At 35.2% G+C, this 115,343-nt stretch carries 125 protein-coding genes, 3 other RNA genes and 3 riboswitches (2 of these 131 running past the window's edge); of the genes, 14 read left to right on the top strand and 114 right to left on the bottom strand.

From position 1 onward, the window contains the following. The 14 genes from AC3EMB_RS08355 to AC3EMB_RS08290 form a co-directional block, all read right to left on the bottom strand. A protein-coding gene (locus AC3EMB_RS08355) for a glycosyltransferase family 4 protein (RefSeq protein ID WP_488517617.1) crosses the window boundary here: on the bottom strand, positions 1-824 show its 5' portion. Its footprint begins 229 nt before the window's first position; the window shows 824 of its 1,053 coding nt (coding positions 1-824); its start codon is at positions 822-824; the stop codon falls past the left edge of the window. Further along, positions 821-1,621, bottom strand: coding sequence for a glycosyltransferase family 2 protein (locus AC3EMB_RS08350; protein WP_488517616.1), 801 nt, complete (start codon positions 1,619-1,621; stop codon positions 821-823). The genes AC3EMB_RS08355 and AC3EMB_RS08350 overlap by 4 nt, the downstream gene beginning before the upstream one ends. Further along, entirely contained in the window at positions 1,596-2,810 is a 1,215-nt protein-coding gene (locus tag AC3EMB_RS08345; protein WP_445117478.1) for an O-antigen ligase family protein, read from the bottom strand. Before AC3EMB_RS08345 ends, AC3EMB_RS08350 begins: the two co-directional genes overlap by 26 nt. Positions 2,811-2,813: 3 nt before the next feature. After that, a complete protein-coding gene (locus AC3EMB_RS08340) occupies positions 2,814-4,250 on the bottom strand; it encodes an oligosaccharide flippase family protein (RefSeq protein ID WP_000533733.1) in 1,437 nt (478 codons plus the stop codon). Positions 4,251-4,306: 56 nt separating this feature from the next. Further along, entirely contained in the window at positions 4,307-4,945 is a 639-nt protein-coding gene (locus tag AC3EMB_RS08335; RefSeq protein ID WP_000617645.1) for a sugar transferase, read from the bottom strand. Positions 4,946-4,963: 18 nt separating this feature from the next. Further along, positions 4,964-5,584: a CpsD/CapB family tyrosine-protein kinase gene (locus AC3EMB_RS08330; protein WP_445117476.1), complete on the bottom strand. Its 621-nt coding sequence runs from the start codon at positions 5,582-5,584 to the stop codon at positions 4,964-4,966. Then, positions 5,571-6,314, bottom strand: a complete 744-nt coding sequence (locus AC3EMB_RS08325) for a YveK family protein (RefSeq protein WP_000807062.1) — start codon at positions 6,312-6,314, stop codon at positions 5,571-5,573. Before AC3EMB_RS08325 ends, AC3EMB_RS08330 begins: the two co-directional genes overlap by 14 nt. Continuing rightward, positions 6,315-7,508: an acyltransferase family protein gene (locus tag AC3EMB_RS08320; RefSeq protein WP_049108366.1), complete on the bottom strand. Its 1,194-nt coding sequence runs from the start codon at positions 7,506-7,508 to the stop codon at positions 6,315-6,317. 328 nt (positions 7,509-7,836) lie between these two features. After that, positions 7,837-7,977, bottom strand: a complete 141-nt coding sequence (locus AC3EMB_RS08315; RefSeq protein ID WP_001228048.1) for an FbpB family small basic protein — start codon at positions 7,975-7,977, stop codon at positions 7,837-7,839. A gap of 355 nt (positions 7,978-8,332) precedes the next feature. Next, entirely contained in the window at positions 8,333-9,199 is an 867-nt protein-coding gene (locus AC3EMB_RS08310; RefSeq protein WP_000757069.1) for a 5'-3' exonuclease, read from the bottom strand. Positions 9,200-9,331: 132 nt separating this feature from the next. Next, positions 9,332-10,057, bottom strand: coding sequence for a P-type ATPase actuator domain-containing protein (locus tag AC3EMB_RS08305; RefSeq protein WP_000964944.1), 726 nt, complete (start codon positions 10,055-10,057; stop codon positions 9,332-9,334). A gap of 335 nt (positions 10,058-10,392) precedes the next feature. Continuing rightward, positions 10,393-10,558: riboswitch (M-box (ykoK) riboswitch) on the bottom strand. Between the two features lie 213 nt (positions 10,559-10,771). Beyond that, complete coding sequence (locus AC3EMB_RS08300) at positions 10,772-11,158, bottom strand: DUF350 domain-containing protein (protein ID WP_000606862.1); 387 nt, start codon at positions 11,156-11,158, stop codon at positions 10,772-10,774. Next, entirely contained in the window at positions 11,151-12,389 is a 1,239-nt protein-coding gene (locus AC3EMB_RS08295; RefSeq protein ID WP_445117475.1) for a glutathionylspermidine synthase family protein, read from the bottom strand. The genes AC3EMB_RS08300 and AC3EMB_RS08295 overlap by 8 nt, the downstream gene beginning before the upstream one ends. A 3-nt stretch (positions 12,390-12,392) precedes the next feature. Continuing rightward, entirely contained in the window at positions 12,393-12,704 is a 312-nt protein-coding gene (locus AC3EMB_RS08290) for a hypothetical protein (RefSeq protein WP_000169030.1), read from the bottom strand. Positions 12,705-12,787: 83 nt separating this feature from the next. On the opposite strand from AC3EMB_RS08290, the gene AC3EMB_RS08285 reads away from it, so the two are divergent. Beyond that, on the top strand, positions 12,788-13,237 hold the full coding sequence (locus AC3EMB_RS08285; RefSeq protein WP_001235522.1) for a hypothetical protein: 450 nt from the start codon (positions 12,788-12,790) through the stop codon (positions 13,235-13,237). Between the two features lie 54 nt (positions 13,238-13,291). Here the strand turns inward: AC3EMB_RS08285 and ssrS (AC3EMB_RS08280) are convergent. The 5 genes from ssrS (AC3EMB_RS08280) to AC3EMB_RS08260 form a co-directional block, all read right to left on the bottom strand. After that, positions 13,292-13,475: non-coding RNA, 6S RNA (ssrS, locus tag AC3EMB_RS08280), on the bottom strand. Between the two features lie 21 nt (positions 13,476-13,496). Next, positions 13,497-13,679, bottom strand: a non-coding RNA gene (ssrS, locus tag AC3EMB_RS08275) — 6S RNA. A gap of 116 nt (positions 13,680-13,795) precedes the next feature. Further along, entirely contained in the window at positions 13,796-14,629 is an 834-nt protein-coding gene (locus AC3EMB_RS08270; protein WP_445117474.1) for a sulfurtransferase, read from the bottom strand. Between the two features lie 2 nt (positions 14,630-14,631). Next, complete coding sequence (locus AC3EMB_RS08265) at positions 14,632-14,904, bottom strand: YpbS family protein (RefSeq protein WP_000451820.1); 273 nt, start codon at positions 14,902-14,904, stop codon at positions 14,632-14,634. Positions 14,905-14,934: 30 nt separating this feature from the next. Further along, positions 14,935-15,393 (bottom strand): GNAT family N-acetyltransferase, encoded by a 459-nt coding sequence (locus AC3EMB_RS08260; RefSeq protein ID WP_000011410.1) that lies wholly within the window; start codon positions 15,391-15,393, stop codon positions 14,935-14,937. Between the two features lie 72 nt (positions 15,394-15,465). Here AC3EMB_RS08260 and AC3EMB_RS08255 point away from each other — a divergent pair, with 72 nt between their 5' ends. Continuing rightward, positions 15,466-15,720 carry a DUF3931 domain-containing protein gene (locus AC3EMB_RS08255; protein ID WP_000369740.1) on the top strand — a complete coding sequence of 85 codons (255 nt, stop codon included), beginning with the start codon at positions 15,466-15,468 and terminating at the stop codon, positions 15,718-15,720. A gap of 3 nt (positions 15,721-15,723) precedes the next feature. Here the strand turns inward: AC3EMB_RS08255 and AC3EMB_RS08250 are convergent, their stop codons facing one another. Continuing rightward, positions 15,724-19,383 carry a dynamin family protein gene (locus AC3EMB_RS08250; protein ID WP_445117473.1) on the bottom strand — a complete coding sequence of 1,220 codons (3,660 nt, stop codon included), beginning with the start codon at positions 19,381-19,383 and terminating at the stop codon, positions 15,724-15,726. Positions 19,384-19,933: 550 nt separating this feature from the next. On the opposite strand from AC3EMB_RS08250, the gene AC3EMB_RS08245 reads away from it, so the two are divergent. Beyond that, complete coding sequence (locus AC3EMB_RS08245) at positions 19,934-21,097, top strand: DUF418 domain-containing protein (protein ID WP_000193179.1); 1,164 nt, start codon at positions 19,934-19,936, stop codon at positions 21,095-21,097. A gap of 15 nt (positions 21,098-21,112) precedes the next feature. On the opposite strand, the gene pbuX is transcribed toward AC3EMB_RS08245, so the two are convergent. The 13 genes from pbuX to AC3EMB_RS08180 all read right to left on the bottom strand — a co-directional run bounded on the left by pbuX (position 21,113) and on the right by AC3EMB_RS08180 (position 32,703). Then, positions 21,113-22,435 carry a xanthine permease PbuX gene (gene pbuX, locus AC3EMB_RS08240; protein WP_000809230.1) on the bottom strand — a complete coding sequence of 441 codons (1,323 nt, stop codon included), beginning with the start codon at positions 22,433-22,435 and terminating at the stop codon, positions 21,113-21,115. A gap of 3 nt (positions 22,436-22,438) precedes the next feature. After that, positions 22,439-23,032, bottom strand: a complete 594-nt coding sequence (locus AC3EMB_RS08235; protein WP_000866496.1) for a xanthine phosphoribosyltransferase — start codon at positions 23,030-23,032, stop codon at positions 22,439-22,441. A gap of 107 nt (positions 23,033-23,139) precedes the next feature. After that, positions 23,140-23,241: riboswitch (purine riboswitch) on the bottom strand. A gap of 116 nt (positions 23,242-23,357) precedes the next feature. Beyond that, complete coding sequence (locus AC3EMB_RS08230; RefSeq protein WP_065228543.1) at positions 23,358-24,104, bottom strand: type I methionyl aminopeptidase; 747 nt, start codon at positions 24,102-24,104, stop codon at positions 23,358-23,360. A 159-nt stretch (positions 24,105-24,263) separates the two neighbouring features. Then, entirely contained in the window at positions 24,264-24,737 is a 474-nt protein-coding gene (locus tag AC3EMB_RS08225; protein WP_488517615.1) for a GNAT family N-acetyltransferase, read from the bottom strand. A 48-nt stretch (positions 24,738-24,785) separates the two neighbouring features. Continuing rightward, positions 24,786-26,303: a carboxypeptidase gene (gene ypwA / locus AC3EMB_RS08220; RefSeq protein ID WP_023521517.1), complete on the bottom strand. Its 1,518-nt coding sequence runs from the start codon at positions 26,301-26,303 to the stop codon at positions 24,786-24,788. A 101-nt stretch (positions 26,304-26,404) separates the two neighbouring features. Continuing rightward, positions 26,405-28,342 (bottom strand): ATP-dependent DNA helicase, encoded by a 1,938-nt coding sequence (locus AC3EMB_RS08215; RefSeq protein WP_000493700.1) that lies wholly within the window; start codon positions 28,340-28,342, stop codon positions 26,405-26,407. A 139-nt stretch (positions 28,343-28,481) separates the two neighbouring features. Continuing rightward, positions 28,482-28,664 carry a DUF3921 domain-containing protein gene (locus AC3EMB_RS08210; RefSeq protein ID WP_000368570.1) on the bottom strand — a complete coding sequence of 61 codons (183 nt, stop codon included), beginning with the start codon at positions 28,662-28,664 and terminating at the stop codon, positions 28,482-28,484. Between the two features lie 61 nt (positions 28,665-28,725). Further along, positions 28,726-29,865, bottom strand: a complete 1,140-nt coding sequence (locus AC3EMB_RS08205) for a THUMP domain-containing class I SAM-dependent RNA methyltransferase (RefSeq protein ID WP_000521224.1) — start codon at positions 29,863-29,865, stop codon at positions 28,726-28,728. A gap of 180 nt (positions 29,866-30,045) precedes the next feature. Continuing rightward, an RNA gene (rnpB, locus tag AC3EMB_RS08200) (RNase P RNA component class B) lies at positions 30,046-30,436 on the bottom strand. Between the two features lie 86 nt (positions 30,437-30,522). After that, positions 30,523-30,858, bottom strand: a complete 336-nt coding sequence (gpsB, locus tag AC3EMB_RS08195; protein ID WP_000622431.1) for a cell division regulator GpsB — start codon at positions 30,856-30,858, stop codon at positions 30,523-30,525. Positions 30,859-30,955: 97 nt separating this feature from the next. Next, positions 30,956-31,510, bottom strand: coding sequence for an SLOG family protein (locus AC3EMB_RS08190; protein WP_000862916.1), 555 nt, complete (start codon positions 31,508-31,510; stop codon positions 30,956-30,958). A 56-nt stretch (positions 31,511-31,566) separates the two neighbouring features. Beyond that, on the bottom strand, positions 31,567-31,989 hold the full coding sequence (locus AC3EMB_RS08185) for a CotD family spore coat protein (protein WP_000546292.1): 423 nt from the start codon (positions 31,987-31,989) through the stop codon (positions 31,567-31,569). 156 nt (positions 31,990-32,145) lie between these two features. Next, positions 32,146-32,703 carry a YppG family protein gene (locus AC3EMB_RS08180; RefSeq protein ID WP_000487718.1) on the bottom strand — a complete coding sequence of 186 codons (558 nt, stop codon included), beginning with the start codon at positions 32,701-32,703 and terminating at the stop codon, positions 32,146-32,148. Between the two features lie 177 nt (positions 32,704-32,880). On the opposite strand from AC3EMB_RS08180, the gene AC3EMB_RS08175 reads away from it, so the two are divergent. Next, positions 32,881-33,072 carry a YppF family protein gene (locus tag AC3EMB_RS08175; protein ID WP_000242652.1) on the top strand — a complete coding sequence of 64 codons (192 nt, stop codon included), beginning with the start codon at positions 32,881-32,883 and terminating at the stop codon, positions 33,070-33,072. A 26-nt stretch (positions 33,073-33,098) separates the two neighbouring features. Here AC3EMB_RS08175 and AC3EMB_RS08170 read toward each other — a convergent pair whose 3' ends face one another. Together AC3EMB_RS08170 and AC3EMB_RS08165 are read right to left on the bottom strand one after the other, a co-directional pair. Continuing rightward, complete coding sequence (locus AC3EMB_RS08170; RefSeq protein ID WP_000786937.1) at positions 33,099-33,443, bottom strand: YppE family protein; 345 nt, start codon at positions 33,441-33,443, stop codon at positions 33,099-33,101. A gap of 15 nt (positions 33,444-33,458) precedes the next feature. Beyond that, positions 33,459-33,701, bottom strand: coding sequence for a hypothetical protein (locus AC3EMB_RS08165; RefSeq protein ID WP_001252034.1), 243 nt, complete (start codon positions 33,699-33,701; stop codon positions 33,459-33,461). An 85-nt stretch (positions 33,702-33,786) separates the two neighbouring features. Here AC3EMB_RS08165 and AC3EMB_RS08160 point away from each other — a divergent pair, with 85 nt between their 5' ends. Then, a complete protein-coding gene (locus AC3EMB_RS08160) occupies positions 33,787-33,966 on the top strand; it encodes a hypothetical protein (RefSeq protein WP_001987054.1) in 180 nt (59 codons plus the stop codon). Positions 33,967-34,117: 151 nt separating this feature from the next. Here AC3EMB_RS08160 and AC3EMB_RS08155 read toward each other — a convergent pair whose 3' ends face one another. Then, a complete protein-coding gene (locus AC3EMB_RS08155; protein WP_089170712.1) occupies positions 34,118-35,143 on the bottom strand; it encodes a DUF2515 domain-containing protein in 1,026 nt (341 codons plus the stop codon). Positions 35,144-35,246: 103 nt separating this feature from the next. On the opposite strand from AC3EMB_RS08155, the gene recU reads away from it, so the two are divergent. Both recU and AC3EMB_RS08145 read left to right on the top strand, forming a co-directional pair. Further along, positions 35,247-35,849, top strand: coding sequence for a Holliday junction resolvase RecU (gene recU / locus AC3EMB_RS08150; RefSeq protein WP_000155599.1), 603 nt, complete (start codon positions 35,247-35,249; stop codon positions 35,847-35,849). 66 nt (positions 35,850-35,915) lie between these two features. Then, entirely contained in the window at positions 35,916-38,609 is a 2,694-nt protein-coding gene (locus AC3EMB_RS08145) for a PBP1A family penicillin-binding protein (RefSeq protein WP_488517614.1), read from the top strand. Positions 38,610-38,634: 25 nt separating this feature from the next. On the opposite strand, the gene AC3EMB_RS08140 is transcribed toward AC3EMB_RS08145, so the two are convergent. The 10 genes from AC3EMB_RS08140 to panB all read right to left on the bottom strand — a co-directional run bounded on the left by AC3EMB_RS08140 (position 38,635) and on the right by panB (position 47,802). Then, entirely contained in the window at positions 38,635-39,153 is a 519-nt protein-coding gene (locus AC3EMB_RS08140) for a YpoC family protein (protein ID WP_029441862.1), read from the bottom strand. 3 nt (positions 39,154-39,156) lie between these two features. Beyond that, positions 39,157-39,804, bottom strand: a complete 648-nt coding sequence (gene nth / locus AC3EMB_RS08135; protein ID WP_000933035.1) for an endonuclease III — start codon at positions 39,802-39,804, stop codon at positions 39,157-39,159. A gap of 15 nt (positions 39,805-39,819) precedes the next feature. After that, positions 39,820-40,527 carry a DNA replication protein DnaD gene (gene dnaD, locus AC3EMB_RS08130; protein WP_000728542.1) on the bottom strand — a complete coding sequence of 236 codons (708 nt, stop codon included), beginning with the start codon at positions 40,525-40,527 and terminating at the stop codon, positions 39,820-39,822. A 120-nt stretch (positions 40,528-40,647) separates the two neighbouring features. Continuing rightward, positions 40,648-41,835, bottom strand: a complete 1,188-nt coding sequence (aspB, locus tag AC3EMB_RS08125; protein ID WP_000761571.1) for an aspartate transaminase AspB — start codon at positions 41,833-41,835, stop codon at positions 40,648-40,650. A gap of 18 nt (positions 41,836-41,853) precedes the next feature. Next, a complete protein-coding gene (locus tag AC3EMB_RS08120; RefSeq protein ID WP_000758740.1) occupies positions 41,854-42,357 on the bottom strand; it encodes a cell wall elongation regulator TseB-like domain-containing protein in 504 nt (167 codons plus the stop codon). Between the two features lie 7 nt (positions 42,358-42,364). Next, complete coding sequence (locus AC3EMB_RS08115; RefSeq protein WP_000412179.1) at positions 42,365-42,535, bottom strand: YpmA family protein; 171 nt, start codon at positions 42,533-42,535, stop codon at positions 42,365-42,367. 250 nt (positions 42,536-42,785) lie between these two features. Beyond that, on the bottom strand, positions 42,786-45,590 hold the full coding sequence (dinG, locus tag AC3EMB_RS08110) for an ATP-dependent DNA helicase DinG (RefSeq protein ID WP_000044967.1): 2,805 nt from the start codon (positions 45,588-45,590) through the stop codon (positions 42,786-42,788). A 131-nt stretch (positions 45,591-45,721) separates the two neighbouring features. Beyond that, positions 45,722-46,105, bottom strand: a complete 384-nt coding sequence (panD, locus tag AC3EMB_RS08105) for an aspartate 1-decarboxylase (RefSeq protein WP_000490186.1) — start codon at positions 46,103-46,105, stop codon at positions 45,722-45,724. 12 nt (positions 46,106-46,117) lie between these two features. After that, entirely contained in the window at positions 46,118-46,966 is an 849-nt protein-coding gene (gene panC, locus AC3EMB_RS08100) for a pantoate--beta-alanine ligase (RefSeq protein ID WP_053564883.1), read from the bottom strand. After that, positions 46,966-47,802 (bottom strand): 3-methyl-2-oxobutanoate hydroxymethyltransferase, encoded by an 837-nt coding sequence (gene panB / locus AC3EMB_RS08095; RefSeq protein ID WP_000851108.1) that lies wholly within the window; start codon positions 47,800-47,802, stop codon positions 46,966-46,968. The genes panC and panB overlap by 1 nt, the downstream gene beginning before the upstream one ends. 572 nt (positions 47,803-48,374) lie before the next feature. On the opposite strand from panB, the gene AC3EMB_RS08090 reads away from it, so the two are divergent. Then, positions 48,375-48,764: a cupredoxin domain-containing protein gene (locus AC3EMB_RS08090; RefSeq protein ID WP_000062382.1), complete on the top strand. Its 390-nt coding sequence runs from the start codon at positions 48,375-48,377 to the stop codon at positions 48,762-48,764. 127 nt (positions 48,765-48,891) lie between these two features. Here AC3EMB_RS08090 and AC3EMB_RS08085 read toward each other — a convergent pair whose 3' ends face one another. Genes AC3EMB_RS08085 through AC3EMB_RS08055 form a run of 7 tightly spaced genes read right to left on the bottom strand, consistent with a single transcriptional unit; the run spans position 48,892 to position 54,446 of the window. Next, positions 48,892-49,872 carry a biotin--[acetyl-CoA-carboxylase] ligase gene (locus AC3EMB_RS08085; RefSeq protein WP_366986445.1) on the bottom strand — a complete coding sequence of 327 codons (981 nt, stop codon included), beginning with the start codon at positions 49,870-49,872 and terminating at the stop codon, positions 48,892-48,894. Beyond that, positions 49,857-51,050 carry a CCA tRNA nucleotidyltransferase gene (locus AC3EMB_RS08080; protein WP_000439311.1) on the bottom strand — a complete coding sequence of 398 codons (1,194 nt, stop codon included), beginning with the start codon at positions 51,048-51,050 and terminating at the stop codon, positions 49,857-49,859. Before AC3EMB_RS08080 ends, AC3EMB_RS08085 begins: the two co-directional genes overlap by 16 nt. Further along, positions 51,037-52,182 (bottom strand): N-acetyl-alpha-D-glucosaminyl L-malate synthase BshA, encoded by a 1,146-nt coding sequence (gene bshA, locus AC3EMB_RS08075; RefSeq protein WP_088022023.1) that lies wholly within the window; start codon positions 52,180-52,182, stop codon positions 51,037-51,039. Before bshA ends, AC3EMB_RS08080 begins: the two co-directional genes overlap by 14 nt. Further along, positions 52,179-52,883, bottom strand: coding sequence for a bacillithiol biosynthesis deacetylase BshB1 (gene bshB1, locus AC3EMB_RS08070; protein WP_088022024.1), 705 nt, complete (start codon positions 52,881-52,883; stop codon positions 52,179-52,181). The genes bshA and bshB1 overlap by 4 nt, the downstream gene beginning before the upstream one ends. A gap of 11 nt (positions 52,884-52,894) precedes the next feature. Beyond that, entirely contained in the window at positions 52,895-53,290 is a 396-nt protein-coding gene (gene mgsA, locus AC3EMB_RS08065; protein WP_000684765.1) for a methylglyoxal synthase, read from the bottom strand. Between the two features lie 14 nt (positions 53,291-53,304). Next, the gene (dapB, locus tag AC3EMB_RS08060; protein WP_000658810.1) at positions 53,305-54,105 is read right to left on the bottom strand and encodes a dihydrodipicolinate reductase; all 801 of its coding nucleotides are present in this window, start codon (positions 54,103-54,105) and stop codon (positions 53,305-53,307) included. Further along, complete coding sequence (locus AC3EMB_RS08055; RefSeq protein ID WP_002108639.1) at positions 54,105-54,446, bottom strand: nucleotide pyrophosphohydrolase; 342 nt, start codon at positions 54,444-54,446, stop codon at positions 54,105-54,107. The genes dapB and AC3EMB_RS08055 overlap by 1 nt, the downstream gene beginning before the upstream one ends. Before the next feature lie 377 nt (positions 54,447-54,823). Here AC3EMB_RS08055 and AC3EMB_RS08050 point away from each other — a divergent pair, with 377 nt between their 5' ends. Further along, on the top strand, positions 54,824-55,705 hold the full coding sequence (locus AC3EMB_RS08050) for a YitT family protein (RefSeq protein ID WP_000202121.1): 882 nt from the start codon (positions 54,824-54,826) through the stop codon (positions 55,703-55,705). 28 nt (positions 55,706-55,733) lie between these two features. On the opposite strand, the gene AC3EMB_RS08045 is transcribed toward AC3EMB_RS08050, so the two are convergent. The 29 genes from AC3EMB_RS08045 to AC3EMB_RS07905 all read right to left on the bottom strand — a co-directional run bounded on the left by AC3EMB_RS08045 (position 55,734) and on the right by AC3EMB_RS07905 (position 80,293). Then, positions 55,734-56,375 (bottom strand): uracil-DNA glycosylase, encoded by a 642-nt coding sequence (locus AC3EMB_RS08045; RefSeq protein ID WP_000876861.1) that lies wholly within the window; start codon positions 56,373-56,375, stop codon positions 55,734-55,736. Positions 56,376-56,476: 101 nt separating this feature from the next. After that, positions 56,477-57,160, bottom strand: coding sequence for a zinc metallopeptidase (locus AC3EMB_RS08040; protein WP_011109966.1), 684 nt, complete (start codon positions 57,158-57,160; stop codon positions 56,477-56,479). A gap of 101 nt (positions 57,161-57,261) precedes the next feature. Continuing rightward, entirely contained in the window at positions 57,262-58,050 is a 789-nt protein-coding gene (gene ypjB, locus AC3EMB_RS08035) for a sporulation protein YpjB (RefSeq protein WP_488517613.1), read from the bottom strand. Positions 58,051-58,156: 106 nt separating this feature from the next. Next, positions 58,157-58,843 carry a lipoprotein intramolecular transacylase Lit gene (gene lit, locus AC3EMB_RS08030; RefSeq protein ID WP_000414374.1) on the bottom strand — a complete coding sequence of 229 codons (687 nt, stop codon included), beginning with the start codon at positions 58,841-58,843 and terminating at the stop codon, positions 58,157-58,159. Positions 58,844-58,868: 25 nt separating this feature from the next. Then, a complete protein-coding gene (lhaT, locus tag AC3EMB_RS08025) occupies positions 58,869-59,459 on the bottom strand; it encodes a lipoprotein heptaprenylglyceryl N-acetyltransferase LhaT (protein ID WP_000262838.1) in 591 nt (196 codons plus the stop codon). A gap of 118 nt (positions 59,460-59,577) precedes the next feature. Beyond that, positions 59,578-60,345: a menaquinol-cytochrome c reductase cytochrome b/c subunit gene (gene qcrC, locus AC3EMB_RS08020; protein ID WP_000554601.1), complete on the bottom strand. Its 768-nt coding sequence runs from the start codon at positions 60,343-60,345 to the stop codon at positions 59,578-59,580. A 43-nt stretch (positions 60,346-60,388) separates the two neighbouring features. After that, complete coding sequence (gene qcrB / locus AC3EMB_RS08015; RefSeq protein WP_000932700.1) at positions 60,389-61,063, bottom strand: menaquinol-cytochrome c reductase cytochrome b subunit; 675 nt, start codon at positions 61,061-61,063, stop codon at positions 60,389-60,391. Beyond that, on the bottom strand, positions 61,064-61,576 hold the full coding sequence (gene qcrA, locus AC3EMB_RS08010; RefSeq protein ID WP_001290420.1) for a menaquinol-cytochrome c reductase iron-sulfur subunit: 513 nt from the start codon (positions 61,574-61,576) through the stop codon (positions 61,064-61,066). Positions 61,577-61,716: 140 nt separating this feature from the next. Beyond that, entirely contained in the window at positions 61,717-62,175 is a 459-nt protein-coding gene (locus AC3EMB_RS08005; RefSeq protein ID WP_000872170.1) for a YpiF family protein, read from the bottom strand. Positions 62,176-62,329: 154 nt separating this feature from the next. Next, entirely contained in the window at positions 62,330-62,866 is a 537-nt protein-coding gene (locus tag AC3EMB_RS08000; protein WP_001095925.1) for a ReoY family proteolytic degradation factor, read from the bottom strand. A 73-nt stretch (positions 62,867-62,939) separates the two neighbouring features. Next, on the bottom strand, positions 62,940-64,202 hold the full coding sequence (locus tag AC3EMB_RS07995; protein WP_001168673.1) for a tetratricopeptide repeat protein: 1,263 nt from the start codon (positions 64,200-64,202) through the stop codon (positions 62,940-62,942). 328 nt (positions 64,203-64,530) lie between these two features. Further along, on the bottom strand, positions 64,531-65,643 hold the full coding sequence (gene hisC, locus AC3EMB_RS07990; RefSeq protein ID WP_089170704.1) for a histidinol-phosphate transaminase: 1,113 nt from the start codon (positions 65,641-65,643) through the stop codon (positions 64,531-64,533). A gap of 133 nt (positions 65,644-65,776) precedes the next feature. Beyond that, a complete protein-coding gene (gene aroB, locus AC3EMB_RS07985; protein WP_000526809.1) occupies positions 65,777-66,862 on the bottom strand; it encodes a 3-dehydroquinate synthase in 1,086 nt (361 codons plus the stop codon). Next, complete coding sequence (gene aroC, locus AC3EMB_RS07980; RefSeq protein WP_001269379.1) at positions 66,862-68,034, bottom strand: chorismate synthase; 1,173 nt, start codon at positions 68,032-68,034, stop codon at positions 66,862-66,864. The genes aroB and aroC overlap by 1 nt, the downstream gene beginning before the upstream one ends. 264 nt (positions 68,035-68,298) lie before the next feature. Next, positions 68,299-68,745, bottom strand: a complete 447-nt coding sequence (gene ndk / locus AC3EMB_RS07975) for a nucleoside-diphosphate kinase (RefSeq protein WP_000415883.1) — start codon at positions 68,743-68,745, stop codon at positions 68,299-68,301. Positions 68,746-68,869: 124 nt separating this feature from the next. Further along, positions 68,870-69,832, bottom strand: a complete 963-nt coding sequence (hepT, locus tag AC3EMB_RS07970; protein WP_000776079.1) for a heptaprenyl diphosphate synthase component II — start codon at positions 69,830-69,832, stop codon at positions 68,870-68,872. Positions 69,833-69,870: 38 nt separating this feature from the next. Beyond that, positions 69,871-70,584, bottom strand: coding sequence for a 2-heptaprenyl-1,4-naphthoquinone methyltransferase (menG, locus tag AC3EMB_RS07965; protein WP_001187668.1), 714 nt, complete (start codon positions 70,582-70,584; stop codon positions 69,871-69,873). Positions 70,585-70,622: 38 nt separating this feature from the next. Next, positions 70,623-71,357, bottom strand: a complete 735-nt coding sequence (locus AC3EMB_RS07960) for a heptaprenyl diphosphate synthase component 1 (protein ID WP_053564889.1) — start codon at positions 71,355-71,357, stop codon at positions 70,623-70,625. 184 nt (positions 71,358-71,541) lie between these two features. Then, a complete protein-coding gene (gene folE / locus AC3EMB_RS07955; RefSeq protein WP_001151481.1) occupies positions 71,542-72,111 on the bottom strand; it encodes a GTP cyclohydrolase I FolE in 570 nt (189 codons plus the stop codon). 120 nt (positions 72,112-72,231) lie between these two features. Continuing rightward, positions 72,232-72,504 carry an HU family DNA-binding protein gene (locus tag AC3EMB_RS07950; RefSeq protein ID WP_001043860.1) on the bottom strand — a complete coding sequence of 91 codons (273 nt, stop codon included), beginning with the start codon at positions 72,502-72,504 and terminating at the stop codon, positions 72,232-72,234. Positions 72,505-72,801: 297 nt separating this feature from the next. After that, positions 72,802-74,280: a stage IV sporulation protein A gene (gene spoIVA / locus AC3EMB_RS07945; RefSeq protein ID WP_000416519.1), complete on the bottom strand. Its 1,479-nt coding sequence runs from the start codon at positions 74,278-74,280 to the stop codon at positions 72,802-72,804. 242 nt (positions 74,281-74,522) lie between these two features. Beyond that, on the bottom strand, positions 74,523-75,236 hold the full coding sequence (locus tag AC3EMB_RS07940; protein ID WP_488517612.1) for a hypothetical protein: 714 nt from the start codon (positions 75,234-75,236) through the stop codon (positions 74,523-74,525). 63 nt (positions 75,237-75,299) lie between these two features. Continuing rightward, positions 75,300-75,503 (bottom strand): DUF2768 domain-containing protein, encoded by a 204-nt coding sequence (locus AC3EMB_RS07935; protein WP_001289005.1) that lies wholly within the window; start codon positions 75,501-75,503, stop codon positions 75,300-75,302. Between the two features lie 267 nt (positions 75,504-75,770). Continuing rightward, a complete protein-coding gene (locus AC3EMB_RS07930) occupies positions 75,771-76,022 on the bottom strand; it encodes a stage VI sporulation protein F (protein WP_000369753.1) in 252 nt (83 codons plus the stop codon). A 115-nt stretch (positions 76,023-76,137) separates the two neighbouring features. Further along, positions 76,138-77,160 (bottom strand): NAD(P)H-dependent glycerol-3-phosphate dehydrogenase, encoded by a 1,023-nt coding sequence (locus AC3EMB_RS07925; RefSeq protein WP_000161783.1) that lies wholly within the window; start codon positions 77,158-77,160, stop codon positions 76,138-76,140. 18 nt (positions 77,161-77,178) lie between these two features. Further along, the gene (der, locus tag AC3EMB_RS07920) at positions 77,179-78,489 is read right to left on the bottom strand and encodes a ribosome biogenesis GTPase Der (protein ID WP_001125890.1); all 1,311 of its coding nucleotides are present in this window, start codon (positions 78,487-78,489) and stop codon (positions 77,179-77,181) included. A gap of 124 nt (positions 78,490-78,613) precedes the next feature. Beyond that, on the bottom strand, positions 78,614-78,799 hold the full coding sequence (locus AC3EMB_RS07915; RefSeq protein WP_000979048.1) for a capping complex subunit for YIEGIA: 186 nt from the start codon (positions 78,797-78,799) through the stop codon (positions 78,614-78,616). Next, positions 78,796-79,689: a YIEGIA family protein gene (locus AC3EMB_RS07910; RefSeq protein ID WP_000141599.1), complete on the bottom strand. Its 894-nt coding sequence runs from the start codon at positions 79,687-79,689 to the stop codon at positions 78,796-78,798. Before AC3EMB_RS07910 ends, AC3EMB_RS07915 begins: the two co-directional genes overlap by 4 nt. Next, positions 79,682-80,293, bottom strand: a complete 612-nt coding sequence (locus tag AC3EMB_RS07905; protein WP_445117467.1) for a YphA family membrane protein — start codon at positions 80,291-80,293, stop codon at positions 79,682-79,684. The genes AC3EMB_RS07910 and AC3EMB_RS07905 overlap by 8 nt, the downstream gene beginning before the upstream one ends. Before the next feature lie 117 nt (positions 80,294-80,410). On the opposite strand from AC3EMB_RS07905, the gene AC3EMB_RS07900 reads away from it, so the two are divergent. Next, positions 80,411-80,545, top strand: coding sequence for a YpzI family protein (locus tag AC3EMB_RS07900; RefSeq protein WP_000513900.1), 135 nt, complete (start codon positions 80,411-80,413; stop codon positions 80,543-80,545). 209 nt (positions 80,546-80,754) lie between these two features. On the opposite strand, the gene AC3EMB_RS07895 is transcribed toward AC3EMB_RS07900, so the two are convergent. From AC3EMB_RS07895 to AC3EMB_RS07875, 5 genes are all read right to left on the bottom strand, one after another. Further along, complete coding sequence (locus AC3EMB_RS07895; protein ID WP_023521500.1) at positions 80,755-82,245, bottom strand: hypothetical protein; 1,491 nt, start codon at positions 82,243-82,245, stop codon at positions 80,755-80,757. A gap of 182 nt (positions 82,246-82,427) precedes the next feature. After that, positions 82,428-83,477 carry a type 2 isopentenyl-diphosphate Delta-isomerase gene (locus tag AC3EMB_RS07890; protein ID WP_000251041.1) on the bottom strand — a complete coding sequence of 350 codons (1,050 nt, stop codon included), beginning with the start codon at positions 83,475-83,477 and terminating at the stop codon, positions 82,428-82,430. Between the two features lie 12 nt (positions 83,478-83,489). After that, positions 83,490-84,638: a 30S ribosomal protein S1 gene (gene rpsA, locus AC3EMB_RS07885; protein WP_000229558.1), complete on the bottom strand. Its 1,149-nt coding sequence runs from the start codon at positions 84,636-84,638 to the stop codon at positions 83,490-83,492. Positions 84,639-84,973: 335 nt separating this feature from the next. After that, positions 84,974-85,651 carry a (d)CMP kinase gene (gene cmk / locus AC3EMB_RS07880; RefSeq protein WP_000361252.1) on the bottom strand — a complete coding sequence of 226 codons (678 nt, stop codon included), beginning with the start codon at positions 85,649-85,651 and terminating at the stop codon, positions 84,974-84,976. A gap of 129 nt (positions 85,652-85,780) precedes the next feature. After that, the gene (locus AC3EMB_RS07875) at positions 85,781-85,954 is read right to left on the bottom strand and encodes a YpfB family protein (RefSeq protein ID WP_023521499.1); all 174 of its coding nucleotides are present in this window, start codon (positions 85,952-85,954) and stop codon (positions 85,781-85,783) included. Between the two features lie 180 nt (positions 85,955-86,134). On the opposite strand from AC3EMB_RS07875, the gene ansA reads away from it, so the two are divergent. After that, positions 86,135-87,109 carry an asparaginase gene (gene ansA / locus AC3EMB_RS07870; RefSeq protein WP_000822009.1) on the top strand — a complete coding sequence of 325 codons (975 nt, stop codon included), beginning with the start codon at positions 86,135-86,137 and terminating at the stop codon, positions 87,107-87,109. Positions 87,110-87,144: 35 nt separating this feature from the next. On the opposite strand, the gene AC3EMB_RS07865 is transcribed toward ansA, so the two are convergent. The 12 genes from AC3EMB_RS07865 to AC3EMB_RS07810 form a co-directional block, all read right to left on the bottom strand. Then, on the bottom strand, positions 87,145-88,125 hold the full coding sequence (locus AC3EMB_RS07865) for a YpdA family putative bacillithiol disulfide reductase (RefSeq protein WP_001168518.1): 981 nt from the start codon (positions 88,123-88,125) through the stop codon (positions 87,145-87,147). A 108-nt stretch (positions 88,126-88,233) separates the two neighbouring features. After that, positions 88,234-88,764, bottom strand: coding sequence for a peptidoglycan recognition protein family protein (locus AC3EMB_RS07860; RefSeq protein ID WP_001240655.1), 531 nt, complete (start codon positions 88,762-88,764; stop codon positions 88,234-88,236). 79 nt (positions 88,765-88,843) lie between these two features. Beyond that, positions 88,844-89,080, bottom strand: coding sequence for a DUF3961 domain-containing protein (locus AC3EMB_RS07855; protein ID WP_001983018.1), 237 nt, complete (start codon positions 89,078-89,080; stop codon positions 88,844-88,846). A 92-nt stretch (positions 89,081-89,172) separates the two neighbouring features. Beyond that, on the bottom strand, positions 89,173-89,382 hold the full coding sequence (locus AC3EMB_RS07850) for a hypothetical protein (RefSeq protein ID WP_000787297.1): 210 nt from the start codon (positions 89,380-89,382) through the stop codon (positions 89,173-89,175). An 80-nt stretch (positions 89,383-89,462) separates the two neighbouring features. Next, the gene (gene gudB, locus AC3EMB_RS07845) at positions 89,463-90,749 is read right to left on the bottom strand and encodes an NAD-specific glutamate dehydrogenase (protein WP_000225172.1); all 1,287 of its coding nucleotides are present in this window, start codon (positions 90,747-90,749) and stop codon (positions 89,463-89,465) included. A 311-nt stretch (positions 90,750-91,060) separates the two neighbouring features. Further along, a complete protein-coding gene (locus tag AC3EMB_RS07840; protein WP_001235398.1) occupies positions 91,061-91,669 on the bottom strand; it encodes a genetic competence negative regulator in 609 nt (202 codons plus the stop codon). Between the two features lie 77 nt (positions 91,670-91,746). Continuing rightward, on the bottom strand, positions 91,747-92,622 hold the full coding sequence (locus AC3EMB_RS07835; RefSeq protein ID WP_065228528.1) for a MerR family transcriptional regulator: 876 nt from the start codon (positions 92,620-92,622) through the stop codon (positions 91,747-91,749). Beyond that, positions 92,622-93,398, bottom strand: coding sequence for a metallophosphoesterase (locus AC3EMB_RS07830; RefSeq protein ID WP_000637796.1), 777 nt, complete (start codon positions 93,396-93,398; stop codon positions 92,622-92,624). The genes AC3EMB_RS07835 and AC3EMB_RS07830 overlap by 1 nt, the downstream gene beginning before the upstream one ends. Before the next feature lie 67 nt (positions 93,399-93,465). After that, on the bottom strand, positions 93,466-93,945 hold the full coding sequence (locus AC3EMB_RS07825; RefSeq protein ID WP_001231555.1) for a LysM peptidoglycan-binding domain-containing protein: 480 nt from the start codon (positions 93,943-93,945) through the stop codon (positions 93,466-93,468). Positions 93,946-93,967: 22 nt separating this feature from the next. Further along, on the bottom strand, positions 93,968-94,531 hold the full coding sequence (locus AC3EMB_RS07820) for a CPBP family intramembrane glutamic endopeptidase (protein ID WP_001025783.1): 564 nt from the start codon (positions 94,529-94,531) through the stop codon (positions 93,968-93,970). Continuing rightward, positions 94,531-96,060: an ATP-dependent DNA helicase RecQ gene (gene recQ, locus AC3EMB_RS07815; RefSeq protein ID WP_488517611.1), complete on the bottom strand. Its 1,530-nt coding sequence runs from the start codon at positions 96,058-96,060 to the stop codon at positions 94,531-94,533. Before recQ ends, AC3EMB_RS07820 begins: the two co-directional genes overlap by 1 nt. Next, a complete protein-coding gene (locus AC3EMB_RS07810) occupies positions 96,050-97,111 on the bottom strand; it encodes a YpbB family protein (protein ID WP_327947453.1) in 1,062 nt (353 codons plus the stop codon). The genes recQ and AC3EMB_RS07810 overlap by 11 nt, the downstream gene beginning before the upstream one ends. Positions 97,112-97,409: 298 nt before the next feature. On the opposite strand from AC3EMB_RS07810, the gene AC3EMB_RS07805 reads away from it, so the two are divergent. Continuing rightward, positions 97,410-97,658: a ferredoxin gene (locus AC3EMB_RS07805; RefSeq protein ID WP_001151993.1), complete on the top strand. Its 249-nt coding sequence runs from the start codon at positions 97,410-97,412 to the stop codon at positions 97,656-97,658. A 121-nt stretch (positions 97,659-97,779) separates the two neighbouring features. On the opposite strand, the gene AC3EMB_RS07800 is transcribed toward AC3EMB_RS07805, so the two are convergent. Next, positions 97,780-98,358 carry an ECF transporter S component gene (locus tag AC3EMB_RS07800; protein WP_000810856.1) on the bottom strand — a complete coding sequence of 193 codons (579 nt, stop codon included), beginning with the start codon at positions 98,356-98,358 and terminating at the stop codon, positions 97,780-97,782. Between the two features lie 162 nt (positions 98,359-98,520). Further along, positions 98,521-98,660: riboswitch (FMN riboswitch) on the bottom strand. A gap of 248 nt (positions 98,661-98,908) precedes the next feature. Between AC3EMB_RS07800 and AC3EMB_RS07795 the strand changes: the two genes are divergently transcribed. Beyond that, positions 98,909-99,595, top strand: a complete 687-nt coding sequence (locus tag AC3EMB_RS07795) for a hypothetical protein (RefSeq protein WP_000711798.1) — start codon at positions 98,909-98,911, stop codon at positions 99,593-99,595. 154 nt (positions 99,596-99,749) lie between these two features. Here the strand turns inward: AC3EMB_RS07795 and AC3EMB_RS07790 are convergent, their stop codons facing one another. The 14 genes from AC3EMB_RS07790 to AC3EMB_RS07725 form a co-directional block, all read right to left on the bottom strand. Next, positions 99,750-100,364: a peptidoglycan DD-metalloendopeptidase family protein gene (locus AC3EMB_RS07790; RefSeq protein ID WP_000866228.1), complete on the bottom strand. Its 615-nt coding sequence runs from the start codon at positions 100,362-100,364 to the stop codon at positions 99,750-99,752. An 83-nt stretch (positions 100,365-100,447) separates the two neighbouring features. Beyond that, positions 100,448-101,029, bottom strand: a complete 582-nt coding sequence (locus AC3EMB_RS07785) for a cob(I)yrinic acid a,c-diamide adenosyltransferase (RefSeq protein WP_000781271.1) — start codon at positions 101,027-101,029, stop codon at positions 100,448-100,450. A 136-nt stretch (positions 101,030-101,165) separates the two neighbouring features. Next, positions 101,166-102,941 (bottom strand): sensor histidine kinase ResE, encoded by a 1,776-nt coding sequence (gene resE / locus AC3EMB_RS07780; RefSeq protein ID WP_000964683.1) that lies wholly within the window; start codon positions 102,939-102,941, stop codon positions 101,166-101,168. Next, a complete protein-coding gene (resD, locus tag AC3EMB_RS07775; RefSeq protein WP_000426861.1) occupies positions 102,941-103,657 on the bottom strand; it encodes a DNA-binding response regulator ResD in 717 nt (238 codons plus the stop codon). Before resD ends, resE begins: the two co-directional genes overlap by 1 nt. 302 nt (positions 103,658-103,959) lie before the next feature. After that, a complete protein-coding gene (resC, locus tag AC3EMB_RS07770) occupies positions 103,960-105,117 on the bottom strand; it encodes a cytochrome c biogenesis protein ResC (RefSeq protein WP_000250087.1) in 1,158 nt (385 codons plus the stop codon). A gap of 14 nt (positions 105,118-105,131) precedes the next feature. After that, positions 105,132-106,757 (bottom strand): cytochrome c biogenesis protein ResB, encoded by a 1,626-nt coding sequence (gene resB, locus AC3EMB_RS07765; RefSeq protein ID WP_445117466.1) that lies wholly within the window; start codon positions 106,755-106,757, stop codon positions 105,132-105,134. A gap of 121 nt (positions 106,758-106,878) precedes the next feature. After that, positions 106,879-107,400: a thiol-disulfide oxidoreductase ResA gene (resA, locus tag AC3EMB_RS07760; RefSeq protein ID WP_000742194.1), complete on the bottom strand. Its 522-nt coding sequence runs from the start codon at positions 107,398-107,400 to the stop codon at positions 106,879-106,881. 106 nt (positions 107,401-107,506) lie between these two features. Continuing rightward, a complete protein-coding gene (gene rluB, locus AC3EMB_RS07755; protein WP_000440553.1) occupies positions 107,507-108,235 on the bottom strand; it encodes a 23S rRNA pseudouridine(2605) synthase RluB in 729 nt (242 codons plus the stop codon). Positions 108,236-108,524: 289 nt separating this feature from the next. Next, positions 108,525-109,055 (bottom strand): spore maturation protein SpmB, encoded by a 531-nt coding sequence (gene spmB, locus AC3EMB_RS07750; RefSeq protein ID WP_000029514.1) that lies wholly within the window; start codon positions 109,053-109,055, stop codon positions 108,525-108,527. Then, entirely contained in the window at positions 109,052-109,648 is a 597-nt protein-coding gene (spmA, locus tag AC3EMB_RS07745; protein ID WP_098614328.1) for a spore maturation protein SpmA, read from the bottom strand. The genes spmB and spmA overlap by 4 nt, the downstream gene beginning before the upstream one ends. Then, on the bottom strand, positions 109,641-110,765 hold the full coding sequence (gene dacB / locus AC3EMB_RS07740) for a D-alanyl-D-alanine carboxypeptidase DacB (RefSeq protein WP_213746544.1): 1,125 nt from the start codon (positions 110,763-110,765) through the stop codon (positions 109,641-109,643). The genes spmA and dacB overlap by 8 nt, the downstream gene beginning before the upstream one ends. Before the next feature lie 112 nt (positions 110,766-110,877). After that, complete coding sequence (locus AC3EMB_RS07735) at positions 110,878-111,792, bottom strand: superoxide dismutase (RefSeq protein ID WP_098852300.1); 915 nt, start codon at positions 111,790-111,792, stop codon at positions 110,878-110,880. A gap of 105 nt (positions 111,793-111,897) precedes the next feature. Then, complete coding sequence (locus AC3EMB_RS07730; protein ID WP_075717031.1) at positions 111,898-112,389, bottom strand: YpuI family protein; 492 nt, start codon at positions 112,387-112,389, stop codon at positions 111,898-111,900. Between the two features lie 22 nt (positions 112,390-112,411). Further along, entirely contained in the window at positions 112,412-112,801 is a 390-nt protein-coding gene (locus tag AC3EMB_RS07725) for a hypothetical protein (protein ID WP_053564895.1), read from the bottom strand. Positions 112,802-112,985: 184 nt separating this feature from the next. Between AC3EMB_RS07725 and mprF the strand changes: the two genes are divergently transcribed. After that, positions 112,986-115,343, top strand: partial view of a bifunctional lysylphosphatidylglycerol flippase/synthetase MprF gene (gene mprF, locus AC3EMB_RS07720; RefSeq protein WP_000010853.1) — the 5' portion only. 222 nt of this gene lie beyond the right edge of the window; only the first 2,358 of its 2,580 coding nucleotides appear in the window; it begins with the start codon at positions 112,986-112,988; the stop codon falls past the right edge of the window.

The raw sequence follows: 115,343 nt of genomic DNA, 5'->3' as shown, positions 1-115,343 counted from the left end.
ATTGGTGTCCCTGTAGCCATCGCTTCAATTACTACCATTGGAAACACTTCACGAAAAGATAATAAAAGTAAGGCATCCATATTCCCAATAAACTCATGCGGCTCTGAAATATTCCCTAGCATCTTCACCCTTTGCCGCAATCCATATTTTTCTATTTCTTTCATAATCGATTCTTTCTCTGGTCCATCACCAGCAATATAAAACATAAAATCATTTCTCTTTTTCAACACATTTGCAATTTTGACAAATAGTTGATGGTTTTTCTCTTTGGATAATCTAGCTAATATCCCTATTTTATATGTAGATTCTTTCTTCTTCTGCTGGAATAAAAACTTTTCAATATCGACACCGTTATAAATTGTATTTATTTTTTCTTCTGCTACATGAATTGAAATTAAATTATTCTTTTCAAACTCACTTACTGTAATAATATTGTTTACATATTTATTCATGAAATAACGAAAAAGCGTTGGCATTTTCTTTTCTAATATCGTTACATTATGTTTCGTATAAACAATTTTCATCTTTTTTTTAATAAACTTTTGAATTAGAAAAGCATATAATACCATTCGCAAACTATTTGCATGAATAAGTTCTATCTTTCGTTTACAAATTTCGTTTCGTAAATAATAAAGATTTCTCAAATGATTCCATCGACTAAGTAATATAAAATTTTCTTTTCTAGTAAGAGATTCATATAGTTCTCCATCACCTGCAGCTGTATAAATCTTAAAATCATCATAACGCAAATTACTTTCCAATTTACAGAAATAGCTCTCGGCTCCGCCAGTTATCAATTTATCTGTCATCAACAGTATATTCATAATTGCGTCTTCCCAACTACATTGATTTTATTTTTTTTATAAGCATGATAAGCATACTTACTAAAATAGTAAAAAATTTGCACCGAATTCAGTCGTTCTTGTTCCCTTAACAATTTCCAATACCGAAAAGCTGCTCTAACTTTATTTCTCGAAACAGAATTTGCTACAATTCGATACTTCGCTAATACTTGCTGTATCCCTTTTGCTTCATACCCTTCATGTAATAAGTTCAGCCATAACGCTGTATCTTCCGGCTGTATACTAGGCATTTCGACATACGGAATTTTTTTACGATCAATCATCACTGTTAAACACCCGATAATTGTATTTCCTACTAAATAATGATAGTCAACAGATTTTGGTACACTCACTTCGCAATTTAGTTCATTACCATTTTCATCAATTAAACTATACGACGCATATGAAAAAGCTATATTCATTTCTTCCATAAATAACAATTGTGTCTTCAATTTATGCGGCAACCATATATCATCACTATCTAAAAAGGCAATATACCTTCCTCTTGCCTCTTGGATCGCTAAATTCCGAGCTTTAGCAGCACCAACATTTTCTTTTAATGATAATAACCTAATTCGTGAGTCTCCTTCTATTATCTCTTTAATTTTTGCGGCAGATTGGTCGGTTGAACCGTCATCAACGATAATCATTTCCCAGTTTTCATACGATTGATTCTGTACAGATGAAATTGTCTCACCTATAAATCGTATACTATTATAAGAAGGTGTTATTACAGAAACATAAGGCGGCTCGTTATGTGCTGATAGACATTTTACCATCTATCTTTCCCCTTCCTTCATATATTGAAATATACTTCACAACAACTGCTAAAAATAAAAAGAACGCTTCGTTAATAATGAGTGACAATGCCATCATCTGAAATAAAAATGCAATCATAGTCAATAGAAGATATGGTTTTTCACGAAACAAAGTATGCTGCGCTAGCTTGAACATTAATATGAATAAAAACGCGCTATATAGAAGAAAACCAATTGTACCCGATTCAGACAAAATTTCTAAAAATGTATTGTGTACATATAATTTTTCATTAAATTGATACTCATAATAATTCGAAAAGTTAAAAGCACCGATTCCGATATATGGATTGGATAAATAATATTTAAAAGCAGCTTCCCATAATGTAAATCTACCACTTCCATTATCATGGGAAAAATCAGAAATTCGTTTATTTAATATGTCATCTAATTGGCCCCCCATTACACTATTCGATAAACTAAAAATAACTACACTAAACAATACTAAACTCATAATTATTTTTATTTTTTTGGCGAAACTAGATATACATATATATACAAAAACGACAAGTACAAGCGCTAATATACCGCCCCTTGAAAAGGTTAATAAACTCGTCGTAACACATAAAATTAACCCTAGGATGTTAGTGATATTTTGTAAATTCGTCATATAGTACATAAAAAATATTGTATTATAGAAAATAAAAATGTTAGGATCATCTAGCAATCCAATTAACCGTGGATATCCTCTATCAACTAATAACCCGGCAAAAATTTCTCTCTCTTCTCCACCGTATAAACTAAAGTATTGTAAACCGATTATATAGAGTATTAGACTTACTACATTAAATACTACTCCTACATAAGCAATAGATGATTCAAGTACCACTATTTCAGTATTGCCCAATAAATTCCTCATTATAAAATAGCATCCTAAAACAAGTAGCACGCCAAAAATCATACGAATACTAGCATTTAAATACATAGAAAGAATTCCACTCAAACAATAAATGAAATAAAACAGTAAAAATATAACTTCATGAAAATATAACTTTTGAATATGAAAGTCTTTAATTGTTAAACAAAAATATATGACTAAAAAAATCATATATATTTTCAATGAAAATCCAATATATAAATTGTATTTACTTAACATAACAAATAATATTAGAAGAATAATCCATCCCATCGATACTTTCATATTATTTTCCATAGGCTATATCCCCTGTTTCGTAATATAATCCTTTTTGCGTATTTTTCTTATAAAAGAAAGAAGAAGTTTTTTTAGCTCATAATCATATAGGAATATGGCAGCTACTACAATTAGTATATTAAGAACAAGCGCAATTAAATGATATGTATGCAATATATATTGCACTCCAATAAAGGTTACACCAAAATAAATTGTATACGGTATTACAATTTGGAATACAATTTTTTTCTTCACTACACTTACCGCTATATATCCCACTAAAGCGACTATTTCAAATAAAACCATAGCGTATGCCGCTCCTATCACTCCACCAAGACTACTAAAGCTATAAAGCATAACCCCACCTATCACCAATGCTACACACTGCACAACAGTTCTCTTATTTTGACATCCACTCGTCGTTAAACCGTCAGCAATAGCAATATTTAAACTTTGTAGCACAATAAGAAATGATAATATTTGGAGTGGCTCTACTGCATTGCTCCATTCTTCATGAAAAAATATAGAAATAAAGTATGGTGCTAAATGATATAAACCGATCGTCATACATATTCCTACAATCGCCATTGATTTAATTTGAAGCAAATTTAATTTCGTATGCTCTTCTATATTATTCTGGTTATAATGCTTAAAGAGCACTGGAAAAAATGCACCTGCAATTACCCCTGGTACTTGATATAAAGCTGCCGGCATCCGGTACGCCACTGCAAAAACACCTACCATACTTAATGGCAATGTATAGTTAAGCAAGATAGGTGCTAATTGTGGCGTACTCATTATTAAAAAACCGCTAATAATAAAGGGAGTTAATTGCCAAAATAAAGCTTTATGAATTACGACTTTCATATTCATTTTCGTCTTTCTTCTCATGATATATATACTGAATAAACCACCGATCATATACCCAAAAGCATATAAGCGAGCCGTTACATACACCGGTAACTCTCCGAAAATACAAAAACATGTAATTATAATGACAACCGATGCTGATACAACTTTAATGAGCGCTATATACTTCATACGTTCCGTCAGTTGAAAATAGGCAATTCCTATGTTTTGCCAAGTTAATCCTATTAACATGAAAAACATTACGTTTATCATCATATAAATTAAATTTTTATCCGCATACATATAATGAATAACAATATAACCGATTATAGAAATAAGAATAAGTAGAATCATTCTTATTTTTATATACGATGATAAAATCTTCTCTAAATCTGCTCCATCCTTTGCCCCTTCTCGAAGAAACGTATTACTAAGTCCTAAGTCTGTAAAAAATAACATAACAAACGTCACTGCTATGGCAACACTAAACATCCCATAATGTTGTGCGTTAAAAAAGTTTGCTAAAACAATTAAACTGACGGCCTGAAGAAGGTTAGCTAAAATCGTACTATAAAATAGATGGATAATATTGTTTAGAATAGATCTACCCATACAAGTTCTCCTTTGCAAGTAACCTACTTACATATGTTGTTTGTTTACATATATATTTATCTTGCACCATTACCGTTCAATACAATTAAAACGGTTTTACATAAAATACGGATGTCCAGCCGAAATGTTTTCATTTCAATATACTCCATGTCCAGCCTCAACTTTTCCTTTGGATCAAGATTATATCCTCCATTTATTTGTGCCCATCCTGTTAATCCTGGTTTTACCATTAAACGATCCTTAAATTCTGGAATAAACGTATCAAACTCATTATAAAAAAACTCTCTCTCTGGTCTAGGGCCTACAAAAGACATATCTCCTCTTAAAATATTTAAAAGTTGTGGTAATTCATCAATTCTCGTTTTTCTTATAAACAATCCAACTTTTGTAATTCTTGAATCATGTTCTTTTGCCCATTGTGGGCCATTTATTTCAGCATCCTTTACCATTGATCTTAATTTAAATACATTAAACTTCTTCCCGTTTATACCTAAACGTTCTTGAAAGTAAATTGGAGCCCCTGATGTTTCTAAAGTAATCATAATACAAAAGAACAACATAATTGGTATCGTTAATAGTAACAATATGATTGAAAATATAATATCAAACAAGCGTTTTACACTTCGATTCAATATGCTAGGCTTTTCTTGAGCCGGAATCGTATACAACTTGGCTTGATTTGTTTCACGAATCATGGATCGTTACCCCCACATTCAAGAATATAAAATTATACCTATTAATTCACATTCTTTCCTATTTATATCCGCTATTACTTTTTGCACTGTACGTAGTGAATCTTTTCGCTTTTTAACTGCTAAGACCATTCCATCGCATTTCTCTGCAATAATGTGCGTAGCAGGAAGATCAAATACTTCAGAAGAATAAAAGAAAATGTAATCAAAATCTTCTTTCCACTTAGCAATCGCATTATCAAATTCATCCATAGCAACTAAGGGCGTCCCTGTGTGTACTGTTTTTTTTGCAGGAATACAATATAAGTATTTAGACAAATTACTAGAAAAAGATTCATAATTGCAGGGGAAAGAGCTTATTATATCGTTTACGGTTATCATGTGATCACTTTGTAATAATACATGTAATTTAGGGTCAGAAAAATTCACATCAATAAGTAACACCTTTTTCTTCATTTCTGCAAACACTAGACCCATATTTACTATAAGTGAGGCAACAACCCCTCTGTCCTTCGTTGAACTAACTGTGAATAGTTGTTTTCCAGATTTTTTCAGCTCGTGATACACCGTATAAAACTGCTCTTTCATCAGATTATCATGCAAATCGAATGGCAGCTGTTTCTTTGTCCTAAACATCGACATGTTCACCTCGATATATAGATGATTGTTTATCAATCTCTGTAGATTTCTGTTTTCTATTCGGTTTCACATTTATGTGACCAATAACAGAGACTGTTGTTATTTTCTCTAAATCTTGTTCCGTGTATATACGTTCATCAAAATAATCTCGAAATACAGCTAAACCTATCCCAACAAAAAAACTAACAATTAAAGAAATAGGAATGATCAGTTGAAATTTCGGAAACAATTTTTCAGCCTGTTCCTGTAACTCAGGATCAGTCAACACTTTCACACCTTGTACATTTGTGTACTGTTGAAAACTTTGTTGTGATTGCTCTGCCAATGTCTTTACAATGTCTTTCACGACTTTCGGATTGGAATCTTTTACTGTAACAGTTACAATTTGTGAATTGTCCGTATTCACTACCGAGATTTTTTGTGCTAATTCATAACTTGATTGCTCTAATTTCAAAGTTTTTTTGACTGTTGAAATAATTAATGGGCTTTTTAAAATATCAACATACGATGTTACTAGTTGCTTATTTTCTTGTGTTTTATTTGTTGAATTTTCCTTATTAAACTCATCTAAATTCCCAACAAGAATTTGCGTTGAATATTGATATGACGGCTTTAAAACATACATAGAGATAAGAACTAAAGAAGCGGTTAAACAACACATCGTTAAAATAATCGTTACGAATCTTCTTTTCAATAATTGTTGAAAATCTTTTATACTCATTTCTTGCTTCAATTATTTCACCGCCCTTTTCTGAATAACATCCTGCAAGTCACTCTTTACAGATACCCCTCTCTTCTTTCTATCCACTTGTTTTGTTACATACTTTCCGACTCTGAATGCAAATTTTTCTACATATATATACGAAAGTATTGCAAGTATAAACGAAAATATAAGTGAAAAAATTAAAATAATAGGCAACGGTAATATTTCATGGAACATGTATATAAGGGAAAACAACGATATAATATGGTATAAATAAAGACTGTAAGAAATCTTCCCCAAATATAACAAGTATTTATTGCGTAGCAAGGATGACAAAGTTGATATTGACAAACTTAATATGACAAATAGACTTGCACTTATCGCCACTACGTAGTCTCGAAATATAAAATTATTGAGTACTTTAATTTCTCCAATAAGTCCTTCATACATAAAAAGTAAAATCGCAAATAAAAACCATGCAATTTTCGTGTTTTTAGTACAATTACTATAAAAAACTATTAAATTATTTTTATACTTCGCAACTAGTGCCCCCAATAAAAACAGCACCGTATAATGCAACGTTAATGCATAGCTTGTTAATGTTAAGCCCGAGCGAAACAAAAATAATATTACGACAGAACATATACTAAAACTAAACAATAATAGTAATGAACACCTTAACGTTTTTCGTAAACAAATCATCAAAATTAACGGAAAAATTATTGATATTCGCATTTCATGGACAAGTGACCAAATCACACCATTATATGCATCTGTATTATATTTCCCAACCAATAAAATATGTTGCGCTATTAAGCTTGGAGAACTTTCAATCGTCCATGAGCGATTAAACCATTCACTTAAATAAGAAATACCATATTCACTAATTGTAGCCTGGCATATAATAGCTATAATTATTGCCACAATATAGGGAATATATATTCTGCATATACGTTTTAAAAGGTATGACCCATAGCTACTATAGGTTTTTTGAATAGATTCATACAAAACAAATCCGCTCAAAACAAAAAAGATAATAACAGATTCGTTACCACTACTAAAAATAAGACGAGCAGGCGTTTCTTTTAATAGATACACAACAAATGGTTTATTATCTTCATAACTGTAATTTTGAAATGCTGAAAAAATCATTAAATGATGACCGATCATTACTATTAATGAAGAAATCCCTCTTATAGAATCCAATTCTTCGTATCTCTTCATCTTTTTACATCAACTCCTAATGAAATGATAATAATCATTTCAAAGCGACATCTTTATTCATATTCCTCTCCTTTCTTTTCATTCCAATTTTTCATATTAAAATGATTTTATAGTATAAATTTGAGTGTATTGTAACATTTTTTGTAATATTATGAATAGCGAATCTCAAAAATTGGTATATACCAATTTCAACCTCGAAAAATGAGTAATATTGATAGAAAAACACTATAAAAATTTCTTGCATATTTACAAAATTAAAGAGATGAATAGCGTTTTTTCAATATAAAATAAAAAAGATAGCCTACATAGGCTATCTTTTTTATTTTATTTAATTACTGGCACCACTATATGCTACATGTCGTTTCTCAATTCTCTCTTCAATTTCTTTCATATTTTCTTTATTATTTAATAGTGATTGTTTATTTTCAATTAATAATTGTTTAAAAGATTTTCTCACTTTTTTTCTCATTTTCATTGTCCTCCTTGGGGGATGGTTTATATAAAAGATAAAGAATTATCTGTGTGTCCTTATAATAATTGATTGTTGTGAATTCTATTTGAACTTCATATGAAAATTCCGTTTATTTTCTGACAACTTTGTGAACACGAAAAAAAGACTCTCTAAAACTATGTTGAAATTAATTCACTTCATTATAAAAATTACTATTCCCATCAACTTTTATCATTATATCTTGTCGAAACATTTATATATTTAAAATTGAGTTCGACATAATTTTATTTACTATAATACTGTTTACAAAAACAAAAAGAAGGTGTCACCAAGTCAAATTTCGACTTATGCAACATCCCTCTTTCCAAACTATTTATAGCATATTTATTAATATTTCAGGTCTTCCCCAATTCATTTCTTCACAAACAAATCTAAGTTTTTCTTCATCCATTGTGTGTAATCCCTCTTCTAGTAAACATGAAATTGGAACTTCACAGTGAATTTGTGCTAATTGCAACGAAATATTTAAGTTCTCTAAATCACTTTCAATCTTCGTACGCTGCGCTTTTGTTAATGATTCTACATTTTCTAGTACAGCGGATACTGTTCCGTGCTCTTGAATAAGCTTATACGCTGTTTTTTCACCGATACCTTTTACACCTGGATAATTATCACTTGTATCTCCCATGAAAGCTTTTGCATGGACGATTTGCCACGGCTCTACACCTTTTTCTTCCATGATTTTCTCCGGTGTGTAATATTCGTAATTTCCAATTCCTTTACGCAGAAGCATAACCGTAACGTTCTTATCAACAAGTTGAAGTAAATCTGTATCACCAGTTAAAATATAAACTTCAGCTTCATTGCAGTATTGTTTTGCAAGCGTACCGATACAATCGTCCGCTTCGTAGCCTTTCATACCGATAACTGGAATGGATAATTTCGCAGTCATTTCTTGCACTAAATCAAATTGAGGAATTAATTCTTCTGGTGGCGCTGCACGATTTGCTTTATAATTCGAGAACGATTCTGTTCTAAATGTCGTACTTCCCATATCCCAGCATGTAACGATATGTGTTGGTTCAATCGCTTGCGTAGCTGTTAACAAGTGTTTCATATAACCATGAATCCCATTCGTAGGGGTTCCATCTTGTCGTTTCATAAATTGTCCGTAGACACTTGTTGCGTAAAAAGCACGAAATAATAGTGCCATACCATCAACTAATAATACTTTTTTCATAATTCCTCTCCTATTAAAAAAATAATAACCTCACGTTATCACGTAAGGTTATATAAATAGATTACCATTCTACGTTTTTGCTCAACTTTGTCTATTATACATTGTTTTTGTATATTTAGCACCATTAACACATTAAGACGTTCTACTACAACAAGTATGCAATATGCCTGAATACGTATTTTTTCCAGTAGAAACAACTACAGCCTTTGCACTTCCACTAACGATATGTGAACCTTTAAAACATACATTTTCAAGCTCAAGTGGATTATAATCTTTCATCCGTTTTAATGGAATAAATCGTTTACGTTCAAGGTGATAGCAGCTTTCAAACTTCTCTATACTCGCTTCGTTTCCCGTTAACACAGACTCATTCACTAATAAATCATCTGCATAAATAATACGTACATCAGCTGGCACAGCATCTCCAGCCGAAAGAAAAATCATATCTCCAGGTACAAGTTCTTGCACTGGTATCTCCATCATTTTCAGTTCACTATTTAGCCCTGTACTACTAGAACATTCTACTCTAGATACAGTAATCGTTTCACGTTGTAATTCATCACACACACGTTGTTTTGAAAAACCTGGAATCATGCCACCAAGCTTCATCATTACTTCTGCAAGAATTGCTCTTTTTGAAGTTAGTTCATTTCGGCCATATACTTGAATACGTTTTTGCGCCTCTTTCATTGATAGTCCGTCTCTTGTTGTTTTAAAATATGCAAATACAGATTTTACATCTCTTGTTGCAATTTCAATTAATAAATCTTTATTTTTTTGGAGCATTGTTTGTTCTTTTATTGATTTTTTATTTAGTTTATATGACGTGTTACCCACAGTTTTGTTTGCATATAACATATTATCGTCTCCTCCTTTACAACATAGGAAGAAACGCTTTGTTTCTCAATTTATCCACTTTTCTGTGAAAGTGTCTAGCGCTTTATAAACGCTACATTGTGATAAATATAGAGGGAGGAACAAATCGTTTCCTGCCTACATCATATATTTTTGATTTGAAGTATATGGGTAACGGAACCGAGTCAGAATTTGACATGCTCCTCACCTCCTCGTTTAATTTTATAGTTTATACTATGAAATTACTCATAGCTTGGTAACAAAAAAGACCCCTACCCTTAAGAGAGTAGTGGCCATTACATACACAAATAAACGATTTCTAATATAATTAGAAATCTACGGACCTCTCCCTCGCCGAGTTTTAGCACTGTATAGCATAGGTACATTACCAGCTACGTTAAGAAAAACCTTAATTCGATCATTCCTGTTGACCCATTGGCGTCTCTCGACATTTTTGGGCAGTAGCATTTCTCTATACAGGAGCCTCACCTAACAGAGACTTATTTTCATTACATTGAAAATGTTACTCTTATTTAAAATAGATGTCAACAGTAGCCTACAATTTTTTCAAAAGGTATGGCAAACTAACGTATATAAAGTGAAACTTTAATCAGTGGGGGTTTTGTTCATCCCCCACTGATTATTAGCCCTCACCAATCGGGCTGCCCGGCAAATAGCGGGATAAAATAAAAAACTTTACGTTTAAACGTAAAGTTTTTAATAAGTTATACAACCAGCGATTACAATCCCAATCGAAAGCGATAAAAACATAAGAAAAAGACCGACTGCTTGATTATCTTCTTCGAGACTTTTGTTTATATTAAAGCGTGGTGTAAGCCACTCAGCTAAATAAAAGACGATAATTTGAGCCAAAATCCCAACTGCTCCCCACGAAATCATATCAAGAAGTGAAATTGAATTAGCTGCTGTCGAATATAAAACAACAGCTAACCCAAGTAATCTTCCTCCAAGCACATAGCTTACCGCCTTATTTCCTTGAGCCATTAACTTAAATTCCTTTACTTTCGTTGTCACTTCCATTAAGAACAGACCTATACATAAAAGGCCGAGTGTTACTGCTAAATATAATAAAAAATTAATCATTTTTTCCCCTCCTTTTTATACCTACCGGTAAATAGTACGATTCATTTCCTGTAATCTTTTCTCCCGCACGAATACCGATACTACTCGCTTTTCCAGCAATTAAAAACGAACCAAACACATATGACAGTTTCTCGATCCCTTTTTCTGTTTCCAAGGATACGACTGGCAGTTCGGTATACTTTTGAAATATCGGCAGTGACGCTTTATACGTTTCGTGTGCATTTTGAAGCATAATATTTTCGTCTTTATCGCGAATCGTAATTGTATCTCCTTCTCTCCCAAATGAAGGTTTTTGAACGAAAGAACCTTTTCCTAAAAATAAATCTGGTTCTAAATATGTAGGTAACATATATTCTTTAATCCACTGTTGTTCCTCATTTGTATAAAAGACCTCTTCTTCTGCTAACCCCCAAATAAGACACTGAATTGATTTTGGCTGAAGTAAAAATGCTGACAAAGGATTTATTATAAAAAGCTTTCCGGTTTTTACAAGTTGTAACAGTTCCACACCTACCAAATCTCCTGTTTCAGGATCTTGATCCTCAATTAAATCTTCTATCGGATATGTTTGGCGATATAAAACATCAATCTTCGCCCCATCTTTATCGACTAGAGCATCCTTTGTAATTCTAAGTTCTGACATTGGCAATACTTTATTTTCAACATGGCATAGCTGACTTAAATACATAGTGGTATTCCAATCCTCGATATGTTCATGATGTGCTGTAAAAACAACATTTGGATTATCTAATCCCTTTGTCGCTTCCATTACTGCTTTCGTTACACCAGAAGATAGCAATCGTTCTTGATCCGAGTTTGGATCATCATAGCCTAGATTTTCACATACTTTCCCATTCATTTGAAAACATTCCACAATAAAAGTTGGTGTATCACTATTAAACTCAAGCATTTTGATTTTATTATCCTCTGTTACAGCAAAATCAAATCGCGAAATTACAGATTCAGGATAAAGCCCTTTCATTCTAATGAATGATAAACTCGCGGATGGAAAGCCAAGATCTAGAAGCTGTTCGTCACTTAAATTACGCAGCAGTCTAGCAGTCTTAAAAAATATTTTCCCCATTCGTTCAGTCGCTAAGTGTAATTGGTCCAAAGTCTGATTTGTTATAGAAAAAACATGAAACAAACTATACTCACATTCATATAAATCCGACCAAAAATTCGGATATTTTAAATAAAATTCTTTTCGATCCCTTATGTATTGCGACATATTTTAGCCCCCAAATCCTCCCTTTGAACCGCTTCCAATTCCACCTTTAAATTCAGCAGACGATTGATACGATTTAAACGCCGATGAATTTTTAAAAGTGGATTTATTTTGATAGTATCGCCCACCATAGAAATAATGCCCACGATAACCTGAACTACTATCATCACACTGCCATACCCCAAGTTCATCATCCCAATCCCAATCAGAACAACTATTATCATTCGGTTTTGGGGGAAGATCTTGTGCGCAGCCAAATAAAGTGCCAGTCATTAAAGACGTTACGACACCACCTACTAGCCATTTCGTTTTTGTCACCTTCGCACTCCCCTTTTTAAATTCTATTCCTATTATATAGGATGGCATGATAAAGTAGAAGAAAAAGGAAGAAGAGGGATTAAATGCGCTTAGAATATCGACTTAATGATGAAACGAAAGGGTATCCTGCTTTATGGAACTACGCCAATATTTCTAATTCTGAAATTATCGCACGCATGACTTGTGAATATTTTATTAAAGAGAAAAATACTTATGTTGTTACTGCAACTTCGGTTGATCCAGACGGAACAGCAGTTATTTATATTCAAAAAGAAGTTTTCGCCAATGACCCTTCAGACCCTACATACTCCCACATCGGTTTTGAAATTAGAGAACTAAGTGAAACGAGTTCAAGCTTAGTAGATAGTCAAGATGTATGGAACTACGAAGAAATTTTACCATCTCTTCATTCAGATATTATATATATTCAGCGAGACGGCATGTCTATGGAATTCTCCTTGGATTCAAGAGAGATTGATGAAGACAGAAAGTGCTACATTTATTACGGAAACTTCACAGGTGAATCAAGATAATATTGATATATCTATGCAACAAAAAAACCTTACGTATAAAACGTAAGGTTTTTATATAGCCCCACATATGCCGTTCTCTCTAGATGTCCATAAACCTGCTCTCACAGGTGGATGCTCTCACAAATGTTTGTAACTTCCTTCTTAAAAAGATGGCATGTTAGCTACATTTAAATATTGAACTTCCTTATTAAACTTATTGGTTTAAGACATGCATAAGCTACGTACACCGTAGGAATTTTATATAAGGTTAGTTGAAATAAGACCCCCGCACGTGCCGCTCCTCGTAAATGTCCAAAAACCCGCTACTCGCAGGTGGATGCCCTCACAGTTACCGTACATCTTCCTCCACAAGGAAGGCTTGATGATGGTCGCTAAATATTGAGCTTCCGTATAACTAACATCGGTTTTAGACATAAATAAGTTACGTACACCGCAGGATGTATTATTTACTTGTCGTTATATTATCACATTGTTTCCAATGTGTAAAATACAAAGTTTTTCGAGCAATCTCTTGCTTGTGACCTTATTTTAATACAAATTATTTTTGCATGCAAGTGATTAATCTTCTTCTTTTGCAATTTGATTTTTTGGATAAGAAATCCAATCACTCCAGCTACCTGCATACAATTTAACATTTTGGAATCCAGCCAATTTTAACGCAATGATATTTGGACATGCCGTAACACCAGAACCACAATATACAATGGTTTCCTTATCTTTCGACAGATTTTGGAATCGTTCTTGTTGCTCAGCTTCATTCTTAAATTGTCCTGATTGCAACATTCCATCCTTCCAAAAATAGTTTGTTGCTGTCGGAATATGTCCTGCTTTATGATCGACAAGTTCCTCTACACCAGCATAACGTTTTGGCTCTCTTGAATCAATTAACGTAACATCTGCACCTGCCTGGATATTCTCTCTTACTGTTTCCATCGATACAAGCATATGATCTTGTATGTTTGTTTTAAATGTTTTTCGTATAACAACAGGAATTTCCGTTGTTGTCGGTAGTCCATTCTCTTTCCAAACCGGGAAACCACCATCTAATATATATACTTTCTCATGTCCTACATAGTTACATAACCACCATAAACGAGCAGCATTTGCACCAGCTTGACTGTCATACGCAATTACTGTCGTATGTTCATCAATACCAACCTCCGAAAGCTTGTCCGCAAACTCTTCAATGCTTGGCAACGGATGGCGGCCACCATGTTCTGCTATAGGACTTGATAAATCTAAATTCAAATCAAAATATAACGCATGAGGAATATGTTCTTCTTCATACTTTTCTCTACCCCAATTAGGATTCGCTAAATCAAAACGACAATCGATTACACGGACGTTCTCATCTTCTATATGCTCACGTAACCATTCGACTGTAACTATCATCTTTAACGACCTTCTTTCTCTTGTAAACGACTTACATACTCCATAACCATTTCTTCTGTAACATATTTACGCTGCAAGGTAACACCATTTTTTGCAAGATCATTAATTTGCTTTGTTACAACATTAATGACATCAACCGAAAATTCTTTCCCATTTGACGCAAGAGATACGGCTGCTTCAATAGCTGCTTCACGCTGCGCATCTAATTGTAAACATGCTTTTACACTTTCATTTTGTTTACGAGAATGTGCTGTAATTGCTTTATGTACTTCCATCTTCTCTTCCCCCTAAATAAGTTATACGTTCTAATTCAATTCCATTGCAAGCCGAATCATATCACGGCATACAATGCCATTTTCAATAATCTCTTCTTCATAATGCTTCGAAAAGTAATCAAAATCAATAGAAAAAATACGAAATCCACATTTTTGATATAAAGCAAGTTGTGAAACACTAGAATTGCCTGTACCAATTTCAAGTTTTGACATACCATATCCTTTAGCAGTTTCTACGGCATGCCTTAATAGCTTCTTCCCAATCCCTTTTCCTTGCAAATGCTCTGCAACCGCAATATTCATGATTTCCATCGTCTTCGGCCTTGTTTCCAAAAGAACATACACACCGATGATGCTGCCCCCTTGCTTTGCTACGTATGTTAACCCTCTTTGTACATATATAGCTATTTGCCGTTCACTTGGATCAGCAAGTAGCAATAAAGACTTCGGTATAGCCTCTTTTAAAATACGTTCTATTACAAAAGACATAAAAAATCCCCCCATCTCTATTGTTCTAAACCCTCCTTGTCTACCATAAATAATAGAAAGGAGGGATTCACCATGGACAACAATGAGAAAAAATGCAACGTCATCTCTATTGATGGAAAGAAGAAGAAAAGCGACACGTATTCCTATCCAAAATTAGTAGTTGAAAATAAAACATACGAATTTTCTTCATTCGTCTTATGCGGTGAAACACCAGATGGCAGACGACTCGTTCTTACTCATATGATTTCTACCGATGAATTTGCTGGATTTGTCAAATCTTTAGATACTGTACTGCAAAAGAAAATTGAACGAATCTTTTTCTCATAACGACTATATAACATAAATTTCTTTTTCAATCTCTACTAACTGATTGTGCAATTGTTCTTTACTTTGTTCATATAGAGATACATCGATCGTTTCAGCCAATGCAAACAATATACTTTCATAATAGTTCATTACATCTTGTTGCATCACTTTTTGGAATAAGTTCCACTTCATATCCCATTCTTGCTTATAATGATGGACAAATAAATCTTTTTCATCGGCTACATAGTTTGATACAAGCGGTTCTAATACAGATTTAGCGTCTTCTTGCATAAAAGCTTTGTCATTCTTTTCAAAAAAGCTTTTCTCATTTTTAAAATGTGCCAGTGCTTTTTTGAAATCTTTTATTTCAACTGAAGGGAACGGTTCTTTATGTGTAATATCTTTATATTCATACTCAACTGTTCCATTCATAGAAATTGATTGATTTTCTACTTTACAGTTCACTACAATTTCGTCCTTTGCACGCTTCATCGCTTCGTCTATCCATTTTTCAAGACGTAATGATGTCGCACGCATTTCTTGTAATAAATCATGCTGAATAAATGCTACTAATTCCATAACACACTGTTGCAATTGTGTTTTCACATTTCCATCCGTTCGAAGTGACGCCGGATTAATAAATTCAGTAAACACATCGTTATAACGTAGGAATAGACGCTGTTGCACGTAATAAAGCAACTCTTTCACTTCATTTTGCATCGCCTGTTCTTCAGCAAGTACACTATATGATGAAATAATATGAAGTAGTTGATCACGCTCTGCTTCATATTTTTTCGTTTGCTTATCTTTCTCTTCATTCCCCTGCTTTGCACCATTTATCATGTTTACTAAAAGTTGATCTGCTCCTTGCAACGCACCATATAGAGCATGCACAGAAACAAGCATTAAATCTCTCATCATAAAGGACGTAAATGATTCCTCAAACTTAGTAATTCCAGAGTTTTGTAAAATACCATACTTCTCTTTTTCAACATTCTTTCCTTGTTTCTCTTCAAGCGCACATAAACTTGAAATTGCAAATAAACGCGGATTTCTAATACCGTATTGCAGTAGCTGATCTGCGATATAACCTTTTACCATTTCAAGTTCTTCTTCAGACTCTGCTAAATCCGCCGCATTAATTAAGAAGAACATTTTATCAAGGGCAAAAGTATCCTTTACACGCCCAAGCTGAATTAAAAATTCACGATCAGCACGAGAGAATACATGGTTATAATATGTTACAAATAAAATAGCATCTGCATTTTTAATATACTGGAATGCAACATCCGTATGGCGAGCATTAATAGAATCCGCTCCAGGTGTGTCTACAAGCGCTACTCCCTGCCTTGTTAAAGCACAATCATAATAAAGCTCCATATACTCAACGAAGCATGATTTTTCTTCATTCGCTACATAATCAGAGAACTCTTCTAATGTGACTTGTACTTGTTCTCCTAAATAAGTAGAAACTGCATCATACCCTTTTTGTACCGCTCGTAAAAAGCTAAATGTTGTTTTTTGCTTCCCAGTCGGTGAAGGATATTTCATAACTTTATCAATTTGTGCTAACGCCTCATCTAACGTAGTAATCTCATAATGAAACAGCTTATAAACAGCTTTCATATCTTCTAATAGAGCTTGCTTTGATTTGAATTGAACCATTACTGTTCCGTGTGGTTTTTCCTCTGTAACCGGCAAAATTTGATTAATCGTTGCCGTCGTCGGATTTGGTGATACAGGAAGTACCTTCTCACCAAGTAAGGCATTGGCAAATGATGATTTCCCAGCACTAAAAGCTCCGAATAACGCTACTGTAAATTGTTTCGTTTCCACACGACGCCTTTTTTCTATCACCTCTTGCTGTACATGTTTCAGCGCTGGCAATGGCTCTAATATCATTTCAGCTTTCTTCACTTTCTCTAATATACGCTGAATATTTAAAGCTGCCGTTCCTTTTATCTCTTCTTCATGAGCCGCTACGTTATCATTTACCATTTCCTGCTCTTGTAGTGTGAATTTCTCACTAACAATTTGTTTTTCACGTTGCAATATCTCCTCTATTTGCAATCCTTCTGGTGTAGCAACACGCTCGTGCCAAACATTTTGTAAATAACTTTCATATGTCTCTAAATTGTTACTGTATTGTAATTCCGTCTCTTTTGCCGTTTGCAACATCGTATATTTTTCAATCTCTTCTTCCATACGAGCAACTGCTTCCTTCACTTTTTGCTTTAAAACAACTGCACTTTTATCAAAAATTTGCTGTGCTTTTGTAAAATAACGTTTCTTCAGTTCATTCGCTACATCCGCTGTATAAAGAAGTAAGTAATCACCTGTGAAACCTGCACCTTGTTTAATGACTTCAGCTAACATTTCTGGTCCAAAAGCGATTTCTAAAGCATATATGTCTTTCCCAATTTCCTCCGTGAACAATCCTTCTTCTTTTAAGAAGGCTACAATAAATTCTTTCACATGAAAATCAAGTTGCGTTTCAACAGTCTTTTGAAGGGCAGAATAAAACGCCTCTACACGTCTTTGTTTTTCTTGCTCCGTCTTTCCTTTCGCAAATAGCAAACCAACTTTAAACTTTGTTAATTTCGTTTCTAAATATGCATTTGCCAATTCTCTCATTTCAAATGGCATTAAATACGCGTTATCTAATATAGCTTGTAAACCTTTTATAAATTCGTTTCTCACATGAGATTCTTTACTAGCCTCGCGATGTTTAGTTTCCGTTAGCTCTTCTTTCTTTTCAACTATTTCTGAAATCAAAAGCGGTGATGCTAACTCTTCCTCATATGTCAAAAGAGCTTTTTCATTTTCAGAAACAATAAACGAGAAATGTTCTCCCATTAAATGTTCTGTTTCTCGCTCCATTCCCTCTCTTACATACTGCTCTTTTTCTTTCATAATAGAAGTAATTAATGTTTCTAAGCTTCCAATTTCATTATGTGGATGGTTCATCATTCGTAATGACGTATAATAAACTCCATCTACTTCAATATCCCAGTTAGAGAACGATTGTTTCACACTATCTTTATAATCCTCAAATGATAATTCATTTTCTTTATGTTTATCTATTTGATTTACAACGAGATAAACCGTTTTATTACGTTGTTTCAATTCTTTAACAAATTGCAAATTCACTTCCGATTGGACGTGATTATAATCCATCATATAAAAAATTACGTCTGCTAGATGTAGCGTTGATTCTGTCGCTAGTTGATGGGCATCATCTGTTGAGTCAATCCCTGGTGTATCAACTAACATAACACCCTCAGGAATTGGTGCATCATTCCGATAAATATGAACACCAATTACCTCATCGCCATCTTTACAAATTTGCTTTAATTCTTCTGCTGAATATGCACCGTCATATTCGTACTGTTCTCCAGATTTAATCGTTACAACAACACGATCAAATCCCTTTTCAATTTTAACGACGTTAGCGCTTGTCGGAATTGGACTTGTTGGTAACAACTGCGCTTTATATAGATGATTCATCATCGTTGATTTCCCTGCTGAGAAGTGACCGCAGAACGCTATCATAAGCTGCTCTCGTTTATATTTTTGAATTACTTCAAACAACTTTAAGCTATTCTCTGCATCGCCGTGTTTTTGCCACTCTTCATAAAAACAAACAAGTTTTTTCATACCGTTTGTCTGTACTATGTTTGTCATCCCCTTGTTCCCCTTTATCCAAGATGTATATACTTTTCCCCGCTAATTGCGAGCTCATAACCAGTGAGAGTTACACCTACCCATTGATTACAGTTTCACTTTACTATCATACTAAATTTTCAGCATATTCTCATTAAAAATAAAAAATCCCTTTCATTCTTTTTACAAATGAAAGGGATTTTATGTCATATCACTCATTTTGCTGTTCCTACTCCATTTAAAACATACTTTGCAATAACTGCATATACAGCAACTGTACCTGCTACTAATGCATATACCATACTCATGCACCAACCTTTTTTTGATAATGATTATCACTTTTGAATACATTTTATCATTAAAGAGAATCATTATCAACACTTTCCATAAAGAAAGCTCCTTATAAGAAGGAGCTTTACTGCCTGTTTTGAAAAAGGTTAAAACTTGTTGTGCACTCTTATTATATCTCATCCTACATAACTTAACAGTTTAAAAAAATGGAAATATCCCCTATCACCTCCATCTTACATTTTGTATAATAAAAGGGAATTACTTAACAAGGAGGAAAAAAATGACACAAAATCTCACACAAGGCGAGAGGATACACTCCATTGATATTATTAGAGGAATAGCTGTATTAGGTATTTTTCTTGTTAACTGGCCAATTATTGCCGGGGTTGACTCACGTGATATTACAGGAATTTACGAAGGGATAGACAGCTATATTCGCCTATTTTACGATATGTTTATTCAAACGAAATTTTATACAATTTTTTCGTTTTTATTCGGATTAGGTTTTTATATTTTTATGAATCGTGCTGAGGCGAAGACCGATCGTCCAAAAACTTTGTTTGTTCGCCGCTTACTTATCTTATTATTATTCGGGTTCTTACATTACGTTCTTTTATGGGACGGTGACATTTTACATACTTATGCAATTACCGGGTTTTTCTTATTTTTATTTTACAAAAGAAAGACACGTACTATTTTAATATGGTCAATTGTACTATTAAGTTTCATGCAATTGTTCACATTATTAGGTTCTCTTGTCATGTTATTAGTGCCGGTAGATGAACTAGGCCTTTCCATAGCCATTATGCCGTTAGAAAACTGGGGCTTACAAATTACAGACAGATTCTATTCATTCTATTCTGAAGCAATAAGTAACAGTCTTATTATGCTTCCTGAAACACTAGGATTGTTTTTACTCGGATTATATGCCGGTAAAAAAGACATTTTCCGCCGTGCTAAGGAATTAGATCCAAAACTTAAAAAATGGCAAATCATTATGTTCATTTTAACATTACCGATGTGGTTTATTATGGTTTACTTCTTTATGAACAATCAACCATACACACCATTTTCACTTATGGGCATTACGATGATAAGCGGAAAGACATTGTTCATCTTCTACATTGTCACGTTAATGCGTTTATTACAAAAAGAAAAATGGCAAACGTTATTACGTCCATTCCAATACGTTGGACGAATGGCATTAACAAATTACATCTCGCATACAATTGTTACATTACTTGTATTCGGGCTATTGTTTAAAAATGATTATCTGGCTCCACTATGGGTTGGACCACTATTCTGCATTAGTTTCTACACGTTACAAATCTTTATTAGCCGCTGGTGGCTTTCACATTACCAATACGGACCACTTGAGTACATTTGGCGTCTTGGTACTTACGGGAAAATGATGCCACTTAAAAAGAAAAGCAAGGTCTCATAACGAGACCTTGCTTTTTTACGCTTCTCTTACTGCACTTTGCATAGACACCGGCTCTTCTTTTACTTTCACTTTACGCTGCGGCACCATATTAAATACGATATTTAAAAGTACTGCTGACGCACTTCCAAGTACAATTCCGTTATCTGTTAAAATACGAATGTTTTCAGGAAGTTGTGAGAATAATGTAGGAACAACTGTAACCCCAAGCCCAATTCCGACAGAACATGCAACAATTAATAAGTTTTCTTGTTTGCCAAAATCAACGCTACTTAACATTTTAATACCATATGCCATTACCATACCGAACATTGCGAGCATAGCACCGCCAAGTACTGATTTCGGAATGATTGTTGTAATAGCTGCGATTTTAGGAATGAATCCAAGAACGATTAACATACCACCGCAAGTATAAATAATAACGCGATTTCTTACTCCAGTTAATTGAACAAGTCCTACGTTTTGAGAGTAAGTTGTATATGGGAACGCGTTGAAAATGCCACCTAACACCATCGCTAATCCTTCTGCTCGATAGCCCTTTGTTAATTCTTTTTCACCGATTTTTTTATTGCAAATATCAGATAATGCAAAGTATACACCCGTTGCTTCCACAATCCCTACACAAGCAACGAGAATCATCGTAATAACTGGTGTTAATTCAAATGTTGGTGTACCAAAGTAAAATGGTTGAATACCATGGAACCAATCAGCCTCTCCAACCGCTTGCAAGCTTACTTTCCCCATAAACGCTGCAACGATTGTACCGAACAATAGACCTAGTAAAATAGAGATTGAACGAATAAATCCATCAAAGAAACGATACATAATGATGATAAATAGTAACACACCAAATGCTAATGCTAAATTTTCAAGACTACCGAAATCCTTACTTCCTACTCCGCCAGCCATATCATTAATTGCTGCTGGAACAAGTGTAACTCCAATTACAGTAACAACAGATCCTGTTACAACAGGTGGAAATAGTTTTACAAGCTTTCCAAATAATTTCGCAAAAATAACAACGAATAACCCAGCAGCAATAATTGCTCCATAAATAGAAGACACACCGTATTGTTTTCCAATCGCAATCATCGGTCCAACGGCTGTAAATGTACAACCGAGTACAACGGGAAGTCCAATACCGAAAAAGCGATTTGATAATGCTTGTAAAATTGTTGCAACGCCGCACATTAATAAATCAATTGAGACTAAATATGTTAATTCTTTTTGATTTAAACCAAGTCCACCGCCCACAATAAGCGGAACGATAATTGCTCCAGCATACATTGCAAGCATATGTTGCATACCAAGCGATGCAATTTTAAATGGATGCTGCTTCATCGTTTATTTCACCTCCGCAGTTTCTTGCTGTACAAATGTAACTGTGCCGTTATCAAGTGATGCAATTTCTGCTAGTGATTCAACACGAACGCCTTGTTCACGAAGCTTCTTTCCTCCATCTTGAAATGCTTTTTCAATAACAATTCCAATTCCTGCAATACTTGCTCCTGCTTGCTCTACCAAACTCATTAAACCTAAAGCAGCCTGACCGTTTGCTAAAAAGTCATCGATGATTAGCACGCGATCATTTTCATCAATATGATTTCGAGATAATGAAATTTCATTTGTTTCTTGTTTTGTAAATGAATATACGTTTGCAACGTACATATTATCTTGTAACGTTAACGATTTACGTTTTCTTGCAAAGATTACTTTTACACCAAGCTCTAATGCAGCCATAACAGATGGTGCAATGCCTGAAGATTCAATCGTCACGATTTTTGTAATGTTCTCTTCTTTAAAACGTTTAGCAAATTCTTTTCCGATTTCTTGCATAAGTACTGGATCAATTTGGTGATTTAAAAATGCATCCACCTTTAATACGTCACCAGATAAAACCTTTCCTTCATTCAAAATCTTTTCTTGTAATACTTTCATGTTTGTTCCCCCTCTTATGCAATAAAAAAACTCCAAAAGCCGCCACCACTCGTTACAAGTGAGAGACGCGCTTTTGGAGTTTCGCAAAAAAGAATGCCAAACAAGCAATTATATTCGTCCTCACTCATAGTCAAAGTATTTACGGTACTTCGGTAGAAACTTGCAGGCCATATCCCCGCGATTATATGAGTGTAGCTAACTATTTATTTTATAGAAGGATTATAACGCACTTTTTATACTTTGAAAAGCATTTATCGAAAAAACACGTACGAATTTTTAAAAACCACTATTTTCGTTCGAGTTTTGTAAACTCTTTCATTCCCAATTACAACTTCGTTAAAATGATTGGCCCATCTTTTGTAATCGCAAGTGTATGCTCATATTGAGCTGATAATTTCCCATCCATCGTTCGTGCAGTCCACCCATTTAAATCTACTTTCGAATATCGCATACCTACATTGACAATCGGCTCAATCGTAATCACCATTCCTTCTTGTAACTGAGGCCCTTGTCCTTGCTTCCCAAAATGAAAAATTGCTGGTTCTTCATGAATCTCTTTACCGATCCCATGCCCCGTAAAGTCTCTTGCAACAGAAAAACCTTCATTTGTTACATAACTTTCAATTGCATAGCCAATGTCTCCTACATGATTACCGATTACCGCCTGATCAACCCCTTTATATAAAGCATTCTCAGCTACTAGCAACAACTTTTCTGCTTCATCAGAAACTTTTCCAACTCTATACGTCCAAGCAGAATCTGAAAGACCCCCATTTAAGTTTACTACCGTGTCAATTGTTACAATATCACCCTCAGTTAAAGGAACATCGGCCGGAAACGCATGACACATTTCATCGTTTACAGATGCACATATCGCATATGGATAACCATTGTAATCTTTCTGTTCAGATGTGGCACCATGCTTTTTTAAATACATTTCAACAAACGTATTAATCTCTTGCGTCGTTATACCTGGCTTTATCATTTTCGCAATTTCTTTATGACATGAAGCAAGTAATTTTCCAGATTCATGCATCAAATCTATTTCATTTTTCGTTTTAATTGTAATCATACTACCTCTACCTTTCCTTGCTAAACCTACTATTCGCTACTAAACTTCTATCATACACATCCTTTACCAAAATTTCAAAACCCTCAATTACAACAAGTAAAAAAATATGTATCTTATATTTCTAAATCAAAATAAAAAAACAGAAGATCCCTCTGTTTTTTAATCATGTTTACATATGTAGTTCATTTTCAAAAACTCAAAACAACTACCATTTGTTTTCTGTATAAACGTTCCAACCACTTCAAATCCCGCCCTTTTATACACTTTTATCGCTCTCTCATTAAATATCGCTACTGATAGTGTTATATATTTGCATCCGTATTTTTCTTTGCTAAAAGCTAGTCCAGCATTCACGAACTGTAAACCAAATCCATTGCCAGTTATATCAGGTCTCATTCCAAGTCCTATATCAACCGTTCCATCATTCATTTTACAAACAGTAAAAAAACCAATGAGAATGCCATTTTGCTTCACAGAAAATGTATGATCTCCTCTACTCTCACCATGTAAAAATTCAGCTAAATCTTCTTCATCTGCCTCTATATCATAAAAAGAATATTTCCCTTCATAATGCCAGTTATACGCAATTTCCTCCGCTTCTTCTTGCTTCATTACTGTATATGTATAACCCATTCTATCATCCCCTTTAATAAAAAGAGCTGCAATTAAGCAGCTCTTTTTTTACAACTCATAAATCGCTCTATATTTCGCTTCTAAATAATCGGCTAAGTAGTTTGCATTTAAGCCTTCACCTGTTACATCTTCTAAAATTTCAAGCGGCTTTTTCGTTTTACCATATTGGTGAATATGTTCTGTTAACCATTCACGAATCGGTGTTACGTTTCCTTCTTCTAATAATGCATCAAAGTTCGGAATGTCTTTTAACATTCTTTGCTTAAATTGCGCTGCATACATGTAACCAAGCGCATAAGATGGGAAGTATCCAAATGAGCCACCAGCCCAGTGAACATCTTGCAATACACCTTGCGCATCATTTTCCGGACGAATTCCTAAATATGCTTCCATCTTATCATTCCAAGCTGCTGGTAAGTCCTTCACTTGTAATGTACCATCAAATAATTCTTTCTCTAATTCATAACGCACCATAACATGAAGCGGGTATGTAAGCTCATCTGCTTCTATACGAATGAATGACGGCTTCGATTCGTTAATTGCATCATAAAACTCATCGACTGACATATCATCAAATTGACCATCGCTATACTCTTTTAATAAATCATAATTTTTCTTCCAGAATGATTTATTACGGCCGATAAAGTTCTCAAAGAATAATGATTGTGATTCGTGAATACCCATAGATGTACCACTGCAAAGTGGTGTACCTTCAAATTGTTCTGCAATGTTTTGTTCATATACTGCATGACCACATTCATGAATTGTTCCAAATACAGCCATACGGAAATCTTTTTCATCATAGCGTGTCGTAATACGAACATCCCCTCTATTTAATGTAATTTCGAAAGGATGTACTGTTTCATCAAGACGACCTGCTTCAAAGTCATAATTCAATTGCTTTAATAGTTCTAATGTAAAGTTCTTTTGTTTTTCTTTTGAAAACTGTTCCGATAAAGCACTTGTTTTTAATCCTTTTTTAGACTCAGAGATTTCTTTTACAAGCGGCACGATACGCTCACGAAGTTGACCAAATACGTGATCTAAAACTTCTACTGTAATACCTGGCTCATACATGTCTAATAATGTATTGTATTTATATGTTTCATAACCCCAATATGTAATAAATTTCTTTTTAAATTCAACAATTTTTTCTAAGTACGGGCGGAACATTTCGAAATCAGATTTTTCGCGAGCTTCTTCCCACACACTCTCTGCTTTCGCTTCTAATTTCACATAAGCCTCATATTCAGCTTGTGGAATTTTTTTATTTCTATCATATTCTTTCCGACACTCTTCAACCATTTTCTTTGTCGTTTCAGAAAGTTTATCTTCACGTATTAAAGCTTCAAGTTCTGTTAAATAGTTTCCCATCTCATCTGAAGTCGACATAGCAAACACTTCTGACGAAAGCATACCAATTACTTCTGAACGCTGATCTACACCTTTTTTTGGTGCACCTGTTCTTAAATCCCAAAACATTAAACTTAATGCTTCTCCGTAATTCTGTATCTTCTTCACGTATGTTAAAAATTGTTTTTCTACCTCATATGTAGCAACTGTCATCGTATAAAAGCCTCCTTTTTCTACCTCAAACTTAATTCGACACGGAAACATAAATTCCTTTTATAATAGAAAAAAAGCTTGGCAAGCGCCAAGCTTTCTCCTTATAATTCTTTACCTTCTACTGGCAGTACATTTTTCACAGCTGCAACTACTTTCTCATCTTCTGAATCAGATAAGAAGATTGATATAGCACCTTTATCTTCACTTGTACGAATTAAACGCCCAATTCCTTGACGAAGTCGTAAAATCATATATGGTACATCTACATCCCAGAATGGATCATTTACGTGCTTACGTTTCGCTTCAAACACAGGATCGTTTGGAGGGAATGGTAATGACCAAATAATAACGTGTGATAATGATGAACCAGGAATATCTAAACCTTCCCATAAATGAACCGCACAAAGTACAGTCTCTTCTTCATTTTGGAAACGAGAAACGAGCTGGCTAATTTCCTGATCTCCCTCATATAAGAACGGAACCGACATTTGCTCCTTACTTACATACTCTTTGAACGCTGCAAGCTCTTGCGTTGTACGGAATAATACAAGCGTACGTCCATTTGTTTTTTGTATATTTTCAAGTGTATATTGACACTTTCTTTCCCATTCATTTTCTTTCGTATGCGATAGTAAGTTTACTGCCATTTGCTCTTCGTAATCAAACGGTGAAGCAACTGAGAATGATAAGTAATCTTTTACCCCTAGGCTATTAGCTGTAAACGCGAATGAATCATTGTTCGATAATGTCGCAGAAGAGAAAATATACGGTATTTTCTTCGAGAACACTTTCTCTTGTAATACTTCTTCAACTGCACGCGGCATAATCACTAATGTGAAGGCACCATCACCTTCTTCACCCCAAGTAATTACATTTTTCTCGTGCATGAACAGACGAAGTGAATGTTCTAATACATCTAAATGCTCATCAACAATATTTAAATCATACGTGTTTACTGTATGCATTTCACTTTCGAATACTAATGCATCTCCAACTTCACCGATTTTTGCATAAAGTCGTTTCGCTTCAGCTGTTACTTTTTCTGTCACAGTAATTTCTAAACGATCAGAACCGGCAATTTCTTTTTTGTTTTCTTGTAACACATCAAAGAATCGCTCTGTTTGCCAAATTGTTTCTTCTACTAAATGTGCAAACTCCTCACGAATATCGTTTTGTAGCAATCTCGTTAAAAGTTGCTCCATCATCGTTTGCTTTAAACGGTATGTTAAAGCTTTTTGAGCTGCATATTCTACAAGATGTCCTTCATCGAATACAACGCAGCTACTTTCTGGTAATAATGGAATTTGTCCTTCACGCTTACGAGCATCGTACGTCCAAATATGATCCATATAGAAATCTTGAGAACAAATAATTAAATCTGCTGCTTTACGATAATGTTCACGAGAAAGAGTTTGTCCACAACGATGACGAGAATCACAAGTAAAGCAATCTTGGAAGTAATCCCAATTTACTTTTGACCATTCTTCGTCATTTAAAAGTGGAAATTCTTTTCTGTCACCATAGTGAGTAAAGTTTTGCATCGTACCATGATCGAATACAAACTGTGGTAACTCATAATATACGTCTTCAATTACTTCTGGAGCTCGTCCACTCATAACATCTTCAAGTTTACGTAAGCATAAATAATTATCCATTGATTTTGCAAGCCTTACATCAACAGATAGCCCTAATGCTTCAGATAACTTAGCGATGTCCCCTTCTTCTTTCACAAGCTGCTCAATTAACGTTTCATCTGCACAAGCAATAATAGCTGGTTTCCCAGTATAACGCGCGTAACAAATTGCATATAGAAGATATACAATTGTTTTCCCTGTTCCTACACCAGCTTCTGCGAACATAACTTTCTTTTCTTGGAAAGCGCGTTCTAACTGAAACGCCATAAAAATTTGTTCATCACGCTCTTCAAAGCCTTTTTCCGGAAGGATGTCGTAAAACACATCTCCAATCCACTCATTCAACTTATCATAAAAATTATCTTGTTTTCCTACTTCAAATGGTAATCTCTTCTCAGTAAACATCCTTAGCCTCCAACCAAAAAGTTTTTCTATAAAAAGATAATAGCAACTGCTACGCATATGTATGCATTTGCTTTCCCCTGTTGCAATACATAGAAATTCACGAAAAAAAATTTTCCTTTCGAAAAAGGAAAATTTTCTTCTATATTAATGACTTTAAATACCGTTTATCAATCGCTGTTTCATGTGAAAGAGCTGACAAATATTCTTCTTGTGCTTTTTGTATTTCATCTACAATCGCACCCTGACTATCCACTTCTTTTCCGAGCTCATCATACGTACGGTGAATAGCTTTTTGAATCATTGATAATTGGAAATTATCCATATCACTTCCTCCTTTACGCATTACATAATAGCCAGTATATGCGCGCTGGAGGAGTTTTATACTATGAATTACGCGGTGGACGTTTTCCGAAGTATTGGTAGTAATCTGTACGGATAAATCCGTTAAACAGTTTACGCTTCTTCGACGCATCTTTTCCGTAACACTTCTCAAATGCTTCGTAGCTTGTTAATACATACGCTGACCATGTATCTAACGGGCGGAATACTTGTCCCATTTCTTTATACAGTTGTTCAACGAGTGCTTTTTCACTTAAACGTTCTCCGTATGGAGGATTCGTTACAACGTAGCCATAATCCTCTTTTGTTGTGAAATCTTTTACTTGCATTTGTTTAAATGTAATTAAATCGCCTAAGCCCACTTCTTCTGCGTTATCTTGAGCAACTCGAATCATACGATGATCAATATCTGATCCAATGATTTGTAATCGTTGATCATAGTTCGCTAAATCTTCAGCTTCTTGACGAGCTTCACGCCAGTTTTGTTTACCTACCCAGCCCCACTCGTCAGATGCGAAACCACGGTTAAATCCTGGTGCAATGTTTTGTCCAATTAATGCTGCTTCAATTGGAATTGTACCTGATCCACAGAATGGATCAACAAATGGACGATCTGGCTTCCAGTTTGTTAATTTAATTAAAGACGCAGCTAATGTTTCTTTTAACGGAGCTTCCCCTTGATCCATACGGTATCCACGTTTATGAAGTCCAACACCACTCGCATCAATTGTTAATGTTGCAATATCCTTGAGCATTGCAATCTCGATACGGAATAACGGACCATCTTCTTCAAACCAAGTTGTACGTTTATATGTTGTTTTTAATTTTTCAACGACAGCTTTTTTAACGATACGTTGGCAATCCGAAACACTGAATAATTCAGATTTTAAAGATTTACCGATAACAGGGAACTCGCCATTCTCTGGAATATAATCTCCCCAGTTTAATGCTTTCGTTTTTTCAAATAGCTCATCAAATGTTGTTGCTTTAAATTCGCCAACTTTAATTTTTACACGGTCCGCAGTGCGTAACCATAAATTCGTGCGACAAATCGCCTTTTCATCTGCTTCAAATGTTACTTTGCTGTTTTCTACTTGACATTCATAACCAAGATCGCGAACTTCTCGGGCAACTAACGCTTCAATACCCATTGCCGCTGTTGCAATTAAAGTAACTTTTCCCATTTGCATTCACCTCTTATGTATATTCAAACAATAATTAATAGCAATTGGTCCTATTAATCATTACATTTTACGAAAAATTTTCTCATTAACCATTTTAACTCATACTTTATAACTTCATACAAATAAAAAGCCCTCCTCTAACAAAGGAGAGCTGAGTTATTTCATAGTTGGTTCATAACGTTCTGTAAGCCATGTTCTGTTCCTTTGTACTACAAACGGCCCACGCCTCGTACTCCGGTGGCAATCATCTATCTACAGGTTATAAAACCTGTCCTTTCCCGTCGTTCATTTCCTTGGAAAAGATTCCCCTACCATTATTTGGGTTTCTCGCTCGTGGGGTTTACCTCGTTCCACTCCTATCATTTCTTCAAGGACTTCGTCACTGTGGCACTTTAAAGGTAGTCAAACCATATCCGAAAGGACTTAGGTTTTTTCCCTGCCGTTAAACCAGCCTTACAGCCAGAATACCCTAGCTTATGAATTGGCTAGGCACGAACACTACAGCCATCTCAGGCCGTGCGAGCATGGACTTTCCTCTACAACGTTGGCGTTGCAGCGATTACCCAAACGTTATGACATCCATTAGTATAGTGGAAACAAAAAGATTTTGCAACGTTTTTTTCTATGTAAAACGCTTAAACCTTTTCCCACCTTACATCATTCGTATAACTTACTTCCAAATACAGCTTTTTCTAAGTTAGATAAGCGTTTTAAAATATCCGTATTCGTGTTGTTATAAACCGGTTGTGCAACTGGTGTTTGTACAGGTTGTTGTGGAACTTGCGTTACTGCTAGTTTTTGTTCCTCTAATTCACGCTTTAAACGAGCATTTTGTTGCTTTAATTGCTCAAACTCTTTGTGGAAAGCTTCATAGTCTTTAATGATCATATCAAGAAACTTGTCTACTTCTTCTTGCTGATAACCTCTCATACCTGTTTTAAATTCTTTTTCTAAAATATCTTTCGCTGTTAATTTAATTTTATCCGAAATCATTTTCTTCACCTCAAATTTTTACCAAAACTTTCATTAACTAAATTTTTTCAGAAACAATGCTTTTTGTCAATCATATATACGAGTACTATATTACATATTACTCTGCATTATTCCACTGTTCCTCTTCTATTATATCTTGTAAATCAGAAAAAAGAATGAAATAACTGTGATAATTTTCTATTTCCCCTTTTTTCTTTGCTGCTTCTACAATATATTTGGGACTTCCTGGTTTTTCTTCATCATATACCGCTAAAAGCGCATCACTTTTTTCAATAAAAAATTGATTTTTTAATTTAAATTGTTCTGGGCTTTCATACTTCCGTTTCGTGATACTATCAACATGGTCTGCTTGAGAAAGAATAAATTCGTAATATTCACGATTATCTTCTTTCCAATTTTCTTCTTGTTCTAAAAACGGAGTAAATACCGCTAATTTTAAGTCTGGATATTCTACTTGAATTTCAAAAACAACTTCAGCAGCCCATAATTCTACACCTAACTGGCCGCTTATTATAACCCACTCTAAACCATCTTCTACAAAAGTGGTTAATTTGCGGTGTAATGCCTTTTTTATACACTCCACCCCTGGATGATCATTTTTAAATATTCCAAGTTCAAATGGCTTATATCCTGTTACTGCAATAACTTTCATATCAACACTCCAATTACAAAAAAAGAACTAGCATTTCGCTAGTTCTAACATATCATTTACTTTTTAAATATTCCACCAACGTTTGGTCCGATATTTGGACCTACTGGTGATACATTGTTTGGTAAAAACGGTGATACATTTGGTCCTGGTCCAAACGGTGATACATTCGGTCCTGGCCCAAATGGAGATATTTGATGACCGTGGTGATGATGACCATGGCCACACGGTCCACATCCACCGCCGAATCCTGGGTCGATTGGGTCCACAACATTTACATTTGAATTTGTTTGTGGGAAGAAGTTTTGGTTTTTAATTTGTTGATGATGTACATGTGTTGTATGTGTTGGGAAAATGTGTGGCACCACCGTTGTTGAAAAAGAGTGTGTTACGCATTGTTTCGTCGGATGAACGACAGGAGCAGTTGTACAAATAGGTCCTACAGGCTTATGCCCTCCAAAACAAGGATGACAATGATGCATAGTTTTTTTCTCTCCTCTCTCGTTAAAAAAATCTGATTACACTTTACAGTATGAGAAAAGAGAGAAAGCCGTTTGTTATATATACCCATTTATTACAAGGAAATTTGTCTAGTCCTTTATTTCATATACAATACTTTCATAGACAACCCTTCAACATTACTTACCAAAGAAGCCTCCAACTTGCTTTACAATACCTGTCACCTGATTCATCGCATTCATCATCTGGCCAGCTGTGTTCATCATTTTATTTACATCATAGTTACCATCTGATGTTTTAAATTGAGAAACAAAACTAGAAAACTGACTTGGCTGTTGTTGCTTTTGTTTACTCTGCGTCGGATACGGTTGTTTTGGTGGATAAAACATCCCTTGTTGATTAGCATAGGGCGCTTGTGGTGGCATATAATATTGTGAATTCATATAAGGCTGCTGCTGTTGTTGATTCATGTATGGTTGCTGAGCTTGTGATTGTTGAGCTTGATTCACATAAGGTTGCTGCTGTTGTGGTTGTTGGGCCTGATTTACATAAGGTTGCTGCTGTTGTTGAGCTTGATTCATAAATGACACTTCAAACGGTTGATAATAATTTTGATTTCCATAATAAGGCTCGAAAGGATACATATTATACCGTAAATATGTATCCGTATTATATTGGTACATATTTTGCTGTGCATATGGATACGTTTGCTGATATACGTTAGATTGTTGAAACATGCATTCTCTCCTCCTTTACATAAGTTTCTACATATATAATATGTACCTATAAAATAATATGTGTGATGGAGTATCTGTCTATTTTTGTCGGAAGTTTAAATTTTTAAAAAATTAAAAAAGAAAACCCTTCCATGCTATGATAATTAAGAAGAAGATTCTCATGGGGGAGGAATCAACATGGTATTAGGGGATTTAAAACAAGCGTTTTCTCAAAAAAAGGGGTATTGCACAGAGAATGCAAATGAATTATTAGACTTTGCGAGACATTGGTATCTCGAAGGAAAAATATGCATATCAGATTATCGAACATTAATAAAAGAATTAGAAATAAACGGCGCAACAAAACCTACAACAATGACAGAAGCATAAAAATAACAAGAGGGTTCTCCCTCTTGTTATTTACATTGCTCAACTATATTTTGCAAAGTATACGAAACGGCTTGGTGTGTTTCAAAGAATCGTTTACCTTTACCTTTATTTACAAAGCATTGTAACACATTCGTTTGTAAATTATCGTATACTTGATCAATTTGCTGTACATGTATATACTTTGGCTTTTCTTCTTTAATCCACGTATAAGCTAATTCTTTCCACTTTTCTAATTCCTCATCTACCATATCTACAAACGGTTTCATATCCTTATAAAAATCGTATTCAATCAGTTCTCTTTTTTTTACATTCGCTTCATTATTATACTGCATGAGTTTTTCTGAAGACTGTATTAATGCTTCATTCTTCATTTCTTTCCCACCTTATTATGCACTCACTACGACGTTTTGAAATGTCTTTACCCAATTCCCTTTTTCTTCGTGATGCACTAATTTATTTTCCATATGTTCAATATGCATTTCTGTTATTTCTATCTTATTGCATATTTTTTCACTCGCATCCTTTAATGCATGATTCATTCTAATCGCTATATTCATTTCCAGCAAATCGAGAGAACTTAACATTTGATCCATTTTTTTCATTACATCTTCCTTCTGAACCATCGCCATATACAAAACGCCTCCTTCTTTGCTTTTCCTTTGTCATGTAATTTCGCCGAATGATTCACCACTCCTGCCCACATGACAAAACTAGTTGTTATTCGTCAAAGAAATCATTTCGTATGTCATTTATAGAAATGGTAACAATACAAAAAGGAGGTGTATTACAATGGCAAAGAACAAAAATGAAAAAAAGAAAAACCAAAACAAACAACAAAATAAACCCGAGACTGGCAATCCAAAGCTAGATGGTCCAAACTTCCCTGCTACATAAAGCGAGACTTTATTACGAACAGGTAGATTTCAAATCATCCTTAATCTCCTACTAGCATTACGTTTTGAAATTAAAGTTGTAGCACGCATAGCAGGATTGTTTCAAATTAAGAAGTCCCGTCTTCAAAATGGAAGACGGGACTTCTTTTTTATTATATCATGAACTCATCCATCCTTTTAGCAAAACGATTTACGATAGATAGCCTATAGATTTGTTCTCTCTTTCTTCTATACCATTCTGTTATATTAACTTCCTCTTTAGGTTCTTCAAGTACAAATAGCACATTCATTTTCATATTTGCACAAAACCAATCTCTCATTTTTATTTCTTCATGTAAAATAACAGGATAAATATCTCTAAGTGTTGGCGTATAAGACTTTCGAGTTTCCTGTGCGTAAACTTCATAATCTTCTCTAGACCCAGTATGTGTAGTTTGCAATGCAAACTTATAAAACGAACCATTATAAATTGGATGAAACAATAACCATGCTAATTTTTTTCCTAGTTCTATACGCTGTTGTAACGTTTCAAATTGATAAACCGAAAATCCATACATCCTCCCTTCAATTGTTGGGAAGATAACTGCACTAATATGAAATCTTTCTTGTACTTTAAAAAGTGCAGTATGGAATACATGTTTTTTAAAATATGTGTTCTCAATGACTGGTTTTTGAATTTTATTTTGTTCATTTATAATAAGCGCTGTCATAAGCCTATTCATATCTCTTCTTTCCCAGAAAAGTAACCATTCTTTTTCCATAAAAATTGATACGCTGAAATATTGCAACAAATGAAAGAGAGGTGCCCGTCTCTTCTTACTTTCCTCATACAATAATAGCTGAGGAAATGCATCTAAGAAAATAATCCAATTAGCTTGTTCGTACAGAAGAAATAAATGTTTTTTTACCGTTTCAGGTAATACAGTGGCATAATATCTCCCTTCTAAATCAGTCATATTCCATCCCGCATTTCTCGAAACCATACTCGCTAAAAAGGCCCACCTGATTTCACTATTTCTTAAATAATATTCTTGATAAGATTGTGTCCGAGAAATATTGTCCACATTAGCTATTTCTGTTTTCTTTTTAATATTGCGAATGATCGCTTTTTCTTTCTCTGTACAAAAATTTTTTTCTCGATTTTGTTTAATTTTCATATAATCATTCCATGTAAACATAAATAAGTCATCATACCTTTCATCAAAAAGGTCACATCTTTTTTCATTTTTTGATATAATCACCTTTGTAAGTAATTCTTAGCAAGTTGGGAGTGGACACACTATGACCATTCGTTACCCAAATGGAAAAAGGTATAATCAAGCTTCACAACCTCAAAAAACACCTATAAAAACACATACTTATAGTAATAGAGGTATGTCCCTTGAAGAGGAATTGAATGAAACAAATCAATATTACTTAACCCATAATATTGCATGTGTACATAAAAAGCCTACACCTCTTCAAATTGTAAAAGTAGATTACCCCGCTCGAAGTGCTGCAGTGGTAAAAGAAGCGTATTTTAAACAACCTTCTACGACAGATTACAACGGTGTATACAAAGGGAAATACATCGATTTTGAAGCAAAGGAAACAAAAAATAAAACTAGTTTCCCACTTCAAAACTTCCACCTTCATCAAATAGAACATATGAAGCAAGTGGTTGCTCATAATGGAATTGCATTTGTCATTATTAAATTTACACTTTTTGATGAATTTTATTTATTAGATGCAAAACATATTATTGCATTTTGGAATCGTCAAAATACAGGTGGACGCAAGTCGATTACGAAAGAAGAAATAGAAGAGCATGGATCCTTATTATCATGCGGTTATCACCCTCGGATTGACTATATCCGTGTACTAGACACGGTTTATTTTTCGTGATAGAGTCATCACTAAGGCTCTTTTTTCGACTTTTGGGGGAGAGAATGAAAGGTAGGAGAAAGTATAATGTCAGATAATTATCGTTCTCGTACAGAACGAAATCATGTAAAAAATCAAGAGAAAAAAACAAATAAAGAAGAAAAACCAAAGAAAAAAGGCTCCTTTTTCAAGAAATTCCTTATAGGTTGTCTACTTCTGGGTATCGTTGGTCTTGTAGCCGGCGTTTCCGCTTTCTTTGTTATGGTAAAGGACGCTCCAAAATTAGATAAATCCAAACTTGTTAATCCTTTATCAACAAAGTTTCTTGATAAAAACGGAAATTTCTTCTATGAATACGGTGCTGAAAAACGAACGCATGTTACTTATGATCAAATTCCAAAAGTAGTTGAAAATGCATTCCTTGCAACTGAGGATTCGCGTTTCTATGATCATAATGGAATTGACTTTAAACGAACTACAAAAGCAGTTATGGAAAATGTCACTGGTGGTTTCGGTTCCCAAGGTGGTAGTACGATTACACAGCAAGTCGTTAAGAACTATTTTCTAACGATGGATAAAACCGCTAAGAGAAAAGTACAAGAATGGTACTTATCTTATAAATTAGAGCAACAATACTCTAAACATGAGATTTTAGAAATGTACTTAAATAAGATTAATTTAGGTAACCGTTCATATGGTATTGCGACAGCAGCGCAAAAATATTATGGTAAAGATTTGAAAGACTTGCAATTACATGAAGCTGCTATGCTCGCTGGTTTACCCCAAGGTCCAAACATTTATGATCCAACAAAAAAGGAAAATGTTGAACGAGCAACAAATCGTCGTAATGTCGTATTGTCATTAATGAATCGACATGGTTATATAACAAAAGAAGAAATGAATAACGCCGTTAAGATCCCAGTAACAGAGGGCCTTCAACCGTCTTCAGAAGTAACTGAGATGAAGTATCAAGCATTTTTAGATGCGGTTGTAACAGAAGTTGAAAAAGAATATCCTGATGTAAATATCGGTTCAGATGGTTTAACGATTCATACAACACTTGATCAAGATGCTCAAGATTACGCTGAAAAAATTATGGATGGAAATCTTATTAAGTATCCAAACGATCAATTCCAAGGGTCATTCGTATTTATGGATACACAATCTGGAGAAGTTCGAGCAATTGGTGCTGGACGTAAAGAAAATAAGTCCACTTTCAAAGGTCATAATATGGCAACTAATTTAAAACGCCAAGTTGGTTCAACAATGAAACCTATTTTCGACTACGGTCCAGCGATTGAGAATCTTCAGTGGTCTACTTATCATCAATTAAATGACTCTGAATATACTTATTCTGATGGCACAAAGATTAAAAATGCTACAGGAAGTTTTAAAGGTGACGTTTCACTTCGTGAAGCATTGAAGAAGTCATTAAACATTCCGGCTTTAAAAACAGCTCAAACAGTTGGGCTTAATAAATCAAAAGAGTTTGCTGAAGGTTTAGGCATGACATTTGAAGATGGAGTACATGAATCTACTGCAATTGGTAGTAACGATAGTTCTCCATTAGCAGTAGCAGGTGCATATGCAACGTTTGGTAATAACGGCGTGTATAATAAACCTCATTTCGTAAAAGAAGTAATCTTCCCGGACGGGAAAAAGAAAAGCTTTAAACCGAAGGAACAACGTGCTATGCAAGACTACACAGCTTACATGGTAACTGACGTTCTTCGTGACGTAGTAAAACCTGGTTCTGGTGGTACAGGACCAACAGCATATGTTTCAGGTGTTGACGTAGCAGGTAAAACTGGAACGCAAAACTTTGATGCAAAAGATTTAAAGAAATACGGCATTCCAGCTGATGCAAACAGGGATAGCTGGTTCGCTGGATATACACCACAATATACGATGGCTGTATGGACGGGTTATGTAAAGAACGGTCCAGAAAACTACATTAGTGATCGTTATACTAAAATTGCACAGCAAATGTTCCAAGTAATGATGAGCAAATTCGCTACAGATAAATCACGCTTTGAACGTCCTTCTTCTGTTCAAGAAATAAACGGAGAACTATACGTAAAAGGTGCGAAAAAAGATGCAATTAAAGAAATTAAAGTAGATGCCCCTAGTGGTCTGAATGTCACTTTCGATGGCGCTAGCACAGTTACACTAAACTGGTCTGGACCAGCAGAAGTTGATGCATATGCAGCCAGCTATAAAGCAACTGACGGTTCAAGTGGTAGCCTATCAATAAGTGGTACGACAGCTACTCTTGGTGGTATTAAACCAGGTGTTACTTACAGCTTCTCTGTAGTAGCGAAAAAAGGCACTGGCACAAGCCCAGCAGTTGGTGCATCCTTCACTGCGCCTGGCGGAACTCCAGATGCGAAAAAAGCTGAAGAAGAGGCTAAGAAAAAGGCCGATGAAGAAGCTAAGAAAAAAGCTGATGAGGAAGCCCAGAAAAAGGCTAATGAAGATAAAGTAAAACAAGACGAAGCTAAGAAAAAAGCTGAAGAAGAGGCTAAGAAACAACAAGAACAGCAACAAGAACAACAACGTAAACAGCAAGAAGAAGCTCAAAAGAAAGCTGATGAGGAAGCTAGAAGAAAAGCTGAAGAAGAAGCTAAGAAAAAAGCTGAAGAAGAAGCTAGGAAGAAAGCTGAAGAAGAGGCCAAGAAAAAAGCTGAAGAAGAAGCTAAGAAACAACAAGAACAGCAACATCAAAATACCGGAGGAGATACACCTCACGCAGACGGTACTGTTATTACAACAGAGTCCTAATAAACAAAAAAGAAGTCCGTTTCTCTTAACGAGAAGCGGACTTCTTTTTTGTTATCATTTTCTTTACATATAGCTTTTCTATTTCGATATACAACTGCGCTAATTGAATATAAGAATGATAATTACTCGGTTTCTTTATTATGAATGAATATCTTTCCATAAAATTAACAGGTTGCACTTTTAATTTATTCGTATTTATTTGCATTTCATTCAAACTATGAACAGGTTGCTCATTTAGCCAATAGACAACCGATAACAAGTGAGCTGCAAAAAGAATCATTGGCCCCTCAGCCTCTTGCTTATTTCTATTTCGAAACAGTATAGCAATGTCTTCATGCTTATTTTTCCATACATTCAACATCGCTGGAATACTGTTTTCAATTTCCTTCCATGGCTCATACTGTCTTTCAATATCAAATATAAAGTAAGTATTTTGTATTATTTCTTCAAAAGACTCGTCTGTATGATATTCAATTGAATTTACGCTTTCTTTAAAAAATGGTAAGCAGTGAAATTCTTTCGGTATTTCTATAACTCGCTCCATCCCTTATTTCACCTTCATTCGCTTCTTTCCTTCACGACATACTTCTAACAGTCTGCACTCCTCACATTGCGGTCGTTGTGCTTTACAATGATAACGTCCAAAGAAAATCATACGATGATGCGTAACCCCCCACTCATCCATCGGTACTTTCTTCATTAACGTTTTTTCTACTTCTAACACAGAATCTTTCCATCTACAAATCGCTAATCGTTTACTCACTCGCTCCACATGTGTATCAACAGCAATTGCAGGAATCCCAAACGCTACGGAAACTACAACATTCGCTGTTTTCCTTCCTACACCGGGTAATTTCGTAAGTTCATCTCGATCGCTCGGTACCTCCCCATTATAGTCATCTAATAACATTCGGCATAATTTTTGAATGTTTTTTGCTTTATTTCTATACAATCCGATAGAGCGTATATCTTGTTGTAATTCTTCTAGAGAAACACTTAAATAATCTTCTGGTGTTTTATATTTTTGAAATAAATTTCTTGTCACTTTATTTACAAGTACATCTGTACATTGTGCAGATAACGCCACCGCGATTACAAGTTCAAATGGATTATCATGAACCAATTCACAATGCGCTTCTGGATACATATCCGCCATTGTGTCTAAACAATAACGGATTTGCGTTTTGTTAAGCATATTTCTCCTCCTATATTACTGCTCCAACCAATTATAAAAAGGCACTTTTCCAGTAAATTTCGTCTCTTGTTTTGTCATTTGTTGTGCTCTTTGTTGATTCGCTCTAAATTTTTGACCTTGATTTTGAGCCTGATCTACCGTTTTAATTCCATTCTTTTTCCACTCAAATAAAATACGATCAATATATCGGAAATTTAGTTTCCCACTCATTACAGCTTCTCTAAGAGCTGCTTGAATTAAATTTGGATGATGTTGATCTTGGTCCTCCCACATTCCTAACGTTTCACATTCGAACGGCGAAAGTGGTCTTCCAAATTCTTTTTCAAATACTGTATATAAATTTACTTGCAGCTGTTTTTTTTCTTTTTGCTCTTCCTCTATTGATTCATCCATTAAGAAATGTAATATTTTTTCCCATAACGGTTGTAAAGAATAACTTTCGCACATCATTGCTTCTGATCTTTGTCCACCTTCTAGTGATAAAAAACCTTTTTGAATCAACGCTTGAATTACTTCCATACATTTCATTTCCGTTATCGTCATCCGTTCAGAAATCTCTGAAGGAGTCGGAAACGAATTACCTGATTCTAAAAATGTGTGTACATGAAGTACAACCATAAATTCCGTCTCATTTAAACCTAATTTTTTATAATGCATCATAAGCAATTTTGGAATTGCAATGCTTCCCTGCTCAAACCACTGTAGCATCATTTTCTTTTTCATCACCAAACACCTCGCTCTCTAGTATAACACACCTTTAGCTATTTCTTTTTGCCACAATTCGTCAAAAAAACCTCCCCATCAATAGGGAGGTTTTTTATATTACATGAATGAAATATAAAATTAAGCTTGCACTTTACTTTTCATAAATGTATGGATGCGTTCTAATGCTTTCTCTACTTGTTCAAGAGATGTCGCATATGATAAACGAACATTATTTGGAGCACCAAATCCTGTACCTGGTACAAGAGCCACTTTTTCCTCTTCTAATAGAGCCTTTGCCCAATCATCAACTGTTGCATATCCTGATAAAGCTACAGCTTCTTTTACGTTAGGGAATAAGTAAAATGCACCTTGCGGTTTAATACAAGTAAAGCCAGGGATTTGAATTAATTTATCATAAATGATGTTTAATCTCTCTTCAAAGGCTTGACGCATTGTTTCCACAGGTTCTTGTGAGCCTGCATATGCCGCAATTGCGCCGTATTGAGCGATTGAAGTAGGGTTTGACGTACTATGACTCGCTAAGTTCGTCATCGCTTTAATAAGCTGCTTATTTCCTGCTGCATATCCAATACGCCATCCTGTCATAGAATGAGATTTAGATACACCATTAATAATAAGTGTTTGTTCTTTTAATGCATTAGAAAGCTGGGCAATTGAAGTATATTCTACGCCACCATAAATTAATTTTTCATAAATTTCATCAGAAACGATTAAAATATCATGTTCTAAACATACTTCTCCAAGCTGTTGTAATTCTTCTTTGCTATAAATCATTCCTGTTGGATTGCTCGGTGAATTAATAATAACTGCTTTCGTTTTCTCTGTAATTGCCTCACGCAGCTGCTTTGCTGTAATTTTGTACTCATTGTCTTCTAAACCTTCTACATAAACCGGCTTACCGCCAGCAAGCTTTACTTGCTCTGGATAGCTTACCCAGTAAGGAGTTGGAATGATAACTTCATCTCCCTCATCAAGTAATACTTGGAATAATGTATATAATGCATGCTTTGCGCCATTACATACAATAATTTCAGATGGATCATACGCAATACCTTGATCGCGAGTAAATTTCTTCACAATTTCTTGTTTTAACGATTGTAGTCCACCTGTTGGTGTATACTTCGTATGCCCTTCTAACATCGCTTTATGTGCAGCATCCATAATATGCTCTGGTGTATTAAAGTCAGGTTCCCCTGCCCCTAATCCAATTACATCATGACCCTCTGCTTTTAATGCTTGTGCCTTTGCTGTAATTTCTAAAGTTGAAGACGGTGTTAAAGCAGCTACTCGCTTTGCTAATTTCATTTGTAGTTCCCCCTACATCTATTTTTCAATGCTATATCGTCTTAAAAATTTTCCATCTTTAAATTCAAGATAGTAATAACTATAACGATTGTCATCATCAATATATGTAACTTCCCATAGTGGTACATCATTTTCAAAGCCTAATTTCACTTTCATAATCTCTTTCGGCTTACTTTTTGATTCCTTACTTTCATTGCCGACTTGTTCTAATGTTCTTTGTATAGCCTCTTTTTCAGAAATACCTTCGCTCTTTTTCCTTACTACAGTATCCCCTTTTTTCTCCGGCACCCAAACGATAAGTTGTTCTCCCTTTTCATCTGTACCTTGCACGACTATATATGCAGATTTTCCGTTGTAATAATCAACAGATTTCACCTTTGTAAGCTTTGCTTTTTCTTTAGCAATTTCTACAAATTTCGACTCTTTTGGAATTTTCTTCCCCATTGCTTTATTATAAACATACGCCCCATATATTCCGCTAGCAACGATAACAATAATGATTGCAAAGATCCACTTTTTCATTGTATCACTACGTTCTGTAAATCGTAAATACAGCTGTTTCTTTATCTTTTTCGTCTAATGCTAGTCCGAACATGAGGTCCTGCTCTTTTAACGTACGATTCAAACTATCAACAATTTTATACAAATCAGACGAATATTTAATACGCGTCGTTGATAGTACTTCGATTTTCTTCTCCATGAAAAAACTCCTCCGTTACACAAAAATTTCTAATTATAGAAGAACGCAATGCGGTTACAATAAGAGTACATTCTTTACAACCCCTGCTTCATCACCCATCTATTATAGCAGGACATGTACAGCAAAAAAAGGTTTCAAGTCGAAAACCAACACATTTTGTATACAAGAAGTAAGAAAAATAAAATTCCTCCTACCCACATTTTTTACGCCTGAAGTTTATAAATACTTCAGGCGTATTTTTCTTCCATTTTTATTCATTTGATGGTTCTTCTAATTGTACTAATAATTCTTCTAATGGTCCTTCATAAAGAGGTACGTTAGGGATCGATTGTAGAAATCGTTTTCCATAGGAAGAACTCGTCAAACGACGATCTAGCACTACTACCGTTCCTGTATCTGTATTCGTTCGAATTAAGCGGCCGAATCCTTGTTTGAAACGTAATATTGCTTGTGGCAGCGCTAATTTAGCGAATACATCCTCACCTTGATTTTTTAGCCACTCACCTTTCGCTTCCATCATCGGCTGATGAGGCGGCGTAAATGGTAGACGGACAATAACAAGACAACTTAAGGCATCTCCTGGAATATCTATCCCTTCCCAGAAACTGCTCGTCCCTAATAAAATTGATTTGTCGAACTCTTGAAACTTTCGAATTAAACGGCTTCGACTTCTATTATTCACACTTTGTGTGAGTAATAAATAACCCTCTAATTCATCATTATTTTTTAAATTCGCATACGCTTCTTTTAACATTTCATACGAAGTGAATAAAACAAGCATTCTGCCCTTTGTGGCTTTCGCTATCTTTGCAATATGTTCCGATACAGATTCAATATATCGCTCATTACTTACTTGCTTAATAAAAGGTACATCCGTTGAAACCATTAATTTCATTTGTTCATCATAACGAAATGGCGATGGAACCTTTAAAGTATTTGGAGCGAAATCATGTAAACCAAGTTCCTCTTTTATATAATCAAACGTATCGTTAACTGTTAGTGTTGCGGATGTAAAAATAACACTCTTTTTTTCTGTTAAGAATTCATCAGCAAATCTTTCACCAATATGAACAGGCTGTGCATATAGAACTGTTGAATGAATCGTCCCTTTCGTTTCAGTCTCCATCCAAGTTACATACGAATTCTTTTCTAATACGAGTAACTGTAATGATTCTGCCATCTTTCTCAGCAACTCAATTAAATGCATAAATTCACCTGTTACAACATGCATCTCCCATTCTAACTTACTTTGCAATATATCCACTTGCTTCTCAAGAGCAGTTACTACCCTTCTTAATTCATATATAAAACGATTTGTTAATTCAACGATACTATCCCACAACTTACCTTTTTCTAGTTCTGCGTTATACCTATAGATGAGCGGCATATTATTCGTTCCTTGTTCTTGCTTTGTTTGTTTAAATATAAAAGTACGTAACATTTGGAAGAGTTCATCCGCATCAAACTTAAGTTCCTTCAAACTATAACTTATCATACGGAAAGTTGAACGAGATGCTTGCTCTGATTTTTTCATCATTTTATATACTTTGGAGAGTACATCTTCTGTTTCTAGCGTCCCAAGACGAGATATAACCAATTGAAAATACATACAAGAGAACTGTTCACCCAATGTTCTACTCGCAGCTTCTTCAATATGGTGAGCTTCATCAAAAATAATATGTTCGCATGAAGCAAACAGCGGTTCTTCACTTGAAAAATCTTGAAATAATAACGCATGATTTGTGATAACGATATCTGCAAATAAAGCTTTATTCTTCGCTCGCTGGTAAAAACAACGACTAAACCAATTACTTTGCATACCGCCTGGACTATACGCATCACTACAAATACGATTCCAAAGTAACTTTCCGCCCTCAGGAATATTTAATTCGTCTTGATCACCCGTTTCAGTTTGCAATAGCCAAACTAAAATCTTCGCCTTCGTAAGTGCCATATCATAATTTTTTTCTTCCTCTTGTAAAGCATACTCAAATTTGTGTAAGCAAAGATAATGCTTTCTTCCTTTAAGAAGAGCTACCTCAAATGAAAATGGCATTATTTTTTGTAATAACGGTATTTCTTTTTCTAATATTTGTTGTTGGAGTTGTACCGTTTGTGTACTTATAATGACAGGTTCTTCTTTTCTCTTTGCAAAATAAAGACTAGGAAGCAAATATGCAAGAGTCTTTCCTGTTCCTGTACCGGCTTCAATTAGTGAAAAACGAGAATCTCTTAACGCCGTATATATCTCTTTCATCATCAGTTGTTGACTTTCTCTTCTTTCAAACTTTGGCATATGTGATTCCAATTTATCCATCGTTTTATTCAAGAAAGCATCAAACTTTGATGAACACGTTTCTCCAAGGTTTAAGGAATAGTTCCGCTTTTTCAGCGCAATATTTCGATGTATTTCATACTCCGCTATATCTTCTTTACCATTCATTACTTTCTTTAAAATATTTTCAGAAAGCACATCAGCTATATCACTTTGGAACACATCGCTTAATTCATAAAGCGATTGCAACGTGACAAGTGGTAACTTTTCAATTTCATTTAAAAATTGTAAAAATAATTCCGCTGTTGCAAGAGCATCACTATCCGCACGATGTGGTTGATCATGTTCTAGTTCATGCTTCTTAGCTAAATCACGTAATTTATAACTATCAGCTGTCGGCAAAAGAATTTGAGCCAATTCAACCGTGTCGATTTTAGGACAATGTATTTCTGTATATCCAGCCTGTCTTAATTCTTCATTTAAAAAATTCCAATCAAAGTGAACATTATGCGCAACGAAAGCCGCACCTTGTAATAGCTCAACAATCATCGGGGCTACATCTTGAAATAACGGGGCTTGTTTTACAAGACTTTCATCAATCCCTGTTAATTCTGTAATAAATGGTGGGATCTCTCTCTTTGGGTTAACAAAAGACGAAAAAATCTCCAATATCTCTCCATCTTCTACTACAACAGCTGCAATTTGGGTAATTTTATCCTTCCCATCTTTCCAGGAGTTCCCTGTCGTCTCTAAATCAACAACGACATAACGCTTACTCATATATGTAACACCTCAATTTCTTACCTTTCAAACAACAATAATTTATATAATGTTACTATACCACGTTTTATCTCATCTTAATGAAAAGATGCACAAAAAAGCTATCTCCGCAATGGAGATAGCCTTTCTACTTATAATATCGTACCCGCTTTTTCAGCACCTAACATTTCAATAATTTGATTATTATCGTCTAGTACTGCAATTTTGGGTTCTTGTTTATGAACCTCTTCTTCCGTAACTAGCCCATAACAAATAATAATTACTTTGTCCCCTGGTTGTACAAGCCTTGCCGCAGCACCGTTTAAACAAACAACACCACTACCGCGTTCCCCTTTAATAACGTATGTCTCTAAACGAGCACCATTATTATTATTTACAATTTGGACTTTTTCGTTTTCTACAATATTTACTGCATCCATTAAATCTTCATCAATTGTAATACTACCTACATAATTTAAATTTGCCTCCGTTACAGTTGCACGATGTAACTTTGCTCTCATCATTGTGCGAAACATAGGTGCTCCCCCTTATTTAACCGTTAATGTTATATTGTCAATTAATCTTACATTTTCAAACTTAACTGCAATAGCTAAAATGATTCGTCCTTCGACTTTCTCTACCATTGTTAATGACGGATATGCATATAAATCCGCATAATCTACAGTGCCTTTCGTATGCGTCTCAATATACTCTTTCACAAGATTTGTAATGATTTCCGGATTACGTTCACCTACCTCAATTCTTTCTTTCGCTATACATAGGCTGCGGTATAAATGAAGAGCCTCTTCACGTTCATCTTGTGATAGGTACACGTTACGAGAACTTTTCGCTAATCCATCTTCTTCCCTTACAATATCAACTGGTACGATTGTAACCGGAATATTGAAATCAGTTACAAATCCTTCAATTACTGCAACTTGTTGAGCATCTTTCATACCGAAATAAGCACGCGTTGGCAGCGTAATATTAAATAGTTTCATTAGTACAGTTGCAACACCAGCAAAATGACCAGGTCTTTGTTGACCGCATAATACGTCCGTGCGCTTCACAACTTCTACTGTTGTTGTTTGTTCTGCTGGATACATTTCTTCTACACTCGGATAAAATAAATAATCTACACCGTTTTCTTTTGCTACATTTTCATCTCTATTAATATCACGAGGATATCGATCTAAATCTTCATTTGGGCCAAATTGCAGCGGGTTTACAAATACACTTAAAACTACAATTTCATTTTCTTCTCTTGCCTTACGTAATAAGGTAGCATGCCCTTCATGTAAATAACCCATCGTTGGAACAAAACCAATACTCTTTCCACTTGCACGAAGTTCGTTTGTAATTTGCTGCATCTCTTGCACTGTAGTTACGATTTTCATTATTGTTTTCCTCCGTATAACGCTAAGCATTCTTCCTCTTTCATTGTGAACGAATGTTTTTCTTCAGGAAATTGCCTTGTCTTTACTTCAGTAACATATTGTGAAATCCCACGCACAATCTCCTCTTGAACAGATGTATATTGCTTCACAAATTTCGGCACACGATTCACGCCGTATGAGATAAGATCATGATAAACAAGCACTTGCCCATCTACTTTTTGTCCTGCACCAATCCCAATTGTCGGTATTGTTAGTTGCTCTGAAATAAGTTCTGCTAACTGCATTGGTACACATTCTAACACAAGCGCTATTGCACCAGCTTCTTCACATTTCTTTGCATCTTCTATTAATTTCTTTGCACTCTCCGCATCTTTTCCTTGCACTTTATATCCACCCAATACTCCTACAGATTGAGGGGTTAAACCTAAATGCGCTACAACAGGAATTCCTGCGTTCGTCAAATATTGAATCGTTGATATAACTTCTCCAGCACCTTCTACCTTCAGTGCATGCGCCCCGCTCTCTTGAACGATGCGGCGTGCATTCACCATCGTTTCTTGTAATGATACGTGATACGACATAAATGGCATATCAGTTACAATAAACGTCTCTTTCGCTCCGCGGCGTACAGCTTTCGTATGATGAATCATATCCTCTACTGTTACAGGTACTGTTGAATCGTATCCGAGTACAACCATTCCAAGAGAATCTCCAACTAAAATCATATCAACTTCAGCTTCTTCTGCTAATTTAGCAGATGGATAATCATACGCCGTTAGCATTGTAATCGGCTCACCTTGCTCTTTCATCTTCAAAAAATCTGTTTTTGTTTTCAAAAACTACTCCTCCTTTATACAGGAGAGAGGAGATGGCCGCAATCATATAAAAAACCCCTCTGGCCATAAAAGGGCAGAAGGGTTGTGTGTTAGTCGGCATTATTCATCCCTCTGTCCCAGTCCGTTATTGGATCAAGGCAGAATCCAAGTTATTATTTTTCGTATTACTTCGAATCATGGTGCAGTTCGCTCTGATACTGCCCACATTCGAACTAATTATAGCAAACTACAAAAGGGAATTACTACATTTTTTTGAAAAAATAATTTTTTATTCTTATTACGGTATATGAAATTTAATAAGAGAGTATATATGCTAGAAAGTGAAACTTTAATCAGCCAGATTCCCACCTAACTTCTTTGCTTCCGCTGAATTTTGAGGTGGAGGTCTTATTGCCCAGTAAATAGCGGGATAAAGTTTTTATAGATAATTCAATCCTGAAAAGATACATGTTTTTTCAGCGCATGTTAAAAAAGTCCAAGTTAATTTCTTCTGTAATCAATTTAACTGTATAACTCTTAAACTAATGATGCAGGTTAATTGAGGAAAAGTACTTAACAAAGGAGAATTGCAGATGTCTATGAACAGGTGGTTATTTCGATTCAGCAGTTTGCTTGTAATGATTGTATGGTGGATGTCTTTAGGATCCTTTCATGTATTTGCCTCAGTTAATGTCGTAACACAACCCACCGATGTAACGAACGTGATTGAGGTTGAACTAAATGATGATTACTTTAATCCAAATGTCATCACGATTCCGCTTGAAGGATCAACAACATTACTATTGAAAAATAAAGGTAAAAACGAGCACACCTTTACAGTGAAAAAACTCGGCATTGACGTCGTAGTTGAGTCAGGAAAAGAAAAGAATATTACCGTGAAACCTAAAAATACTGGTACATATGAATTAATATGTCGATACCATCTCCTTAAAGGAATGGAAGGCAAAGTAATCGTCAAATAACATGCCAGACCAACTAGACGGAAGATATCTTGAAATGAACTTTAAATATGAAAAGGATTTATTATCATGTTACAAATTTAACTCAAAAATATTGAAATAAAAAGAAGTTCCAAAAGAGGAACTTCTTTTACTTAATTTCGATATCTGCAGAATGAATATGATGTACTTTCCCCTCATGATCCTCCAGAAGTAATACACCATCCTCTGTGATTCCTTTTGCTAACCCCGTAATCGTCTCTCTCATCGTTCGAGCGGTAATTTCTTTCCCGATGCTCACAGCGTAACTTTCCCAAAGAATTTTAATGACAGAGAAACCATTTTGTAAATACTCTTCATATAATTTTTCTAGTTGTAAATAGATTTGTTGCATAAGTTCTGCACGAACAATCGGCTTACCTGATTCAATCGCTAATGAAGTAGCAATGTGCTGAATTTCTTCATCAAAATGTTCTTGCTTTTGATTCGCATTAATACCGATGCCCATAATGACAGCATTAATTTTATCAGGATCCGCTTGCATTTCTGTTAATATACCTACAACCTTTTTACCTTGAATTAAAATGTCATTTGGCCATTTTATTCCCACGTCTACACCTGTACATTTTTCAATTGCCTGTGCAACACTAACAGCCGCTAACAAAGTAAGTTGCGGTGCATGATGAACTGGAATCGATGGGCGTAAAATAATACTCATCCAAATTCCTGTTCCTTTTGGTGAATGCCATTTTCTGCTTAAACGACCTCTTCCCGCTGTTTGTTCTTCTGCTACAACGATAGTTCCTTCTTCTGCACCTTCATAAGCAAGTTTTGCTGCAATGTGCTGCGTTGATTCAACAGTTTCTTCAAAATACACTGTTCTACCAATTCGCTTCGTTTGTAGCCCTAACTGAATTTCATTAGCAGTCACTTTGTCTGGCTTACTTGCAATTCGGTAACCTAATCGGCGCACAGCTTCAAGTTCATATCCCTCACTCCGGAGATCTTCCATATGTTTCCACACAGCAGTTCTTGAACAACCAAGTTTATCACTAATCGTTTGGCCGGATACAAACTCGCCATCCGCTTCAGAAAAAACTTGTAATAACTGCTTTCTTATAGTAGATTGCATCCTTGCAGCCACTCCCTTATACGCTCTTTCTCATTAACTACGTTTCCTTTTACAATTGCTTCCTCGATTTTCTGAAGCATGTCAGCAACCCACGGACCAGGCTTTTTGTTTGCCCAGTTTAATAAATCATTACCAGTCACATTCATTTCTTGACGACCCTGGATTGGCAATGCATGAAACATTGATTGTACTCGTTTAACAGATGTAGGATCATAGCTTTCAATCATCGCTTCATATACTCTCTCTGCCATTTCAGCGATATAAATTCCCGTTTTATAAAGAAGGACTGTATCCCAATCCTTCTCCTTTCTAGTACGGATTGCCAATAAAACTGCAACAATATCTTTTATTTTTTTATTCGAAAACTTCCATTGACGTAGAAAGACAGATGGATGTTCTTCTCCGATACAATATAAGAAAAATGCCCACGCCTCAATATCCGTTTCGAAAGAATCCCATTTATACTGCGTAGCTTTTAACAGTCTCTCTTCTGACATTTGTAAATACGGCAAATGAGAAAATAGCTTCGTCTCTACTAATTCTTTGAGACCTTTCACACAATATGTACCAGTTAACAATTTCTCAAACTCTACTGTAATGCGCTCAATTGCTATATGTTCTAGCAAATGTCCATACGTTTCAATCGCTTGCTTCGTTTTCGTTTCTAATGAAAAACCTAACGCGCTTACAAACCGAATACCACGCATCATTCGCAGGGCATCTTCTTGAAAACGATCCGCAGCATTTCCAACTGTCACAATTTCTCTCTGTTGAATGGCTTCCTGTCCAGCAAATAAATCAACCATTTCGCCTTCTTCTGTCATAGCAATTGCATTCATCGTGAAATCACGACGTTTTAAATCCTCTTCTAATGAACGAACAAATTGAACACTACTAGGTCTTCGAAAATCTTCATATTCGCTTTCTGTTCGAAAAGTAGTTACCTCATAAGGCTCACCATTTTCTAAAACAATTACAGTTCCATGCTCAAGACCAACAGGAACATTTCTTGGGAATATAGCCATCACTTCTTCTGGTAAAGCAGATGTCGCAATATCAATATCTCCAATCGGCCTATCGATAATAAGATCTCGCACGCTCCCACCAACAAAGTAAGCCTCATGTCCTTGTTGTTTTAATGTCTCAATAATAGAACTAGCTTTTTTAAATCTTTCCATTTTTGTCATCCCTTAGTACGTCATAGTAAATCGTTTCATATTGTGAAACAATTTTTTCTGAGCGAAATTGCTCATAAACACTTTCTCTTGCTCGTTCTGCCATATTACGGTGAAGTTCCTCGTCCTTTAATAGCTGAGTAGCTTGATTTGCCACTCCTGTTGTATCGCCAACTTCACATAAATATCCTGTTTCCCCGTGTTGAATAACCTCTGGAATACCTCCAACCCGTGTTCCGATACAAGGTACACCACACGCCATTGCTTCTAATAAAACAAGACCAAAACTTTCCTTCTCTGATAGAAGCAACATTAAATCACTCATCGCAAGTAGTTCTGCAACATTATCTTGCTTCCCTAGGAATAAAACACGATCTTCAATATGTAAATTCTTCACTATCTGTAAAATCGTACAGAATTCTGGTCCGTCTCCAACAAGAAGCAACTTCGCATCTACTTCTTTAACAATTTTAGCAAATGCCTCAACAACATCCTGCACACGTTTCACTTTACGGAAATTCGAAATATGAATAAGTACTTTTTCACTCTCACTTATACCGTATTCTTTCTTTAATTGAGACATATTACGTTTGAAATATACACGTTCGTCTATAAAGTTATATACCGTTTGAATTTCTTTACTTGGTTTTACAAGCTCATGCGTTTCGTTAATTAATGAATGCGAGACAGCAGTAACAACATCCGATTGCTCAATACCAAAACGAATTAAATTATTTAACGAAGGGTCGGAACCTAACACAGTAATATCTGTTCCATGCAAGGTTGTAACAATTTTAATACGCTCTCCGATCATTTGTTTTGCTAAATATGCACAAATTGCATGTGGTATTGCGTAATGCACATGTAAAATGTCTAAGTTTTCTCTTTGTGCAACCTCTGCCATTTTACTTGCTAACGCTAAATCGTATGGTGGATATTGAAATACAGAGTACTGGCTTACCGTCACTTCATGAAAATATATGTTTGGATATACTTTATTTAACCGGAATGGTAAACCCGATGTAATAAAGTGAATTTCATGCCCGCGTTCCGCCAATTGCTTTCCTAATTCTGTTCCAACAACTCCAGAACCACCTACAGAAGGATAACATGTAATACCTATTTTTAATTTCATTTACATCCCCCTAATAAATCAGCATGTAATAAAACCGGTTTCTTACTCATAAATCCCTCGGCATACAAGACTCCAACTTCTTTTCCAAACATCTTCTCACGAGCAATCACAGTTTCAACGTATCCTTCTGTTAACGGTGTCTTAACACCATCACTTCCTGTTGAAAATTGACTTTCATATGCTTCTAATGCTTCCACCTTTATAGAGAGGTACTCACTTATATCTATACAAAAATTCGGTTTATGAAAACCATTAATCATATAATTATAAAAAGACTCCACACGATGTGGTGAAAGTTCCGGCATATATTTACGGATTCCTGCTGAAAAAATAGCCTCTTCCACAAGCTTTGCACAATTTGCATGATCTGGATGACGATCTTCATAGTATGGCGCAAAAACTAGTTTTGGTTTATATGTACGGATCACCTTGACAATTTCACGTATATACTCTTCTTTCATATACAAACCACGGTCTGGCATCGCTAAATTCAGCCTCGTTTTTACTCCCATTATACGAGCTGCGACCTCTGCTTCTTCTTTTCTCAACTCTATCGTTCCATTGGAAGAAAGATCAGCTTCTGTTAAATCACAAATACCTACTTCATACCCTTGCTTTGTATATTTAGCGATGGTACCAGCCATGCCGATTTCAACATCATCGGCATGAGCACCAAACACTAATATATGTAATCCACTCATAATTGTTCCCCTCATTTTCTTAACTTACGATAATCTAAATCTCCTCGCTCTAATGCGTGCATCAACATTTCAGCACTTGCCATATTCGTTGCAAGTGGAATCGCATATACATCACATAAACGAAGCAATGCATTCACATCCGGTTCATGCGGCTGTGCTGTTAATGGATCGCGGAAGAAAATCACCATATCTAAATCGTTTTTTGCAATCATTGCACCAATTTCTTGATCTCCACCAAGAGGGCCAGATTGATATCTTGTTACAACTAATCCAGTCGCTTCCATAATACGAAGCCCTGTCGTTCCTGTTGCAAATAATTCATGTTGCTCAAAAATTGGTTTATATGCGTATGCAAACGAAACCATATCATTTTTCTTTTTGTCATGTGCGATTAAGGCAATTTTCATCCGTTGTCTCCCCTTTAGTCGATAATATTTTCTAAACCGTACACAAGATGATCAAGGTTCATTACTGTCTCAATTGATAGTTTTACACCTGACATAAATGATGCACGATTGAATGAATCATGACGAACTGTTAACATTTGTCCATCTCCACCAAACATTACTTCTTGGTGTGCAATAAGCCCTGGCAAACGTACACTATGAATGTGAATACCGTCTACATTTGCACCACGTGCACCTGCTAGTTGCTCTACTTCATTTGGATGACCTTGCTGCTTTGATTCACGATTTTGACGAATTAATTCTACCGTTTTTACAGCTGTACCAGATGGTGCGTCTAATTTTTGATCATGATGTAATTCAATTACCTCAACATCTTGGAAATATTTCGCTGCCATTTGTGAGAATTTCATCATAAGAACTGCACCAATTGCAAAGTTTGGAGCAATAATTGTTCCTACTGCTTTTTCTTTTGCATTCTCTGTTAAACGTGCCAATTCTTCTTCTGTAAATCCAGTTGTACCAATAACAGAACGAAGTCCACGCTCAACTGCAAGTGTAACGTGTTGTTTCCCAACTTCTGGTGTTGTTAAATCTAACAACACATCTGCTTCTACTTCATCTAAACAAGTATGTAAATCAGCGTAAATCGGTGCATGTAATGCTGGCATGCCAGGTAAATCAGAAATCTTCTCACCACCATGCTTATAATCCACTGCTGCTACTAAATTAAAATGTTCCGTTCTTTCCATAAGAAGGACTGCTTCATGTCCCATACGTCCTCTTGGTCCGGCGATAATTACTTTAATTTCTTTCATTATTCTTTCTCTCCCTCATCAATACGTGTCCAGCGATCTTTATCACGTGTATTAAATTTATTCATTACAATGTTATGTGCTGTCTCTAAATCAATATTTAAACTATTTGCCATACAAATCATAACAAATAATACATCTCCAAGCTCTTCTTCAATACTTCTTTCTTTTTCAGTTGTTTTCTTCGGTTTCTCACCATAATAATGATTTACCTCTCTCGCAAGCTCTCCCATTTCTTCCGTTAAACGAGCCATCATTGCAAGCGGACTGAAATAACCTTCTTTAAACTGACCAATATATGCATCTACTTCTTTCTGCATATCTTTCATCGTTTTTGCTTCCATACTATTCACCTCTAATCCTTCCTCTTTCATGTTAGCCAATTCATCGCGATTTGACAAATATTATTCCCCGCCAAACACCTATTTGCGACCCTTTTTTGGATAGACTATAATAAAGTGAAACTTTCTTTTGCGCTTTTTGCAAAAGATTAGTTGAACCAATCGGGTTCCTACGGCTGGTTCGCCTTTCTTCAGAGCTTTGTCTCCTACCAGCCGTTGGAACGGGGTAAAGTGAAACTTTCTTTTGCGCTTTTTGCAAAAGATTAGCCCATACTAATCGAGTTCTTACTATTTTCACTAGCAACTAGAAATTACTTATTATTATGTTTTACCGTTTCAGCGGAGCAATGTAATCATTACATAATTAGGGGGATTTCTATATGACATCAAAATTGAAGATGCGAAATATTATTTTTATTTTAATCGGTTCCGCTATATTTTCTTTCGGTATTGTCAATATCAATATTGAAAACCACCTTGCAGAAGGTGGGTTTACTGGTATTACACTATTATTGTATTTTTTATTTAAGTTTGATCCTTCCTACTCAAACTTAATTTTAAATATCCCTATATTTTTTATTGGTTGGAGGTTACTTGGCAGAACGACATTTTTATATACATTAATCGGCACATTTAGCGTATCTTTATTTCTATGGATTTTCCAGCGTTACGAAGTGCTCAACTTACATTTAAACTTGCAAAATGATATGACACTCGCAGCTTTATTCGCCGGGGCATTTATCGGTATCGGTCTTGGGATAATATTTAAATATGGCGGGACTACTGGCGGTGTAGATATTATCGCACGACTAGCTCACAAATATGTTGGCTGGAGTATGGGTAAAACGATGTTTATGTTCGATGCTGTCGTTATCGTCGTCTCTATTCTTACCTATTTATCATACCGCGAGGGTATGTATACGTTAGTTGCTGTTTTTATCGGGGCTAAAGTCATTGATTTTATGCAAGAAGGAGCCTATGCCGCCAAAGGAGCGACTATTATCTCAGAGAAAAACGATGAAATTGCTGCCAAAATTTTATCTGAAATGGAGCGCGGAGCAACCTTTTTAAAGGCTGTTGGATCGTATACAAAAGTGGAACGTAACGTACTGTATTGCGTTGTTGCTAAAAATGAAATCGTGAAATTAAAGAATATTATTACTTCAGTAGATCCTCATGCATTTGTCGCTGTAAGTGATGTACATGATGTAGTTGGTGAAGGATTTACGTTAGATGAAAATAAAAACCCTTTACATAATTAAATGTAACTAGAAAAGCGCCTTAGCTTTTCTAGTTTTTTATTACAAGTCTTTTAAGCTTCTCCAAATCCTCATAAATAAGCTCCAATAAACTCCGATTATAAAAAATGGAAGCTGGATGAAAAGTTGGAAAAACATGATATTCATTCTCTGACCATGTAAACTCTGCACTTTGCATATCCTTTAATTTTTGAATGGGCTGTTTTAATAATTGCCCGTGTACATCTGTGATTTTTTTATTTTTTCCTGTTAAACGTTGAAGACCAATATTTCCAAGTGTGACGATAAGCCTCGGATTTATTTTCTCTAATTCATAATCTAACAAAGGCGCATGGGCAACTATTTCTCCTTGATTTGGCGTTCTATTATACTTTTTTTGTATGCTTTCACCATTTCGTTCTTTTTTCTCTCGCCATTTATAAGGTCTACTCCGAACAGCGCTCGTAATATATACTTCTTCCCTCGTAACGTGAATACGCTCTAAAAAACCCATTAATTGTTTTCCCGACCTCCCGCTAAACGGAATCCCATTATGAATTTCTGTTTCACCAGGCGCTTCTCCTAACAACATAAATTTGGGATTTTCAGGACCTTGTCCACTTAAAAAACCTTCTAGTTGATAAGGAGCACTACGCTCTTTCACTTGTTTTACTAAATGGTCTGGATATTTCATTTCCCCCACCGCCTTTCCGCATTACTTCTATTATTTCTATTTGTAATACATTATATAATTCAATCCACACAACAAAAAAAGACTATCAAAATTGATAGTCTTTAGTCGTCGCTACGCTGCATACCAGTATACATTAATACGAGACGTAATAATTCAAATACCGCTACAGCTGCAGCTGCTACATATGTTAATGCTGCTGCATTTAATACTTTACGAGCTTGGCCATATTCATCTGTTGATACGATACCTAACGCTTCAATTTGTTGCATTGCACGCTTTGAAGCATCGAACTCAACTGGTAATGTAACAAGTTGGAACACAACACCTGCAGCCATTAAAATAATTCCTAATAACAATAGTTTCGACATTGTCGCAAATATACCAATCATAATAAATACCCATGATATATTCGATCCAAAATTCGCCACAGGAACTAACGAATGACGAATACGCATAAAGTTATAATCTTGCGCATCTTGAATTGCGTGTCCTACTTCATGTGCTGCCACTGCTGTACCAGCAACTGAATGTCCATAATAGTTATCTGTTGATAATCGAACCGTCTTGGCCGTTGGATCATAATGGTCTGATAAATGACCTGGTGTTTCTTCCACAGCTACATTGTATAATCCATTTTCATCTAAAATTTTTCGAGCCACTTCCGCTCCTGTCATACCTGATGTTGAATAAACTTGTGAATACTTGCTATAGGCACTTCGTACTCTTGACTGTGCATACAACGGTATGATCATTATGATCGCGAAGTAAATTAAATAAAACATCATGAACCTCCATTGAAGTTTTAATTATAGTACTTCTCATTCTATTTTCTTCTGCCACTATTGTCAATGAATAAACCTTACAATCCATATCTTTACTTATTACATTATCTATTTTTAGAATGCACATTACTTTTTCTTTTTTCTCTCTCTCCTTTATACTTTCTCCATCCAACATAAGTTAATGTGAATAAAATAAGTCCCCCAGTAATTGTCATAAACCAAATGAGAGAAGGTGCAATTTCATCCTTTTTTACTGTGTGAAATATCTTTTGCAAATCCCCTTTAATAATCCCTAATTGCATTTGGCCACCTTTCGTTTTTAACATAACGTTACGAAATTCATCCAAATAAGATAAATGAACATTTACACGCTGTACCTCGTTTTCTGGCAAAGCAATCATTAAACTTGGATAAATAATATTGAATTCATTTAAAAATGTATTTAATGTTTGTTGAAACTGCCCAGCATCTTCTTTTTCCATCGCTTTTTCCATTTGAGAAAAGGCATCCATTACTTTCCTTTCTCTTTCCATCCAAAGTGGTTGATATTTCGATACTTGTGCATCAACAGCAAGTTGTAATGCCAACACATTATCCATTTTAGCTTGCTTACCTAAACCTTCTTCAGAGAGCGATTGCTGCGCCTTGTCGTAAGCTAAAGAAATAACTCTAACTTGATCTGGTGTTACTTCATGCATCTTTTCATTCCCCTTCATTAAAAATTGCTCTGAGAAAAGTTGTAATACTTGTACCGCTTTTTCATCTTCATTACGCTTCACTAACTGTAACGAGTCGTCTAACAACCCTGTTAGCTCATTCCACTCTTCAGCATATATACGTAACGGAAACATTATAATTAGAAATGCTATCAATCCAATTAATGTTCTCTTCATCCCGGTCCCCCCTATAACTACTAGTACAAAATATGTTAATTGGGACAAGAATAGAACAGAACTGAACCGAAAAATATATTATCGTTTTACAAAGAAAAAATTCTCTTTAAGCAGAGAATTTTTTCTTTGACATCCTTTTCTTTTTTACGAAATATCTATATAAGCTATAACAAAGTATACTACCACCTAAAATGAATAATAAAATAGCACACGCAGCATGCATAAAGAACTCCTCTGGTAGCATTAATATAACTGGATCCGTTTCAATATCAAACATCCAATAATCATTACTGAATAAAAGCTTATGGAATAATACAAAGCTCTTTTCAAAATTAATAGCGATTGGTAACATAAGCGCTATCGGAAAAATGATTGTTAAAATTGATCCGTGCAGTAAAAACTTTTCATTTTTCTTTTTTAATAAATAAATTCCCCCTATCACTGCAATCATAATTGTCGCATACATCACATATTGAATCTTTACTAAAATATTTTTAACATCTACAAAATGAATACGGCCATTTGTAGACATATCTAATGTTGGCAAATGTAATGCTCCGTCATAAAACGGGGATAAATATGTAATAAGCACATCGTAATTTCTTTTAATTTCATCCTTCGTCATATCCGCTAAATCAGGAATATTTAAAAAATCAATTTCAAAATAATACAGCCATTTTCCATACACAACTGCCGTTGTTGCGAGTGCAAAAATAGAAAATGCTATGCTATATGAAACAACTAAAGTAATCAATCGATCCAATATTTTTGTACCACTCTTATTTTTCTCCATGTTCTCCCCCTAAATGTTCTAACCATCATAAAGAAAATTGTTTCCTGTGCTCACGTAAGCAACAATAATATGTAATACATAGTACAGCAACGCTTAACCAAAACGTAAAATAACCAATTTCCTCTACAAACAAATGCATAATTCCATATCGTGGCATTTGCCAAAATAAATAATCAATTGCATCGTTATGCAACGTCCATACACCCGCTACTATAAAATGCCATTTTTTTATACGGTAAAATGGAGCATATAAAACACCTTGCACTGCCATCGCAAAGTGCGAAAGCATTAACATGTAGCCCATAAGGCCAATAGGACCTTTTACGTAAATCATAATCGCATTTACAACAACAGCCCAAATACCATATTTTATTAAAGTAACAATCGCTAGCGCTTCTATTAATCCCCAGTTTCTCTTTGTCAAAAAAGCAATTAAAACAAAGACAAAAAAGAGACTCGCCATAGGACTATCTGGTACAAACGGCCAAAATATAGGTGACGTTTCTTTCAGTTGATTTCCGTACCATATAAACCCGTAAATTGTACCTAATATGTTAACAACCAATAAAAATAATAATACCGAGCGTTGTCTTAACATTGCATACAAGTACACCAATCTGTATGTCCAACACCTTTCAAGCAAAGTAATTCATTCACTAAATCCTACTCTATTATAACAAACTTCATCCAACTAAATAGAAAAGCTGACTACAAATTTTGTAGTCAGCTTTTTATTATTTTTTATTATACTTTGCAACGAATTCCGAAAGCTTCTTCAGTTCCTCATCTGTACCTTTAAATACACCTTTAGGCATGGAACCTTTTCCATCTTTCGCAATTTTAGCAATTTCTTCTGGCTTTAAAGTTAAGTTTTGCAGTGCTGGTGCTGCCGCCCCGCCCTGTAAGTTGTCACCATGACATGTTAAACAAGTATTTTTTTGCATTAATTTATAGCCATCATCATTTTTATCAACTGGCGCGGTTTTTACAATTGCTCCTTGTTTCTTTGCAGCTTCCCAGTCGTGGTGTGCTACAGATTCCCAAGTTAAAAAGATAATCGATGCAATTGCTAAAAGCATAAATCCAGTTGCTACAGGACGCTTCAATGGACGTCTTTCTGGACCTCGATCAAGAAATGGAGCTAACAGTAATGCACCAAACGCAATCCCTGGCATAATAAACGCTCCAATTACAGTAAATGAACCGGAAGCATAAGAATACTTTAATAACTGATACAAGAATAAGAAATACCAATCTGGAAGTGGTATATATCCAGCATCTGTTGGATCCGCCATTCTCTCAAGCGGCGACGGATGCGCCACTGTTAAACATAAATAACCGATTAAAAAAACTGCACCAACCATCCATTCTTTTAACAAGAAGTTCGGCCAAAATGCTTCTGTTTTCCCTGGGTATTCAGAATAGTCTTTTGGAATATTTGGTTTCCGAGCTACCGGTACCCGAGAATCTCCTACAAACTTCATCCCTTTGCCGCGATGCATAATCTCCCTCCTTTAGTTCTTTCCCCTTTAATTTAGCAATCTCTTATAGTGGACCGGAAATACCTTGTTTGCGAATCATGATGAAGTGGAAGGCCATTAAACCTAGAAGTGCTGCTGGTAAGAAGAAGACGTGAATAGCAAAGAAGCGAGTTAATGTTTGAGCGCCAACAATTTCGGAATGACCAGCGAGTAATGTTTTAATATAAGGACCAATGAGCGGTGTTTGCTCTGCAATTTGAATCCCTACTTTTGTAGCAAATAAAGCTTTCATATCCCACGGTAATAAATATCCGGTAAAACCAAGACCTAACATAACAAAGAAAATAAGAACACCAACAATCCAGTTTAACTCACGGGGCTTTTTATACGCACCTTGGAAGAAAACTCTGAGTGTATGTAAAAACATCATTACAATTACGAGACTAGCACCCCAGTGGTGCATACCACGAACAATTTGCCCATAAGCAACTTCATTTTGTAAATAGTAAACTGATTCCCAAGCATTTTTAATATCAGGCACATAATACATCGTCAAAAACATTCCAGATAAAATTTGAATTACAGTAACGAAAAAGGTAAGTCCTCCAAAGCAATAGACGAATGCAGAAAAGTGATGTGCCGGGTTTACATGTTCAGGTACTTCATGATCAGCGATATCACGCCATATCGGTGTAATATCTAATCTTTCATCTACCCAATCATAAATTTTATTTAACATCTACTTTGCACCCCCTCTTGGCTTCGCTTTTCCTAGATACAGCGTTCCATCTTTCACTTTAGACTCGTACACATCCAGCGGAGCAAGGGGTGGCGTACCTTTAATGTTCATCCCATCTTTTGTATAACGACCCCCGTGACATGGACAAAAGAATTGATTCGGATGTGCTTTGTCCGAATTCCAGTTAACTGTACATCCTAAATGTTTACATACTGGAGAGAACGCAACAATGTCTCCGCTTTCATCTTTATGAACCCACGCCGATTTTGGTTCTTCAGACTTGTACCAACCATCAACCTGTTTCACTTTAAAATCGAAACGCTTCGGCTCTGTTGTAATATCCTTTACTTGCGCAACAGCAACCATATCTGTTCCGGCTTCTTTTCTTAACACCGGATCAAGCGCAAATCGCGTCATCGGCATTAAAATACCGGCAGCCATAAAGCCTCCTACCCCTGTGAGTGTGTAATTTAAAAATTGTCTTCTTGACACGCGATGTTCTTTCTCGCTCACGAAAATTTCCCCCCTCTATCAGAAATTGTCCCCTCGTGATAAATTATATAAAAAATAAAAACTAGGACACTATCATGATATAATACGCTCATGCACAGGTCAATATCATACTACTCATAATAATAAGAACTTTCTGTTTATTACGAGTTTCCCCACTTCTCTTCCAACATCACCATTATATTTTTTATATGCGCATGAATAACTTCTCTTTTTGCTTGATCACTAAATTGTTCTAATGCTAATGAAGGAAACCAAAATAAATCTCCCTGTAACTCTTGCATATCCTCTTTCCATGAAAAATCACTTGTAACATAAGCAATATGCTTAAAACCTTCGCTTCGTAAATGATTTGTCCATTCTTGCAAACGACCTTTTTCATTCTTTTGACTTTCTACCAAATACGTAAACGCAGGTAGTAAAAGCACTCTTCCTTTATACTCTCTTTCCAATTCCGTGCTCAACAATTCGATAAATTCACCTTGTTCTACAACCATTTTCATTTCTTGTGCTGCCGAAATTGATAAAAGCGGTATTACTCCTGTATCAACATACTCTCTTGCTTGTTCAAACTGTTCCACATCTTTTACACTCCACTTCAAATTCCTTCCCTCCTTCACTTGCAAATGACAGAACTTTCACTTTATATATATTAAACCATACTAAAAGAGGTAAAAAAAGAAAAACTACCCAATATAGGTAGTTTTTCTTGGTGAAAGTCTGAAATTTGTAAAAATTTATTAATCCAAATAAATTCTATAAAGTCTTTAACTCGGCCGTTAATCTATGAAACGCTTCCTTATCTTGCTTATCTAACGCTTCATCAATTTGTTTCAAAAGGCGTTCTCTCCTAAATGAAAATACACTTTCTTCCAAAAACCTTTCTGCAAGTAAACGATCTTTTTCATTTACTTCAATATGCTTTGGTAGATATGGGTTTTCTTCTAATACAGCTACATAATTCGCATTTTGAAACGATGATTTAAAGTTGAGTTGAATATAAATATCCTCATCTCGATTTAAACGAATATCATGAAACGATTTTTCAGCATCTGTTGTCATAACATTTTGTTTAAAAAAGTGAAACGGTGTGTCTTTCACACAATTCGCTGACATCACTAAGCCACGCGGACAATATTTTGCATGCTCTACGAAGTGGACTTTATGCATCAATTGGTCGTGACTCATTAAATAATTCAGAATCCATACACATTCACGCTGTTTCAGTTGGTAATTATTCAAAAACCATTTTACAAAATCCTTCTTCTCGTTTACAGAAACAGGGGTATTCATAGCAATTAAGTCCCTCCTCTGTCTTTCTCTTTTCTTTTTAGATTCAAGAAGCGGCATTCAGTTTCCTTCCAACTTATGAAAAATCCTCTAAATTATATAACAACTCTTCAATATGAATTTGTGTCGGGTCTAGTTGTAATAACTGGGTAAATACTTCTTTCGCCTCTTTTCGCTTTCCTTCTTCCAATAAGAAATAACCGTATTCTTCTAAGAAGTCTGGATGATTCTTAAAAGAAGTATATGCACTTTCATAGTGTTTTAATGCATCCGAATACATTTCTAATTGTTTTTTTGCATACGCAAGGTCCCAAAGTAGTTGTGTATCTGGTTCTCCACTATCAATAGCACGCTCTACAATTGCAATTAACTCTTCGTACTTTTCTTGTCCTTTTAAGATATACGCATATTTTAATGTTGCGCCTAAATGCCCTGGGTCTAACTCAAGTGCTTTTTGAAGAACTTCCTCTGCTTCTACTATTTTTCCTAATTTCGCCGCAATGTTCGCTAACTCTACATAAAACGGAACTGAAAGCTCATCTACTTTAATTCCTTCATGAAGCGTTTCATAGCTTTCTTGAAGCATTCCTTCTTTTTCATAGCTTTTCGCTAAATACATGTACAGTGATGCGTACTCAGGGTCTAATTCTTTTAGTTCTTGCCAAGCACCGATTGCTCTCTGATATTCTTCACCTTGGTATAATGTGAAGGCATATCCAAATAATGAGTGAATATCTTTTTGTTCCTCTAGGCCTGCTTCATAATAAGAAATCGCCTCTTCCCAGTTTCCAATCGCACTTAACGTTTCTGCAAGGCGAAGTGCGATCACAACACCACCCATTACTTTATGTTCAGCTAATAGCGATTCATAATAAGTAATTGCCTTTTGTTCTTCACCTTTACTACTATATAATTCTGCTAACCCAAACGTAATAACAGGTTCATCAGGCATCATTTCTTTCGCCTTTAATAGTTTTTGCTCTGCTACATCATCAAAACCTTGCATTTGGAATAAATCTGCAACAAGTAATAAAGATTGAACATATAAATCGTCATTTTCTGGAATATCATGAAGTACTTCAATCGCTTCATCTTCTTTATCTAGATCAATATATAATTCTGCTAAAAATACAGTGAATTCACTTTCTTCCGGATACAGTAAACGTAAGTCTTCAGTAATCGCTAATGCCTCATCTGTAAATCCAAGTGTATGATAGTAACGAGCGATATCATACTTCTCTTCATCATTTGCAATTTTTAATTGTTCTTTTAATAATTGTAATCCTTTTTCCGCTTCACCATTTTCAATATATGAAACAGCTTGTTCAAACTTTTGCATAAACGTCTCCTTTAATTCTAAAAAATATTCTCTTCTGTTCATTTATCATAAGCAACTCACTATTAGAACGCAACCTTTAGAATGAGCATGCTTCTTCTTATACTTCTTCTTACAGAGTAGGTAATTGTTCAAAAGGTTCGGATATGACACCGATACCTTATCATCATCTTCTATTGTACCGCTTTCTTTTATGACCGTGCAAATAACTTCTCTCACTAATTATCAAGCCATACAAACCGTGATTTACAGAACAACTTAATTACCAGTCTTCAACCTTTATTTTTAATACGATAAAAAAGGCTCCTATAATAGGAGCCTTCACAATCTCTTAAGAATATGTTTCTTCTTTCTGTACTTGCTCATTTACAAGCTCTTTCAGCAACTCTATAATTTCATCATTTTCTTCTTTCAAACCGACAGTAATACGAATACCATCATCGATACCAAATGCAGCACCAGAACGAACGATATATCCTTTTTTCATTAATCGTTCGAAAGCTTCATTACCTGGTATACCAAGTTTTAAGAAAATGAAATTTGTTTGAGATGGATAATAGAATACGTTATATTCTTTACAAAATGCATAATACTGATTTAGACCTTCAGCATTCTTTTTCACACAATCTTGTAAAAAGGCTTGATCTTCTAATGCAGCGAGTGCTACAGATTGCGCTACAGTTGATGTATTGAATGGTAACCTCGCTACTTCTAGCTGTCCGATTAACTTCGCATCCCCAATCGCATATCCGATACGAAAAGCAGCTAAACCATATGCTTTTGAAAACGTGCGTAAAACCATAAGATTTTCATACTTTTCAAGAAGTGGCAATGTTTGCGGATAGTCTTCTGCTTCCGCGTATTCATAATATGCTTCGTCCATAATAACGAGAGCCGACTTAGGAACTGATTCTAAAAATGAAAGTAATTTTTGTTTCTCAACATATGTACCTGTCGGATTATTCGGATTACAAATCCATACAATTTTCGTTTTATCATCTACTTGCTCTAGCATTGCATCTAAATCGTGAATACCGTCTTTAAGTGATACTTCACGAACTTCTGCTCCTTCAATAACAGCATGGTGATGATATTGTGAAAACGTAGGATTCGCCATTACAACGTTTGTTCCTTCATGTAGTAACGCTCGGCTAATCATTTGAATGACTTCATCTAATCCACTACCAAATAGTAGTTGTTCTGCTTTTACACCTAAATGTTCCGCTGCTTTTGTCCGAAGTTCAAAGGCATATCCATCTGGATAAAGGGCATATTGGCTCGCTAAAGAAGTTAATGCTTCTGTCACACGCGCTGAGCAACCGAATGGATTTTCGTTCGATGCTAATTTCACAATTTTCGATAATCCATATTCCCTTTTTACTTCTTCAATGTTTTTCCCAGGCACATACGCTCTCAAAGTTAACAATTGCTCTTTCACTCTCATTTTTCTTCCCCCAGTCATTTCATTCAATTTGATTACAATACAGTTATAGCCCCTTACTGTAATCTTTTATCATAACCGTCACTATTACGAGAATACCTCTAAATGAGCACTTCACAACACTTCGCTATCATTTTTAAACCATATCTTTTTGAAATGCCTCTAACGCAATATGAACAGTCTCATCTGAAATAGATACGACATTCACTACCCCATATTCCTGCATAAGCACCATATGAATTGCTCCTGCATTTGCTTTCTTATCTTGTTTCATCAATTGAACGAGGCGCTCTACATTCAAATCTCTTGGCATTTTTGGATAGCCGTATTTCAAGAACCACTGCTTCATATCTTCATAAGCAAGATCAACCTTGTACACTTGCTCACTTAAAAATATGGCGAATAACATTCCAACCGCTACGCCGTCACCGTGAGTAATATTCCCATACCCTAGCTCTTTTTCAAGAGCATGTCCTAACGTATGTCCAAAGTTCAAATGGGCACGTACACCCTTCTCTGTTTCATCTTGTGACACAACATTTGCCTTTACAGGAATCGCCTTCGTTAATATATGGATTAACTTCTCATCACGAAGATCCGCTAATGTTTGCACTTCTTCTTTTAACCAATGATATAGCTCCACATCACCAATAAGAGCATGCTTTATCACCTCTGCATAACCTGAACGCCACTCTTTTTCAGGAAGAGACTGTAAAAACGGTGTATGATATACAACCGCTTCTGGCTGATGGAATGCACCAATCATATTTTTACCTAACGGATGATTAATCGCTACTTTCCCACCTACTGCGCTATCGTGCGCTAATAAAGTCGTCGGAACCTGCACAAAGCGAATACCCCGCATAAAAGATGCAGCAACAAAACCAGCTAAATCTCCAATCATTCCGCCTCCAAGTGCAAGAATTAAAGAATTTCTATCTAATTTATTTTCAAGAGCTGACGTATGAGCCGCATAGAAATTTTCGAAAGACTTCTCTTTTTCGCCACTTGGTACAACAAACGAAAACACGTCCTGCTCCACTTGTAATGCATCGATAACTGTCTGTAAATGTAGTGATGCAACAGCTTCATCTGAAATGATCATTACGTTAGATACAGCTGGCTGCATATTTTGAACGATCATTGTTAAGTTTGACAACGCTTCTTTACCAACATGTACATCATATTCTTTTGATTTCGTTTGAATATGTATGTTTCCCATTAAAATCCCCTCGCATATTCATTATGTTTCTCAATATTTTCACGAATTAGTTCCATACGATCTAATCCGAATTGTTCTATTAAAGCTGTTGCTAATTCCCAAGCCACAACCGCTTCTGCAACGACACTAGCTGCTGGCACTGCACAACTATCTGAACGTTCAATGCTCGCTGTAAAAGGCTCTTTCGTATCAATATCTACACTTTGAAGAGGTTTATAAAGTGTAGGTATCGGTTTCATCACACCGCGCACAACAATTGGCATTCCAGTCGTCATACCGCCTTCTAATCCACCTGCATTATTTGTTCTTCTTGTATATCCATGCTCCTCATTCCATAGAATTTCATCATGAACTTCACTTCCCGGTCTATGCGCTGCTTCAAAACCAATTCCAATCTCGACACCTTTAAAAGCATTAATACTCATAATTGCAGCTGCCAATTTCGCATCCAGTTTTCGATCATAATGCACGTAGCTACCTACTCCAATTGGCATTCCTTCCACAATTACTTCAACGATTCCACCAATTGAATCACCATTTGCTTTCGCATCATCAATCGCTTTCATCATTTGGTTACCAGCTTCGTCATCTAAGCAACGTACAGGAGATGCTTCTGTAATACTCTTTAATTCTTCAATTGAACTATACGTAACCTCCTTAGCTTGTACACCGCCAATTTCAATTACATGGCCCGCCACTTTAATACCAAGTTCTGCTAACACCTTTTTAGCAACCGCACCAGCAGCAACACGCACCGTCGTTTCGCGCGCTGACGAACGTTCCAGTACATTCCTCATATCTCTATGACCATATTTAATTGCACCATTTAAATCAGCATGCCCAGGCCTTGGTTTTGTCACTTTCCTTTTTATCTCTTTTTCTTCCTGCTCAGTTAAAGGCTCTGCCCCCATAATTTTTGTCCAATGGGCAAAATCACGATTTTCAACAACGAGTGCAATAGGGGAACCTAATGTTTCTCCATGTCTAACACCACTTAAAATTTGCACTTGATCCGTTTCAATTTGCATGCGTCTACCACGCCCATATCCCTTTTGCCTTCTAGCTAACTCTTCGTTTATATCATCCGCTACTAAAGACAATCCTGCTGGAACACCTTCTATAATCGTTGTAAGTTGCGGACCATGAGATTCACCAGCCGTAATATATCGCATACGTTATTCCTCTTTTCGTATATGTATTTATCTCACTATATTAACTTTTATCATTCTAAAAATATTAAAGAAATTATATCATAAATCGACCATTTTCTTATTCTATATTTCCGATAGGCCTAATTTAAATATCAATATATCATAACAGCTCAAACTTCGTAACTAATTGAAAATAAAAAAAGTGCAAGAAGAATACCCCTATTCTCCTTGCACTTTTTACTATTATCACAGTGATTAAAGCGTTTACAAATTATTTCAAAATAATTAGTAAATCCATTCATTCATTAATTTTGAGTAGTCAACTAATTCTTCTTCTTTAAAGAAAATAGCAATCTCGCGCTCTGCGCTTTCTAAAGAATCAGAACCATGAATAATATTTTTCGCAACAGTTACACCGAAATCTCCACGAATTGTTCCAGGAGCTGCTTCATGTGGTCTTGTTTTCCCCATCATGTTACGCGCTGTATCTACTACACCTTCACCTTGCCATACCATTGCGAATACAGGTCCAGATGTAATAAAGTCTACTAACTCACCAAAGAAAGGTTTTTCCTTATGCTCAGCGTAGTGTTGTCCAGCAATTTCCGGAGTGACTTGCATTAATTTTGCACCAACTAATTGAAATCCTTTTTTCTCAAAACGAGCTACAATTTCCCCAATGAAGGCACGTTGTACACCGTCTGGTTTTACCATTAGAAATGTTTTTTCCATAAAAAATCTCTCCACTTCTGAATTATGTATGTAATTGTATATCCCCACACACATATTATCACCCTTATCACAATTGTGCAATAGTTTTGAAATAGAGAGATTATTTTATTTTTTAGAATAAACATTAAAATTTTCGTTTTCCAATATACTTTGCAACATTTTGTAATGCATACTTTGCTTTTCCACGTGGGAGTGGTTTTATTATTTCTAAAGCTTTATGTAAATAACGTTCACTAAACGCAAATGCTTGATCAATTGCTGGACTATTTTTTACAGCATCAATAATTTCTTGCATTTCACTTGCTGTTGTATTTTCATGTACAGATGTGATTTTTTGACGAAGTACTGGATCTTCCATCGCATATAAAGCAGGGAGCGTTATGTTTCCTTGTAATAAATCTCCACCAGCAGGTTTTCCAAGTTTCTCTTCTGTGGAAACGAAGTCTAAAATGTCATCAATAATTTGATAAGACATTCCTACAAAATACCCATACCAAAATAGACGATTTACTGTATCACGATTAGCACCAGCAGCAATCGCTCCCAATTGACAACTCGCGGCAATTAATAATGCTGTTTTTCGCTTTATTCTTCTTAAATACGTTCTTAAATTTTGGTCATAATTGTATTTATCTTTAATTTGTTCAATTTCACCTTTACAGACTTCTAAAATAGTATGTGATAACGCTTGATGCGCCTCTGGGATTTCGATATTTGTTATACATTCAAGAGACTTAGCGAACAAATAGTCCCCTGTATACATCGCAATACGATCTCCCCATTTCGCATTCACAGTCGCACTGCCGCGTCGTAAAAATGCAGCATCAATAACATCATCGTGAACAAGAGAAGCCATATGAATAAGCTCTAACGCAACAGCAACATGCTTAATCGCATCTAACTTATAATCTCCAAATTTCCCTGCAAGCAACACAAATACAGGACGAATTCGCTTCCCACCAGCTTCAATAAGTTGTAATGCTGCCTCTTCTACTAATGGCTGTTCAGAAGCAACTGTCTTTTTTAATTCTTTTTCTATCACATTAATATCCGATCGTAAAAAAGAGTACATAAGTTGTAACTTCATATTGTTCACCTTAACCTAAAACTTCTTTTTTCTTTTTTCTATTTTGATTCTGGTTTAATACCTAAATGCATCGCTGCTACCCCAAAAGTAAATGGTTTCACTTGCACACGTTCAAGTCCAGCTTGCTCAAACATTTGGGCCAATTCTTTCATCCCTGGGAATGCACTAGCAGATTCTTGAAGCCATGAATATTCTTTATAACTTTTCGCAAACATCTTTCCAAATAACGGCATGATATATTTAAAGTATAAAATATACCCTTGTCGAAAACCAATCATTGTTGGTTGAGATGTTTCTAAACAGATTACTTTTCCACCTGGTTTTACTACACGCGTCATTTCTTTTAATACGTGCATATAATCCGGTACGTTACGTAAACCAAACCCAATTGTTACATAATCAAACGTATTATCTTCAAATGGAAGCTCCATTGCATTCCCATGTAGAAGTTCTACTTGTTTTAATTGTAACGCCTCTACCTTTTGCTTACCGACAGATAACATATTTTCACTGAAGTCTAAGCCAACAACCTTTCCTTGCTCACCTACCGCTCCAGCTAGCGCAATTGTCCAATCTGCGGTTCCGCAGCATACATCAAGCGCTTTACTGCCAGGTTGTACATCCATAATTCGCATCGTTTCTTTACGCCACGCTTTATGTCTTTGAAAACTAATTACAGAATTCATCACATCGTATTTATCAGAAATCTTTTCAAATACGTCATGTACTCTTTCTTCTTTTGATTGTTGCATGCTCGTACCTTCTTCCAATGTAAAATTGCTTATGTCTTCTATTTATCCCTTAACACAGAATTTATTTCATTTACGTCTGTGTGATTTTCTAAAAATTGTTTTTCTTTCTTTCTCAATTCCATCATCCAACCATTAATCACTACTTCTGCTTTATCCCCTAAAGCATCTTGCACCGCTTGAAAAACAGGTGAATGTTGTTTATCAGCATACAATTGAATTTCTTTTTGAAGGCGATTTCCACCTAATACGTATGTGATAAATGGCTTCCAATGTGATAAATGAAAATGATCACATGTTTTTTGAAGGAGCGCAGACTCAATTGTTACTACGCTTTTCATTATGTCATCCGTCGTTTCATGCGCTTTTTGGTATAACATAATTTTGTGTTCATTTATCTCTTTAATTCCTTCAGCAAGTGCACGAATTAAAACAATATCACGATTCATAGACAATAAATAATAATATAGTCCACTATAGTAATCGCCTGCAAGTACTGTTAATTGACGACATTTATGGAATTCAATCTCTTCCTCGCCTGCTTTATTTGATACCCTTTCATGCGTATCAAGCGCAATTTGTACAAGCATAATTGTTACTACGTAATGCTCAATTTGTTCTATATGTAAGTTTGCACTCTTTAAAGCACCATATAACAATGCTATCTTTTCTTCATCAATAAATGGTTCTTCAATATAGTTTATAAAATAAGGATGGCGTAATTTCTCCATCAATTTCTCTTTTATACCCGCATACCCTCCGTAGATGTCACACACAAAAAATCACCCTTGTTTTCTAATTCATAAAACTTATTATAACACATACACTCTATTTTCTATAACCAAAACTTGGCTACACCTACCATTCATGTAAGCAATCTTTCTAATCTCACTCTGTCTAGCTAAAACTATATCATTTATTTACTAAAAAAAAAAAAGAAAAGCAGTTTCCCGCTTTTCTTTACTTCGCTTTAATAAACGATAAAATTTCACTGCGCGCTGCAGCATCATTTTCAAGCACACCACGCACTGCTGTCGTTACTGTTTTCGCACCTGGTTTTTTCACACCACGCATCGTCATACACATATGTTCTGCTTCTACTACTACCATTACACCATGAGGCTCTAGTACTTCCATAATAGAGTTCGCTACTGTTGATGTAATACGTTCTTGCAGTTGTGGACGACGTGCAATTGTATCTACAGTACGAGCTAATTTACTTAACCCTGTCACCTTTCCACCTTGCGGAATATATGCAACGTGAGCAACTCCATAGAATGGAACTAAATGATGCTCACACATCGAATAAAATGGTATATCTTTTACTAGTACAAGCTCTTCGTGATCTTCTCCGAATACTTTATGCAAATGCTCTTTCGGATCTTCATGCATACCTGAGAACACTTCTGCGTACATTTTTGCAACACGCTTTGGCGTATCAAGTACTCCCTCACGATTTGGATCATCCCCAATCGCCTCTAAAATAAGGCGTACTGCATGTTCAATTTGTTCTAAATTAACTTTTGCCATCCGCTAGCCCTCCCGAAAACCTAAAAGTGATACGAACACATTCTAGCATATTTATGTTTTTAAAAGCAAAAAGAAGAGTTCCCAAAAAGGAAACTCTTCTTCCCTGTTAATATGTAAGGATTATTTAACCGCATCTTTTAACGCTTTACCAGGTTTGAATGCAGGTACTTTACTTGCTGCGATTTCAATCTCCTCACCTGTTTGTGGGTTACGACCTTTACGAGCCGCACGCTCACGAACTTCGAAGTTACCGAATCCGATCAGTTGTACTTTATCACCTTGTTTTAAAGCTTCTAAGATAGAATCAAAAACAGCGTCTACTGCTTTTGTTGCGTCCTTTTTAGAAAGGGAACTTGCTTCTGCAACAGCATTGATTAAATCTGTCTTGTTCATGCCATTCACCTCCTCCCAAAGATAAGACTGTATAATGATCATAAAATGAGTCTTACTTTCATTTGTAGGCAATTTTTACAAATTCTATACTACAAAGATGTAGATAAATCATTATCAACGCCTATATTATACGATTCTCCTTTATAATTCAATATTTTTAAGGAAATTGTTACTCTGAAAATGTGAAAATCTGATGAAACTTGACAATTTACAACAATGTATTAGATAATGACTGTTTATTTTTCTATTTTATAATCGGAAAAACAAAAAATCCCTCTACAGTGAGAGGGATTTTTCTTATAGTATAATCGCAATTAATCCGCCAGATCCTTCATTAATAATTCTTTCTAGCGTTTCTTTTAATTTATATCTAGCATTTTCTGGCATTAAAGATAATTTCGCCTGAATTCCTTCTCGAACAATCGAGCTAAGCGAACGTCCAAATATATCAGAATTCCAAATTGATAACGGGTCATCTTCAAAATCTTGCATTAAATAACGAACTAATTCTTCACTTTGCTTTTCAGTACCAATGATCGGCTCAAACGTTGACTCTACATCTACTTTAATCATATGAATAGATGGCGCTACCGCTTTTAACTTCACACCAAACCTTGAACCGTGACGAATAATTTCTGGCTCATCTAAGCTCATATCCGCTAGCGCAGGGGCTGCTACACCATATCCTGTTTGCTTAACCATACGCAATGCATCTGCCACTTGGTCATATTCTATTTTCGCATGAGATAAATCGAGCATAAGCTTCAATAAATGATCTTTCCCTCGAATTTCTACTCCTACTACTTCTTTTAAAATCTGATCATATAATTCATCTGGCGCATATAAATCAATCTCCGCCACACCTTGCCCCATATCAATGCCAGCTAGGCTCGCTCGATCAATAAATTCATATTGACTAAACTGCCAAACAACGCGATCCACATCACGAAGACGTTTTATATCCTTCACAGTTTCTTGAACTGCTTCTTGATAACTTTGACGCAACCAATGCCCTTCATTTAGCACCATTACCCAGCTCGGAAGGTTCACATTCACTTCTAATACAGGGAATTCAAATAGCGCTTCACGAAGTACATTATATACATCTGTTTCTCTTAAACTCTCCACACTCATTGCAATAACCGGGATATCATATTCTTCTGATAAACTTTGGCGTAATTGCTCTGTATCTGGATGATACGGCTGTACCGTATTAATTATCATAATGAAAGGTTTTCCTACTTCTTTCAACTCATTTACAACGCGTTCTTCTGCCTCTATATAATCTCTTCTTGGAATTTCACCAATTGTTCCATCTGTTGTAATTACAACACCAATTGTTGAATGTTCTTGAATTACTTTACGCGTGCCGATTTCTGCAGCTTCATGGAATGGAATAGGTTCTTCATACCAAGGGGTATTAATCATGCGCGGGCCATTCTCATCTTCATAGCCCTTCGCTCCTGGAACCGTATATCCAACACAATCTACTAATCGAATGTTCACTTCAAGTCCTTCATCTACTTCGATAGAAACCGCTTGGTTTGGAACAAACTTCGGTTCCGTCGTCATAATTGTACGACCAGCAGCACTTTGAGGCAATTCATCCTGCGCTCTTTGACGGTCAGACTCATTCTCAATATTTGGAATAACTACAAGTTCCATAAATTTTTTAATGAATGTTGATTTTCCTGTTCGAACAGCTCCTACAACTCCAAAATAAATATCACCGCCTGTTCGTTCTGCAATATCTTTAAAAATATCTACCTTTTCCAAGTGATTCCCTCCCTCAAAATTTTTGGGAATAATTCCGCGTTTATAGTCAACTAATACCTTCTCTAACGTTGCCTATAATATCTGATATAATATAATGGTATTCTAGAAGTTCGGACAATATATCATATAATTTTGTCCAATTTCATATGACTATTAAAAAATATCTTTTGTTTGCATCGTAAGTTGTATAACATAAAAAACCTTTCTTCTAGAACTTATTCACTAAAAGAAAGGTTCATGACTTATGATTTTAAAAAAATTGGTTCTCCGTTCTTTACTGTGTACGGTAAAGAATAAGCTGGTACAAACGGGGAACCTTTCGAAAGTATATTTCGAATATCTTCTCCCTCCGTAAACTGCCCTTCATTTTTTTTCAAAGCGTCATATAAGTCGATTCTATAATCAACAAAAACTTCTCCTTTTTCATTAATTACAAAAGGAAGCCCTTTACCAGAATATGGACTTGTCACTTGTGGCACATCTTTATATCCTAGTTTTTTGAAATCCAATTCATATACACCATCTGAAATTACTTTTTTAAAAGGTGGATATTGATGTTCATCACGATACATCCTAAGTTTTAAAGATAATTCCTGAATTTGTTCAGCCATCCTAACATCAATTAACTTTACTGTTGGATTTGTTTCAACGTCTATTAATACGTATTGATATACTCCTCCACTTTCATATGCATTCCCTGGCGCTTCTTGTATGTAACGCGGAGCAATCTGTTGAAAATCGATTGGATACTTTTGATAAATAGGTGTACTCATATCCCTCGTCTTAATTGGCAATATCCCATCATTTTGCTCCTTAAATGTCACAACAGCTTTTTGAACAAACTGTAGCTGATCTTCATAAGGAACCGCATTTTGCTTCATATTTTCTTTCGGATACAGACACCCCGTTAAAAGGCTCATACAACAAAATATTAAAATAATATGGACTTTTTTCACTAGCATCACCTTTTCATACTAATATAACTTGCTCCCTATGTAGTATTTTCGAGACCATTCCATTTACTGCTGTACAGGTCCACTAAATACAACAAGAAAAATAACAATTCCTGACACAACCATAAGGGTGTACGCTACTAACGCTGTAATCCCTTTCAAAAATTTATTCTTTATTTTATGTCTACTTAATAAAATAAAACTTACTGCAAAAAACATAAATCCAATTGCCCCTAAAGCCAACCACATTTTCATAAGCCCTTCTGACATATACACACCCCTTTTTATTAATCTATTTTTATACTATTTTAACAAATTAAAATCTTTAAACAAATACAAAAAGAACATTTTACTACAAATCGCAAATATGTAACTTTAATCAATAGGTTTTTCAGCATCTTCCACCAATCTAGATAAAAATAAAACCGAAGCGATTATATCTCTCGCTTCGGTTGACCAAATATGCCCAAAAACAGCTCTATTCCCATTCTTTCATGGCTATCATATGCAATCTACAAACTCTTTGTTTCTCATAATTTATTTTTTAAACATTTTGCTTAACGAGCCAAAATCCGCTGGCATATTATTATTAATAATCGCTTTTACAATTTGATCCTCTTGCTCTTTCGGCACTTCACGTCCCGCCATAAGAGCCACTTGATGAATCAATTGACGAAGTACAGTTTCATCACGTAAATTCGCATTTTGCACGGATGATGCTAATTTAAAAATATCCTCTTTATTTACTTTCGCTTCCTTCTCAATATTATTAAAAATGTTATTATCCATTCTTTTCACCCTCTCCTCAAGTTACTCTTCATCCTATGCAAAAATAAATAAATGGTGAAAAGACCCATAAAATAAAAAAGCGACAGAAGTACAAATGTACTTCTGTCGCTTTTCTTTACAGTAAGTCAGGTATAGCTTCCACTTCATGTTTTCGAACACGTCCCATTAATGAGCCTACCGCATCTTTTACGTTATTCCCATTGAACAGCACGTCATATAAAGCAGCTGTAATCGGCATTTCAACTTCCATTTTCTCTGCCAATTCATGAGCAGCTTTCGTTGTTCTTACACCTTCCACAACCATACCCATGCTTTCTAACACTTCTTCTAAAGAATGTCCTTTTCCAAGCATATTTCCAGCGCGCCAATTTCGGCTATGAACACTTGTACAAGTTACAATTAAGTCTCCCATACCAGTTAGACCAGCAAACGTTAACGGATTCCCGCCCATTTTTCTTCCTAAACGAGCAATCTCTGTTAAACCACGTGTCATCAATGCCGCTTTTGCATTATCACCTAATCCAAGACCATCAGTTATACCAGCAGCTAATGCGATAATATTTTTTAACGCACCACCAAGTTCAACTCCAACGATATCTGGATTTGTGTATACACGGAAATAACTATTCATAAATAAATCTTGTACTTCCTCAGCCGCTTCCATACGCTTTGCTGCAGACGTAACTGTTGTCGCTTGTCGTAAACCAACTTCTTCAGCATGACTCGGTCCAGACAATACAACAACATCTTTAATTAAGTTCTCTGGAATTTCTTCCTCGATTACTTCCGAAATACGTTTTGACGTACCAGGTTCAATCCCTTTACTCGCATGAATCCAAGTAATCGGTTCTGTAACAATTTCTTTCATCTCTTGTAATACATCTCTGTACGCTTTCGTCGGTACTACTAGCAGTACTGTATTTACATCTACTAATGCTTCTTCTAAAGAAGAGTAGGCTACGATTGTGCTTGGCAATGTAATGCCTGGGAGATATCGACTATTCTCATGTTTCGTATTCATTTCATCCATAAGTTCTGAGCGATTTCCCCAAATACGTACATCATGTCCATTGTCAGCTAATACCATCGCTAACGCTGTTCCCCAGCTACCTGCTCCTACTACTGTGATTTTTGTCATAAAATCACATCCTCTCCATTAGTCTCTTGCTCGAGCAATAATGTGAATCGGCGTTCCTACAAAACCGAACGCTTCACGTAAACGATTCTTTAAGAAGCGCTCATATGAAAAGTGCATTAATTCTGTATCGTTTACAAACACAACAAATGTCGGTGGTTTTACCGCAACCTGTGTCGCATAGAAGATTTTCAGACGGCTACCATTATGAGTCGGTGTTGGATTCATCGCTACCGCATCCATAATTACATCGTTTAATACGTTTGTTTGTACACGGATACTATGGCTTTCATTTACCTCATTGATAACCGGTAATAACGTTTGTGTACGTTTTTTCGTTTTTGCAGATAAGAATACAATCGGTGCATAATCCAAGAATTGGAAATGAGCACGAATGTTTTCTTCAAATGCTTTCATTGTTTTTTCATCTTTTTTCACTGCATCCCATTTGTTTACAACGATAATAACAGCTCGTCCTGAATCATGAGCATATCCAGCGATTTTTTTATCTTGCTCAATAATTCCTTCTTCTCCGTCTAAAACAACTAAAACAACGTCAGAACGTTCAATCGCTCTAAGTGCACGAAGTACACTATACTTTTCTGTACTTTCATATACTTTTCCTTTTTTACGCATACCAGCTGTATCGATGATTACATAATCTTGATCATCTTTACTATATGGTGTATCGACAGCATCACGCGTCGTTCCTGCGATATTACTTACAATTACACGTTCTTGACCAAGAAGTGCATTTACAAGCGATGATTTCCCTACGTTTGGACGTCCAATTAAAGAGAAACGGATTGTTTCATCGTCATACGCTTCTTCTTCAATCTTTGGAAAATGATTTGCAGCTTCATCTAACAAATCACCAAGTCCTAAACCGTGTGTACCTGAAATCGGGAATGGCTCGCCAAATCCTAATGAATAAAAATCATAAATATCACTACGCATTTCTGGATTATCAACTTTATTTACCGCAAGTACAATTGGTTTTTTAGAACGATACAAAATTTTAGCAACTTCTTCATCCGCTGCAGTTACACCATCGCGACCATTCGTCATAAAAATGATAACATCTGCTTCATCAATCGCAACTTCCGCCTGTTGACGAATTTGTGTCAAGAACGGCTCGTCTCCAATATCAATTCCACCTGTATCAATAATGTTAAACTCATGATTTAACCATTCTCCCGCACTATAAATACGGTCTCGAGTTATACCTGGGATATCTTCTACGATTGAAACTCTTTCTCCAACTATTCTATTGAAAATAGTAGATTTTCCTACGTTCGGGCGGCCTACTATTGCTATTACTGGTTTCGGCATATACTTTCATCCTTTCAACTTGCTTCTGTTTATTATGTAAAAAACCCTTCTTTGTGCAAGAAGGGATTTGCATTCCAGAATATTTCTCAACGTATCAAAACACCTCACATTATAACACACGTTCCTAATGTTTCACAATAATATATACATTCTCTTGTAAGCGATGCGCAATACCATCTAAAATTGCCTCTAAATTATTTGCAACAAATTCTAGTTCCTCCATCGACTCACAAACAAATAAAGGAGCACCACCTGCAAATTTTTCTGGCGCTGTTGTAATAACTGCCAGGATAACGCTTTCTAACATCATCTCTTATCTCCCCTTCCTTTCGGGGCTTCCGATGACATATGGACAGCACTTTCTAACGTTGGTACATTTCCTATGACACTTATCGCTTTCTCTGCATCTTGATCTTGCGGTAAGACAAAAATCCCAACCCTGCCATCCTCTAAATCACGCTTTGCTAACGGTACAAGCGCTGGTGTACCAGAATCTCTATAAATCCCTAACGCCACCGAAACATCGTGTAAAATAGCTTGCCGTTGCCCTAAATTTGAGATTGTCACCATCGCATCAATCGATTTCGGTTTTAATATAAACCCCATGCCATATTTCATAATCTCTTCTTGCCTCACCGGCAATCCAATATTCATAATATAAATATTATCGATATAAAGCCCTGCTCCTTCAAAACGCAGCGGAACATGCTCAATATCTACAAGGTCATGGAGCCTTCTACCAGACATTAATTTTTTCGCAATAAAAAATGCGATTATAGCCATAATTACTCCAGCAATCCATGAACGGAACCCTATATACGCAAACGTCGTTGCAAACGACGTTAACATCGCCAAATAGTTGCGACTTTCAAAAACCAATGCAATCCCTTCAATGTACGTATTTCCACGCGGTACGAGCTCATATCCATCTAATTGTTGAAGTGTATTTCTTTCCATATTACGTACATCACGAAATTGTGTCGCTGCTAACGTAAGAAATGTAATGGCAGAAAAATCTTTTTTCAAAATAGATGGGATTGCAATCGCTCCTAAAGCTGCTGCAATTAACCCCATTGCAATATGAATAATCTTTCCATGTAGCCTCGTCGGATATTGCCGTGTATCCGTCCGAAGCATTAACACCCTTGTAACTGTCCCCGCTATTACGCCGCATAAAATGGCTGGTGTATATTCAGTCATGTATTACCCTCGCCTTTCTTTTACGTGTTTTTCTCTTAAACTGTTCCATGTATACTGATGCTTTTGCAATCCAAAACAATACTGCCATAAATAATGTAGAAACGGCGACGATATCAAAAAATGCTAAACTACCGTAATCATATGGAAAATTCAATTTCCGAAAAATAAATGTCACTAGCAACTCTCCTTGTAACATCCCTACATATAGGGAACATAATCGTAATATGCGATCCCCATGCAATAACACCGATGCATACACAAGAGCACTACTTAGCAGAAACACTCTATCCACCACAATCCAAATCGGATCATATATCTCTAACAGATGAAAACTTGTATATAACATCGTAATAATAAGTGCCGAAAGTAAGCTATATAATTTTTTCCAAACAGAATACAGCGCGATCCCTATAAAAGAAATAATACAAAGTAAAAGAGCATTTACCGATACCATGAATGAGGCGATCGTTACATGTAACGGAGAGCAAATTATAAAAATCAATATACAAGCGCCTAACTTCCACCGAATATGGTCCTTTTTCATAAAAAAGGTTACGACAACCCACCCTATCCAAGCTATAAAATAAAAAGTACTTCCATCCATCTACTTCACCTCCTATGTTTTCCATTATGGGAATTTTTTATGAAAGTTAATCCACTTTATTTACGCATAGTTTTTTCTTATAACAGCAACACTTTTAACAAGGAGGTGTTATTCATTATGGGTAAAGATCGCCAAGAACGAAAACTACGAGAATCACGCCGCGTTGAATCTGATCGTGATCAATCACTACAATATCCAGGTGCAACTGGACTTGATACACCAGAGCAGGCTCGAAAACAAAACCAGCACTAATGAATACAAAAAGACGGTTTCGATATTGTACGAAACCGTCTTTTACATATTTCTTCATAATTTCTACTCATAATACAATTCTTTTGTGTTCGCATTATAGATTCGATTACTTGACGTGGCATCAATCGTCACTATACCTATTGGTTTAGACTATAATTTACAAATATATCTGAGAATAGCGATTATCTCGATACCTATTTAAATTAATATTATATCTCTAACGAATAAGTATCTTTATCATTAATTGTACAAAATACTTCCTCGGCCTTTACAATATTATCAACTTTAACATACGAGTTTACCAATATAAACTTATAATAGTCAGATAGCATAACATACCCAGATAAAAGGTTTATAATTTCCAATTCATTTTCCCCTAATTGAAAATACAAATCAGCTAATTCTTTCGCTGCGTCTTCCATTTTAATAATATTTTGCTCTTTACTATTCGCTTTTTGTACCCTCTGCATAACGCTTAACAAATCACGCAATTGTGTTTTTCCAATTTCCCTCTCATTATATTTCTCAATCTTTAATTGGTACTGACAGTAAAGTACTAGCGCCTCATATTTATAAAAATTCTTCAAATAAAATTCTATTAATTTTTTTGCTATATTTTTATCAATAGCCATATAACATAATACCTGCTTTACTAACTCTTCTTCCTCTATTTCCAAATCTAATTCATTCAAAATATCTACATTTTGGATGGCCCTATAGTCCTTCATCTCATAAAAATTAAAAATATAGTTAATATCATATTCTTCAACTTGTTTTTTGATTTCCTTGCCAATCCCGATAATTCGCTCTAATGAAAAAAAGACAGTTATAAAGATAGATAACATTTTAACTACATCAGAACTATTAAACACATCATTAGCTAATATTACAATAGGTATAAACAATACATAAACTACTAATTTTCTAACTAGTTCTATTACTTTATTAGAACTCGAATTCATCCATATTAACAAAAATAAAGAGAGACTAATCAAGGCATTCATCTTAAGAGATATACCCCAAAAAATCATTTTCGTACAATAAGTCACGACAAAAAAGCTAATTAAAATTACTAACCAATAGCTAAACCGACTCTTGATGACCCTCGCTTTTTCTTCTGCTTTATTTAAATGATAAATGCGAATTGCACCACTTAAATACATAAAAAAATTAACATATTTTAAACTTCCTACACTTATATATCGTGTCATCCAAAAAAGAATTACTAGCCCAATTATTAATGCAAAAATCATATTTTCTTCAAGCATTATCAAATATACAAAAGACAACACACTTTGTACAATCAATCGAACTTTTATAGATTTAAATACCACTCTTATCACTTGACTAATTAACATAAAAATAAACACGCTAATTGTCCATTTTATGTACAGACTAAAATCGCTTATATATTCATTCGTAAATTTCATTAACTTATCTGTCATCATGATTAATTTGTTTTGCGTTTCGTAGCTAATATCCCCACGTAAAACCCCTTTAAGTATATCAAACAATTCAACAAAGTAATTTGATAATTCTATTATACCGACTTTTTTTAACAACATAGGAACCAACATTAATATACTAATAAAATATATTATATATAAAATCGCTATCAAATCTGATGTTTTTTTATTTTCTTCAGCTTTTTCTAATAAATGAATTCGAAATTTATCCATAAAAAATGCTATATCCCTCAAAACATTTGCTCCTTTCTAATACTGCCTTTCTATATTACAGCAATAAATTCACTAAAGAATAGCCTCTCTATATGAAATATTTTTATATATAGTTATATATGAATTTAAAAATTCTATACGCAATTCATATTAATTTAATATCAACCGGATATAAATAATTCTCCGGTTGATATTAAATAACTTTATCTCCTACTATAATGCGCAGTATCAATACCACGCTGCATTAACCAATGATATGTTTCACCTTTTACAACAAGAGGTACAGATTGCAACTCTTCTATCGTCTTCGCACCAAGAGCTGTCATAATAAATTTCAAATCTGTATGTAGAAGCTCAATTTCATCCACTAATTTCTCGATACCATCTTGCATTAAAATACGTAAAAAGTAACCAGCAAACGCAGTTGTATTCGCCCCTAATGCGATTGCTTTCGCTACGTCAAGCGCTGTCTGTATACCCCCTGATGCAATAAAAGAGAGGTTATTATTTGTAGAGGTTGCTTCAATAATCGAGGTTGCTGTTTGTATGCCCCAGTTATTAAAATAAGAAAGCATTCGCTGTCTTCTTTCATTTTCAACAGCAGCAAAATTCGTACCACCTTGCCCACCAATATCAATTGCCGTTACACCTACGTTCGCTAACTGTTGCATTGTTTCCTTGCTCATCCCAAATCCAACTTCTTTTACAATGACAGGAACTTTACTATTTAAAACAATTTTCTCTATGCGCTGAAGTACACCAGTAAAGTCACGGTCTCCTTCTGGCATCGTTAACTCTTGTATGACATTTAAATGAATTTGCAATGCATTCGCTTCAATCATATCAACGGCACGCTCTGCCTGCTCGATAGTTGCCTCACTACCTAAATTAGCAAAGAAAATACCATTCGGGTTTACCTTTCTAATCACCTTATAAGAAGCAGCCTCACTTTCATCTTTTAACGCCGCCATTTGCGACCCTACAGCCATAGCAAGGTTATGCTGTTTCGCTACATATGCTAATTGCTCATTAATATGTAACGTTTTCTCTCCTCCACCACCAGTCATCGCATTGATAAAAATCGGCGAACTTAGTGAAAGTTCGCCGATTTTTGTTTCACATGTTATTGTGTCATAATTTGAATTTGGCAAGCTTTGATGCACAAAATCAATATCATGAAAGCCATGCGTACGAGACTGACCAGTAGAAAGAGCGTATTCAATATGATCTAATTTACGTTTTGCCCTTACCACTTGTACCCCTCATTATTTCTTTAATTTTTTCAGTTGTTCACCAATAATATCACTTAATTGGAAAGTAGCAGAATCAGCATTTGGCTCATACTGACTATAATCTTCAATTACATTATTTTCCTCAAGCGCTTCTTTTATACTTAAAGAAATACGTTTCTCTGCTACGTGAACTTCAAGTACTTTCACTTTTACTTCTTGTCCCATTTCCAATACTTCATTCGGGTTTTTCACGTGACGATTTGCAATTTGAGATACGTGTACAAGTCCTTCAACGCCAGGTAAAATCTCAACGAATGCACCAAATGTAACAAGGCGTTTTACTACTCCCTCACGAATATCTCCAGCTTTTATTTCGCCAGCAACGTTTTCCCAAGGTCCTGGTTGAGCCGCTTTAATTGATAAAGAAATACGTTGTGTATCAGCATCAACAGATAACACCTTTACCTTAACCTTTTGACCTTGCTCTAATACTTCAGAAGGTTGCTCTACACGTTCGTGTGAAATTTGTGAAATGTGAACTAAACCGTCCACGCCACCAACGTTAACGAAAGCACCAAAGTCAGTTAATCGTTGCACTGTTCCTTCAACAACGTCACCTTCTTTTAATGAAGAAATTGCTTCTTTTTTCTTAGAATCTAGTTCTAATTCTACTACCGCTTTATGCGAAAGGATTACACGATTTTTTTCACGGTCTAATTCAACAATTTTCACCGCTAATGTTTTACCTTTATAGTCAGTAAAGTCTTCTACATAATGTACTTCTACAAGTGAAGCTGGAATAAAACCGCGAACACCAAGGTCCACAACTAATCCGCCATTCACAATATCTTTTACAGTAACATCAAATACATGACCAGAAGTAAATTTCTCTTGTAATTCTACCCATGCTTTTTCTGCATCAACAGCACGTTTAGATAAGACAAGATCATCTTCTTCTAATTTAATAATTTTCAACTCTAGTGTTTGATCTAATTCTACAACATCGCTTGCTTTTTCAATATGAACGTTAGCTAATTCACTAATTGGAATTACGCCATCTGTTTTGTATCCAACATTTACAAGCACTTGTTTCTCTTCAACTTTCGTTACAGAACCTGTAACAACGTCACCAACTTGTAATTCTTTTGAATCCATAACTTCTTCATTCATTTTCTCTACCATGGAAATACCTCCCTACAGAATTGACAAAGCATTTTTTTATGTATATACGAAATGAAAACAAAGTTTTCATTTGCATGTTTAAGAATTTCTCATCACATACTCTTTTTCAATACCATTCACAAGAAAATATATTAAACCTATATAAATAGTATACAGCAAAACCAGCTTGAAAAAAGTATGTTTTGAAATATAATAGCGAATATATTCTGACAGTTTTATTCCTCTTTAACTAACTTCTTACAAATCAGCTCATTTGTCAAGGAAAGAGACTCACAATTCACGTATCCTTTACATTTCTATTTCAACAAAAAAAGAAAGAGGATTATCCCCTTTCTTTATTTCGCAAACACTCCTGAAACAATACTCATAATTTTTTGGACAACTTCTTCAATTGATAAAGAAGTCGTATCTAATTCCAATGCATCATCAGCCTTTTTTAGTGGAGAAACTTCGCGTTCTGAATCTAATTTATCACGCTGAGCAATTTCTTCTTTTAGCTGCTCTAAATTAGAATCGAAACCTTTATTTAAATTTTCTAAATGCCTTCTTTCCGCTCTTTCTTCAACAGAAGCAAGCATAAAGATTTTCACTTCAGCATCCGGTAATACATGTGTACCAATATCACGGCCGTCCATTACAACGCCGCCTTTTTTCGCTAACTCTTGCTGACGACGTACCATTTCTTCACGAACAAGGCGATGCTTCGCTACAATAGATACTCGATTCGTCACATCAGGTGTACGGATTACTTCAGAAACATCTTGTCCATTCAAAAATACAAGCTGCGTATTTTCTCCTTGCTGAAATTCAATATTTACATTCTTTACAACTTCCATTAACTGTTCTTCATTTTCAATATCTACTTTTTGTTCAAGGGCTGCATATGTAAGCGTACGGTACATCGCGCCTGTATCAATATAAACGTAAGAAAGTTCCTTCGCAACAACTTTTGCCACTGTACTTTTCCCAGCAGCTGCTGGACCATCTATAGCAATTGAAATTCGTTTATCCATTGTAACACCTCATTTTTTCACTTATAAAACAAAACGAAAAGCAGGTGTTCACCCTGCTTCTTCTCATTTGCTTCACGTCATTAAATCCTCAATTATTGTAGCATAATCCTTCATAGAAGAAAATGAAAACTACCTATTCACCTGCAAGATTTCTGCTTTATTTTTTACCATGACACCTTCGTAATAAACAATTTTAGATAAATATTTCACTGATGACTTATGTATAAATAACAATTGTACAACAGAAAGACAAATGAATTGTATTATTAATATACGAATAAAAATTCTCTCCATCTTTTTCAACATAATTGCCCCCTCCTATACTATATTTGCACATTTCGTTTCGTGATTTTATACATCGTACATATAGTAGTTAATTTTATTGTCATTTTCGAGGCATACTTTTATACATTTCCATTGTCGAATTTACTCAAAACATGTTATGTTCTAAATGTATTTTTTTACTTGAAAGGGGTATAAGCATTGAAAAGAATCCTAGTTTTACACACAGGTGGAACAATTGCAATGGAGGAAGATAAAGAAACTGGGGTCGTACAACCAGGTGAAAAAAATCCTCTTTTAAAATTCATTCCTGATTTAGAAGGCGATGTTGATTTAATCGTTGAAGATGTGTTCCATCTACCATCTCCTCATATGACACCGAGCGAAATGTTACAATTACAAGTCATCATTGATGAAAGAGTAAAACAAGACAACATTCATGGCGTAGTCATTACGCATGGTACGGATACATTAGAAGAAACAGCTTATTTCTTAGATTTAACAGTACAAGCAACCATTCCGATTGTTGTGACAGGTGCAATGCGCTCTAGCAATGAGTTAGGTGCTGATGGTCTATATAACTTCTTATCAGCTGTAAAAGTTGCTAGTTGTGATGAAGCTGCAGAAAAAGGTGTTTTAGTCGTATTAAACGACGAAATTCATTGCGCTACAAATGTAACGAAAACACATACAAGTAATGTCGCAACATTCCAAAGCCCACAATATGGACCAATTGGAATGGTAACAAAACGGGGTGTTGTCTTCCATCACGCTTTAGTACATCACGAAACATATACGATAAACAAAGTATCTAAAAATGTAGTTGTTCTAAAAGCATATGCCGGCATGGATGATACATTATTAGCAGCAATCGAAAATCTTCCTGTAGACGGCATTGTTATCGAAGCGCTTGGACAAGGTAATCTACCTCCAAGAACACTTCCTAGTCTAGAACGATTATTAAATAAAGGTATTCCTGTCGTATTAGTTTCTCGCTGTTTCAACGGTATCGTTCAAGACGTATATTCGTATGAAGGTGGCGGTAAACACTTAAAAGATATGGGCATTGTATTCACATACGGCTTAAATGCACAAAAAGCACGCATTAAATTACTTGTCGCATTAGAGAATACAAATTCTCATGAATCCATTCAAAATATGTTTATGCACGAATAAAAAGGAGCTGTCGAGGTTTTCCCGACAGCTCCTTTTTATTTTTCTCTTGATGCAATAGTTTGTGCAATCGCATCTCCATGAAATCTACCGTTCTCGATAAATATTTCATTTGCATTATTTCCAGCAGCTATGACACCTGCAATGAAAATATTTTCAGCATTCGTTTCCATTCTATCCTCTGTATAAATTGGACGTCCTGTTTCTTCATCAATCTTAACACCCATCTTTGTTAAGAAGCTATGATCAGGATGATAACCAGTCATCGCAAATACAAAATCATTTTGGATTGTAAAATCTTCACCATCAACTGTAAACGTTAATGTATGCTCAGTAATTTCTTTCACATGAGCCCCGAAATGCATTTGAATTGTGTCGTTTCGTACTAACGCCTCAAATTCCGGCAAAATCCAAGGCTTTATGCTTGGTGAATACTCACTTCCACGATACAGTACCGTTACACGCGCACCAGCTTTAACAAGTTCTAACGCGGCATCTACACTCGAGTTTTTCCCACCTATAACTACTACATCTCGATCAAAATAAGGATGCCCCTCTTTAAAATAGTGAGCTACTTTCTTCAATTCCTCACCTGGAACATTCATATAATTTGGATTATCATAATATCCAGTTGCTACAACAATATATTTCGCTATATATATTTCTTTACTTCCGTCACGCTTTGTCGTCTCAACCTGAAAAACTTCTCCATCGTTTTGAACTTTCTCCACTCGCTCAAAAGCATTTACACGTACAGATTTACGTTTTACTACTTCACGATAATACGCAAGCGCTTGATTTCGAACTGGCTTACGATTTTCTGTAATAAAAGCTACATCACCAATTTCTAATTTTTCACTAGAAGAGAAAAATGTTTGATGAGTTGGATAATTATAAATGGCATTTACAATGTTTCCTTTTTCAATTACTAACGGATTTATCCCTACCTTTTGCAACGAAATCGCTGCCGCTAATCCGCACGGACCGCCTCCGATTATAATAACTGTTTCTTTCTGCATACTCGTCCACTCCTAGTCTTCTACCAATACACTATTTATAAAAACAAGAAAAAACCTACTTACCGCAGTAGGCACCTATCTTTATTGTATTCATTTTTCATATATTTGTCATCTAAACGAAACGTACATCCGATAGACATCTGCTAAAAACTGCTGAAATTTAATACCTTGTTTCCCTAATACATTCTCAGGATCAATCTTTCTAGCTGGATCAAGCGTTTTATGTGACACGATATCTTTTTTCGGATTTAAGCCAAAATTTTGGCATAAATACGCATGATACCATGTAAAACGATTATATGCTTCCCAAAAGTTAACATCACCGCCATAACAAAGTTCCACTCCAATGGCCGCCTTATTCGCGTCATAGCCGTATAAGTCATTATCCGTCGGCACACCATATCGAACATGATATGCAACTTCATTTATAGGAATAATCTCCAATATTGTTTTATCATCTATAAATGTATGCGCCGAAGCTTTCGGTTGTAATTCATTAAAGTAATCTCGATTTCCTATCGCATTGCTTCCAGGATTCCCCGTATCATGGCTTACAATAAATCTCACTTTAGTTAGAGGAATCCCTGGTCGTGAACTTCCATATCCTATATAGTTGCGCTCTATAGGAAACATCGCCATTGCTACCAACTCCCGCTCTAGAAGATTACCTTACTTCCTTATATATGTATTCGGTAACAATGTCCTTATCGCATATTTCTTACGCAAAGAGAAAATCGAAAATATTTGAAGTGAACACCATAAACAACAAGATACTTACAGCCACTCCATAAAAACCGTAAAACCAAACACAATCTTCTTTCGTATCTAAACCGAAAAATTTGTTTACCGATTGTAATAATGTGCCACGCTTGCTTTGTTTGTTTCGTAATACTTCCACTCGCTCTACAACATCTGCTGGCATCATAAATCTTTGGTCTACTGTCATTTTCATCATTTATCTCTCCTTAAAATCATTTCCGTTTTGTTTATCTAAGGAGAGTATAGCACGTTTGTTCGCATAGAACAAGCGTTCTTTTTGTTTTTATTTTATTTTTCAGCAAGCCAAGTAAAAATTGAGATTACAACGGCAATAATCGGCCCTACTACAACCACACCAAATATCAAAAACAGTAGCCCTTCCCCGAACATCCGGACAGTACTTATTTTTCGAGCTTTCACCGTTCTTGCAAGTTCTCCCTCTAACCTCTTAACCTTTTCTTCTAATTGTTCTACTCGTTCCAGCATTTCATTCTTCATATACAACACCTCATTTAATACTTCAACAAAAAAACGTGATTCCCTCGAAAGGAAATCACGTTTTCTCAATATATAATATTTTATACCCAACCTCTGAAGCGGCTTGCTTCAGCCATTTTACGAACACCAATCATGTACGCCGCTAAGCGCATATTCACTTTACGAACTTGTGCTGTTTCATAAATAGAATCAAATGATTTTACCATTACTTTTTCTAAACGTTGTTCTACTTCTTCTTCAGTCCAGTAGTAACCTTGGTTATTTTGTACCCACTCAAAGTAAGATACCGTTACACCACCAGCACTTGCTAATACGTCTGGAACAAGTAAAATTCCGCGATCTGTTAAAATTTTAGTCGCTTCTAATGTTGTTGGACCATTTGCAGCTTCAACAACGATTTTCGCTTTAATATCATTAGCATTTTCTTCTGTAATTTGATTCTCAATTGCAGCTGGAACTAAAATATCGCAATCAAGCTCTAACAATTCTTTGTTTGAAATTGTATTGTTAAATAGCTTTGTTACTGTACCGAAGCTATCACGACGGTCTAATAAATAATCAATATCTAATCCGTTTGGATCATGTAAAGCGCCGTAAGCATCTGAGATTGCAATAACTTTCGCACCTGCATCATGCATAAATTTAGCTAAGAAGCTACCAGCATTACCGAACCCTTGAACAACAACGCGTGCACCCTTAATATCAATGCCACGTTTTTTCGCAGCTTCGCGAATACAAATTGTTACACCTTTCGCAGTTGCTGTTTCACGTCCATGTGATCCACCTAATACAAGCGGTTTACCTGTAATAAATCCTGGTGAATTAAATTCATCAATACGGCTATACTCATCCATCATCCATGCCATAATTTGAGAGTTTGTGAATACATCTGGAGCTGGAATATCTTTCGTCGGACCTACGATTTGGCTAATTGCTCGTACATAACCGCGGCTTAATCTTTCTAACTCACGGAATGACATTTCACGTGGATCACAGATAATTCCACCCTTACCTCCACCATATGGTAAATCAACAATACCACATTTTAAACTCATCCAGATTGAAAGTGCTTTCACTTCATTTTCTGTTACATTCGGATGGAAGCGAATTCCACCTTTCGTTGGACCAACAGCATCATTATGTTGTGCACGATATCCTGTAAATATTTTAACAGTCCCGTCATCCATACGAACTGGTATTTTCACTGTCATCATACGAATTGGTTCTTTTAATAATTCATATACTTCGTTTGGATAACCCAATTTTTCTAACGCTTCACTAATAACAATTTGTGTTGAATTCAATAGTTCAAAATGTTGTTCCCTTTGTTGTTGTGTTTTTGTTTGAGTTCCCTTTTCGGCTACCATAGTAAGTAAACCCCCTGTAATTTCACTTGTTTAGTAAACCTTCATTGCCTAGTATACACCCTTAAATTTGGAATGCAATAGAAAACGCTAACAAATATATACAAACTATTTTCTGTTGCAAGCGTTTTCACTATTATTATAGTCCTTTTATTACTTTTAGAAAAGTAAAATACTTAAATATTTAAATATTTTTTATTTTCCTCAGCGACGCTCCCATAAAACTGCATATTTTATTTTCAAAAAGTATGTTCGCGTATTTACTATCATCCCTTCCCTTATCCAAATAAAAACAAAACCTCAGCTATGTTGTATTAGCTGAGGTTTTGTTTTTTCACAAAGTAATTGTGTATTTGTTCTATCGCGTTAAAATCCATTAATTCTTTACCGTACTCCATGATGCGATAAATAGTTGCTGTAGACGGATTGCCGTATTCCGCTAAAATAGCTATAAAATCCGCTTTTAACAATTGAATTTGTTCCTCTTCTTCCACCCAAAGATAGAAGCGCTCATCCCACGTATATAGCTTTCCGCCAGTTACACCAAGGTTATATAAGCGATTCGACAGGTTAATTATGTCATCTAGCGTAGCAAACTCATATAATATATGTTCACTTTCATCTAGAGTCACTTGCATTTCAATAAACTCGTCACGGAACTCATCATCCGTATCCATTTCTTGATTTTCTTTCGTTACAATTACAACCATCCCTTGTGCTTGTAGAGAAAACACTTCAACTGCAATCGGACCATCTGCTTCAAATCCTAATTCCTTATTTGCTTCTTGCATCATATCACGAAATAATTGCTGTACTTTCGGCGCATTTCTCCATAAATCTTCTTTCGTTAATCCTCGTTCAGATAAATCATCAAATGTTAGAAAAATTTTTATCTTATTGTAATTTAATCGTTCCAGCCTCATCTCATACCCTCCCTACGTAACCAATGCATCTAATTTTTATTATATGAAATAGAAAATAGATGGTTCTTTTCGAACAACTATTCCGACATTTTTAACCATTCATCCCATTCTTCTTTCGTATCACCAATTAAGATTGTTTCAATGTCCAACTGGTTTAGAACGCCTAGCTTTCCGATAAATCCAACAGAAAGAGATTCCCTTTTTTCTTGTAATACATTTATAAAGTTCATCGTCTTTTTCATTTCTAGTTCGTCAGCAAAAGATACAAACACATATTTCGGCTGTATTTCCTCTACCGCTGACAACATACCATCTTCAGCTAAGCTTGTCCTAATATATATCGCCTCATATCCTTTTAAGCGTAAATAAGTTGAAAAAATAAATCCTTTCAATGCATTCTTTTCTAACACAATAACTTTGTGTAAAGAAGAAAACATTGAGGCATTGTGATACACCATCCCTAGACGCGTTTGTAAAAATGATAGTGCATATTGAAATTGCACCATTGAAATCTCATTATTATTTTTTGACGTTAATAATTTGTCTGTCACTCGAAGAACGATACTGGCAACAACCTTTTCTGTTGAATATATACTAAAAGCTTCGTTTAATAATGCAGCAATTGTAATTTCATCAAATTTTAACAAAGCTTGTAGCAAATCGTCCACTAAAACAACTTCTTTATCGAAATGTATCTCTTTTTGAACTGTACTCTGCAAACGATTCTCTTCTAATAACTGAACTGCTTGTCCAATCATCATACCGGAAGAAACTTTTTCCATTAACCATTTTAAAATTTGAATATGCTCTTCTGTATATAAACGATGCCCAGCTTGATTCCGCTTTGGGGCAATAATTTGATATCGTCTTTCCCATGCGCGAAGCGTACTCGGCTGAACTCCAATTATATTTGAAACAGCTTTTATATTATATTTTCCACTAAGAGTTGGCATCATTTCCCTCCGCACAATGTAATAATATGTGTTTGAGCAGGCGCTCGGAAACGAAGTGGTATCAATGTTGTTCCGTACCCATTACTAACAAAGAGAATCGTATTCAAATGGTTATATACGCCACCTTTTAAATATTTTTTAGATGGGAATAATCGGATTTGTCCTCCATGCGTATGTCCACTTAATACAAGTGAAATCTGTTCATTTCCAGACATCTTTTTTATTATATCAGGGTTGTGACTAACTAAGATACGAAAACCATCTTCTTTACAATCCGCCAATGCCAAATCTAAACGATCACGGTGCAATCCAACATCATCTATACCGAGCAAACAAATTTTCTCGCCTAATTCAGACTCAAATACCACTCTTGTATTATCTAAAACTTTTACGTTATTTTCTAATAATAAAGCATCTAATTCATGATATTCTATCTCATAATCATTGTTTCCCCACACAAAATATACAGGAGCTATCTCTCTTAACTTTTGAATATTGGCAGAGATTTTTGATAAAGAGACTCCTTTCTCTGCTAAATCTCCTCCGATAATTACGAGATCTACTTTTCCTTTTACTTGTTCAATTAACAAATTCGAAATGACTCTTCTATGAATATCAGAAATAAAAAACACATTTACTTTTTGAAAACTTTTCGGAAATTCTTTAAATACTAAAGTATGTTCCAACACTGTATTACGCATCGCTTCTTTATACATCACAAGAAGTAATAAAATCCCCATTCCTATGAGAGTACTGAATAATATAATCCATATCATATTTTTTACTCCCCTCATCATAAAGATAACCCTAGGCTTTTATAACAAACTGCGTTCGCCTAATTCACTAGCTCTCTTGCTTTGTGGACTTATCTTTTATCGGAATTTTTAATTCTTGACCTGCACTCACTTCATCTTCTTGCAAGTTATTATACTTTTTAATTACTTCAACCCCATTTTCATCTGAAAAATATTGCTTCGCTATACTTTCTAAAGTTTCTCCCTCTTTCACAGTATGCGTTATCGCTTTTTCAGACTGTTTCTGCGACTCAGATTTAGCTGAATCAAAGAAGATTACTTCAAACGCACTTTTCCCGGCATTATTACTATCGCCCTTCACCTGAATATATTTATCCGTATACCACAAAATACTAATCGGCAGCAGAATGAATAGAAATGTTAAAACCCGGACGAAAATATGATTTATTTTAAACTTTTGTTTTTTCTCTTTATTTCTATGAATTTCACTACGCGGCGGTAAACTTTCTTTTTCTTCTACTCGCTCAACTTCTAATTCCTCTTCAAAATCAGGAATTCGTTTCCTCATGTTGTTCACCACCACCTTCCATTTATTTTCTTAATTGGAGTCCCATTATAAAATCAACAAGAAAGTGTGCAAAGATTGTTATAAACAAATTCCCTGTCCATTCAAATACATAACCAAAGACAAAACTAATGAAACAGACGAAACAAAACAAAAATGGCTTTGTTATATAACGAATATGTAACACTGCAAATACGAAACTCGCAATTACAATTCCAAAATGAGTCTGCACTACACCTCTAAATAAAAATTCTTCTGCAAAACCGATTACGAACGTAATAATGAGTAAATGCAGAACCGACATTCCTCGAAACATCTTATCGTTAATACCACCATCATCAAACCAAGACTCTGGAAACACTCGCATTGCAACATAATCTAATAACACAATACCAATCGCTAACAAACCACCTATAATAAGTATAGATACTGGTTCCCATCTCCATAAATTAAACACTTCTTTTACATCTTGAAATAATATATATGCTAGTAAACAGCCAATACCGATAATAATTAACTGTGTTATATATAGATTCAGCCTTATTTCCTGCGGACTCATATCTTCAACATTATGCCTTTGAATGTTCATCATTCCCCCATCTTTTCTAGGCCGAAAAGCTTTTGTAACTCTGTTTCCCAATTATAGTCGAAATCCGATTGTTGCGCTCGTCTTTTTTTATAATCTTCTTTTGTAATACCACAATAATCACAGCAATTATTTAACTCTTTCTCTTTCCTATAACCGAACTGTTGCAGCACATATTCACGTCTACATCCTTTAACTCGTATCCATGACTTCATATTTTCTAGCTCACTATATTTATTACGCAACCTTATTTCTACTTCAGCTATTAATCGGTTCATAATTTCATCTGACAAACCCTCTAATAATAATCTTCGTTGTTGTATAATTCCAACCTGTTCGAGATGATAACGAACGAAACGCCAATATTGCTCATTAAATCTTGCTGCATTATAACAAATTTCTTCTACATCTTCTATTGGTAATTCTTTCGTTTGAAACATTCTTTCTTGTAGTAAAGAAAATAAAAATTGTATTTGCGACTTACTTGGCAATTCATCCTCAATGATTGAAATTGGTAAATCATGATCCAACGGACTACACAATAAAATAGCTATACTCGGTTCGCCATCTCTTCCAGCTCTTCCGATTTCTTGTAAGTAAGAAGCTATATTAGTTGGATAATGAAAATGAATAATATATTGCGTATTCGCCTTATTTACCCCCATACCAAATGCACTTGTACATATTACAAGCTGCAATTGATCGTTCATAAACTGTTGTTGAATTAACATACGCTCTTCATGTTCCATACCACCATGATAAAAAGCTACACCAGTAACACCTTTTCCTCTCAAGTATTCCGTTAACCTTTCTGTCCACGCTCTACTTGAACAATATACAATTCCCGGCCCTTGTAAATACATCACCTGCTCCAAAAGCGCCTCTTTCTTTTCTTCTATCGTCTCTACAAATTGCACCTCCATTGCAATATTAGGACGGTCAATAGAGTATACATGTTCCGCGGCACCCTTTAAATTTAAACTGTCTGCGATATCTTGTAGTACCCCTTTTGTCGCTGTGGCTGTCAATGCTAATACTGTAGGAGAACCAATATTTTCAATAACTACATTTAGTTTCTTATAGTCCGGTCTAAAATCATAACCCCATTGAGAAATACAATGAGCCTCATCAACAACAAATAATGAAATTTGAATTTTCTTCAATTCCCTAATTAATAACTCCGACTGTAACATCTCTGGTGAAACAAAAATAAATTTATATGAAGATAATTTTTTCATCGCTTCTCTTTTTTCATTTAATGTCCGAAAACTATTAAATGCTATCACTCGGTTTTTCACAACATACTTTAATTGTGTCACTTGATCTTCCATTAAAGATAATAACGGTGATACAACAAGCACTGTTCCTTCTCGCATAAGCCCCGGAAACTGATAGCACATAGATTTCCCTCTTCCAGTCGGAAGCATTGCTATCACATCTTTTCCTTCTAATAAATCTGTAATAACTCCTTTTTGACCTGGACGAAATTCAGAATATCCAAACCACTTATATAAATATTCTTCAAGTTTCATTTACACCCTCCATCCGCGCTAATACAAGACGAACTTCAAAATAAGAGATATCTTCTCCAACCGCTTGTTTCAAAACACGTAACTTCCGCGTTTGTAATGCTTCAATTACTTTTATTACTTTGTCTATCTTTTCTTTTTCCATAAACATTTCAATAGAAAAATCTTTTTCTCGCAAAGCAATTTCAACAAAATGATCTTCTATCGTTGCAACCTTTAAATTCCGAATCGTCGCTATTTCTTCTAAAGAACGCCCTTGTCTCCAAAAATTATATGTTTTTTTCGTGGATAAACTAAATAATTCAGCTCTCTCATTTGGATAAGATATAATTTCAGCTAATAGTGGAAATTCATTTTCTTTATCACGAACTTCTTGTATAAAGAAATGCATTGTACCCCAAAATAAAAAATACACCCTGAATATATCTTGTTTCGTAATTTCTGCTAATTGTTGCAATGTACAACCAATACGTTCATATCCCGTTAATCGATATGTTACAATCGTCGCTTCTATCGCATTACTCTTTTCCAAAAGATTATGTACTTCCGTCCATAGTTTCCTCGCCAACTCACTTCTTTTATATGGCCTTCCTGTTAGAAAACGTTTTACCCACATCATTATTTCTGTATCTTGTTGAATTGGGATAAACTTCGTATTATTCTGTTGTAAATTTGATATGGTTTGAATAATCAATGATAATCTTTTCCAAAATGTTTCACCTAATTCACCATAATGTAAACCATGCAAATGTGCTGGAAAAGCATAAACTTCCTCCCATTTATGTAACTGCATTTTACCCATAGGTGTTAACACATATGTATTTTCATGTATTTCTTGAATAAAATCCGCTTGCAACAACTTTACAACTTCACCATCATAGTCATTTCTATTTAATGATTTATATATTCCGAATAAAAAAGAAATCCGGAACATATTTCCATCTTGTAAAGTTTGCGAAGAACGTTTGCCCTTTAGTAAATAATAAATAGAAGAAACGGTTCTTTCACCATTCAATTGTTTTAAACAATGCAACAAAGTATATTGTATTTGCATGACCGCTTCCACCTTCCAATCTTAACTTCATTCTTTTCAGTACAATTACACTTTCTACTGTCGCTCATTAAACTTATCATATAAGAACTATATACTTGTATATATTCTATTGTATCAAACGAAATCACATTTACGTATTTTGAAAATCTTATGAAATAATTCAAAAATAAGTTGACACTCTAATTGATAAGCATTATCATTATAATTTTATGTTGAAAAGTTTCACAAACCGTTTTACAATAAGGTTATAATTTTTATGGCGAGCTTTTCACATACATATTATCAGGAGGGAAAAAAGATGGCAAAATATACAATCGTTGATAAAGATACTTGTATTGCATGTGGTGCTTGTGGCGCTGCTGCACCAGACATTTATGACTATGATGATGAAGGTATTGCATTTGTAACATTAGACGATAACCAAGGTATCGTTGAAATTCCAGATGTATTAATTGAAGATATGATGGATGCATTCGAAGGCTGTCCAACTGACTCAATTAAAGTTGCTGACGAATCATTCGACGGAGACGCTTTAAAATTCGAATAGTCTTTTATTAACTTCAAAAAACGCCCCTCATATTGATGAGGGGCGTTTTTTGTATCTAAATTTTATTTTCCTTAATAAAAAACCATTAGTAGTTCCACACTACTAATGGCTTTAATATATATTATGCATTTTTCATTTTTGCAAACACCCATACTTTCAGGCGTGAGAATAATGCTACAAATACAATTGTTACAACAATTCCTTTAATTAAATTAAATGGTAAGATTGCCGTTACAACCGTTGTTCTGATAGCTTCGCTAGACATAGCCGGTGAATTTAAAAACCAAGTGTAAGCCGGGAATATGATGATGTAGTTTAATACACTCATAATAAGTGCCATTGTAATTGTCCCTAGCATTAATCCTGTCGTTAAACTCTTCACAGTACGATACTTTCTAAATAAGAAAGCTGCTGGACCAATAAATAAACATCCTGCAATAAAGTTTGCAATTTCTCCAACTGGTACTCCTGTTAAACTTCCTTGAATCCCGTAATGTAAAATGTTCTTTATCGCCTCTACAATCACTCCTGCTACTGGTCCAAAGATAATTGCTGCAATTAGAGCTGGTACATCACTAAAATCAATTTTCAAAAATGGCGGAAGCCCTGGGAACGGGAAATCCAACATCATTAGTAAATATGCAATACTACTTAGCATCGCTACACTCACCATCTGCACTACACTGTTTTTTTGTTTCATCTTTCTCTCTCCTTTTCCATCGATCATCTCATGGAAAGTGGAAAGGTTCTGCTATGCCTATTTTTTCATAGAACGAAAAAACCCTTTGTGTTTTACACAAAGGGAGAATTTAAGGCACATCAAACAGACGTTCAAATCCATATCTTTTTTGAACGCTTGAACCTCCATCTTCTCCCATCCAGACTATACTGTCGGCTTTGGAATCACACCAAATCCTGCCTTAACGGCTCGCGGGCTTAGAACAAAATCATAAATAGTTCATCACCGCCGGTCGGGATTTTCACCCTGCCCCGAAGATAGACCGATATTCTATTTTCCCCTTCATTATACAACAACCTCATAACATTGTGAACTAAAAAATTGTAACTTATTTAAAATTAGTTATTTATTTTTCGTAACAACAAATGAATTGCGAAATATTTTACAATACAATCCATATTTTTTATTATTCGGCATTTCTCTTTTGAATTACCTAGTCATATATAATTAAAAGTGATAAGATATTGAATTGTTAAGATAAGAACATTTTCTGAGTTATGGAGGAAATGTCATGAAAAAAGAAAAGAGACATTCTATTCGAGAAGCAATGAAAAAAAACTTAAGAAAAGAATACTTTTACTTAAAAAAAGAATTACTTTTCTACTGCCCAATTGATTTAGGCACATTCTCAAACGAGACATACTATGCTACTTTCGATGAAGATGGCATCAGTATTTATCAGTATGATAAGAAAACAGAAAGTAAATTAAAATTGTGTGAGCGTCATCCGTGGAAGAGTTGGAGTAAAGTGAAGATTGATCACTATTTGACAACTTCTCAATTTATTTTTCAGGGTGAGCGAAATTGGATCTTATCTCTTTTTCAAAAAGGAAAAGAAGCTCAAAAAATTATTGAAGAGCATACATCTTTACAAACAGAAGTTGTTTCCCGCTCTTTCTTAAAAAAACTTCCTGGCTTTCGTTCTAATACACCACTGAATAAATACATCGGTAGCATTTGTTACACTGCACTTATTGCATTTTTATTAAAATGGATGATTCCATTTCAAGCACCACAAATCGCCCTGTATTCTATTTCGATTGGTTGTATGCTTCTTGGCCTACTTTGTTTGACAATCGGTTTAATTGAACCGACTATCGTACTGTTTCGAACAAAAGAGAAAACAAGAACAAAAGTTTTTTACTTATATAGCTATTTAGCTATTTCTGGATTTATATGTGTCTTTATTTTTTGGTAAAAGAAAACCGTCCCAAAATAAATTTTGGGACGGTTTTCTTTTAAATATAGATACTCTAATTCACTCAATACTTCTAGGAGAAGCGCCCATATAATTTCATTTACATTGAACCTTATTTAAGAATATTCAAAGTTTAATTTTTGAGACGTTGCCTTTACTTAACATATAATTGTTGATTAGGATAAATTAGCTCTTGCTGCAATCCATTTTTTTCTTTAATTTCCTTAAGTGTCATACTAAATTTCCGTGCAATACTAACTAAAGTATCCCCTTTTTGTACGACATATAATGATGAAGAAACAACTTCATTTCTTTGTTCACTTAAAACAAGCAATGGGTTCATCGCATTCTTTTTCGCCATCGTCCATCTTCCTTGATGAAGTTCTAGATGTAAGTGTGCACCTCGCGATTCTCCCGTGTTCCCTACTTCTCCAATTTTTTCTCCTTTTGAAATATAATCCCCTTGAACTACATATCTCTTATTTAAATGTGCATACACAGCCTCATATTCTCCATGTTTAATAAATATAACGTTTCCATAACTACTTGAATAATAAGACTTTGTTACCTTCCCTTCTTGAATAGCTGACACAGGCGTGCCGATCGGTGCCGCTATATCTATACCGTAGTGTTTTCCGTGTCTTGTCCCAAAATAATCACTTATCTGTCCTTCAACAGGCCATGCCCATTGATTTCCCTCTGCGTACACATGTAATTGAGATAAAAACAGTACTGTCAATAACATAACGCCGTATTTTAAAACTTTCATATACATCCTCCGTTTTCTAATTACCACCATACCTTCTCTATTTTGGTATATTATAGAAAAAAGTATACAAAAAAGAAAGTGAATCACTCCACTTCCTTCTCTTTCTTATCACGAAAAACGATTGCACTGCGATTATACTCTACATCTTTTACTTGTAATCGAGCGTTTATTACTCTAGCTACTGCAAATAAATAGTCAGATAATCTATTTACATACTTTAGAACAACTTCATTTATTTTTCCTTCTTTTTGTAAGGACACGATACATCGTTCTGCTCGCCTTACAACTGTACGTGCAATATGAATAGCAGCTGCCGACTCGCTTCCACCTGGTAAAATAAAGCGCTCTAGCGGCGGTGCTTCTTCTATATACGAATCAATCCTACTTTCTAAGTTTTCGACCATTTCAATTTTTACTTTATAAGGTATCTTCTCACCTACTATCGCCAAGTCTCCCCCGCAATCAAATAGTTCATGTTGAATCGTTTCAAGTTCATTGTAAATATCTCCGAAAGGCCCGCCTTGTAGTTTAGTCATTGCATATCCGATATGAGAATTCGCCTCGTCTATTGTTCCATACGCTTCCACACGGATATCATCTTTATCAACCCTACCACCTATTACACTTGTCGTTCCTTTATCTCCTGTTTTTGTATATAATTTCATTTCTTCACAGCACCTCTCTTGTTATTCTTTATTCGAGCAACATAGAAAAAAGTTCTACCATTCTTTATTTAATTGAGTTTACAAAAAAATAAAAAACAGCAGAACTTTATTCATTATCAACTTTAAAAACGTATATCTAAATTATACGATTCGGTAAATAGACAGAGAATGTAGTTCCTTCTCCAACAACACTTGATACAGAAATTTTACCATCATGGCCTTGAACAATATTTTTCGCAATCGCAAGCCCGAGTCCTGTTCCACCTTTTTTCCCACGTGTTCTTGCTTTATCAGCTTTATAGAAACGATCAAATAAAAATGGAATATCTTCTTCTGGAATACCAACGCCCGAATCTTGTACTTCAAAAATGAGACCATTATTTTTCGTATCAATTACAAGTGTTACATGTCCGCCTGCGTTCGTATGACGTATTGCGTTATCAATTAAATTCGTCAATACTTGTTCCATACGATCTGCATCAAACGGGTATTGTTCAATTGGATTTTTGAAATCAACTGTTAGTTCAACTTCTTTATCCTTTGCAATCCCTTGGAATTTACGACCAATTTTTTCAACAAACGGATGTATGTCCACTTCACCTATATGTAACTCTACATTACCACTTTCCATGCGTGCTAAATCTAATAATTCATTTACAAGTTTACCTAAACGAACGGATTCATCATAAATGATTTGAACAAACTCATTAATTTCTTCTTTCGTTTGCACAATATCATCTAAAATTGCTTCACTATACCCTTGCAGCATGACCATCGGTGTACGAAGTTCATGCGATACATTCGCAATAAAGTCTTGACGCATCTTTTCAAGACGACGTTCTTCCGTCATATCTCGCAGTACTGCTACAGCCCCGCGAATTTTCGTTTGATTGTAGAGCGGCGTCATAAGAACTACATAGTTCCCTTTTTGTAAATTAATTTCAACAACTTGTTGTTGTTCGCTTTCTACAACGAGATGGAATAGTTCAACAAGTTCAGAAGGCAGTTTTTTACTGAGCTCTATCTCTTTTTCTTCTTGCCAAACTTGTAAGAAATGTTCAGCTGGCGGATTGATTACTACAACTTCACCTTCTTGATTTAATGTAATAACCCCATCTGCCATACTACTCAAAATACTTGCTAACTGTTCTTTCTCTTGCTGCAGGGCATTCATATTAAACTTCAACTGTTTCCCCATTTGATTTAAGGCCGTTGCAAGCTCACCAATCTCGTCCTGAGATACCATAGGGGCTTTCGCATCAAACTTCCCACGCGACACTTCAAAAGCAACCTCACGCATTTTACGAAGTGGTGCTGTAATTCGAGTAGATAAGAAGAATGCAAAGAAAGTTGTTAATATAATCGCAATCCCTGCTGATAAGAATATAAAATCAGTCGTTCTTTCCATACCTTGTATCGGCACTTGTAAAGATTCGTACACAAACACTGCACTTTGATTTTTTGATTGCACTGGTTTTCCGACAATCATAATATCATTTTCAGTATTTTTATTCTTTCTACTATTAGAGGCTTTTCTAATGTTATTCTTAATTTCTTTTTTGTCTGTAAACACAGCCGCTAATTCTTTATCTTCTTTTAAGTCATCCATTGTAAGAGTGACTAAGCCTTCTTGTTTCGGTGAAGAAGAGATTTCTTTACCATCTTCTACAATAATAATCCTTGAAAGTGGATCAGAGAATTTGTAAGCGATATTCTCAATCGTTTTTACATCGGCACCTTCTTCAATTAACTCTGAAACACTTGTTGCGACTTTTTGAAGCCTAGCTTCACTCATATCAACATAATACGTTCTAAAAAACTGTGAAAGTAAAATCGCAACAAATCCAAGAACAAACGAAACGAGAAGTAATATGGTCATCCATAACTTCCCTACTACACTTCTCCAAAGCATCAGTCGTTCACAACCTCAAATTTGTAACCTACACCCCAAACAGTAACAATCATTTTCGCTGCATCTGGTGATTTTTTGCTTAACTTCTCACGTAAACGCTTTACATGTGTATCAACTGTACGTAAATCTCCGAAGAATTCATATTGCCATACTTCTTTTAACAGTTGCTCACGATCGAATACTTTATCAGGAGCTTTCGCTAAAAATAATAGTAACTCATATTCTTTCGGCGTTAAGTTTACTTCATTACCATCTGCAGTAACACGGTGTGCATCGTTGTCAATTGTTAAGTGCGGGAATACAGTAACATCTTTTGTCGTTGTATCTTGTGTAAAGAATGTTGTTGGTACAGCACGACGTAATACCGCTTTCACACGTAGCACGACCTCACGTGGACTAAATGGCTTTACAATATAATCATCTGTTCCAACTTCAAATCCTTGTACTCTATTTACTTCTTCACCTTTTGCTGTCAGCATAATAATTGGTGTCGCTTTCTTCTCACGAACCCCTTTACATACTTCAATGCCATCTTTACCAGGCATCATAAGATCTAATAAGATTAAATCGTAATCATTTTGTAACGCCATTTCTAAAGCTGTATCACCATTATCTGCTTCTTCAATTGTGTATTGTTCTCTTTCTAAGTACATTTTCAATAAACGACGAATACGATCCTCATCATCTACAATTAAAATTCTTGATTCATTTTCCATCTCTACCCGCTGCGTACTCTCACTTCAGCGGTTCACACCTACCCTTCTTTACTATTATGTTGCGCTATTCTCGTTTATTTAAGCAATCTTCTAAATGTTTCACTTCCCATATTATGCTTCACAAGAATAATAAATTTTGTTCAATTTTTTTCCAAAACTATGTATTTTTTTTGAACAGTATATAATGTCCTCGACATCATTTTACAAAATCAACCGCTACTTTGTCATGTTTTTCTCAAAAAAGAAGAAAAGTTGACAAAAATAAAATAGGAAAGTGACATGCACTCTCCTATTTTATTTCTCTATGCATATGAATGTAAACCGGCAATAATTAAGTTTACTACAATAAAGTTAAACATAATAATTGCAAAACCAATTACTGCAAGCCAAGCTGATTTCTCTCCATGCCACCCTTTAGATAATCGTAAATGTAGTACTGCAGCATAAAAGAGCCACGTTATAAGTGCCCAAACCTCTTTCGGATCCCAGCCCCAAAAACGCGTCCACGCTATTTGAGCCCAAATCATTGCAAAAATTAACGCTCCTAATGTGAAAACTGGGAATCCAATTGCAATAGATCGATATCCGATTTCATCTAGTAAATCACTATTCGTATTCTTTACTAACGGCTGAAGTGCTGCCGATACTCGCTTCCGTAAAACAAGTCTTAATACAATATAAAGTAATGTTCCAACTAACACTGACCAAATAACAGTATTTAATTTCTTCGCATTTACAATCGCTGGAACTTCAACTGCCGGTTCTAATTTATTTTCTGTCAGTAACTTCCCTTCATGCGGTCCAACTAAAGCCGGAAGATTGTACTTCATTTCCAGTTGCTGTTCATTTTTATCAACCCATTGAAACTTCGCTTCATATTTCATACTAGAAAATACCGTTGTTACTCCAATAAATCCAACTGTACAAACAAGTGTAAATACTACCGTCTCTAGCCAAAATGTCCGTTTACTTCTCGTTGATTGATCTACATTTTTTAATAAATACATAACGCCCGTAATAAAACTAATCGCTAAAATTGCTTGTCCTGCTGCTGCAGTCGTCACGTGAATATGTAACCAATTACTTTTTAAAGATGGAATAAGCGGAGATATTTCCCTCGGAAACATACTTGCATAGGCAATTAATAAAAGCGCAACTGGTAATGCAAATAGTCCAATTATACTTACACGGTACATAAAATACATTACAATAAATGCTCCTACAAGCATCATGCCGAAAAATGTACCGAATTCAAAAAAGTTACTAACTGGTGCATGCCCTGATGCGATCCACCTTGTAACAAAATATACTGTTTGTGCTATAAACCCTAAAATTGTAATTGTTATTCCTACATTTGCCCATTTATGACCCTTTTCTTTAATGGCTCCACCAAAAAATAGAGTCGCAATTAAATATAAAATAAATGCGGTAAAGAGAAAGTTACTACTTATTTGCACCATATCGTTTCCCCACCTTAACTAATTTTTTTATCGATTACTTTATCATTTGGCTGTGGAATTGCTGTACCTTCTATTACTCTTTCAATATCTTTCTTTAAACCGAACCAATTTTTATTCGTATGCCCTGCAATCCACCATTCATCATTAACACGTTGTATCCAAATACGGCGATGATTCCAATACATACCTTGAATGACACCAACCATAAATATAAACCCTCCAATACCGAGAATCCAAAGCGTTAAATCTTTTCTTACAGTAAGTGCTGTTGCATTTTGCATTTCAACACCTGCAAACGACATTTTATATTTGTTGTTTCCATCAGGTTCTATATTTTGCTGAATACCAACAAAACTCACTTCACCATCTGGTGTTTCAGGTGTAAACATTTTAAATACAAATGCAGGATTGTTCGGTAATTTCGTTTTTGTATTTGGTTTTCCATTCTCATCGAAATAAAAATCAGGAAAATAGCTTAATAGTTCTAGAGAATAACCATTTCCTAAATCATATTTTTCCTTAGGATTCGTTAAATCTACTTTAATCGGTCCCCATTTTTGATTATTTTCTTTATTTTGCAAGTTGAAGGACATACTTTTAAATTCACTTTCTTTATAATCCACTTGATACACTGCAAATTGATTAAATTTCAGTGGTTCATTTACTCGAATTTCCGCTTCTTTTACTTTTTCCAACTTTGGTTTTTGCCCTGCTATATTTTCGCCCACAGCTTTATATAATACAGCATTCGTTTGGAAGTTTTTCGCAATCATTTTATCGCCTACACGATCAATCGCTTCCTCAAAAACTTCCTTGTCCTTACTTTTATCATAAACTTCTTTTATAAATTTCTCGTTTTTTAAGTAGTATTGTCCATCCGTCCCTGGTATTTCTTTCGTTTCACCATCACGTAACCAAAGTGCTTCGTCTACGTACATACTCGGTAAAAAACGAAGCATCGCACCGAATAAAAAGATAATAAGACCGATATGATTTACATATGGACCCCAACGCGAGAAGCGTCCCTTTTCTGCTAAAACGTTTCCGTCTTCCACTTTCACGTTATAGTTTCTTTTCTTTAAATTCTTTTGCACTCTTTCCAGGTCACCATCTTTCGGTGTACCAGTCCCATATAATCTCTGTCTCTTTAAAAAGCTAGGATGTCTTTTTACGCCTTGCTTTTTTAAAGCTTTATAAAGTGGAATAACGCGGTCTAAACTACATATCACAAGTGAAATACCGATAGAAGCAATCAAAATCATATACCACCATGAACCGTATAAATTATTAAATCCTAATTGATAGTATAATTGCCCTAAAAATCCGTATTCTTGTTTATAATATTCAGCTGGTGCAATCCCTGGAGTTATGTACATTTCTTGCGGAAAAATAGTTCCTATCGCTGATGCAGCTAAAGTTATTACGATTAGCCATACACCCACTTTTACAGAAGAGAAAAAGCTCCAAATTTTATCGACTATCGTTTTTGTTTGCGTGAGAGATCTCCGTGCACTCCCCTCATAGCGCATATCCAATAGTTTTGCATTTTCATTGCTTTCAAATGGTTTCCCGCAAGCTTCACAAAAAACGGTTCCTATCGGATTAACATGTCCACATTCACATTTAATTTCTTTCAACACTCTCACCGCCCCTGTCTCTATATGTACTATTGTATATTCTAACCTCGAGTTACCGCAATACTCAGAATTTTTAAACCAGAGGCACTATAGACACGCACCTCTTATGTAAAGGCTTTCTTTATTACGGAGTAATTTTCTTTAAATACCCTTCTAACTGTTCTTTCGTTTGTTCACCTATAATTTGCTCCACTACTTTTCCATCTTTATCAATCAAAAAGCTTGTCGGTAATGGACCTACTCCATATGTTCCTATAATCTTTTGTCCTTTATCAATAGCAACTGGGAATTTCAAACCATATTGGTTCACAAAGTTCTTTACTGCAATATCCGTTTCATCTGCATCTAACGCTATGATTTCAACGCCTTTTTCTTTATACTTTGGATATAATTCATTCATATAAGGCATTTCTTTTTCACAAGGTTTACACCACGTACCCCAAAAGTTTAAAAATACACCTTTTCCCTTTAAATCTTTTAGTTCAATTTTCTTCCCTTCTAAATCCGTCACAACAAAGTTAGGTGCTTCTTTTCCGATTTGCATTTTCTCTTTATTAGCAAAGAATCCTTGATAAAGGGTAAATCCTACAGCACCACATAAAATGAGTAGAATAATAACGCGAAATAATAAGCGATTTTTCTTCATATTACCTCTCCTCTCCTCGGTAAATGTTATGTATTATCTTCTGTAAATGTTGTATTGAATAAATCACCAGCAGAGCACTCCACTGGTGAATTTTTAACTCTATAGCTTATCTTGGCTTTGTAGAAGCAAGCGCGCGTAATTGTTTCACCTCATGTGGTGTCAATTCTCTCGCATCACCAGGTCGCAGGCTTCCTACTTCTAAGAAAGCATAACGTTCACGTTTTAATTTCACTACTTTACAGTCTAACGCTTCAAACATACGACGTACTTGACGGTTACGTCCTTCATGAATTGTTAATTGTACAATAGCCATTTCTTTACGCTTGTCCCAAGAAATAATTTTCACATGTGCTGGTGCTGTTTTACCGTCTTCTAGTGCAACACCGCGTTCTAACATGCGAATTTTCTCACCTGTTAATGGGCCTTTTATTTTTGCAACATACGTTTTTTCAACTTTATATTTAGGATGCATTAATATATTTGCGAAGTCCCCGTCGTTTGTCATTAATAATACTCCTGACGTATCATAATCTAGACGTCCGATTGGGAATAAACGTTGTGTAATTTCAGGGAAAAAGTCTGTTACAACACTTCTACCTTTATCATCTGATACACTTGAAATTACACCAGTTGGTTTATATAGTAAAAAATAAACAGGTTCTTCTTTTTCAAGAGGGATGTTATTTACTTCTACTTTATCTTGAGGAGTTACTTTTGTTCCTAACTCTTTCACTATTTTTCCGTTAACTTTCACTTTTCCTTGCTGAATTAATTCCTCAGCCTTTCTTCTCGATGCAATACCTGCTTGCGCAATCACTTTTTGTAATCGTTCCATTTCTTTTTTTCACCTCGAATTTATCTTACCTTACATTAGAAAGACTTGGCAACCGCATACGCTTTACGGTTATTCGCTCCATCTCACTTAAACAACATAGCGATGATATTAAACATATAAAGGTCAAATCATGTTTTTATCCTTTATTATTGTCCATATTTTTCATATTTCTCACAATAAAAGTTCATCATTTTGTCAAAAATACCACATAAAAAAACCACTATTAAGCTACACCTTAATAGTGGTCGTATACGTATTATACGCGAAATAGCATAAAAAATGAATAGCTTTACTGAAACAATAGGGAAACAAAGACAATCGAGCAAATAATTCCGATTAAATCTGCAAAAAGACCTACTTTTAATGCATCTCCCATTTTTCTAATACCAACAGCTCCGAAGTATACTGTTAAAATATAAAAAGTCGTATCTGTACTCCCTTGCATCGTAGAAGCTAATCTCCCAATGAATGAGTCTGGCCCATATGTGGCAATTAAATCAGTCGTAATACTTAGACCAGCAGAACCTGAAATAGGGCGTATTAGTGCTAATGGAACGATTTCTGCTGGAACATGAATTAAATCTAGCATTGGCTTCATTACTGATATCATTGCATCTAGCGCACCTGAAGATCGGAATATAGAAATAGAAACAAGCATTCCAACCATAAACGGTAAAATGGAAATTGCAATTTGAATCCCTTCTTTTCCTCCCTCAACGAACGATTCATACGTCGGCACTTTCTTTATCGTGCCATATAAAAGGATAAAACCAATTACACAAGGGATTACCCATAAGGAAATTGTATTTACAATACTCATTTTTTCCGCCCCTTTCTACTCCTTCTTCGGTAAAAATAGCGGTCAATCCAAATCGCTCCAATCATAGAAAGTACTTGTGCAATAAATGTTACCCCAACAATTTCAGTAGGATTGGCTGATTCATACGTCATTCGAATTGAAATGACTGTCGTAGGAATTAATGTAATAGCTGATGTATTTAATGCTAGAAACGTCACCATAGAACGGCTTGCCGAATCCTTTCCTCCATTTAACTCTTTCAGTTGTTCCATCGCTTTAATACCAAGAGGGGTTGCTGCATTACCTAGACCAAAAAAGTTTGCCATCATATTTGATAGAATAAATCCCATAGACGGATGATCCTTCGGTATTTCTGGAAACAACCTTTTTACTATCGGCATAAAAAGTGCAACTAACTTTTTTAACAATCCTGCTTCCTCTGCAATTTTCATTAAACCGAGCCAAAATACTAAAACACTAATAAGTCCTATACAAATCGTTACCGCATCTTTTGCTCCGTCAAATACAGCTTTATTCACTTCTTCCATCGTTCCATTTATCATGGCGTATACAATCCCAATAACAGCCATCGCTACCCAGACGAGATTAACCATCGTTCCCAACACCTATCATGTAAGAAAAAATTTCTTTCACATTATTCCAGTAAAGTCCCGTTGTAGCTACTAACTTCCGTTTACTATAAAATAAATTCCGTTCTCCAACTTTCTCATTGCCAACATAAATGTCTGTCTTCCCAACCTTTACTCCATCCGTAAGTTTTGCACTTTTATCGAGTTCAACTTTTAATACTACGTTCTTTTTTTCTTCTTCAGTTAACGGCATGGAAAAACTATTTTTCGTATAAACATGGTTGGCATACTTCTTTTCATTTATTTCAGCAATTGCTCCTTGTCCTAAAACTTTCGTTTGTTTGAAACGTTCAAAACCTTTATCAAACAAATTCATATGATCATCCCAGTCACTAGAAGCACTCAAAGTTACGACAATTAAATCTAGTCCATCTTTTGATGCCGTTGTAACAAGCGTTCTTCCTGCTTTCTTCGTAAAGCCTGTTTTTCCTCCTGTTGCAAATTCATAATAGGATGTCACCAGCTTATGTTTATTTTTCCACGGATAATCCCAAGAATCTGATTTATATGTTTTTGTTCCAAAGATTTTCTTAAATGTCTCGTTCCCCATTGCGTATTTCGTTAATAATGCCATATCGTAAGCCGACGAATAATGTGATCCATCTCCATCTAAGCCATGAGGGTTTGAAAAGTGAGTATCTTTCATTCCAATTTCTTTCGCCTTTTCATTCATTAAATATACGAATCCATCTATACTCCCACCCACACTTTCAGCAATTACTTGCGCCGCGTCATTACCAGATCTAAGCATGAGTCCGTATACTAAATCTTCTAACTTCACTTTTTGTCCAGGCTTTAAATAGATTGCCGATCCTTCTACCCTCACCGCTTCATTACTAACTGACACCATTTCTTTCATTTTCCCTGATTCAGCAGCTAACAAGGCGGTCATAATTTTTGTTATACTAGCAATTTTTTGCGGCTCATGTTCTGCTTTTCCGTATAATACACGACCTGATTGTTGCTCCATTAATACAGCATTTCGAGCACTGACATTGCTGTTCATCTTTGCATATGTAGGAATCGGCATAACGCTTGCGTACATAATAAGAAGCGTAATGATTACACAAATTCGTCTCATATTTCCCCCCACGTCCTTTTGGCACTTTTTGTACAAGTGTATGCTTGGCCTTTTAAAATATGAACGAAATCTTCCTTCTGCTTCCATTAAAAAAGACGCAGGGAATTTGCGTCTAATATGGTGTCCATTCAATTTGTTTCGCAGTTTCAAACCTTTTTTCTACATCAGGCCAATTTACAACATTCCACCAGTTTTTAATATATTCATCTTTTCGATTTTGGTATTGTAAATAATATGCATGTTCCCATACATCTAGTACAAGGAGTGGTATCGTATCCCATTGTGTAAATAATTGATGAAGTGTACTTTGCAAAATTTCTAACCTTCCAGATCGAGGCACCCAAACGAGAATTGCCCAGCCTGAACCTTCTACTTTAGAGGCCGCTTCTGTAAAATGTTTTTGGAAACGTAAAAAGCTCCCAAAATCTTGTTCAATTTGTTGCGAAAAGCTCCCTCTTGGACTTCCACCACCATCTTTTTTCATATTATTCCAAAATATTGTGTGTAAGTAATGACCTGATCCATGAAAAGCCGCTTCTCTTTCCCAATGCTTAATTAAATCAAATTGATTTGTTTTTCTCGCTTCTTCCATCATCTTCTCTGCTTTATTTAACCCTTCCACGTAACTGCGATGATGTTTATCATGATGTAACATCATAATTTCTTTAGAAATATACGGTTCTAACGCATTATACGGATAAGGTAATGGCGGGAGTGTATGTCCTCCAATTGGAACAGCTCGTTCACTATCCCCTCTTTCATACAATTCATATTCCTCTTCTTCTTGCATAAATACTTCCTGCAAGTGATGCTGAATATGTTCTACATCATCGCTTATTTCATACATAAACTCTGCATCTGTTCCATACTCATGCTCTTTCATACGCTCTAATAACGTCTGAATTTTATAAGCAAGCATATGGACATCATACACTTCCATTGCGCGGCTATCTAATACGTGAAGAACACTTTCACACCAATTTTCTACTTCATGAAAGTAATCTGTAAATACACCTTGCTGATTCATGTTGCACCTCCCTAATGCTATCCACTTAACTATATTCAATGAAAATCCCTTATATAACTGTACAAAAGGAAAAGAAGCTAAGTCTCCTTAGCTTCTTTTCCACAATCAATATTTGTGTAACATCTTTGTCTGGTAATCCGTCTCATAATATTCTAGTTCTTCACGCATCAATTGAAATTTACCTTCTAAATTCTTCATCACTTGCTCCAAAGATGCAGGTGGTGTTTGTTGAAAAACGATAGAATTTTTTCCTGTATATGCAGACCGACTATTTTCATACCAATGATCACTCTTCGGTGAAAAAAACTCTGCAATTACTTGATGGTAAATCTTATATAAAATTTTTTCAGCTGCTGTTTTTCGAAATGGCTGGCTATTCAACAAAACAAAACATGCATCATGTCCTTCTTCACAAAAAACGAGAAGTCGTCTCATTGATGCTAATACCCCTTTATAATATTGCTCATTCCCTGCTGGTGTTTCCTCTAATAAAGAAGGCAACGTATGATAATTTACATAATTGGTTATCAAATGAATAGCATCTTCTAAAAATATAGAAACTTGTTCTGTTTGATTTTCAACCATCAAATTAGACATTTTTTCTCTCTCCTTTGCCATTTCACGCTATTTCTACTCTTTTATTTTTATGTAATTCAGCCAATATTTCTTGTACTTTCAACACCGTTCCCTCATCAAAATATTGTTGAAATTCTTCCATATTATTTAAATACAAACGTTTTTGCGCACGAAGCTCCCTATCTTTCACTAAACAACATATCGCTACAATATCGCGCAAATATATGTTTTGTTCTTCTACTTTATACACTGGATTTCCTTCAAAAGGAGTAATTTCTTGTAAAACTTCTTCAAAATATCGAACGTATAAAACCGAAAAAGTTTTCTCTTTATCATTTAATATATATGTCACTTCAGATCTGTTAAAAAAATCCTCTGATGTATTAGGTTTCGCTTTTTCTAACTCATATCCTACATAACCTTTTATAATCATATACTCCCCCCTCCTCCTTCTTTTATCTTATTCTAACTTAATTTTCTGATAAACAAAATATTCTTTTAAATATACCTATATAAAAAATAGCTCCCCTATACAGGAATTTACCTTTTTATTTTTCTTGAAGTTTGTCATAATAATATTATTGTCTCAGTTTTCTTACACAAGGAGAGTTGTATTTATGTCGTTTTCATGGAAACGTTTCTTACAAATCGGGAAAATTATCTTCCCATTTGTTGTATTAACAATTGTATTCTTTCAAGCAAAAAAAGAATTAGCGGGCATTTCTTTTTTAGAAGCGATTGATACAATTAAAAACATTCCAACTGGAGGAGTCTTTTTAGCAATTACACTTGGTGCATTCGCTGTATCAACAATGTTCTTTTATGACTATGTTATGCTTCGTTACTTAAAAGCTGATATTCCTGTCCAAAAGATTTTCCGTATCTCGTGGATTGCTAATACTTTAAATGGATTTATCGGGTTTGGTGGTCTCGTTGGAGCCGGCGTACGCACAATGCTTTATCGTCCATACATAAAAGAAAATGGAAAACTTATTAAAAGTATCGCTTGGATGACAACTGCCTTTATTAATGGATTAGCCATTCTTTCATTTCTTGGTCTTATCGGAATATTAGACACGAGATTTATTTTGCATGAAAAACCATGGCTATGGCCTGTTCTTATCTTCTTTGCTCTTTTCGTTCCTATATATATCGGGTTTTCTAAATTAAAAAATAGAAAAGCGACGCAAACAGAGGGACAAGAAGAAGAGGAGAAAAACCCAACCGTTTTATACTCATTAGTTTCATTAGTCGAATGGGTATCTGCTGGTATTGTTATGTACGTCATATTATTATTATTTGGCATTGAAATCGAATTCCAAAAGTTTTTAGGCGTATATGTCATTGCTGCTTTAGCTGGTGTCGTTAGTCTTGTTCCTGGTGGCCTTGGATCATTTGATCTTGTCTTCTTAACTGGGCTTGGGCAATACGGCATCGATACAGGTGTTTTACTCCCTGCTATGTTATTATATCGTCTCGTCTATTACATCTTACCATTCTGCCTTGGTCTCATTTTTGCAGCTTTTGAAATGACAGGAGTAGCCATTAAAAAGTTTGAAGATAAACCTTTTATTGCGCCTGCATTAGAGACAACTGGTGTTATATGGACTTTGCAGCGTGACTTTCTAGGAAAGTTAGGTTCTTGGGCATCTGCTGCTTTAACAGTATTTGCTGGCTTAATGGTTATTTTATCAACCATTCTACCGACAAGTATAAATCGGGCACACGCCTTACATATTCTAGCTCCAAAACACCTTATTCAATTTTCTTTTAGCTTATCGCTAACATTCGGTATTCTCCTACTCATTCTTTCACGGGGGATATATTACGGAACAAAACGTTCTTATTATATGACGATTGTTTCTTTAATTGGAGCGGCTATTTTTAATACACTAAAAGGAATTGATGTTGAAGAAACGTTTATTTTATTAATCGTACTCGCTGTATTGTATATGCTTCGTAAAAGGTTTGTACGTGAGAAAATGGAAGTCTCACTTTCCGATATCGTAAAAGTTTTTATATTCCTACTTGTAACGTTATATTTATATAAAAACTTAGGTATTTTATTTGCAGGTGCAAAGGAAGCTTTCAAACCTGATTTTGTCGTTCGTAATATTACACAAGTGAAACGAAGTGCATTAGCAGCTGCCTTTTTTGTTCCTACTTTTTTACTAATTGGTTCACTCATTGCAAATCGTTATCGAAATGAATTTCCCGGGCAACCAGCTAATGATAAAAGATTACAAAACTTCTTAGATGAACATGGTGGAAACGTACTTAGTCATTTAGGTTTTTTAGGAGATAAGCAGTTCTTTTTCAGTAGTGATGGAAAAGCACTCATTCTCTTCTCAATAACTGGAAAACGACTTATTGTACTAGGTGATCCAATTGGGGACCCTTCCTCCTATCGTACTGTACTGCAAGAGTTTTTAGCTGAGGCTGATCGATTTGGATACATTTGTGTATTCTACCAAATTGAAAGTAAATGGATGAGTTTATATCACGATTTTGGTTATAACTTCTTTAAGCTCGGTGAAGAAGCTGTTGTTGATTTAAATACATTTACAATAACAGGAAAGAAACGCGCTGGCATGCGAGCTACTTTCAACCGTTTTGAAAGAGAAGGCTATACATTCTCTATTCACGAGCCACCTTTCTCAGACGAATTATATGAAGAGTTAAGAAAAGTTTCAGATGCATGGCTTGGTGGAAAAAAAGAGAAAGGTTTTTCACTCGGATACTTCGATCGTGAATATATTAGTCGTGCTCCTATTGCAACATTATCTGATGCAGATGGAAAAATTATTGCATTCACAACATTCATGCCCGTATATCAAAACGGATCATTATCTGTCGATTTAATGCGATATTATCCAGATGCGCCTAGCGGCATTATGGACGCAATTTTCATCCACTTATTCCAGTGGGCAAAAGAAAATGAATACCACTCCTTTAATATTGGTATGGCACCACTT

It is taken from the genome of Bacillus sp. LQ16 (assembly GCF_057784645.1).
This window is presented reverse-complemented; position numbering and strand designations above follow the sequence as displayed.

Excerpts from the sequence above, each read along its gene's own strand:
- AC3EMB_RS08250 (WP_445117473.1), bottom strand. The coding sequence starts at position 19,383 with ATGACAAACATAGTACAGACAAACGGTATGAAAAAACTTGTTTGTTTT.
- AC3EMB_RS07730 (WP_075717031.1), bottom strand. The coding sequence starts at position 112,389 with ATGTCTAATTTGATGGTTGAAAATCAAACAGAACAAGTTTCTATATTT.
- ndk (WP_000415883.1), bottom strand. The coding sequence starts at position 68,745 with ATGGAAAAAACATTTCTAATGGTAAAACCAGACGGTGTACAACGTGCC.
- menG (WP_001187668.1), bottom strand. The coding sequence starts at position 70,584 with ATGCAACAATCAAAAGAAGAAAGAGTACATGACGTATTTGAAAAGATT.
- rpsA (WP_000229558.1), bottom strand. The coding sequence starts at position 84,638 with ATGGTAGAGAAAATGAATGAAGAAGTTATGGATTCAAAAGAATTACAA.
- AC3EMB_RS07800 (WP_000810856.1), bottom strand. The coding sequence starts at position 98,358 with ATGAAACAAAAAAACAGTGTAGTGCAGATGGTGAGTGTAGCGATGCTA.
- AC3EMB_RS07930 (WP_000369753.1), bottom strand. The coding sequence starts at position 76,022 with ATGGATAATAACATTTTTAATAATATTGAGAAGGAAGCGAAAGTAAAT.
- folE (WP_001151481.1), bottom strand. The coding sequence starts at position 72,111 with ATGGCAAAAGTTAATTTAGAACAAATTGAACATGCAGTACGCCTTATT.
- AC3EMB_RS07835 (WP_065228528.1), bottom strand. The coding sequence starts at position 92,622 with ATGCCAACTCTTAGTGGAAAATATAATATAAAAGCTGTTTCAAATATA.
- AC3EMB_RS07905 (WP_445117467.1), bottom strand. The coding sequence starts at position 80,293 with ATGGATGGAAGTACTTTTTATTTTATAGCTTGGATAGGGTGGGTTGTC.
- AC3EMB_RS08055 (WP_002108639.1), bottom strand. The coding sequence starts at position 54,446 with ATGGAAGCAAAAACGATGAAAGATATGCAGAAAGAAGTAGATGCATAT.
- AC3EMB_RS07810 (WP_327947453.1), bottom strand. The coding sequence starts at position 97,111 with ATGCAAATACAATATACTTTGTTGCATTGTTTAAAACAATTGAATGGT.
- bshA (WP_088022023.1), bottom strand. The coding sequence starts at position 52,182 with ATGAAATTAAAAATAGGTATTACATGTTATCCTTCTGTAGGTGGTTCT.
- ypwA (WP_023521517.1), bottom strand. The coding sequence starts at position 26,303 with ATGACAGTTGCTACATATGAGGTAGAAAAACAATTTTTAACATACGTG.
- AC3EMB_RS08115 (WP_000412179.1), bottom strand. The coding sequence starts at position 42,535 with ATGGAGAAGAAAATCGAAGTACTATCAACGACGCGTATTAAATATTCG.
- resA (WP_000742194.1), bottom strand. The coding sequence starts at position 107,400 with ATGAAGAAAAATCGCTTATTATTTCGCGTTATTATTCTACTCATTTTA.
- aspB (WP_000761571.1), bottom strand. The coding sequence starts at position 41,835 with ATGAAATTAGCAAAGCGAGTAGCTGCTTTAACACCGTCTTCAACTTTA.
- der (WP_001125890.1), bottom strand. The coding sequence starts at position 78,489 with ATGCCGAAACCAGTAATAGCAATAGTAGGCCGCCCGAACGTAGGAAAA.
- qcrB (WP_000932700.1), bottom strand. The coding sequence starts at position 61,063 with ATGTTAAATAAAATTTATGATTGGGTAGATGAAAGATTAGATATTACA.
- AC3EMB_RS08140 (WP_029441862.1), bottom strand. The coding sequence starts at position 39,153 with ATGGAGCGAGTTATAGAAATACCGAAAGAATTTCACTGCTTACCATTT.
- ypjB (WP_488517613.1), bottom strand. The coding sequence starts at position 58,050 with ATGAAGAGAACATTAATTGGATTGATAGCATTTCTAATTATAATGTTT.
- AC3EMB_RS08155 (WP_089170712.1), bottom strand. The coding sequence starts at position 35,143 with ATGTTTACATGGAATGATTATATGAAAATTAAACAAAATCGAGAAAAA.
- resE (WP_000964683.1), bottom strand. The coding sequence starts at position 102,941 with ATGCTTTGGAGAAGTGTAGTAGGGAAGTTATGGATGACCATATTACTT.
- AC3EMB_RS07820 (WP_001025783.1), bottom strand. The coding sequence starts at position 94,531 with ATGAACATTCAAAGGCATAATGTTGAAGATATGAGTCCGCAGGAAATA.
- AC3EMB_RS08255 (WP_000369740.1), top strand. The coding sequence starts at position 15,466 with ATGGACAACAATGAGAAAAAATGCAACGTCATCTCTATTGATGGAAAG.
- spmB (WP_000029514.1), bottom strand. The coding sequence starts at position 109,055 with ATGAGTATTGTAAATACAATTTCCTTATGGGTAATCCCTTGTGTAATT.
- AC3EMB_RS08085 (WP_366986445.1), bottom strand. The coding sequence starts at position 49,872 with ATGCAATCTACTATAAGAAAGCAGTTATTACAAGTTTTTTCTGAAGCG.
- AC3EMB_RS08270 (WP_445117474.1), bottom strand. The coding sequence starts at position 14,629 with ATGATAGTTACAGTCGAATGGTTACGTGAGCATATAGAAGATGAGAAC.
- AC3EMB_RS07850 (WP_000787297.1), bottom strand. The coding sequence starts at position 89,382 with ATGAAGAATGAAATGCTGGAACGAGTAGAACAATTAGAAGAAAAGGTT.
- AC3EMB_RS08320 (WP_049108366.1), bottom strand. The coding sequence starts at position 7,508 with ATGAAGAGATACGAAGAATTGGATTCTATAAGAGGGATTTCTTCATTA.
- AC3EMB_RS08345 (WP_445117478.1), bottom strand. The coding sequence starts at position 2,810 with ATGGAAAATAATATGAAAGTATCGATGGGATGGATTATTCTTCTAATA.
- AC3EMB_RS08050 (WP_000202121.1), top strand. The coding sequence starts at position 54,824 with ATGACATCAAAATTGAAGATGCGAAATATTATTTTTATTTTAATCGGT.
- AC3EMB_RS07935 (WP_001289005.1), bottom strand. The coding sequence starts at position 75,503 with ATGTCAGAAGGGCTTATGAAAATGTGGTTGGCTTTAGGGGCAATTGGA.
- recQ (WP_488517611.1), bottom strand. The coding sequence starts at position 96,060 with ATGAAACTTGAAGAATATTTATATAAGTGGTTTGGATATTCTGAATTT.
- AC3EMB_RS08040 (WP_011109966.1), bottom strand. The coding sequence starts at position 57,160 with ATGATGTTTTATTTAATTTACTTCGCGATCATAATGATCATACCGTTG.
- AC3EMB_RS08340 (WP_000533733.1), bottom strand. The coding sequence starts at position 4,250 with ATGGGTAGATCTATTCTAAACAATATTATCCATCTATTTTATAGTACG.
- AC3EMB_RS08090 (WP_000062382.1), top strand. The coding sequence starts at position 48,375 with ATGTCTATGAACAGGTGGTTATTTCGATTCAGCAGTTTGCTTGTAATG.
- AC3EMB_RS07950 (WP_001043860.1), bottom strand. The coding sequence starts at position 72,504 with ATGAACAAGACAGATTTAATCAATGCTGTTGCAGAAGCAAGTTCCCTT.
- AC3EMB_RS07735 (WP_098852300.1), bottom strand. The coding sequence starts at position 111,792 with ATGAATCAGCAAGGTGTATTTACAGATTACTTTCATGAAGTAGAAAAT.
- spmA (WP_098614328.1), bottom strand. The coding sequence starts at position 109,648 with ATGGTTAATCTCGTCTGGGTAGCGATGGCTGTTATTGGGATTGTATAC.
- gpsB (WP_000622431.1), bottom strand. The coding sequence starts at position 30,858 with ATGATTTCGGATAAAATTAAATTAACAGCGAAAGATATTTTAGAAAAA.
- dinG (WP_000044967.1), bottom strand. The coding sequence starts at position 45,590 with ATGAGTAAGCGTTATGTCGTTGTTGATTTAGAGACGACAGGGAACTCC.
- AC3EMB_RS07925 (WP_000161783.1), bottom strand. The coding sequence starts at position 77,160 with ATGACAAAAATCACAGTAGTAGGAGCAGGTAGCTGGGGAACAGCGTTA.
- mgsA (WP_000684765.1), bottom strand. The coding sequence starts at position 53,290 with ATGAAAATTGCCTTAATCGCACATGACAAAAAGAAAAATGATATGGTT.
- AC3EMB_RS08350 (WP_488517616.1), bottom strand. The coding sequence starts at position 1,621 with ATGGTAAAATGTCTATCAGCACATAACGAGCCGCCTTATGTTTCTGTA.
- AC3EMB_RS07915 (WP_000979048.1), bottom strand. The coding sequence starts at position 78,799 with ATGATGTTAGAAAGCGTTATCCTGGCAGTTATTACAACAGCGCCAGAA.
- AC3EMB_RS07830 (WP_000637796.1), bottom strand. The coding sequence starts at position 93,398 with ATGATATGGATTATATTATTCAGTACTCTCATAGGAATGGGGATTTTA.
- AC3EMB_RS08300 (WP_000606862.1), bottom strand. The coding sequence starts at position 11,158 with ATGATTAATTTTTTATTATATTTAGCAGTAACACTCGGCCTTTTATGT.
- AC3EMB_RS08295 (WP_445117475.1), bottom strand. The coding sequence starts at position 12,389 with ATGTCGCAATACATAAGGGATCGAAAAGAATTTTATTTAAAATATCCG.
- AC3EMB_RS08165 (WP_001252034.1), bottom strand. The coding sequence starts at position 33,701 with ATGGCGATGGTTCAGAAGGAAGATGTAATGAAAAAAATGGATCAAATG.
- AC3EMB_RS07805 (WP_001151993.1), top strand. The coding sequence starts at position 97,410 with ATGGCAAAATATACAATCGTTGATAAAGATACTTGTATTGCATGTGGT.
- AC3EMB_RS07900 (WP_000513900.1), top strand. The coding sequence starts at position 80,411 with ATGGGTAAAGATCGCCAAGAACGAAAACTACGAGAATCACGCCGCGTT.
- resD (WP_000426861.1), bottom strand. The coding sequence starts at position 103,657 with ATGGAAAATGAATCAAGAATTTTAATTGTAGATGATGAGGATCGTATT.
- AC3EMB_RS08205 (WP_000521224.1), bottom strand. The coding sequence starts at position 29,865 with ATGGGAAAAGTTACTTTAATTGCAACAGCGGCAATGGGTATTGAAGCG.
- AC3EMB_RS07995 (WP_001168673.1), bottom strand. The coding sequence starts at position 64,202 with ATGCAAAAGTTTGAACAAGCTGTTTCATATATTGAAAATGGTGAAGCG.
- AC3EMB_RS07855 (WP_001983018.1), bottom strand. The coding sequence starts at position 89,080 with ATGATGAAAATGACAGTAGACCAAAGATTTATGATGCCAGCAGATGTT.
- recU (WP_000155599.1), top strand. The coding sequence starts at position 35,247 with ATGACCATTCGTTACCCAAATGGAAAAAGGTATAATCAAGCTTCACAA.
- panC (WP_053564883.1), bottom strand. The coding sequence starts at position 46,966 with ATGAAAATCGTAACTACAGTGCAAGAGATGCAGCAAATTACAAACGAA.
- dnaD (WP_000728542.1), bottom strand. The coding sequence starts at position 40,527 with ATGAAAAAGAAAATGATGCTACAGTGGTTTGAGCAGGGAAGCATTGCA.
- resC (WP_000250087.1), bottom strand. The coding sequence starts at position 105,117 with ATGGTGCAAATAAGTAGTAACTTTCTCTTTACCGCATTTATTTTATAT.
- panD (WP_000490186.1), bottom strand. The coding sequence starts at position 46,105 with ATGTTTCGCACAATGATGAGAGCAAAGTTACATCGTGCAACTGTAACG.
- AC3EMB_RS08045 (WP_000876861.1), bottom strand. The coding sequence starts at position 56,375 with ATGAAATATCCAGACCATTTAGTAAAACAAGTGAAAGAGCGTAGTGCT.
- AC3EMB_RS08265 (WP_000451820.1), bottom strand. The coding sequence starts at position 14,904 with ATGGAAGTACATAAAGCAATTACAGCACATTCTCGTAAACAAAATGAA.
- AC3EMB_RS07865 (WP_001168518.1), bottom strand. The coding sequence starts at position 88,125 with ATGCAGAAAGAAACAGTTATTATAATCGGAGGCGGTCCGTGCGGATTA.
- cmk (WP_000361252.1), bottom strand. The coding sequence starts at position 85,651 with ATGGATAAACGAATTTCAATTGCTATAGATGGTCCAGCAGCTGCTGGG.
- dapB (WP_000658810.1), bottom strand. The coding sequence starts at position 54,105 with ATGAAAGAAATTAAAGTAATTATCGCCGGACCAAGAGGACGTATGGGA.
- AC3EMB_RS08230 (WP_065228543.1), bottom strand. The coding sequence starts at position 24,104 with ATGATTACAATTAAAACGAAAAATGAAATAGATTTGATGCATGAATCT.
- AC3EMB_RS08120 (WP_000758740.1), bottom strand. The coding sequence starts at position 42,357 with ATGAAAAAGTGGATCTTTGCAATCATTATTGTTATCGTTGCTAGCGGA.
- dacB (WP_213746544.1), bottom strand. The coding sequence starts at position 110,765 with ATGAGACGAATTTGTGTAATCATTACGCTTCTTATTATGTACGCAAGC.
- AC3EMB_RS08335 (WP_000617645.1), bottom strand. The coding sequence starts at position 4,945 with ATGATTCGTGAAACAAATCAAGCCAAGTTGTATACGATTCCGGCTCAA.
- AC3EMB_RS08235 (WP_000866496.1), bottom strand. The coding sequence starts at position 23,032 with ATGAAAGTATTACAAGAAAAGATTTTGAATGAAGGAAAGGTTTTATCT.
- hisC (WP_089170704.1), bottom strand. The coding sequence starts at position 65,643 with ATGAGAGTGAAAGAGCAATTGTTAACTTTGAGAGCGTATGTGCCTGGG.
- AC3EMB_RS07785 (WP_000781271.1), bottom strand. The coding sequence starts at position 101,029 with ATGAAATTATATACAAAAACAGGAGATAAAGGAACGACAAGTGTAATA.
- AC3EMB_RS08315 (WP_001228048.1), bottom strand. The coding sequence starts at position 7,977 with ATGAGAAAAAAAGTGAGAAAATCTTTTAAACAATTATTAATTGAAAAT.
- AC3EMB_RS08180 (WP_000487718.1), bottom strand. The coding sequence starts at position 32,703 with ATGTTTCAACAATCTAACGTATATCAGCAAACGTATCCATATGCACAG.
- lit (WP_000414374.1), bottom strand. The coding sequence starts at position 58,843 with ATGGAGAAAAATAAGAGTGGTACAAAAATATTGGATCGATTGATTACT.
- AC3EMB_RS08285 (WP_001235522.1), top strand. The coding sequence starts at position 12,788 with ATGCGCTTAGAATATCGACTTAATGATGAAACGAAAGGGTATCCTGCT.
- AC3EMB_RS07795 (WP_000711798.1), top strand. The coding sequence starts at position 98,909 with ATGAAAAAAGAAAAGAGACATTCTATTCGAGAAGCAATGAAAAAAAAC.
- AC3EMB_RS08080 (WP_000439311.1), bottom strand. The coding sequence starts at position 51,050 with ATGGAAAGATTTAAAAAAGCTAGTTCTATTATTGAGACATTAAAACAA.
- nth (WP_000933035.1), bottom strand. The coding sequence starts at position 39,804 with ATGCTTAACAAAACGCAAATCCGTTATTGTTTAGACACAATGGCGGAT.
- rluB (WP_000440553.1), bottom strand. The coding sequence starts at position 108,235 with ATGGAACGATTACAAAAAGTGATTGCGCAAGCAGGTATTGCATCGAGA.
- hepT (WP_000776079.1), bottom strand. The coding sequence starts at position 69,832 with ATGAAGTTACAACTTATGTACTCTTTTTTACGATCGGATATTAATGTG.
- AC3EMB_RS08260 (WP_000011410.1), bottom strand. The coding sequence starts at position 15,393 with ATGTCTTTTGTAATAGAACGTATTTTAAAAGAGGCTATACCGAAGTCT.
- AC3EMB_RS08210 (WP_000368570.1), bottom strand. The coding sequence starts at position 28,664 with ATGGATAATTTCCAATTATCAATGATTCAAAAAGCTATTCACCGTACG.
- AC3EMB_RS07910 (WP_000141599.1), bottom strand. The coding sequence starts at position 79,689 with ATGACTGAATATACACCAGCCATTTTATGCGGCGTAATAGCGGGGACA.
- AC3EMB_RS08215 (WP_000493700.1), bottom strand. The coding sequence starts at position 28,342 with ATGTTTACTGAGAAGAGATTACCATTTGAAGTAGGAAAACAAGATAAT.
- AC3EMB_RS08175 (WP_000242652.1), top strand. The coding sequence starts at position 32,881 with ATGGTATTAGGGGATTTAAAACAAGCGTTTTCTCAAAAAAAGGGGTAT.
- pbuX (WP_000809230.1), bottom strand. The coding sequence starts at position 22,435 with ATGAAGCAGCATCCATTTAAAATTGCATCGCTTGGTATGCAACATATG.
- AC3EMB_RS07825 (WP_001231555.1), bottom strand. The coding sequence starts at position 93,945 with ATGAGGAAACGAATTCCTGATTTTGAAGAGGAATTAGAAGTTGAGCGA.
- AC3EMB_RS08185 (WP_000546292.1), bottom strand. The coding sequence starts at position 31,989 with ATGCATCATTGTCATCCTTGTTTTGGAGGGCATAAGCCTGTAGGACCT.
- AC3EMB_RS08245 (WP_000193179.1), top strand. The coding sequence starts at position 19,934 with ATGACACAAAATCTCACACAAGGCGAGAGGATACACTCCATTGATATT.
- AC3EMB_RS07790 (WP_000866228.1), bottom strand. The coding sequence starts at position 100,364 with ATGAAAGTTTTAAAATACGGCGTTATGTTATTGACAGTACTGTTTTTA.
- AC3EMB_RS08330 (WP_445117476.1), bottom strand. The coding sequence starts at position 5,584 with ATGTCGATGTTTAGGACAAAGAAACAGCTGCCATTCGATTTGCATGAT.
- AC3EMB_RS08225 (WP_488517615.1), bottom strand. The coding sequence starts at position 24,737 with ATGGGTTATACATATACAGTAATGAAGCAAGAAGAAGCGGAGGAAATT.
- AC3EMB_RS07725 (WP_053564895.1), bottom strand. The coding sequence starts at position 112,801 with ATGATTATAAAAGGTTATGTAGGATATGAGTTAGAAAAAGCGAAACCT.
- AC3EMB_RS08305 (WP_000964944.1), bottom strand. The coding sequence starts at position 10,057 with ATGTTATATGCAAACAAAACTGTGGGTAACACGTCATATAAACTAAAT.
- AC3EMB_RS07860 (WP_001240655.1), bottom strand. The coding sequence starts at position 88,764 with ATGGCGATGTTTCCTATAGAGCGCAACTATATAGGATATGGAAGTTCA.
- gudB (WP_000225172.1), bottom strand. The coding sequence starts at position 90,749 with ATGGTAGCCGAAAAGGGAACTCAAACAAAAACACAACAACAAAGGGAA.
- bshB1 (WP_088022024.1), bottom strand. The coding sequence starts at position 52,883 with ATGAGTGGATTACATATATTAGTGTTTGGTGCTCATGCCGATGATGTT.
- AC3EMB_RS08145 (WP_488517614.1), top strand. The coding sequence starts at position 35,916 with ATGTCAGATAATTATCGTTCTCGTACAGAACGAAATCATGTAAAAAAT.
- AC3EMB_RS08000 (WP_001095925.1), bottom strand. The coding sequence starts at position 62,866 with ATGAATACCCCTGTTTCTGTAAACGAGAAGAAGGATTTTGTAAAATGG.
- aroB (WP_000526809.1), bottom strand. The coding sequence starts at position 66,862 with ATGGGAAACATACATATTCAAACGAAATCAAAAGAATATGATGTACAT.
- AC3EMB_RS08310 (WP_000757069.1), bottom strand. The coding sequence starts at position 9,199 with ATGAAAAAAGTATTATTAGTTGATGGTATGGCACTATTATTTCGTGCT.
- aroC (WP_001269379.1), bottom strand. The coding sequence starts at position 68,034 with ATGCGATATATTACGGCTGGTGAATCTCATGGTCCGCAACTTACAACG.
- AC3EMB_RS08170 (WP_000786937.1), bottom strand. The coding sequence starts at position 33,443 with ATGAAGAATGAAGCATTAATACAGTCTTCAGAAAAACTCATGCAGTAT.
- qcrC (WP_000554601.1), bottom strand. The coding sequence starts at position 60,345 with ATGCATCGCGGCAAAGGGATGAAGTTTGTAGGAGATTCTCGGGTACCG.
- AC3EMB_RS07840 (WP_001235398.1), bottom strand. The coding sequence starts at position 91,669 with ATGAGGCTGGAACGATTAAATTACAATAAGATAAAAATTTTTCTAACA.
- AC3EMB_RS08190 (WP_000862916.1), bottom strand. The coding sequence starts at position 31,510 with ATGAAAGTTATTGCAGTAACAGGATATAAGCCATTTGAACTTGGAATA.